This is a genomic window from Rhodococcus sp. 2H158, assembly GCF_053764755.1.
In genome coordinates this window covers 1-115,343 of sequence record NZ_JBSNCE010000003.1, presented here as the reverse complement: position 1 = coordinate 115,343, position 115,343 = coordinate 1, and the positions used below count along the sequence as shown (strand labels likewise).

Sequence of the window (115,343 nt, the reverse complement as noted above, 5' to 3'; positions counted from 1 at the left end):
GGACCGCCCCAACCTGCTCATCAAGATCCCCGCGACGGTGGCCGGCCTGCCCGCCATCGCCCGCGTGATCGGCGAGGGCATCAGCGTGAACGTGACGCTGATCTTCTCGGTCGAGCGCTACGAGCGGGTCATCGAGGCCTACCTCGACGGCCTGACCGCCGCCAAGTCGGCCGGCCACGACCTGTCGACGATCCACTCGGTGGCCTCGTTCTTCGTCTCCCGCGTCGACACCGAGATCGACGCGCGGCTCGAGGCCATCGGCACCCCCGAGGCCCTTGCGCTGCGCGGCAAGGCCGGCGTCGCCAACGCCCGCCTGGCGTACGCGGCGTACCGCCGGGCGTTCGAGTCGGGTGCCCGGTTCGAGCAGCTCGCCGCCGCCGGGGCGCAGTCGCAGCGCGCTCTGTGGGCGTCGACCGGGGTGAAGAACCCGGACTACTCGGACACCCTGTACGTCACCGAGCTGGTCGCCCCGCACACGGTCAACACCATGCCGGAGAAGACCCTCGCGGCCGTCGCCGACCACGGCGAGGTCACCGGCGACACGGTCACCGGCACCGAGAAGGCCGCCGAGAACGTGTTCTCCGCGCTGTCGACGATCGGGGTGAACCTGCCCGAGGTGTTCCGCAAGCTCGAGGACGAGGGCGTCGAGAAGTTCGAGGTGTCCTGGAACGAGCTGCTCGCCGCCACCTCCGAGCAGCTGATCGCGCACGGCGCGAAGAGCTGACGCGGTGCGCGAACCCGAGACGGCGGCGTGGGTCAACCCACTCCGGGACGAGCGAGATCGGCGGCTGCCCCGTATCGCCGGGCCGTGCGCCCTGGTGATCTTCGGGGTCACCGGCGACCTGGCCCGTCGCAAGCTGATGCCGGCGGTGTACGACCTGGCCAACCGCGGCCTGCTGCCGCCCGGGTTCGCGCTCGTCGGCTTCGCCCGGCGGGACTGGGTCGACGAGGACTTCGGCCGGGTCGTCCACGACGCGGTGAAGGCCAACTCGCGCACCAAGTTTCGCGAGGAGGTGTGGAACCGCCTGGCCGAGGGCATTCGCTTCGTGCAGGGCAGCTTCGACGACGACGCCGCGTTCGCCGAGCTCGCCTCGACGCTCGCCGAACTGGACAAGGCCCGCGGCACGGGCGGCAACCACGCCTTCTACCTGTCCATCCCGCCGAATGCGTTCCCGGTGGTGTCGGCGCAGCTGAAGCAGTCCGGGCTCGCGATCGCGCGGGAGGGCACGTGGAGCCGCGTGATCATCGAGAAGCCGTTCGGCCACGACCTGACGAGCGCCCGGGAGCTGAACCGGTTGGTCGCCGAGGTGTTCCCCGAGGAGGCGGTGTTCCGCATCGACCACTACCTCGGCAAGGAGACGGTGCAGAACATCCTGGCGTTGCGGTTCGCGAACCAGCTGTTCGACCCGCTGTGGAACGCGCACTACGTCGACCACGTCCAGATCACGATGGCCGAGGACATCGGCCTCGGCGGCCGCGCCGGCTACTACGACGGCATCGGCGCCGCCCGGGACGTGATCCAGAACCACCTGTTGCAGCTGCTCGCGTTCATCGCCATGGAGGAACCGATCAGCTTCGACCCGGCGGAGTTGCGGGCGGAGAAGATCAAGGTGCTCTCCGCGACCAGGCTCGCCGAGCCCCTCGACGAGACCACCGCCCGCGGCCAGTACATCGCGGGCTGGCAGAACGGCGGCCAGGCCGTCGGTCTGCACGAGGAGCAGGGCTTCGCGGCCGACTCGACCACCGAGACGTACGCGGCGATCACGTGCGAGATCGACACCCGCCGCTGGGCCGGAGTGCCGTTCTACCTGCGCACCGGCAAGCGCCTGGGCCGGCGCGTCACCGAGATCGCGATCGTGTTCAAGCGGGCCCCGCACCTACCGTTCGACCAGACGATGACCACCGAGCTCGGCCAGAACGCACTCGTGATCCGGGTGCAGCCGGACGAGGGTGTCACCCTCCGCTTCGGCTCCAAGGTGCCCGGGTCGAGCATGGAGGTCCGCGACGTCAACATGGACTTCAGCTACGGCCAGGCGTTCACCGAGTCCTCCCCCGAGGCGTACGAACGGCTCATCCTCGATGTGCTGCTCGGCGTGCCGTCCCTCTTCCCCGTCGACGACGAGGTCGAGCTGTCGTGGAAGATCCTCGACCCGGTGCTCGAGCACTGGGCGGCACACGGTAAGCCCGACCCGTACGAGGCCGGCACCTGGGGACCGTCGTCGGCCGACGAGATGCTCCGGCGCTCGGGCCGCGAATGGAGGCGCCCGTGAGAATGCAGTTGCGCAACGCGACCGCGATCGACATCAGCAAGCAGCTGGTCCAGCTGCGGCAGACCGGGGGCATCGTCACGCAGGGGCGCGTGCTCACGCTGGTGGTGTGCACCGACGGTCCGCGCGGCCTCGAGGCCGCGATCACCGCGGCCATCGGGGCGTCGCGGGAGCATCCGTGCCGCGTGATCGTCGTCGGCCGCGGCCGCGCGGGCGGCGAACCGCGCATGGATGCGGAGATCCGCATCGGCGGCGACGCCGGCGCCTCGGAGGTGCTGATCCTCGCGTTGCACGGCCCGCTCGCCGACCACCAGGAATCGGTGATCGTGCCGTTCCTGCTGCCGGACACCCCGGTGGTGGTGTGGTGGCCGAACACACCCCCGGAGGTGCCCGCGGCGGATCCGGTGGGCCGGCTCGCCGTGCGTCGCCTGACGGACGCGACGAACTCGTCGCGCCCCATGGCCGAGATCGTCTCCCGGCTGCCCGGCTACACCCCCGGCGACACCGACCTCGCGTGGGGCCGGATCACCTACTGGCGGGCGTTGCTCGTCTCCGCGCTCGACCAGCCGCCGTTCGAGCCGATCGAGTCGGCGCTGGTGTCGGGGCTCGGCAGCGAACCGGCGGTGGATCTGCTCGCGGGCTGGCTCGCGAGCCGGATCGACGGCCCGGTCCAGCGCGCGGTGGGCGATCTGCGGGTCGAATTGCGCACCCGCACCCAGACGATCTCGCTCGAGCGACCCCAGGACGGGCGTGTCGCGACGTTGCGGCGCACCGGTAAACCGGATTCGCTGATCACGCTCGCACGCCGCGACTCCTCGGAATGCCTCGCCGAGGAACTGCGGCGGCTCGACCCCGACGAGGTGTACCACTCGGCCCTGACCGCCCTGTCCAAGGTGGAGTATGTCTGACGTGCACGACACTTCCCAGAACGTCCGCGTGCGGCGCTGCGAGACGGGCGACGACGTCGCGCGAGCGGCCGCCGCAGCCTTCGTCGAGACCGTGGTCGCCGCGCAGCACGCCCGCGGCCGCGCCTCGGTGGTGCTCACCGGTGGCGGCACCGGCATCGCCGTGCTCGATGCGGTCCTGCGTGCCCCCGGTGGGATCGACTGGTCCGCGGTGGACGTGTATTTCGGCGACGAGCGATACCTGCCGCCGGGCGATCCGGAGCGCAACGAGGTCCAGGCCCGCGCGGCGCTGCTCGACCACGTGCCGCTCGATCCGGCGCGGGTGCACGCGATGCCCACCCTCGACGAGGCCGGGGCCGGTTCCCCCGACTCGGCGGCGCGCACGTACGAGGAGGTGCTCGCCGCGAACTCCCCCGACGGCACGACCCCCGAGTTCGACGTGCACCTGCTGGGCATGGGCGGCGAGGGCCACGTCAACTCCCTGTTCCCGCACACCGACGCGGTGCGCGAGCAGGACCGCTTCGTCGTCGGCGTCGAGGACTCCCCCAAGCCGCCCGCCGCGCGGGTCACGCTCACCCTCCCCGCGATCCGTCGCGCCCGGCAGGTGTGGCTGCTCGTCACCGGTGCGGCCAAGGCCGAGGCCGTCGCGGCCGCGGTGGGCGGCGCCGCCCCGGCGGACGTCCCGGCGGCCGGGGCGCGGGGCCGCGAGCAGACCGTGTGGTTCCTCGACGCGGAGGCCGCCGCGGCACTGCCCGCCGACTGACCGTCACCGCCGCGGTCCGTCACGGTCGGGCTCGCCCGCCCGTGGATCCGGGGGCCGGCAGCCGTCGGTCACGCCGCAGCGCAGGCGCGCTGCCCAGCTCGGGTTGCGGGTCGCGTGCAGCCCGGTGAGGCGGGCACGGCTGCATCGCACCGTCCTACGGTCCATTGTGGGGCTCCTCCCCTGTGGTGTTCCCTGCCTCGTTCGACGCCGCGGCCACCCCGGCGGTTCCCCGCCGAGTCGGTCCGACGCAAACCCGGCAGGGTGACACCCGGCGGATCACAATGGGGACAGCACTGTGTGGAAAGGAGCGTTCGATGAGCACCCCGACCACCGTCCTCGGCGAGATCCGTCCCGAGCACGGCTGTCCGGACGGGTCCTCGCTCGTGACCCTGCACTACGTGCGCAGTTTCGCGCTGCCGGTGGGCGAGGTGTGGGCGGCGCTGACCGAGTCGCACCGGCTCGAACTCTGGTACGGACGGTGGACGGGCGACCCCACCTCCGGACGGGTGCGGCTGACGATGACCGACGAGCACGACACGGCGACGACGGACGTGCGGATCCTGCGCTGCGACCCACCCCACGGCCTCGGCGTCGACCAGGACGGGTGGCATCTCGAGGTCACCTTGAAGCAGGTGGGTGTCGTCACCACGCTCGAGTTCTCCCACCGGCACGTACCGCGGTCGGAGACCTCGGAGGTCGGGCCCGGCTGGCAGTACTATCTCGACCGGCTCGACGCCGTGCTCGCCGGCCGCTCCCTGCCCCGCTGGGACGGCTACCTCGACCTCGCCGACGAGTACCGTTGAACACCGCACGGGTGCTGGGCCGGCTCGCCGACGACCTCGGCCACCGCGGAATCCGTCTGTGCCTGGCCCGCGACAGCGGGGTGGTCCGCGACCTGCTCGTCGCCGCCGGGGACGAGGCCTTGCTCGCTCACGCGCATCCGACCGTCGAGGCGGCGGTCACCGCTGCCCGCGTCGAACTGGACCAGGCCGACGGGCCGGGTCGGTGACTGCGCCCGCGCACCACCGGAGCCGAACGCTCCGTCGGCACGGGTTCGGCCGCCTCGCCGGCGGCGGGTAGCGCCGGCGACGGATTCCCCGATTCCGTGCACCCGCCGCGACGGGCCGACCGTACCCTCGACACAGTCGAGATTCCGAGGAGGGCGGCGTCATGACCGCAGGCGGTGCCAGCGAGACGACCCGGCGGAACCTGCAGGCCGCGGTGGCCGCACTGCCCGCGGACGACAGGCAGGACTCCGACGATGTGACGCGCGGGTTCGTCGGCCGCAGCGAGCAGCGGCGGATCACCGGCGCGGACGGGCAGGTGGTGTGGGACCTCGACGCCTACGCGTTCCTCGACGGGTCCGCGCCGGAGACGGCGCATCCGAGCCTGTGGCGGCAGGGACGGCTGCTCGCCGAGGACGGCCTGTTCGAGGTGGTGCCGGGGATCTACCAGTTGCGCGGATTCGACCTGTCGGTGATGACCGTCGTCGAGGGCGATGCCGGGGTGATCGTGATCGACCCCCTGATCAGCGCGGAGACCGCCGCGGCCGCCCTGGCCCTGTACCGCGGGTACCGCGGCGACCGACCCGTCTCCGGGATGATCTACACCCACTCCCACGTCGACCACTTCGGCGGTGTCAAGGGTGTGCTCGACCCGGATCTCGTCGAGGCCGGGACGGTCCCCGTCGTCGCCCCGGCCGGGTTCCTCGAACACGCGGTGGCGGAGAACCTCTTCGCCGGCACGGCGATGTCACGCCGCTCGGGTTACATGTACGGCGCGGCGCTCGAGAAGGGTCCGGCCGGTCAGATCGGGGCCGGGCTGGGCCAGACCACCTCGGCCGGCACCGTCACCCTCATCGCGCCGACCGTCGACATCACCGCGACCGGGCAGGAACTCACCGTCGACGGGGTGCGGATGGTCTTCCAGCTCACCCCCGGCACCGAGGCCCCGGCCGAGATGAACATCTGGTTCCCCGATCGGCGTGCGCTGTGCGCGGCGGAGAACGCCACCCACACCATGCACAACATCCTCACGCTGCGCGGCGCGGTGGTGCGCGACGCGCACGCCTGGGGCCACTACCTCAACGAGACGATCGGCCTGTGGGGCGACGCGCTCGACGTCGTGTTCGCCTCGCACCACTGGCCGACATGGGGCCGCGAGCGTGCGCTCGAATTCCTGTCCGTGCAGCGCGACATGTACCTGTACCTGCACGATCAGACGCTGCGGATGATGAACCAGGGGCTCGTGGGCGCGGAGATCGCCGAGCGGTTCGAGATGCCCCCGGCCCTGGCGGCCGCGTGGCACACCCACGGCTACTACGGCTCGGTGAGCCACAACGTCAAGGCGATCTACCAGCGGTACATGGGGTGGTACGACGGCAATCCCGCCAACCTGTGGGCGCATCCCCCGGTCGAGGCGGCCCGCCGGTACGTCGACGCCATGGGCGGCGCCGACGCCGCCCTCGCCGTCGCGCGGGGCGCCTTCGAGGAGGGCGACTACCGCTGGGTGCTCGAGGTCTGCAAGCATCTGCTGTTCACCGACGACACCGACCGGGCCGCCCGGGCCCTGCAGGCCGACGCGATGGAGCAACTCGCGTACGGCGCCGAGAACGGCACCTGGCGCTGCATCTACCTGGCCGGCGCGAAGGAACTCCGCGACGGGATCTTCGGCTCGCCCGTGCAGTCCTCGGGCGACTTCCTCGATGCGCTGACCGTCCCGCAGCTCTTCGACACCCTGGCCGTGCGGGTGGACGGGCCGCGCGCGTGGGACCTGCGGCTCGTGATCTCGTGGATCCTCACCGACCTCGGGATCACGTATCTCACGGAGCTGCGGCACGGCGTGCTCAACCACCGGACCGTCGACGCGCCGCTGCCGGGCAGCACGGTGTTCACCCTCACCCGCCGCACCCTGATCGGTGCCCTCACCGGGCAGCTGGATCCGGCGACGGCCCTCGCGGACGGGACGATCGCGGTGACGGGGGACCCGACGGTGGCGAGCCGGCTCTTCGAGGTGCTCGCACCGGTGGATCCGGACTTCGCGATCGTCACGCCCTGACTCCCGTCGCTGCCGGGACCACGGCGCGGTCCGGAGATCAGCCGGGCCGGAGCACGCCGATGTCGCCGAGGTCGTGGGACACGGTGAAGGTGCGTGAGGTCAGGCGCCAGCCGTCCCGGGTGCGGGTCCACCGATCGTCGTACTCGCCGAAACACTCGTAACTCGCTGCGGCGGCCGGACCTGCGCCCTGATGGTGGACGCGGGCATACGTCAGCGACCGGGCCCGGTCGCCGTCGACCTCGACACGGTGGTTTCCCAGCAGATGCTGCGACGGTCCGCAGCCGCCGAGGTGCGCGCGGACCACGGCGACGATGCCGTCGCGGCCCGAGGCACCGTAGCCGGTGGCAGAGTCGGTGAAGGCGGCACCGAGGGCATCCCAGTCCCGGCGGTCGAGGGCGGCGGCGAGCTCGGCGAGCCGTTCGATGATCTGTTCGCGGTCGTGTGTCACCTGTCCCGTTGTAGCGGGCTCACGGCCGTTCGGGGCGCCGTCTTCCCGCTGAGCGGGCACGGCCCCGGCGTTCCGCCGCTGTCGCCCGGCGCCAGCCGCTGTCGCCCCGCCGCTAGCCGCTGTTACGCAGCGCGGTCGCGAGCCCGTTCATCGTCAGCTGGATGCCGCGGCGGACCCGGTCGGTGTCCTCGCCCGCGCGGAACCGGCGCAGCAGCTCGACCTGCAGGTGGTTGAGCGGCTCGAGGTACGGGAAGCGGTTGTGCACTGATCGGGCCAGCGCCGGGTTGTCCGCGGTCAGATCGGGGTGCCCGGTGATCGCCAGGTAGGTGCGCACGGTGCGGTCGTGTTCGGCGGTGATCTTGTCGAACACCCGGTGCCGCAGATCGGGATCGGGCACCAGCTCGGCGTAGCGCGCCGCGAGACCGAGGTCGGACTTGGCCAGCACCATCGCCATGTTGGACAGCACGGTGCGGAAGAACGGCCAGCGGCGGTACAGGCCGGTGAGGGTGGCCAGTCGCTCGTCGTCGCCGCCGATCCAGGTCTCGACGGCGGTGCCGGTGCCGTACCAGCCGGGCAGCATGACCCGGGACTGGGTCCACGCCAGCACCCAGGGGATCGCCCGCAGGTCGGCGATCGACGACGTCGGCTTGCGGGAGGTGGGCCGGCTGCCGATGTTCAGGGCCCAGATCTCCGCGACCGGCGTGGCGGTCCGGAAGTACTCGACGAAGCCGGGGGTCTCGTGTACCAGGTCGCTGTAGGCGGTGCGGGCGAGTTCGGCGAGCTCGTCGAGCACCGCGTACGCCGGGGCGGCGTTGCTGCCGAGTCCCTCGACGTCGAGGAGGGTGGACTCGAGGGTCGCGGCGACGAGTGATTCGAGGTTGCGGCGCGCCAGCTTCGGCTCGGCGTACTTCGCCGCGATCACCTCGCCCTGCTCGGTCAGGCGCAGCGAGCCGGCGACGGCCCCGGGCGGCTGCGCGAGGATCGCGTCGTAGCTCGGGCCACCGCCGCGGCCGACGGTACCGCCGCGGCCGTGGAACAGCCGCAGCCGGATCCCGGCGGTGCGCGCGGCCTCCACCAGGTCGAGTTCGGCCCGGTACAGCGCCCAGTTCGCGGCGAGGTACCCGCCGTCCTTGTTCGAGTCCGAGTAGCCCAGCATGACCTCCTGGACGCCGCCGGCGGCGTCGACGAGGTTGCGGAACTCGGGGACGGCAAGGGCGGCGGTGAGGATCTCGGCGCCGTGCCTCAGGTCGTCGATGGTCTCGAACAGCGGGATCACCGCGACCGGGCAGCGCGGTCCCGCGACGTCGTGCTCGACGAGACCGACCTCGTCGAGCAGGATCACGGCCTCGAGCAGATCCGACACCGACCCGCACATGCTGACGATGTAGTGCGGCACCGCCTGGGGTCCGAGGCGCGCGGCGGCGTCGGCGGCGGCGCGCAGCACGCCGAGTTCGCGGGTAGTGTCCGCGCCGAGCCGCGCGCCGGGCGCGCTGAGGGGACGGCGGGTGCGCAACTCCGCGGCGAGCAGGGCGACCTTCTCGTCCTCGGACAGGGTCGGATAGTCGTCGGTGACGCCCGCCCAGGCGAGCAGTTCGGCGATCACCCGGCCGTGCACCTCGGAGTTCTGCCGCAGGTCGAGGGAGGCGAGGTGGAAGCCGAAGGCCTCGACGGCGCCGCGGACGTGCGCGAGCCGGTCGTCGGCGAGGGCGGCGCCGCCGCCGGCGCGCAGGGCGGCGTCGAGGATGTCGAGGTCGGCGAGCAGGTCGGCGGGGGTGTCGTAGCCGGCCAGTGGGCTCGGCAGCGCGTGCGGGGGCGGTTCGTCCAGCAGTCGCGCCGCGGTGGCGGTCAGGCGGCCGCGGATGCCGCGCAGCGCGCGGCGGTACGGTTCGTCGGCGCGCGACGGGGTGTCGTCACCGGAGGCGTCGGCGAGCCGGCCGAGGTCGTCGGTGATGCGGACCAGGCGCGCGGACATCGACAGTTCCCGTTCGAGCTGTTCGAGCTCGGCGAGGTGGTGGCCGAGGGCGGTCGCGGCGGCCCGGTCGGTGGCGCGGTGGACGACCTCGGCGGTGACGTTGGGGTTGCCGTCGCGGTCGCCGCCGATCCAGGTTCCGGTGCGCACCAACGGGTCCGGCAGCAGGGGGACGCCGGGCCAGCGTTCGCGCAGGGCGCGCCGGACCTCGGCGTTGAGGGCCGGGACGACGCGGAACAGGGAGGCGTCGTAGTACCGCAGGCCGACCTCGATCTCGTCCTGGATGCGGAGGCGGGCGAGCCGGATGAGGGCGGTCTGCCACAGGGTGAGGATCTGCCGCCACAGCTGCAGGTCGATGTCGGAATGCTCGTCGGGCTCGGCGCGTTCGCGGCGGCGCATGAGGTCGGTGATGCGGCTCTGCACGTCGAAGACGGTGCGGCGGCGGGTCTCGGTGGGGTGGGCGGTGATCACCGGGGAGACGAGGGCACCGTCGAGCGCGGCGGCGACCTCGGCGGGGTCGAGTTCGGCGGCGTCGAGTTTGCGGTAGGTGGCGGCCAGCGAGCTGTCCTGGGACGGTTCCCCGGCGCGCACGTGCACGGCGCGGCGGCGTTCGCGGTGCAGGTCCTCGGCGAGGTTCGCCAGCAGCGCGAAGTGGCTGAAGGCGCGGATGACGGGGAGGGTGTCGTCGGTGGGGACGTCGGCGAACATCGCCGCGACCTCGGCCCGGTCGATCTCGGAGCGGCGCACCCGGAAGCTCTCGACGCGGGCGCGTTCGACGAGGGCGAAGAGGTGCTCGCCGGCCTGTTCCCGGACGATGCGGCCCAGCATCCCGCCGAGCAGCCGGATGTCCTGGCGCAGGGGTTCGGTGGCGGAGCGGGACCCGGAGGGGTCGGCCGGGCGGGCGGTATCCGTCATCCGGTCAGTATCGCGGCCGACGCACGACGGCGCGACCCGGAATTCCGGGTCGCGCCGTCGTGCGGAGCGATCAGCTGAACTTGATCTGCAGGCCGATGCCGAGGATGGCGATCAGCCAGACGATGCCGGTGAAGACGGTCAGCCGGTCGAGGTTCTTCTCGGCGACACTGGAGCCGGACAGGCTGGACTGGACACCGCCACCGAACAGGGTGGACAGACCGCCGCCCTTACCGCGATGCAGCAGCACGAGCAGGATCAGCAGCAGGCTGGTGGTGATCAGCAGGATGTCGAGGAACAGTGCCATGGCGCCAGACTACAGGGCGCCGCCGCGGCGCCCTTCCGGGCCTCGGGGGGATCCGGAAGGGCGCCGCGGGTGGCTTACAGCGGCCCGCCCGCGGCGATCGCGGCGAGCTGTGCGAACTCGTCGGCCTTGAGCGAGGCGCCGCCGACGAGACCGCCGTCGATGTCGGGCTGGGCGACGAGCTCGCCGACGTTCTTGGCGTTGACCGAGCCGCCGTAGAGCACGCGGACGGCGGCGGCGACCTCCGGGGAGGCGAGCTCGGCGAGGGTGGCGCGCACCGCGGCGCACACCTCCTGGGCGTCGGCGGCCGAGGCCACCTTGCCGGTGCCGATGGCCCACACCGGCTCGTACGCGACGACGATCTTCGCGATCTCGTCGGACGAGAGCCCGGCGAGGGACCCGCGCAGCTGGGCGACGTTGTGGGACACGTGCTGGCCGGCCTCGCGGATGTCGAGGCCCTCGCCGATGCAGACGATCGGGGTCAGCCCGTGCCGCAGGGCCGCCTTGGTCTTGGCGAGCACGATCTCGTCGGTCTCGCCGTGCAGCGTGCGCCGCTCGGAGTGGCCGACGACGACGTAGGCGCAGCCCAGCTTGGCCAGCATCGCGCCGCTGATCTCGCCGGTGTAGGCGCCGGAGTCGTGGGCGGAGACGTCCTGGGCACCGTAGGTGAGCAGCAGCTTGTCGCCGTCGATCAGTGTCTGGACGCTGCGGATGTCCGTGAACGGCGGCAGCACCGTCACGTCCACCTTCTCGAGGTACTTCTCCGGCAGCGCGAAGGCGATCTTCTGCACCAGGGCGATGGCCTCGAGGTGGTTGAGGTTCATCTTCCAGTTGCCGGCGATGAGCGGCTTTCGGGTCATCTCAGGCCTCCAGTGCAGCGATGCCGGGCAGTTCCTTGCCCTCGAGGTACTCGAGGGAGGCGCCGCCGCCGGTGGAGATGTGCGAGAACCCGTCCTCGGGCAGGCCGAGCAGGCGCACCGCCGCGGCCGAGTCACCACCGCCGACGACGCTGAACGCGCCGGCGCGGGTGGCCTCGACGATCGCCTCGGCGACCCCCTTGGTGCCGGCCGCGAACTTCTCGAACTCGAACACGCCCATCGGGCCGTTCCAGAACACGGTCTTGGCGCCGGTGAGGTACTGGGCGAACCGGGCCACCGACTCGGGGCCGATGTCCAGGCCCATCCAGCCGTCCGGGATCTCGGTGACGGGCACCGTCTTGGCCTCGGCGTCGGCGGCGAACGCGTCGGCGACGACCACGTCCTGCGGGATGTGGATGACGTCGCCGAACCGCTCGAGCAGGCCCTTGCAGGTCTCGGTCATCGATTCCTCGAGCAGCGAGTTGCCTACCGAGATACCTTGCGCCGCAAGGAAGGTGAAGCACATGCCGCCGCCGATGACGAGGGTGTCGACCTTGGGGGCGAGGGCCTCGATCACGGCGAGCTTGTCGGAGACCTTCGAGCCGCCGAGCACCACCGCGTAGGGCCGCTGCGGATCGGCCGTGAGCTTGGCCAGCACCCCGACCTCGGCGGCGACGAGGTTGCCCGCGTAGTGCGGCAGCAGGTTCGCCACGTCGTACACCGACGCCTGCTTGCGGTGCACCACACCGAATCCGTCGGAGACGAACGCGCCGTCCTCGCCGACGAGCTCGACGAGCTCGCGCGCCAGTGCCTGCCGCTCCGTCTCGTCCTTGCTGGTCTCGCGCGGATCGAAACGGATGTTCTCGAGCAGGAGGATGTCGCCGTCGGTCAGGCCCTCCGAGCGGGCCAGCGCGTCCTGTCCGACGACGTCGCCGGCGAGCTGGACGTTGCGGCCGAGCACCTCACCGAGCTTCGCCGCGACCGGGGCGAGCGAGAACTTCGGATCGGGCTCGCCCTTGGGCCGGCCCAGGTGGGCGGTGACGACGACCTTCGCGCCCGCCTCGGCGAGCGCGGCGATCGTCGGGGCGGACGCGACGATGCGGCCGGGGTCGGTGATCGTCGCGCCGTCCAACGGGACGTTGAGGTCCGAGCGCACCAGCACGCCACGACCCTCGACGCCGGCGTCGAGCAGATCCTTCAGGGTCTGAACTGCCACTGTTCGACTGTCCTGTTCGGTCAGAGGGACTTCGAGACCAGGCCGATGAGGTCGACCAGGCGGTTGGAGTAGCCCCACTCGTTGTCGTACCAGGAGACGATCTTGACCTGGTCGTCGATGACCTTGGTCAGGCCGGCGTCGTAGATCGACGAGTGCGGGTCGGTGACGATGTCGGAGGAGACGATCTCGTCCTCGGTGTACTTGAGGATGCCCTTGAGCGGGCCCTCGGCGGCCGCCTTCATCGCCGCGTTGATCTCCTCGATGGAGGCCGGGGTGGCGAGGTTGGCGGTCAGGTCGGTGACCGAGCCGGTCGGGATCGGCACGCGCAGGGCGTAGCCGTCGAGCTTGCCGACCAGCTGCGGCAGGACGAGGCCGATGGCCTTGGCGGCGCCGGTGCCGGTGGGCACGACGTTCAGGGCGGCGGCGCGGGCTCGGCGCAGGTCCTTGTGCGGGCCGTCCTGCAGGTTCTGGTCCTGGGTGTACGCGTGGACCGTGGTCATCAGGCCCTTGACGATGCCGAAGCTGTCGTCGAGGACCTTGGCGATCGGGCCGAGGCAGTTGGTGGTGCACGAGGCGTTGGAGATGATGTTCTGGCTGCCGTCGTACTTGTCGTCGTTGACGCCCATCACCACGGTGAGGTCCTCGCCCTTGGCGGGCGCCGAGATGATCACCTTCTTGGCGCCGGCGTCGAGGTGGCCCTTGGCCTTCGACGCGTCGGTGAAGATGCCCGTCGACTCGACGACGACGTCCACGCCCAGGTCGCCCCACGGCAGCGCGGCCGGGCCTTCCTTGACCTCGAGCGCCTTGATGCGGTGGTCGCCGACGACGATGGTGTCCTCACCGTCGAGGCTGACGTCCTGCGGCAGGCGGCCGAGGATCGAGTCGTACTTGAGCAGGTGGGCCAGAGTCGCGTTGTCGGTGAGGTCGTTGACCGCGACGATCTCGATGTCGGTGGTGCCGAGCGCCCTCTGCGCCTCGACAGCCCGGAAGAAGTTACGTCCGATACGACCGAAGCCGTTCACGCCTACCCGGACAGTCACAATTACGCTCCTTTGCCCATTTCTGCTGGTTGTGCCAGTGGTGCCCACCGCGGTGCCGGAGACATCGGCGCCGCTCGGCAGGACTCATCGGTCGATGTGACCCCTACCCTATCTGCGGGGCCGGCGGGGCGCGGCAGGAGGCCCGGGGCGGCGCGGCCGCCGCCCGGGGCCGGCCGGCTAGGCCTCGTCGAGCAGCTCCGGGGTCACCGCGGATTCGGTGTCCGGGATGCCGAGATCCTTGGCCCGGCGGTCCGCCATGGACAGCAGCCGGCGGATGCGTCCGGCGACGGCGTCCTTCGTCATCGGCGGGTCGGCGAGCTGGCCCAACTCCTCGAGCGACGCCTGCCGGTGCTGCACGCGCAGGGCACCGGCCGCGGCGAGATGGTCGGGCACGTCGTCGCCGAGGATCGCCAGGGCCCGCTCGACGCGGGCGGCCGCGGCCACCGCGGCGCGCGCGGAGCGGCGCAGGTTGGCGTCGTCGAAGTTGGCGAGCCGGTTGGCGGTGGCGCGGACCTCCCGCCGCATCCGGCGCTCCTCCCAGGTCAGCCGGGTGTCCTGGGCACCCATGTGGGTGAGCAGCGCGCCGATGGCGTCGCCGTCGCGGACGACGACCCTGTCGGCGCCGCGCACCTCGCGGGCCTTGGCGGCGATGCCGAGGCGCCGGGCGGCGCCGACGAGCGCGAGCGCGGCCTCCGGGCCCGGGCAGCTGATCTCGAGGGCGGACGAGCGGCCCGGCTCGGTGAGCGAGCCGTGGGCGAGGAATGCGCCGCGCCACGCCGCCTCGGCGTCGGCGATGCTGCCGCCGACGACCTGCGCGGGCAGGCCCCGCACCGGGCGGCCGCGCACGTCGAGCAGACCGGTCTGGCGGGCCAGGGCCTCGCCCTCCTTGGCGACGCGCACCACGTAGCGCGAGCTCTTGCGCAACCCGCCGGCACCGAGGACGTGCACCTCCGCGGAGTAGCCGTAGAGCTCGAAGATCTCGCGGCGCAACCGGCGGGCGATCGACCCGAGGTCCACCTCGGCCTCCACGACGACACGGCCCCCGACGATGTGCAGCCCGCCGGCGAAGCGCAGGAGGGCGGACACCTCGGCCTTGCGGCTGCTGGTGCGGGTGACCGCCAGCCGGCTCAGCTCGTCCTTGACCTCCGCTGTCATTGCCACGTGGGGATCTCCCTTCCGTCCCGCTGCGCGAGGTCCCGGGGGCGGGCCGCGTCGGGCAGGTGTTGAGCCAGGACCGCCGCCAGCTTGGCGGGGTCGTGTCGGTGGGTGCCGGTCTCCGCCACGTCGGCGTAGACCACCTGGGCGCCGAATCCGGCGGCGGCCCGGCACAGGTGTTCGCGTTCTCGGCCCTCGGGCACCGATGCGGAGTCGACCACCACGTGGTCGACCCGGAACTCCGGGGCGTGCTGGGCCAGCACGTGCAGGTGCCGCTCGGAGGAGAACCCGGCGGTCTCCCCCGGTTCGGCGGCCAGATTGAGCACCAGCACCTTGCGGGCCGGCGCCGTCACCAGCGCCTCGAGCAGGTCGGGGACGAGCACGTGCGGGATGACGCTCGAAAACCACGAGCCGGGCCCGAGCACGACGAGGTCGGCAGCGCCCACCGCGTCGAGCGCGTCGGGACACGCCGGGGGGTCGGCCGGGATCAGCCGCACGCGCCGGACCTTGCCGGGGGTGGTGGCGACGGCGACCTGCCCGCGGATGATGCGGCTGGCCCGCGGATCCGATTCGAGGCCGGACACGTCCGCCTCGATGTCGAGGGCGATCGGCGACATCGGCAGCACCCGGCCGCGAACCTCGAGCAGTTCGGCGACGCGGTCGAGGGCGGCCACGGGATCGCCGAGGACCTCGGTCAGCCCGGCCAGGATGAGATTGCCCACCGAGTGGCCCGCGAGCGCGCCGGTGCCGCCGAACCGGTGCTGCACCGTCTCGGTCCAGGTGTGCACCCCGGGGGTGTCCGCGGCCAGCGCGGCCAGCGCCATGCGCAGGTCGCCGGGCGGGATGACGCCGAGTTCGGCGCGCAGCCGGCCGGAGGAACCGCCGTCGTCGGCGACGGTGACGACGGCGGTGACGCGGTCGCTGAGCCGGCGGACGGCGCTGAGCGTGGCGTACAGGCCGTGGCCGCCGCCCAGGGCCACGATCGACGGATTCGGCGCGGTGCCCTGCCCGCCGGCCGGGCCGCCGGTCCCGGACGCCGGGGCCGCGGAACCGGGCCCCGTCATTCGCGCCCCAGATCCCGGTGCGCGACGTGCACCGACAGCGTCGGGTCGGCGTCGAGCTGCGCGGCGAGCGCCTCGCTCATCGCCACGCTGCGGTGCTTGCCACCGGTACAGCCCACCGCGATCGTCATGTAACGCTTCCCCTCCCGGCGGTAACCGGCCGTGGTCAGTTCGAGCAGCCGATGATAGGTCTGCAGGTATTCCTGCGCCCCGTCCCGGCTCAGCACGTAGTCGCGGACGTCGACGTCCTGGCCGGTGTGCGGGCGCAGCTCGGGCACCCAGTGCGGGTTGGGCAGGAACCGCACGTCGCACACCACGTCGGCGTCCATCGGCAGACCGTACTTGAATCCGAACGATTCCACGGTGACCCGGATCGAGTCGGCGTCGCCGTCGCCGAACGCGGACTCGATCTTGCGGCGCAGTTCCGGACCGGACAGCGACGACGTGTCGACCACCAGATCGGCGGCGGCCTTGACCGCGGCGAGCTGGGCGCGTTCGGTGGCGATGCCGTCGGTGAGGGTGCGGTCGGCGGCGTCGGCCTGCAGCGGGTGGCTGCGGCGGACCTGCTCGAAACGACGCACGAGGACCTCGTCGGTGGCCTCGAGGAACAGCACGCGGGTGCGCACGGGCCGGGCGGCCAGTTCGGTGACGACCCAGCCGAGGTCGCCGGTGAACAGGCGGCTGCGTACGTCCATGACCACGGCGAGGCGCTGCAGCGGCGGGTCGGCCTGCACCGCGAGATCGACCATCGAGGTGACCAGCTGAGGGGGCAGGTTCTCGGCGACGAACCAGCCGAGATCCTCGAGGGCCGTCGCGGCGGTGCTCAGACCGGCCCCGGACAGGCCCGTGACCAGGGCGACCTCCGCCCGCGGGCGGTGGTCGTCCCGGGACCGGGGACGAGGCTGCGCCGTCTCCGCCTCGTGTGTCACAGTTCCGACTCCGTTCGTCCGCCCGACACGCCGACGGTGCCATCATCACCCACCGGCGTGTCCGGCGCAGCCTCACCCGCCGGGGCCGGCGCGGTGTCCGGGACGTCGCCGCGCAGGGCGTCGAGCACCGCGCGGGCGGTGGCGACGCCGATGCCGGGGACCGCGGTGATCTCCTCCACGGTCGCCTCCCGCAGCCGGGCCACCGACCCGAAGTGCGCGACGAGCGCGTTGCGGCGTGCCTGCCCGAGCCCGCGCACCCCGTCGAGTGCGGAAGCGGTCATGCGCCGGGACCGCTTGCTGCGGTGGTATGTGATGGCGAAGCGGTGCGCCTCGTCCCGGACCCGCTGCAGCAGGTACAGCGATTCGCTGGTGCGGGGCAGGATGACCGGGTCCTCCTCCCCCGGGATCCAGACCTCCTCGAGCCGCTTGGCCAGTCCGATCACCGCGACGTCGGTGATGCCGAGTTCGTCGAGCACCTCCGCCGCGGCGGCGACCTGCGGGGCACCGCCGTCGACGACGTACAGGTTCGGCGGGTACGCGAAGCGGCGCGGCCGCCCGGTGGCCGGATCGAGTGCGGCCTCCGGGGCGAGGTCGCCGCCGTCACCGCCGCGGGTCGCGGCCGGGTCACCGCCGCGGGTCGCGGCCGGGTCACCGCCGCGGGTCGCGGCCGGGTCACCGCCGCGGGTCGCGGCCGGGTCACCGCCGGCCGCGGCGAGGTCCCGGTTGTGCCGCAGGAACCGGCGCCGGGTCACCTCGGCGATGGAGGCGACGTCGTCGGAGCGGCCGTCGCCGGCGGCCTCGCGGATGGCGTAGTGCCGGTAGTCCGCCTTGCGGGGCAGGCCGTCCTCGAACACCACCAGCGACGCGACGACGTCGGTGCCCTGCACGTGGCTGATGTCGACACACTCGATGCGTAGCGGCGCCGAGTCCAGGTCGAGGGCCTCCTGGATGCCCTGCAGGGCGGCCGAGCGGGCGGTGAAGTCGCCGGCGCGGCGCAGCTTGTGCTGGGTCAGGGCCTCGTGCGCGTTGCGCTGCACGGTCTCGGCAAGGGCCTTCTTGTCGCCGCGCTGCGGCACCCGCAGCCGCACCGGGCCGCCGCGCAGGGTGCCGAGCCAGCGGCTCATCTCCTCCGGCTCGGGCGGCAGGGCGGGCACGAGCACCTCGCGGGGCACGGCACTGCCCGCCGGTTCGGCGCCGGCCGCCGACAGGGCGGCCTCCTCGCCGTAGAACTGGGTGAGGAACTGCTCGACCAGCAGCGACAGTTCCGTCTCGGCGGCGCCGGAGGCACCCGCCCCGGCCTCGGGCCGGTCCACCACGTCGCCGGACTTCTCCACCACCCAGCCCCGCTGGCCGCGCACGCGGCCGCCGCGCACGTGGAACACCTGCACGGCCACCTCGAGGTCGTCGCCGGCGAACGCGACGAGGTCGGCGTCGGTGCCGTCGCCGAGCACCACCGCCTGCTTCTCGAGGGCGCGGCGCAGCGCACCGAGGTCGTCGCGCAGCCGCGCGGCGGTCTCGAAGTCGAGGTCCTCGGCGGCGGCCTGCATTCGCTGTTCGAGGTCGCGGACCAGCTTGTCGGTGCGGCCGGCGAGGAAGTCGCAGAAGTCCTCGACGATGCGCCGGTGACCGGCCGCGTCGACCCGGCCCACGCACGGTGCCGAGCACTTGTCGATGTAGCCGAGCAGGCACGGGCGGCCGATCTGCGCGTGCCGCTTGAACACCCCGGCCGAGCAGGTGCGGGCCGGGAACACCCGCAGCAGCAGATCGAGGGTCTCGCGGATGGCCCAGGCGTGGGAGTAGGGACCGAAGTACCGCACGCCCTTGCGGCGCGGCCCGCGGTAGACGAACAGCCGTGGGTACTCCTCGTTCAACGTCACCGCGAGCATGGGGTAGGTCTTGTCGTCGCGGTAGCGGACGTTGAACCGGGGATCGAACTCCTTGATCCAGTTGTACTCGAGCTGCAGCGCCTCGACCTCGGTGCCCACGACCGTCCACTCGACGGACCCGGCGGTGGTCACCATCTGCCGGGTCCGCGGATGCAGCGACGCGACGTCGGCGAAGTACGAGTTCAGCCGCGACCGCAGGCTCTTGGCCTTGCCGACGTAGACGACGCGGCCGTGCGGATCGCGGAACTTGTACACCCCCGGCTCCACCGGGACGGTGCCGGGGGCAGGGCGGTAGGTCGAGGGGTCGGGCACGGGTCCAGGCTAGTCGGCCGAGCCGACACCCCCGCCGTACCGCTGTTCGAGCTCGCGGAACGCGGTCAGCGCCGAGACGGCGTGCTCCCCGTCGCGGGCCTGGACGGCGACGACGGGGACGTACTCGTCCTGCGGCAGCTCGAGCCGGGGCCACGGCTTGCCCTGGGGGAAGGTCATGCCCCGCACCTGGTCCCAGCCGAACGACTTCTCACCGAGGACGTTGCGCACCACCACGCCGGACGCCCCGGCACGCAACCGGGGCCGGGTCAGCAGCAGCACACTGCCGGAGACGACGACGCCGACACAGACGATGGCGATCTGGTCGGCGACGCGCAGGTTCACGCCGGTGTCGCCGCCGGCGCGCAGCACGAGCGCGGCCCCGATGTGCCCGAGCATGAGCACGATCGCCGCGACGATCGCCCACCGGGACATCTTGCGGCTGCGGACCTCGAGGTCCCAGTGGGTGCCGGCGGCCGAGGTCACCGCGCGGCCCCGCGCAGCCGCCGCAGGGTCACGGCGGTGTCGAGGGCGGCAGCGCACGCCTGCCCGCCCTTGTCCTCGACGGAGCCGGGCAGTCCGGCCCGGTCGATCGCCTGCTGCTCGTCGTTCGTGGTGAGGACCCCGTTGCCGACGGGGGTGCCCTCGTCCAGCGCGATGCGGGTCAGCCCGTAGGTGACCGCGTCGCACACGTACTCGAAATGGGGGGTGCCGCCGCGGATCACGACGCCGAGGGCGACGACCGCGTCGTGGGTGCGGGCCAGCTGCTGGGCGACGACCGGCAGCTCGATCGCGCCGGCGACGCGTTCGAGGGTGACGTCGGTGACGCCGGCCTGCTCGGCGACGCGCTGCGCCCCGGCGACGAGCGCCTCGGAGATCTCGGCGTGCCAGCTGCCGGCGACGATGGCCAACCGCAGCCCGGCCGCCTCGGACAGCTGCAGCTCGGGCAGTCCTTCGCCGCTCATCTACGCGTCCCCCGCCTCGTAGTCGTCCAGGCCGATCAGGTCGTGGCCCATGCGGTCCCGCTTGGTGCGCAGGTAGGTGATGTTCTCGGAGTTCGCGCGCAGCGGCATCGCCACCCGCTCGGTGATCTGCAGCCCGTAGCCGTCGAGGCCGACCCGCTTGGCGGGGTTGTTGGTCAGCAACCGCATCGACGAGATGCCCAGGTCCACGAGAATCTGCGCGCCGATGCCGTAGTCGCGGGCGTCGGCGGGCAGGCCGAGCTGCAGGTTCGCGTCCACGGTGTCCGAGCCGGAGTCCTGCAGCTGGTAGGCCTGCAGCTTGTGCATCAGGCCGATGCCGCGGCCCTCGTGCCCGCGCATGTACAGCACCACACCGCGGCCCTCCATGGCCACCATCTCGAGTGCGGCGTCGAGCTGCGGGCCGCAGTCGCACCGCAGCGAGCCGAACACGTCGCCGGTCAGGCACTCCGAGTGCACCCGCACGAGCACGTCGGCGCCCTCACCGTCCGGGCCGGGGATGTCGCCGAGCACCAGCGCGACGTGCTCGACCTCGTCGTAGACGCTCTGGTAGCCGACGGCGGTGAAGTCGCCGTGCCGGGTGGGGATACGGGCCTCGGCGATGCGCACGACGTGCTTTTCGTGCTTGCGGCGCCAGGCGATCAGGTCGGCGATGGAGATCAGGGCGAGCTTGTGCTCGTCGGCGAAGACCCGCAGTTCCTCGGTCTGAGCCATGTGGCCCTCGTCCTTCTGCGAGACGATCTCGCAGATCACGCCGGCCGGGCGCAGGTCGGCCATGCGGGCGAGGTCGACGGCGGCCTCGGTGTGGCCGGGCCGGCGCAGCACGCCGCCCTCCTTGGCGCGCAGCGGCACCACGTGCCCGGGGCGGGTGAAGTCCTGTGCGGTGCTGTTCGGATCGGCGAGCAGCCGCATCGTGGTGGCCCGGTCCGAGGCGGAGATGCCGGTGCCGATGCCTTCCCGCGCGTCGACGGTCACGGTGTAGGCGGTGCCGTGCTTGTCCTGGTTGGTCGAGTACATGGGGGGCAGGCCCAGCCGGTCGCAGTCCTCCCCGGCCAGCGGCACGCACAGGTACCCGGAGGTGTAGCGCACCATGAACGCCACCAGTTCGGGAGTGGCCTTCTCGGCTGCGAAGATGAGGTCGCCCTCGTTCTCGCGGTCCTCGTCGTCGACCACGACGACCGCCTTGCCGGCTGCGATATCGGCGATCGCGCGCTCGATGGTGTCGAACCTCGTCACTTGCGTGGGCTCCAAAATCTCGTGTACGGACAAACTGATTGCCGAGTTCAACAGTACGACTCAGCGGCCGGCGGCCTGCAGCCGCTCCACATACTTGGCGATGACGTCGACCTCGAGGTTGACGAGCGTGCCGGGGGCGGCGCTGCCCAGGGTGGTCAGCGACAGCGTGGTCGGGATCAGGGAGATCTCGAACCACTCGTCGCCGGGCTCACCGCCGAGCGCGGAGACGGTCAGCGAGACCCCGTCCACCGTGATCGAGCCCTTGTGCACCACGTACCGGGACACGTCGGCGGGCAACGAGATCCGCACCACGGTCCAGTTCTCCGACGGGGTGCGCGAGAGCACGGTGCCGGTGCCGTCGACGTGGCCCTGGACCAGGTGCCCGCCGAGGCGGCTGTTCAGCGCGGCGGCCCGTTCGAGGTTGACGCGGCTGCCGGGACCGAGCTGCGACAGGCTCGAACGGTCGAGGGTCTCCTTCATCACGTCGGCGGTGAAGGAGTCGCCGCCCGGGACGTCGACGACGGTCAGGCACACACCGTTGACGGCGATGGAGTCGCCGTGGCCGGCGTCGGAGGTCACGACGGGTCCGCGGACGGTGAACCGCGCCGCGTCGGCCAGGTCCTCCCGCGCGACGATCTCGCCCAGTTCCTCCACGATCCCGGTGAACACAGCCCGCTCCTTCACTCCCGGTCGGGGACCAGGGTCAGCAACACGTCGGCGCCGACGGTTTCGACGCGCTCCCGACGAAACCGTAGCGCCTCGGCGATCGTGCGCACGCCCGCGTCCCGCACTGCGGACGGTCCGGACCCGAGCAGCACCGGCGCGAGATAGGCCTGGATGCGGTCGACCCGGCCCGCGGCGAGGAACGCACCGGCCAGGCGCGGGCCGCCCTCGAGCAGCACGTCCACCCGGTCCGCGAGTGCGCCGAGCACCTCGTCGGGATCGTGGGTGCGCAGCACCAGGGTGGGCGCGGCATCGTCGAGAACTCTTGCGGTCTTCGGGATCTCGCTCCTGCCGACGACCACGCGCAGGGGCTGGTGCGGAGCCAGCGAGCCGTCCGGCAGCCGGGCGGTCAACCACGGGTCGTCGGCGAGGACGGTGCCGGTGCCGACGACGATCGCGTCGAGCCGCGAGCGCTCGGCGTGCACGCGGGCGCGTGACTGCGGGCCGGAGATCCAGCGGCTGGTGCCGTCGGCGGCGGCGCTGCGCCCGTCCAGGCTCGCGGCGTACTTCCACGTCACGTGGGGCCGTCCCGTGCGCTGCCGGTGCAGCCAGGCACGCAGCGCACCCGCCTCGGCGGGCTCGGCGCCGAACCCGCCGTGGACGCGCACGCCGCCGTCCCGCAGCGTCCGCGCACCCCCGGCCGCCGCCGGGTGGGGATCGGCCACCGCGTAGTAGACGGCGGCGACGCCGGCGCGGAGCAGGGCCTGCGCGCACGGGCCGGTACGGCCGGTGTGATTGCACGGCTCCAGGGTCACGACGGCGGTGCCGCCGCGGGCCCGCTCCCCGGCCGCCTCGAGTGCGACGACCTCGGCGTGCGGGCCGCCCGGCGGCCGGGTCGCCCCGACCCCGGCGACCTGCCCCGCGGCGTCGAGGATCACCGCGCCGACGGGCGGGTTGGGGCTGGTGGTGCCGCGCACCGACTCCCCGGCGTCGAGCGCGAGGCGCAGTGCCGCCTCGAGCGGTGCACCGCTCCCGGCCGCCTCGAGCGGTGCACCGGTCACGGGGCCAGGGTCAGGTGCGGGGAGGCTTGGGCGGCCCGCTCGCGCAGCTTGCGCACCGCCTCGCCCGGGTCGTCGGCCCCGTACACGGCCGACCCGGCGACGAAGCAGTCCACACCGGCCTCGGCGGCCGCCTCGATGGTGTCGGCGTTGATGCCGCCGTCGATCTCGACGAGCAGGGTCAGCTCCCCGGCGTCGACGAGACGGCGGATGGCGCGGGCCTTGTCGAGCACGTCGGGAATGAACGACTGGCCGCCGAAGCCGGGCTCGACGCTCATCACCAGCAGCGTGTCGAACTCCTTCAGGATCTCGAGGTAGGGCTCGATCGGGGTGCCGGGCTTGACGCTCAGGCCGGCCTTGGCGCCGGCGGCCCGGATGTCGCGGGCGACGGCGACGGGGTTCTCGGTGGCCTCGACGTGGAAGGTGACATTGTGCGCGCCGGCCTCGGCGTAGGACGGGGCCCAGCGGCCCGGGTCCTCGATCATCAGATGACAGTCGAGCGGGATGTCGGTTGCCTTCAGCAGCGACTGCACCACCGGCAGCCCGAGGGTCAGGTTCGGCACGAAGTGCGCGTCCATGACGTCGACGTGCAGCCAGTGCGCGTCGGCGACCGCGGCGGCCTCGTCGGCCAGCCGCGCGAAATCCGCGGAGAGGATGGAGGGGGCGATCATCGGGTGGGCCACGTCCACCGAGTTTAACGGTCCCGCCGGCGGGCCCCCGCCGCGCGTCGCGGTGCCCGCGCGCCCGGCGCGGGTTTTCATGACTTTCGACCCCTGGTTCACCCCTCTGGGCGATGCTTGAGTGGACGGTGGCGGGCCCGGATCCGCTGGGCCCGATGCGGCAGTGGGGAGCGACGATGGCCACGCACACGGTGTGGGTTCGACCGATCGGCGAGGTGGGCGCGAAGGATGCGCCGACCGTGGGCGGAAAGTCCGCCAACCTCGGGGAGATGACCCGGGCCGGGTTCCCCGTGCCGCCCGCCTTCGCGATAACCACCGCCGCCTATCTCGATTCGATGGCCGCCGCGGGGGTGCGCGAACAGCTGCGCGCCGAGGCCGTCCCGGCCTCCGACATCGACGACGCGACGCTGATCCGCACCTCCGCGGAACTGGCCGCGCTGGTGACCGGGGCTGCGGTGCCCGACGAGATCCGCGCCGACATCGTCGCCGCCTACGAGAAGCTGGGCGTGGACGTGCCGGTGGCGGTGCGGTCCTCCGCGCCCGCCGAGGACGCCGCGGACACCTCGTTCGCCGGGATCCACGAGTCGTACACCAACATCGCCGGCGCCGACGCGGTGGTGCGCGCGGTGCAGGCGTGCTGGGCGTCGTTGTGGTCGGAGCGGGCCCGGACCTACCGGGGCCTGCGCGGGGTGACCGACGAACCGTCCATCGCCGTCGTGGTGCAGGTGATGGTGCGCTCGGAAGCGTCGGGGGTGGCGTTCACGGCCGACCCCCGCACCGGCGAGCTCGACCGCATCGTCGTCGAGGCCGCCCTCGGCCTCGGCGAGGTCGTCGTCGGCGGCCAGGTCGAGCCCGACACCTACGTCGTCGCCAAGGACGGCTTCGCCGTGCTCGACGTGCATCTCGGGCATCAGGAGTTCCAGATCGCCTCCACCGACACCGGCGACAGCCGCGTCGCGGTCGATTCGTCGCGGCAGACGCGGGTGCTCGACGAGGAGCAGCTCGAGAAGGTCGCGCGGCTCGCCGCGGGCGTCGAGCAGCACTACGGGCAGCCGCAGGACCTCGAGTTCGCGTTCGCCGAGGGCGAGCTGTGGATCGTGCAGACCCGCCCGATCACCACCCTGGGCATGCCCGGGGCCGCCGCGACGTCCGGCGACGGGCAGGCGACGCCGCTGCTGACCGGGCTCGGCGCCGGCCCCGGCCGGGCGACCGGACGGGTCCGGGTGCTGCAGGAACTGGTCGACGGCAAGCGCCTGACCGACGGGGAGATCCTCGTGGCCCCGATGACGCGGCCCGACTGGCTGCCGATCCTGCGCCGCGCCGGCGGCATCGTCACCGACGGTGGCGGCATCACCTGTCACGCCGCGATCGTCGGCCGCGAACTCGGCAAGCCCGTCGTCGTCGGCGCCCGCACCGCGACGCAGGACCTGCGGGACGGCCAGTTGATCACCGTGGACGGCGATGCCGGGGTCGTGTTCGACGGGGAGGTCCGCGCCGACCGGCCGGCCGCGGCGCAGACCGCCGCCCCGGCGGCCGCGGCCCCCTCCCCGACCGTCACCGCGACGGCCGTGTACGTCAATCTCGCCACCCCCGACGCCGCGCCGGCCGTCGCCGCCACCGACGTCGACGGGGTGGGGCTGCTGCGGGCGGAGTTCATGATCACCGAGGCGCTCGCCGGGGAGCATCCCGCCTACATGATCGCGCAGGGCCGGCGCGAGGAGTACGTGTCGAAGATGGCCGAGGGCGTCACGCGGATCGCGGCGGCCTTCGCCCCGCGGCCGGTGGTGTACCGCGCAATCGACCTGCGCAGCAACGAGTTCGCGAACCTGAAGGGGGGTGAGGTGGAGCCGGACGAGGAGAACCCGATGATCGGGTACCGCGGCTGCTTCCGCTATGTGCGCGATCCCGAGCTGTTCTCGCTCGACCTCGACGTCCTGCACCGCGTGCGCGCGCAGCACCCCAACGTGCACCTGATGATCCCGTTCGTGCGCACCCGCTGGGAGCTGAAGGAGTGCCTGGCCCAGCTCGACGCGCATCCGCTCGGCGCGGATCGCCGGATGCTGCGCTGGATCATGGCCGAGGTGCCGTCGGTGGTGTACTGGCTGCCCGAGTACGCGAAGCTCGGCATCCACGGCGTGTCGATCGGCAGCAACGACCTGACCCAGCTCGTGCTCGGCGTCGACCGCGACTCCGAGGTGTGCAAGGACCTGTTCGACACGCTCGACCCGGCGGTGCTGGACGCGATCGACCACATCATCGAACGGGCGTCGGCGGCCGGCCTGACCACGTCGCTGTGCGGGCAGGCCGTCTCCACCAGCACGGAGCTGGCCGAGCATCTCGTGCGCCGGGGCATCACGTCGGTGTCGGTGACGCCGGACGCGGCGGCGCAGACCCGGCGCACGGTGGCGCAGGCCGAGCAACGGATCGTCCTGGACCGCGCACGGCACGAGCACTGAGCCCCCCCGAGCGAATGGACCATGCTGTCGGCCTGACGAGGTGAACGATCCGTTCGCTCGGGCGTCACCGCTGCGCGCCAGCCGCGGCGTCACCGCTGCCGGGCGAGGACGTCGAACCGTTCGACGTCGTCGCGGCGGCAGACCTGGCTGCCCGGGGTGAGCAGGGCCGCCGAGCCTGCCGCGATGCCGAGCGCCAGGGCGTCGCGCAGCGAGCGGCCCCACAGCAGGCCCACGACCAGCCCGGCGACCATGCTGTCGCCGGCGCCCACGGCGCTACGCACGGGCACGTCCAGGGCCTTCAGCCGGGCGGTGGTGTCGGCGGAGACGAGCAGCGCCCCCTCCGGCCCGAGGGACACCACCACGACCTCGGCGACGCCGGCGTCGACGAGTTCGTGGGCGGCCGCGGCCTGTTCGTGCGGGGTGCGAAGTTCCCGGCCCACCCATTCGCGCAGCTCCCGCAGGCTCGGCTTGACCAGGTGCACACCCGACTTGATGCGGCGCAGTGCGTCCCCCGACGAGTCGAGGACGAAGCGCGCACCGGCGTCGGTGGCGGCGTCGGCCACGCGCTGGACGAACTCGCCCGGCACGCCCGGCGGAAGGCTGCCGCTGGCGACGACGTACCGTGCGCCGGTGGCGGTCTCGACGAGCAGGTCCAGGCACCGTTCCTGGTCCTCCACGCTCAGTTCCGGGCCGGGCAGCACGAACCGGTACTCGTGGCCGGTGCTGCGCTCGATCGCCGTGAACGACTCGCGGGTCATGCCGTCGATGTCGATGCGCCGGCTGTCGACACCCGCGCCGGCCAGCAGCGCCGAGAGCGTATCCCCGGTCGGTCCGCCGGCCGGATACACCGCCCCGGCCGAGACGCCGAGCACCCCGGCGACCTTCGCGACGTTGATCCCGCCTCCCCCGGCCTCGAGCCGCGGCGCCTCGCAGCGCAGTTTGCTGGTGGGCCGCACCTCGGCGGTGTAGGTGGTCACGTCGAGCGCCGGGTTCATGGTCAGGGTGACAATGTCGGGCACGACGTGCCTCCTGCAGGGAGCGGTCGGGTTGCGTCCGACCGTATCCGAGCGCGGACCGATTCTTCCGGCGTTCGCGCCGCAGGATCGCGGATCAGCCCGCCGGTGTGCGCAGCGCGGCCATGAACATCGCGTCGGTGCCGTGCCGGTGCGGCCACAGTTGCACGGACGGGCCGTCGCCGAGACGCGGCACGCCGGGCACGAGCTCGCGCGTGTCGAGCTGCTCGACCTGGTGCCGCCGGACGGCGTCGGCGACGACGGCGAGGGTCTCGGAGGTGTGCGGGGAGCACGTCGCGTACAGCACCACGCCGCCGGGCCGCAGCAGGCCGATCGCCGAGGCGAGGAGCTGTTTCTGCAGCCGCACCAGCTCGGCGACGTCGCCGGGGTTGCGCCGCCACCGTGATTCGGGCCGGCGACGCAGGGCGCCCAGCCCGGTGCACGGCGCGTCGACCAGGATGCGGTCGTAGCCGGACCCGAGGCCGGGATCGCGACCGTCGGCGACGTGCACCGTGACCGGGAGGCCGCGGGTGGACTTGCGGATCAGCTCGGCGCGGTGCTCGACCGGCTCGACGGCGTCGACGGTGAAGCCGTCGATGTCCGCGAGGGCGCCGAGCAGGGCGGCCTTGCCGCCGGGACCGGCACACAGGTCCAGCCACCGGCCGTGGTCGGGTCCGTCGAGCGGGGCGAGCGTGAGCGCCCGCGCCACCAGCTGGCTGCCCTCGTCCTGCACGCCGGCCATGCCCTCGCGCACGGGGTCGAGCTTGCCGGGGTCGCCGCCGCCGTCGAGATGCACCGCGTAGGGCGACCAGGGGCCGATCTCCCCGCCGGTGGCCAGCGCGAGCTCCTCCGCGGTGATCACCCCCGGACGAGCCACCAGGTGCACCACCGGCCGGGCGTCGTCCGCCGCGAGCACCTCCTCGAGCTCCCCGGCGTCGGGGCCGAGCGCGACCGCGAAGGCCTTCGCGATCCACTCCGGATGCGCATACCGGAATGCCAGGTGTCCCACGGGGTCACGAGCCGGGTCGGGGGCGAGCTCGACGATCCACTGTTCCTCGGGCTTCTCCGCGACGCGCCGCAGCACCGCATTGACGAATCCGGACTTGCCGTGGCCGAATTCGCTGCGGACGATGTCGACGCTCGTCGCGACGGCCGCGTGCGGGGCGATGCGGGTGCGCAGCAGCTGGTACGTGCCCAGCCGCAGGGTGTCCAGCAGCGCCCCGTCGATCTCGGTGACGGGCCGGTTGGCGCACGCGGCGATCACGGCGTCGAGCAGCCCCTGGGCGCGGGCGGCGCCGTACGTCAGCTCGGTGGCCAGGGCGGCGTCGCGACCGTCGAGACGCCGCTCCCGCAGCAGCGCCGGCAGCACCAGGTTGGCGTAGGCGTCGCGCTCCCGGACCGCGCGCAGCACGTCGCGGGCGGCGAGACGGGCCTGGTCGAGGCCGGCCTCGGCGGGGGACGGCCGGCGGGCCTGCCGAGGCTTGTTGTTGCGGTCGCCGGGTCCGCGGCGCGAGCGGCGGGCGGGGCGTCGGGACTCGGTCACTGGGCGCGTACCTCCGGGTCGAGCCGGGCGCCGCGAACCCAGTCCGCGGCCGCCATCGTCTTCTTGCCGGGCGGCTGGACCTGTCCGAGCCGCACGGCGGTGCTGCCGGTGCCGACGAGGACACCGTCCTTGCGGGCCAGGAGCTGCCCGGGCGCGAGGGTCTCCTCGGTGCCGGTCACGGGCCCGAGCTTGACGCGCAGGTCGCCGATCATCGTCCAGGCACCGGGCGCCGGCGTGACCGAACGGATGTGGCGGTCCACGAGGTGTGCGGGCCGGTCCCAGCTCACGCGGGCCGACTCGACCGTGACCTTGGGGGCGTGCGAGACGCCGTCCGTGGGCTGGGGCACGGCCGTGAGCGCACCGTCCTCGAGACCGTCGAGAGTCGATTCGAGCAGCGCGGCACCGGAGTCGGCGAGCCGGGCGAGCAGATCCCCCGCGGTGTCGGCGGGCCGGATCGTCTCGGTGACCACCCCGTAGACCGGGCCGGTGTCCAGGCCCTCCTCGAGCCGGAACGTGCTCGCGCCGGTCACCTCGTCCCCCGCGGCGAGCGCGGCCTGCACGGGCGCGGCGCCGCGCCATGCGGGCAGCAGCGAGAAGTGCAGATTCACCCAGCCGAACTTCGGGATGTCCAGCACCGGCTGCGGGATGAGCGCGCCGTAGGCGACGACCGGGCAGCAGTCGGGGGCGAGTTCGGTCAGCCGGGCCACGAAGTCGGGGTCGCGGGGCCGCTCCGGCGTGAGGACCTCGATGCCGTGGTCGTCGGCGAGCCGCCCCACGGCCGAGCGGACGACGCGCCGCCCGCGGCCGGCGGTGGTGTCGGGCCGGGTCACCACCGCGACCACCTCGTGGCGCGGCGAGTCGAGCAGTCGGCGCAGCGACGGTACGGCCGGTTCGGGGGTCCCGGCGAACACCAGCCGCACGTCAGCGGCCCGTCCGCGCGTGGGGAGCGAGGCCCCGGCCCCGGGAGGCGGAGTGCGCTGGGCCGACCGAACTGTTCACGAATGCTGCTCCCGGATCTCGACGACGAATGGTGGTGCTCAGTCTAGGGACCGGTCCTACGCGCGGTGACGGCCGTCCGCGAACCCGAGGGATCGGGCCGGGCGCGACGAATCCCGGCAACCGCCACGCAGCGTCGATAGGCTGAGCCGATGGCAGTGACGCGAGAACGGATGGAACGGTCCCCCCGTGTGCGCTCGGCGGATCCCGCGGGCGTGCCCTGGCCGGCGGCGCAGGAGCAGGACGTGGTCCTGGTGGACACCACGTGGGGCGAGCTGCAGCCGCTGCAGTGCGCGCCCGGGGTGGTGACCGTCGGCGAGCTGGAACTGACGGAGCTGGTCGCGAAAGGAGCCGTGCTCGTCGACACCCGTGTCCCGGACTCGCGCAAGGGCAGGTCCATTCCGGGCGCGGTCAACCTGCCGCACGGCCGGATCACGGAGCTGCGGGACCGGCTCGATCCGTCCCGGGTGTCGATCCTGTTCTGCAACGGTCCGCAGTGTCCGCAGTCCCCGATGGCGATCCGGGAGCTGCTCGAGGCGGGATATCCGGCGTCCTCGCTGGCGTACTACCGCGGTGGCCTGCACGACTGGGTGACGTTGGCGATGCCGCTGGAGCAGGTGGACTGACCTGCGGGACGCGCCGCGCTCCGCGGCGCGCCTCCCAGGCCCGGGCGGCCAGGGCGGCGAACCCGACGTAACCCCAGCCGAGCAGCACGTCGACCACGTAGTGTTCGCCGCCGTAGACGAGCGTGAAGGCCATGGCGAGCGGGAACGCCACCAGCAGCGCCCGCATCCAGGCGCGCCGCGCGATCGGCCACAGGGCGACCGCCACGAGCAGCGCGAACGCCGAGTGCAGCGACGGCAGCGCGGCGACCGGGTTGCCCTGCGCCTCCAGCCATCGGGTGCCGACGTCGATCGGCACCACCCCGAAACCGAAGCCGGTGACCCGCCCGATGCCGTCCGGTAGGACGCCCGCCTGGGAGGCGTACCACGGTGGGGCCGCCGGCACGAGGATGTACGTGATCAGTCCGAAGTACGACAGGAGCAGCACCCGTCGCATGTAGCCGGCCCAGCGCGACCGCGAGTACAGGTACAGCAGGGCCGCGAGCAACCACGGCACGAGGAAATGGCTGGTGTAGACGACGGCGGTGATCATCGTCCAGCCGGGCCGCTCCCCGTCCGCGCCGAGCAGGCGTTCCTGCAGCCACACCGTCGGGACCGTGCCGCCGAACAGCCAGCTCTCCACGGCGACCGGTTCGTGTACCCGAACGGGCAGGCCGAGTTCGTCGGCGATGCCGCGGGTGTGGTCGTAGACCACGAGCGCCGCGACCAGGGGCAGCCAGTCGACGACGACGCGCACGTGCCCGCGCCACGGCCGGTCGATCGCGAAGGCGATCAGCCCGGCGACGATCCAGGCCGCCTGGTACACCCGGTCGGCGGGGATGCCCATCGTGACGACGGTGCCGACCAACGCAGCGAGGTACACGCACCGCGCGGCCACCCGGAGGTACTGGCGCGGCGACACCAGCTGCGGCGCCCGCATCACCGCGAGAGCGCGTCCCGGAAGCGAGGGGGCATTCACCGCTACCTCCCTTCGGCGCGCTGTCGCGGGTGCCGGTGACCGTCGTCCGCACGGGCGCGTGCCGCCCGCATACCCATGATCGGGGCACCGGGCACGCCCCGGGGGCGGATCGGGTCAGGAGTTGCTCTCGATGATCAGTTCGGGGATGCCCGTGCCGAGCGGCACCGGGACGCACTCGCCGAGGGCGTACCGCTCGGGGGCGAGGGCGTGCCGGATCACGGTGAGCGAGAACGGGTCGTACACCATGTTGAAGTGCCCGGTCTGATCCGGTGGGCACAGGTCCTGGATCATCAGGTTGACCGCCCCGGGTCCGCGCAGCGCCACGTTGGTGGACGGCTGGATGACCTCGTCGACGCGGGATCCGATGGTGGTGTAGCGGACGCCGGGAACGGTGTCGACCGGGGTGTTGAGTTCGGTGAGCAGTTCCGAACCCTGCAGTTGCTGCGCGAGGGCCACCGAGAAGAAGTCCTCGACCGCGTCGGTGGCGCCGGGAGCGGCCACGGCCGCGGTGCCGAGCCCGTAGAAGGTGCCGCCGTAGCTCGGCGAGGCCACGCCCACCCAGCGGTCCACGACGGTCGATCCGCCGAGGCGGTTGACGTAGTACCGCGCGACGGTGGCGCCCTGCGAGTAGCCGAGGAGATCGACCTTGTCGGCGCCTGTGTCGGCGCGCACACGCTCGACGAACCCGCCGAGCTGCGCGGCGCTGACCCGGATGTCCCCGGTGCCGTAGTCGTCGGCGCCGTCGGCCTTTCCGTAGTCGAGGGCGAAGACGCACCAGCCGGCGTCGGCGAGCATCGGGGCGACCGCAGCCCAGTCCGAGTAGGAGTTGGAGTCGGTGCCGTGGGCGAGGACCACCGGCCGCGGATGGTCCGGGGAGGGCACGCACCCGAAGTCGTTCGACCGCGCCGGCGCCGCCCCGGGGTGGTCTTCGGCGTAGCCGGCGGCCTGGGCATGCGTGGTGGCGACGGGGCCCGGGGTGACGGGCACGAACGCCGTCGACCCCGAGGGCGCGGCGCCCGCGCCGGTGACGGACACGGCAGCGGCGGCCGCCGCACCGGCCAGCGCCGCGACGATCCTGCGTGTGCCGTTCACGGCCCCTCCCTTCCGGTCGGCCCGTGCCGGTCCGCACCGCCGGCCACTGGTTCGGTTCACCGGGATCGACCCCTGCCCCTGTGACTTATCGTGACACAGTTGCCCTCTCGCGGCATGCCGTCTTTCTGCAGGTGGCGGGCGATTCTGCCGTCCTGTCGCACGGTGCGGACCTCGCCCCCTCGGGGCACGCGGACTCGGTGCGGGCCCGGTGGGACACAGCCGGCGCGCACCGTCCCGGCCGGGAGAGGCGACGGCTGTCACCCGATGCGCAGCGGATCGATCTGCACCCGCAGCGCGCCCTCACCGCGGCGGGCACTGCGGGCGGCCTGCGCCTCGCGCAACGCCCGGCCGAGGGCGAGGCCCCGACCGCGCGGCACCCGGATCACCATGCGCTGCACCTCGTCCGGCTCGGGATCGTCGGCCCCGAACGGTAACCGCTCCCCCGGCGGCAACGGCACCGGCCCGAGCACCTCCGCCTCCGGCGGCAGCGTCGCGGCGGCCAGCAGGTCGGCGACCGCGGCCGCGGTGCCGTCGACCGCGGCCATGTGCACCGCGGGCGGGAAACCGACCTCGGCGCGCTCGGCGAGCTGGGACTGCGCGTGCCCGATCGGGTCCCACCGCACCAGCGCCTGCACGGTGGGAATGCCGGAGTCGGCCACGACGACGACCTGGCCGCCGTCGGCGAAGGGCCGCACCAGCGACGCCGCGGTGAGCCAGCGGCGCATCGTCTCCTCGGCGGCCCGCAGGTCCGCGCGGCCGAGCAGCGCCCACCCGTCGAGCAGCAGCGCCGCGCCGTACCCGCCGGCGGTGACGGGCTCGGCCCCCACGGTGGCGACGACGAGCGCCGGCCCCTCCGGGGCGGTGGCCTTGACCTCCGCCCCGCCGGAGGTGACCACCGGGACGCCGGGAAAGGCCCGGCCGAGTTCCTCCGCGGTGCGCCCGGCGCCGACGACGACGGCGCGCAGCGCGCGGGCGCCGCACGCGTGGCAGCGATGGGTGGCGTCGGTGATACCGCACCACCGGCAGGCGGGCGTCGCGGCGCCGTCCGGGCCGGCCGCCTGCGGCAACGCGAGCGGGCCGTTGCAGTGTCGGCAGCGGGCCGGGGTCCGGCACTTGGCGCATGCCAGCGCGGGCACGTAGCCGCGGCGGGGCACCTGCACCAGCACCCCCCGGTCGGCCTTCAGGGCGGCGCGGGCGGCGGCGAACGCGATGGCCGGCAGGCGGGCGGCGCGGGCGGCGGGATCGCGCGCGAGCGCCTGGTCGCTGTCGGCGAGCGCGGTGATCTTGGGAGCGCAGGCCCGGACGACGTCGCGGGGCGCGGAGAGGTCGTGGGCCCACCCGGCGTCGACGAGGGCCTGGGTCTCGGCGGTGCGGGCGTGCCCGGCCAGGACGACGGCGGCGCCGGCGGCGTGGGCCCGCAGCAGCGCCACCTCCCGCGCGTGCGGGTACGGCGCGCGCGGCTCGGAGTGCAGGTCGTCGCCGTCGTCCCACACCACGATCAGCCCGACGGCCGGGGTGGGGGCGAACACCGCGGCCCGGGTCCCGACGACGATGCGGGCGGTGCCGCGCAACGCGGCGAGCCAGCGCCGGTAGCGCACGGCCGGACCGAGCCCTGCGGCGAGCCCGACGACGCAGCCGGCGCCGGCGAGGTCGGTGCAGGCCGCCACGACCCGGTCGAGGTCGCGCTGATCGGGTACCACGAGCACCGCGGCGTGCCCGGTGGCGGCGACCGACGCGGCGAGTTCGGCCAGGCGGCGGGGCCAGTCCTCCCCCGGCAGCGCCTGCCAGGCCGCGCGGGGGGTGCGGCCGGCGGCGAGGGCGTCGAGGAAGTTCTCGCCGTGCCGGTACCGGGCCCAGGCGGCCCGGTCGACCTCCGGCGCGGGGGGCGGCGCGGCGGGCGGCGGGTCCTCCGCCTCGACCCGCGCGTGCCGCGGCGGCACCGCCAGCCGCAGCACGTCGGCCCGGGTGCCGGCGTAGCGGGCGGCGACCGCGTCGGCGAGGGCGGCGATCTCCGGGGTCAGCACGACCTCCGGGGAGACGATCCGGTCGAGCCAGCCGAGCCGGCCGGTGTGCTCGCTGCTCGGGGCCCGGGCCAGCAGGAAGCCGTCGACGAGCCGGCCGGCGAACCGGACGCGCACCCGCACGCCCACCCGCGCCTCGGCGTCGAGCTCACGCGGGATCAGATAGTCGAACTCGCGGTCGAGATGCGGCAGCGGCAGCAGCGGCAGGATCCGCGCCACCGGATCCGTCTCGGCGGCGGTCCGGTCGGTGGCCACCCGGACCCCTGACGGGGCGGGTTACAGACCGGCGGCGGCGCGCAGCTTCTCGGCCCGGTCGGTGTTCTCCCACGGCAGGTCGATGTCGGTGCGGCCGAAGTGCCCGTACGCGGCGGTCTGCGCGTAGATCGGACGCAGCAGGTCCAGGTCCCGGATGATCGCGCCGGGCCGCAGGTCGAACACCTCGGTGATCGCCTGCTGGATCCGCGTCGGGTCGGTCTTCTCGGTGCCGAACGTCTCGACGAACAGCCCCACCGGGGCGGCCTTGCCGATCGCGTACGCCACCTGCACCTCGAGCCGGCCGGCCAGGCCCGCGGCCACGGCGGTCTTGGCCACCCAGCGCATCGCGTAGGCCGCCGAGCGGTCCACCTTCGACGGGTCCTTGCCCGAGAACGCGCCGCCGCCGTGACGGGCCATGCCGCCGTAGGTGTCGACGATGATCTTGCGGCCGGTCAGGCCCGCATCGCCCATCGGGCCGCCGAGCACGAACGACCCGGACGGGTTCACCAGCAGCCGCACCTCGGCGGTGTCGAGCCCGGCCAGGCTCGGATCCGCCAGCACCGCCTCGACGACGTGGGTGCGCAGATCCGGGGTGAGCAGGTTGTTCAGGTCGATGTCCGCCGCGTGCTGGGTGGAGATCACCACCGTGTCCAGCCGCACCGGCCGGTCCCCGTCGTACTCGATGGTGACCTGGGTCTTGCCGTCCGGCCGCAGGTACGGCAGCACCCCGGTCTTGCGGACCTCGGTGAGCCGGCGTGAGAGCCGGTGCGCCAGCGCGATCGGCAGCGGCATCAGTTCCGGGGTGTCCGAGCAGGCGTAGCCGAACATCAGGCCCTGGTCGCCGGCGCCCTGCAGCGCCACCTCGTCGTCGGTGAGCACCCCGGAACGGGCCTCGTGCGAGACGTCGACGCCGCCGGCGATCTCCGGGGACTGCGCGCCGATGGCGATGTTCACCCCGCAGGAGTTGCCGTCGAAACCCTTCGAGGACGAGTCGTAGCCGATCTCGAGGACCCGGTCGCGCACGATCTTCGGGATGTCCGCGTACGCCGAGGTGGTGACCTCGCCGACCACGTGCACCTGCCCCGTGGTCACGAGGGTCTCGACCGCGACACGGGCGCGAGGGTCTTCGGTGAGCAGCGCGTCGAGGACGGAGTCGCTGATCGCGTCACAGATCTTGTCCGGGTGCCCCTCCGTCACGGACTCACTGGTGAAAAGCCGACCGCCGGTCTTGCTCACGGAACTCCCTCTCGACTGGTTGTGTCTAGCTCGAACGAACGAACTGATGTCAACGATATGGGCGACGCTACTGTTCCGGTCGCGCCGGCGCGAGACTTTCGCTCACGGGCGCGCCGCCCCCGGGGTCACGGACGCGCCGCCCCCGGGGTCACCGGTCCGCCGCCCCCGGGGTCACGGGCGCGCCGCCCCCCGGGGTCACGGACGTTCCGGCGCCAGCAGCGGCCGCAGCGCGTCGAGGACACGGCTGGCCATCAGCGCCTTGGAGCCGTGCGCGAGGGCGGTCTCGGAACCGTCCGCGGCCAGCAACCAGCCGTCGTTGTGGTCGACCTCGAACGCCTTCCCGTCGCCGACGGCGTTGACGACCAGCAGGTCGCAGCCCTTGCGGGCCAGCTTGGCGCGGGCGTGGGTGAGGACGTCGCCCTCGGCGTCGCCCGTTTCGGCGGCGAAGCCGACGATGACGGTGCTCGCCGGCAGCGTGCCCTCGGTGCGGGCGGTCACCAGCCCGGCGAGGATGTCCTCGTTCTTGGTCAGCGCGATCGCGTCCGGCTCACCCCGGCCCTTCTTGATCTTGCTGGTGGCGAAGGTGGTGGGCCGGAAGTCGGCGACGGCCGCGGACATGACGACCGCATCGGCGCCGGCGGCGTGCTTGGTGACCGCGGCCTGCATCTGGGCGGCGGTCTGCACCCGCACCACGTCCACCGCGGCGGGGTCGGCCAGTCCGGCCACGGCCCCGGCGACGAGGGTGACGTCGGCGCCGCGCTGGGCGGCCAGCCGGGCAAGGGCGTAGCCCTGCTTGCCGGAGCTGCGGTTGCCGAGGAACCGGACCGGGTCCAGCGGTTCGCGGGTGCCGCCGGCGGAGACGACGATGCGCCGGCCGGTCAGGTCCCGCGGCAACGCGTCGGGCCGTTCGAGCAGCAGCGACGCCAGGCCGAAGATCTCGTCGGGCTCGGGCAGCCGGCCGGCGCCGGTGTCGTGCCCGGTGAGCCGGCCGGAGGCGGGCTCGACGACGACGACGCCGCGTCGGCGCAGGGTGGCGACGTTGTCCACCGTCGCGGGGTGTTCCCACATCTCGGTGTGCATCGCCGGCGCGAACACGACCGGGCACCGCGCGGTGAGCAGCGTGGCGGTGAGCAGGTCGTCGGCGCGGCCGTGGGCGGCGCGGGCCATCAGGTCGGCGGTGGCGGGGGCGACGACGACGAGGTCGGCCTCCTGTCCGAGCCGCACGTGCGGCACCTGCGGCACGTCGGCGAACACGCCGGTGTGCACGGGGTTGCCGGACAGGGCCTCGAAGGTGGCGCGGCCGACGAACTCGAGCGCCGAGTCCGTCGGGATGACCCGTACGTGGTGTCCGCTCTCGGTGAAGGCGCGGATCAGCGCACAGGCCTTGTACGCGGCGATGCCGCCGCCGACGCCGATGACGACGCGGCGGCGCTGCCCGAATTCCGAGTGGTCCGCGGTGCCCGCGGCGCGCTGGCTCACTCGCCTTCGGCGTGCTCGAGCAGGTCTGCGTGGATCTCCCGCAGCGCGATCGACAGCGGCTTCTCCTGCAGGCCCGGCTCGACGAGCGGGCCGACGTACTCGAGAATGCCGTCGCCGAGCTGGTTGTAGTAGTCGTTGATCTGCCGGGCGCGCTTGGCCGCGTAGATCACCAGCGCGTACTTCGAGGAGGTGCGCTCGAGCAGCTCGTCGATGGGCGGGTTGGTGATGCCCAGCGGGGTGTCGTAGGCCGGCAGGTCGTGCCCGGCGGTGTCGGACACGGCTGCTTGGGTGCTGCTCACTCGGTATTCTCCTGTGTCGTTCCGGAGCTCTGGTGGGGTCCGGGGTTCGGGGTCGAGGCCGGGGATGTGGTGATCGGCCGCGGACGGTCGGCGGGATCGTCGCGGGGACCGACCAACAAGGATACCAATTCGTCGCACGCGCGGTCGACGTCCTCGTTCACGATCACCGTGTCGAACTCGTCGCGCGCGTCGAGTTCGGTCCGGGCGGTCTCGAGCCGGCGGCGGACCACCTCGTCCGATTCGGTGCCGCGGCCGGTGAGGCGGGCGACCAGCACATCCCAGCTCGGCGGCGCCAGGAAGGCCAGCACGGCCTCCGGCATCGCGGCGCGCACGGACCGGGCCCCGGTCAGGTCCACCTCGACGAGCACGGGGCGTCCCGAGGCGAGCGCGTCCCGCACCGGCCCCGCGGGCGTGCCCGAGCGTTGCAGACCGCCGTGGATCTCGGCCCACTCGAGCAGGTCCCCGGACTCGATCATCCGATCGAAGTCGTCGCGGCTGACGAAGTGGTAGTCCACCCCGTTCACCTCGCCGGGCCGGGGATCGCGGGTGGTGGCCGACACGCTGAACAGCAGGTCGGGCACCCGGCTGCGGAGCCGGCGGACAACGGTCGACTTCCCGACGGCGGAGGGGCCGGCCAGCACCACCAGCCGGCCCCTCCGCATCGTGGAACCGCTGTCCGACACGGTGTGTGCGTCAGCTACCACCGGTCGCTCAGGCGTCGAAGTCGAACCTGGCGAGCAGCGCCTTGCGCTGACGGTCGCCCAGGCCGCGCAGGCGACGCGTCGGGGCGATCTCGAGCTCGGTCATGATCTCCTGCGCCTTGACCTTGCCGACCTTCGGCAGGGCCTCGAGCAGGGCGGACACCTTCATCTTGCCGAGGATCTCGTCGTTCTCGGCATCGGCCAGGACCTGCTTGAGGTCGGTGCCGCCGCGCTTCAGGCGGTCCTTGAGCTCAGCCCGGGCACGACGGGCAGCAGCCGCCTTCTCCAGAGCAGCGGCGCGCTGCTCGTCGGTCAGCTGGGGAAGGGCCACGGTTCCTCCGTCTCATCGTTGGCAAACAGTCTCATCCGCCGGTTAACCAGCGGCGATAGCGACCGTACTCACGCCGGACGACGATTGCGAACCCACCCCCCGCCGTTTCGGCTCGAAAACACGTGCGGTAGTGCGCCCTCACCACCGTCCCCGGCCCGGCCCGGCCGGGCGCCGCGGGCACCGTCCACCACCTCGGCGAACACGGCATCACCGCAGGTAGAGACGCTGCGCACGGCGTGGCGGGCCGGCGCGGGCGTCCGCCTGCGAGGCGGCGCCGACGCCGGCTCGTCCCGGTCGGAAACGGATCGGAAAAATTTCCGCGCGCGAGCGTGTCGGGGCGCTCCCACCTGCATCGGAACGGACATTCGGCCCGGATCCGGGAAACGGATCCGGGCCGAGCCGGAGGTGGCGGTGCGGGGCCGGTCAGGCCCGCAGGAAGGCGAACGAGTCCACGGTGCGCGCCACGGCGCCGCGCAGCCCCGCGACCGTCGGGCCCGCCCGCAGCACCTCGCGGGAGACGTTCGGCACGACGGCGTCGAGGTGCTCGCCCGCCAGACGGCGCACGTCGTCGGCGGTGCCGCCCTGGGCGCCCACGCCGGGCATCAGGATCGGCCCGTGCAGCGCGCTCAGGTCCGGCGCCCGGGTGAGGGTCGCTCCGACGACCACACCCACCGAGCCGAGGGTGTCGGCGCCGGCGTTGCGGGCCGCGGCCTCGTCGACCATCACCTGCGCGACGCTGCGCCCGTCGGCGACGCGTGCGTGCTGCACCTGCGCCCCCTCCGGGTTGGAGGTGGCCGCGAGGACGAAGACCCCGCGCCCGTCGGCGGTGCGGCGCAGCGCGGGCTCGAGCGACCCGAACCCCAGGTACGGCGAGACGGTGACCGCGTCGGAGCCGAGCGGGGACGCGTCGGTCAGCCACGTGCGGGCGTAGGCGTCCATCGTCGAGCCGATGTCGCCGCGCTTGGCGTCCGCGAGGACGAGGGTGCCGGTGCCCCGCAGCGCCGCGACGGTGCGTTCGAGCACCGCGATGCCCGCGGAACCGAACGCCTCGAAGAATGCCACCTGCGGCTTGACCACGGCCACCTGCCCGGCGAAGGCGTCGACGCACGCCTCCGCGAACCGCTCGAGACCCGCGACGTCGACCGTCAGCCCCCAGGCGGTGAGCAGTTCCGGGTGCGGGTCGATGCCGACGCACAGCGGCCCGCGCTCGGCGAGGGCCGCGTGCAGGCGCTGCCCGAACGTCGTCACGACGCCGGGCCCGCGGTGCCGTCGGGCAGGCCGCCGACGCCGGTGGACTCCGCCGCCGCGTCCTCGCGGAGCCCGGCGTGCATCTCCTGCAGCGAGCGGACCCCGATGTCGCCACGGATGGCGGCCTCGATGCCCTGGACGGCCGCGGAGGCCCCCTGCACCGTGGTGATGCACGGGATGTTCGCGGCGACGGCGGCGGTGCGGATCTCGTAGCCGTCGATGCGCGGCCCGGAATTGCCCCACGGGGTGTTGATCACCATGTCGACCTCGCCGGCGCGGATCTTCTCGACGATGGTGTGTGCCCCCTCGGGCCGCTCCTCCTCCGACACCTTGTACACGTGCTCGCACGGGATGCCGTTGCGGCGCAGCACCTCCGCGGTGCCGATGGTCGCGAGCACCCGGAAGCCGAGGTCGGCGAGCCGCTTGACCGGGAAGATCAGCGACCGCTTGTCCTTGTTGGCGACCGAGACGAACACCGAGCCGGAAGTGGGCAGCGACCCGTAGGCGGCGGTCTGACTCTTGGCGAACGCGGTGCCGAAGTCGTCGTCGATGCCCATGACCTCGCCGGTGGACTTCATCTCCGGGCCGAGCAGCGAGTCGATGCCGGTGCCGTCGGCGCGGCGGAACCGGTTGAACGGCAGCACCGCCTCCTTCACCGCGACGGGAGCGTCGGCCGGGGCGTGCCCGCCGTCGCCGTGGGCGGGCAGAATGCCCTCGGCGCGCAGGTCGGCGATGGTCTCGCCCATCATGACCCGGGCGCAGGCCTTGGCGAGCTGCACCGCGGTGGCCTTCGAGACGAACGGCACGGTGCGGGAGGCGCGCGGGTTGGCCTCGAGCACGTAGAGGATGTCGTCCTTGAGGGCGTACTGCACGTTGAGCAGGCCCTTGACGCCGATGCCGCGCGCGAGGGCCTCGGTGGAGCGGCGCACGTTCTCGAGGTCGGAGCGGCCGAGGGTGATCGGCGGCAGCGCACACGACGAGTCGCCGGAGTGGATGCCGGCCTCCTCGATGTGCTCCATGATGCCGCCGATGTAGACGTCGGTGCCGTCACACAGGGCGTCGACGTCGATCTCGACCGCGTCGTCGAGGAAGCGGTCGACCAGCACCGGGCGGTCCTCGGAGATCTCGGTGGCGCGGGAGATGTAGCCCTCGAGCGCCTCCTCGTCGTAGACGATCTCCATGCCGCGCCCGCCGAGCACGTAGGACGGGCGGACCAGCACCGGATAGCCGATGCCGGCGGCGATCTCGCGGGCGCCCTCGAAGGTGGTGGCGGTCCCGAACTTCGGGGCCGGCAGGCCCGCCTCGGTGAGCACCCGACCGAACTCGCCACGGTCCTCGGCCAGATCGATGGCCTCCGGGCTGGTGCCGACGATCGGCACCCCGGCAGCCTTCAACCGCCGCGCGAGCCCGAGCGGGGTCTGACCGCCGAGCTGGACGATGACGCCGGCGACGGTGCCGGACTGCGACTCGGCCCGGTACACCTCGAGGACGTCCTCGAAGGTGAGCGGCTCGAAGTAGAGGCGGTCGGCGGTGTCGTAGTCGGTCGAGACCGTCTCGGGGTTGCAGTTGACCATGACGGTCTCGTAGCCGGCCTGCGACAGGGTCAGGGCGGCGTGCACGCACGAGTAGTCGAACTCGATGCCCTGGCCGATGCGGTTGGGGCCCGAGCCGAGGATGAGCACCTTCGGCCGCTCGTGCTGCTCGGCGACCTCGGTCTCGGCGTCCGGGTCGAGCTCGTACGTCGAGTAGTGGTACGGGGTCCTGGCCTCGAACTCGGCGGCGCAGGTGTCGACGGTCTTGTACACCGGGTGCACGCCGAGCTCCTCGCGCAGGGCACGCACCGCGTCCTCGTCGCCGAGTTCGGGGCGCAGCGCCGCGAGCTGCCGGTCGGAGAAGCCGTGGTGCTTGGAAAAGCGCAGTTCCCGCTCACCGAACGTCCCGGCGGCGCGCACCTTCTCCCCCAGCTCGACGATCTGCTGGATCTGGTCGAGGAACCACGGGTCGATCTTGGTGGCGTCGAACAGCTGCTCGACGGTGGCGCCGAGCTCGAAGGCCTTGGCGATGCCGTAGAAGCGGCCGTCGTGCGGGACCTTCAGCTCCTCGAGCAGGCTGCCGAGATCTTCCGTCTCGACCTCGGGGCCGGTCCAGAACCCGGAACGCTTGGTCTCGAGCGACCGCAGGACCTTGCCGAACGCCTCGGTGAAGTTGCGGCCGATGGACATGGCCTCACCCACCGACTTCATGGTGGTGGTCAGGGTGCCGTCGGCGCCGGGGAACTTCTCGAACGCGAACCGCGGGGCCTTGACGACGACGTAGTCGAGCGTCGGCTCGAAGCAGGCCGGCGTCTCCCTGGTGATGTCGTTGACGATCTCGTCGAGGGTGTAGCCGATGGCGAGCTTGGCGGCCATCTTCGCGATCGGGTAGCCGGTGGCCTTCGACGCCAGCGCGGACGAGCGCGACACGCGCGGGTTCATCTCGATCACCACGAGGCGACCGTCGCGCGGATCCATCGCGAACTGGATGTTGCAGCCGCCGGTGTCGACGCCGACCTCGCGCAGGATCGCGATCGACAGGTCGCGCATCTCCTGGTACTCGCGGTCGGTCAGGGTCATCGCCGGGGCGACGGTGACCGAGTCGCCGGTGTGGACGCCGACCGGGTCGACGTTCTCGATCGAGCAGACGATCACGACGTTGTCGCGGCCGTCGCGCATGAGCTCGAGCTCGTACTCCTTCCAGCCGAGGATGGACTCCTCGATGAGCACGTTCGCGGTCGGCGAGGCGGCGAGGCCGCCGCCGGCGATGCGCTCGAGATCGGCCTCGTCGTAGGCCATGCCGGAGCCGAGGCCGCCCATGGTGAACGACGGGCGCACCACGACGGGGTAGCCGAGTTCGGCGACGGTGTCGCGCACCTCGTCCATCGTGTAGCAGACCCGCGAGCGCGCGGATTCGCCCCCGCACTTGGCGACGATGTCCTTGAATTTCTGCCGGTCCTCGCCGCGCTGGATGGCGTCGAAGTCGGCGCCGATGAGCTCGACGTCGTACTTGGCGAGGATGCCCTGCTCGTGCAGGGCGACTGCGGTGTTGAGCGCGGTCTGCCCGCCCAGGGTGGCCAGCACCGCGTCGATCGGGGTGCCCTTGGCCTGCTCGGCGGCGATGACCTTCTCGACGAACTCGGCGGTGATCGGCTCGACGTAGGTGGAGTCGGCGAACTCCGGGTCGGTCATGATCGTCGCCGGGTTGGAGTTGACGAGGGAGACCCGCAGGCCCTCCTCGCGCAGCACCCGGCACGCCTGCGTGCCGGAGTAGTCGAACTCGCAGGCCTGGCCGATGACGATCGGGCCGGAGCCGATGACGAGAATGTGGGAGAGATCGGTACGGCGTGGCATTTAGTTCTTCTCTCCCTCGAGCATGCTGGTGAACCGGTCGAACAGGTAGGAGGCGTCGTGCGGGCCGGCCGCCGCCTCGGGGTGGTACTGCACGGAGAAGGCGGACCCGTCGAGCAGGCGCACGCCCTCGACGGCGCCGTCGTTGGCGCAGGTGTGGCTGATCACGGCCCGGCCGTAGGGCGTGTCGAACTCCTGCCCGGCTTCGCCCTCGAGAGCGAAGCCGTGATTCTGGGCGGTGATGGCGATGCGGCCGGTCTCGTGCTCGATCACGGGGATGTTGATGCCGCGGTGGCCGAACTTCATCTTGTAGGTGCCCAGGCCGAGGGCGCGGCCGAGGATCTGGTTGCCGAAGCAGATGCCGAACAGCGGCAGTCCCTGCCCGAGCACCTCCTTGGTCAGGTGCACCGCGCCGTCCGCGGTGGCCGGGTCGCCGGGGCCGTTCGAGAGGAAGACCCCGTCGGCCTTCAGGTCCAGGATGTCGTGCAGCGTCGCGGTGGACGGCAGCACGTGCACGCGCATGCCGCGCTGGGCGAACATCCGCGGGGTGTTGGTCTTGATCCCGAGGTCGATCGCGGCGACGGTGAAGCGGGCCTCGCCGTCGGGCTCGACGACGTAGCCGCTCGTGGTGGTGACCTCGCCGGCCAGGTCGGCGCCGAGCATCGACGGCTGGCTCTGCACCCGATCCAGCAGGGTCTGCTCGTCGGCGAGGGCATCGCCGGAGAAGACGCCCGCCCGCATCGAGCCGCGGGTGCGCAGGTGCCGCACCAGGGCGCGGGTGTCGATCCCGGCGATGCCGACGATGTGCTGCCGTTCGAGCTCGTCCTGCAGGGAACCGGACGCGCGCCAGCTCGAGGTGCGGCGCGACGGGTCGCGCACGACGTAGCCGGCGACCCAGATCTTCGCGCCGGCGGGGTCACCGGTGGGCCCGACGGACTCGTTGTCCTCGGTGTTCCACCCGGTGTTGCCGATCTGCGGGGCCGTGGAGACCACGATCTGCCGGTGGTAGCTCGGGTCGGTGAGGGTCTCCTGGTAGCCGGTCATGCCGGTGCTGAACACGGCCTCGCCGAGGGTCTGCCCCACGGCACCGAAGACGGTGCCGCGGAACGTGCGCCCGTCCTCGAGCACCAGGATCGCGGTGTCCGTGTCGAAGTTGTTGCTGCTCATGCGTTCTCTCCGTTCTGCTCGACCTCACCGGAGCTCGCCGCATCAGCCGAAATCTCGCGTACCGTCGTCGCTGTACCAGCCGTCCAGGCTGTCGTCCTAGCTTTCACTGTCCCGGTAATTCTCGTTCGTCTCCTGCACCCACAGGGGGTAGATGGTCTTGTCGTCGCCGCGGAATCCCGTGTCGATCTCGGTGCCGGAGGGCAGCTGCCAGCGGATCACCAGCACACCGTCCTTGGTCATCACCTTCCCGGCGAGGCCACGTTCGGTGCGGATCGCCCGGATCGAGTCCTGCGGGATCCAGATCGGCGAGGCGCCGTCGCGTTCGAGCAGCACTCCGGTGCGGTAGCGGCTGAGCTCGCCGGCCGCGCGGTGGCCGAGGTCGCCGACGGCGATCCGGTCCTGCCAGCTCGGCGCGAGGGTGCTGCCCACGTACAGGCCTGTGCTCGGGGCCACCAGCTGCTCCCCCAGCTCGGCCGGCACCGGCGGGAGGGCACCGACGGCGTCGGCCTGGCGTCGGCCGCGGCCGCGCCAGCCCTTCCACATCAGCAGGGCCAGCACCACCCACAGGGCGACGAAGCCGAGCGTGAGCCACACGCGGTCCATCACCGCACCCCGCTTCCGGTGGCCGGCCGGACCGTGCCGTCGAGCGCGGTGATCCGGCCGCGCAGCACGGTCGCGACGACCTTGCCGGGCAAGGTCATCGCCTCGTACGGCGTGTTGTGCGCGACCGAGGCCAGCTCCGGTCCGCGCACGGTCCATTCGGCGTCGGGGTCGACGAGCACCACGTTGGCGGGCTCACCCACCTCGAGGGGCCGCCCCTGGTCGTCGAGGCCGACGATCGCGGCGGGCCGTTCGCTCATCACCTTCGCGACGCCGCGCCAGTCCAGCAGCCCGGGACGGACCATCGTCTCGACGACGATCGACAGGGCCGTCTCGAGGCCGAGCATGCCGGGACGGGCCTGGGAGAACTCGCAGCACTTGTCCTGCTCGGCGTGCGGGGCGTGGTCGGTGGCGACGCAGTCGAGCACGCCCTCGGCCAGGCCGCGGCGCAGCGCCTCGACGTCGGAGCGCTCACGCAGCGGCGGGTTGACACGGTTGACGCCGTCGTAGGTCTCGAGCCGCGAATCGTCCAGCAGGAGGTGGTGCGGGGTGACCTCGGCGGTGATCGGGATCCCTTGCGCCTTGGCCCATTTCACCAGCTCGACGGTGCCGGCGGTGGAGGCGTGGCAGATGTGCACGCGGGCTCCGGCGTCCCGGGCGAGCAGGGCGTCTCGCGCGACGATGGACTCCTCGGCCGCGCGCGGCCAGCCGGCCAGGCCGAGGCGCGCCGCGGTGGGGCCCTCGTGCGCGACGGCACCGGCGGTCAGCCGCGGTTCCTCGGCGTGCTGGGCGATGAGCACCCCGAGCGAACTCGAGTACTCGAGCGCCCGGCGCATGATGAGCGGGTCGTACACGCAGTGCCCGTCGTCGGAGAACATCCGGACGCGGCCGACGCCGGCGGCCATGGTGCCCATCTCCGCGAGTTGCTTGCCCGCGAGGCCGACGGTGACGGCGCCGACGGGGTGCACGTCGACGAGGCCGACCTCCTGCCCGCGCCGCCACACGTGGTCGGTGACGACGACGGAGTCCGCGACGGGGTCGGTGTTGGCCATCGCGAACACCGCGGTGTAGCCGCCGAGCGCCGCCGCGGCGGATCCGGTGTCGATGGTCTCGGTGTCCTCGCGGCCGGGCTCGCGCAGGTGCGTGTGCAGGTCGACGAAGCCGGGCAGCAGGACCCGTCCGGCGCCGTCGATCACCTCGGCGTCGGAGCCGGCATCGAGGTCGGTCCCGATCCCGAGGATCTGCTCGTCGCCGAGCAGCACGTCGGTCGGCGCGCCCTCCCCGTAGACGAGCACGTTGCGGATGAGCACCTGCGGCGACACCGAATCTTCTCCTGTCCCAGTGTTCTTCGTATCCTGAGCGGCTGCCCGGTCCGCGTGCGAGCCGGTCATGCGATCGCGCTCTCCGTGCCGACGAGCAGACGGAACAGCACGGCCATGCGCACGTGCACGCCGTTGCTCACCTGCTGCAGCACCGCGGTCTGCGGGGCGTCGGCGACCGCGGAGGCGATCTCCATGCCGCGCAGCATCGGGCCGGGGTGCAGCACCACGGCGTGCTCGCCGAGCATCGCCAGCCGCCTCTCCGACAACCCGTATCCGATCGAGTACTCGCGCGCCGACGGGAAGAACCCGCCGTTCATGCGTTCGGCCTGCACCCGCAGCATGAGCACGGCGTCGAGGCCGGGCAGTTCGGCGTCGAGCGAGTGCGACACGGTCACCGGCCAGGTCTCCACGCCCACCGGCAGCAGCGTGCGGGGCGCGACCAGCACCACCTCGGCGCCGAGCGTGGACAGCAGCAGCGCGTTGGAGCGGGCGACACGGCTGTGCAGGATGTCGCCGACGATCCCGATGCGCCGGCCGGCGATCGACCCGAGCCGCTGCCGGAGGGTCAACGCGTCGAGCAGGGCCTGCGTGGGGTGTTCGTGGGTGCCGTCGCCGGCGTTGATCACCGCCGGCCCGCCGCCGTTGCCGTCGCCGGTCCAGTCGGCGATGCGGTGCGCGGCGCCCGAGGCGGGGTGCCGCACGATCAACGCGTCCGCGCCGGCGGCGTGCAGGGTCAGCGCGGTGTCGCGCAGCGATTCGCCCTTGGCGACCGACGAGCTCGAGGCGCTGACGTTGATCACGTCCGCGCTCATCCACTTGCCGGCGACCTCGAACGAGACCCGGGTGCGGGTGGAGTTCTCGAAGAACACCGTCATCACGGTGCGGCCCCGCAGGGTCGGCAGCTTGCGCACCTCACGGCCGAGCAGCGCCTGCTCGAACCGTTCGGCCTCGTCGAGAAGCTCGGTCGCGGACTCCTCGGTCAGGTCCGCGATGGAGAGCAGGTGCTTCACGAAATCTTGCCTCCGGAGATCACCACGGCGTCGCGGTCGTCCTGCTCGGTGAGCAGGACCCGCACGTCCTCGGCGCGGGCGGTGGGGACATTCTTGCCGACGTAGTCGGCGCGCAGCGGCAGTTCGCGGTGGCCGCGGTCGACCAGGACGGCGAGCTGCACGGCGCGGGCCCGGCCGAGGTCGCGCAGGGCGTCGAGCGCGGCGCGCACCGAGCGGCCGGAGAACAGGACGTCGTCGACGAGGACGACGAGGGCGTCCTCGACGCCGCCTTCGGGCACCGACGTGCGCTCGAGCGGCCGGTGCGGCTTGGTGCGCAGGTCGTCGCGGTAGAGGGTGATGTCGAGGGAGCCGACCGGCACGGTCACACCGGAGAACTCGGCGATGCGTTCGGCGAGCCGGTGCGCGAGGGTGGTGCCGCGGGTGGGGATACCGACGAGGACGACGCGTGGGGCCTCGCCCTCGGGGGCGTCGAGCGCGGTCTTCTCGATGATCTGGTGCGCGATGCGGGCGACGGTGCGGCCGACGTCGGCTGCGGAGAGCAATTCGCGGGCCGGACCGGGCGTGGATACCGGTGACCCGTCTTCGGACATGGCCATACTGCGACCTCCTTCTCCGCCTCGCTGGACGGATCGTTAAAGGATGCCTGACGGTGCATCAGCCTATCAGCGGCCGGTGACCCCCAGACACGGGTGAGGGGTGAGGCGTGCCACAGGCCGCCGTCCCGGTAGCGACGAGCGGGCCCGGCCGGCGACATCCGTCCCGGCCGGGCCCGCTCACGCTGCGGTGTCAGGGCCGCTCGGACTCCCGCTGCTCGGCCGGCTCGGCGGCGCGCGACGAGGTGGCCGCCGCGGCGGCACGGACCTGGTCGGCGAGCGCCACGATCTGGCCGAGGATGCCGTTGACGAAGGCGGGCGAGTCGTCGGTGGACAGCTGCTTGGCCAGTTCGACGGCCTCGTCGACGGCCACCACCGGCGGCACGTCGGAGGCGTGGAACAGCTCCCACACCGAGATGCGCAGGATCGCCCGGTCCACGGCGGGCAGCCGCTCGAGCGTCCAGTCGTGCAGGTGCTCGGCGATCACCTGGTCGAGCTCGTCGAGATGCTCCGCCACGCCGCGCACGACGGTCTGCGTGTACGGCGGCACCTGGGCGACCTGGTCGTCGGTGACGGCGAGCGCGATCCGGTCGGCTGCGAGACCGACCGGGTCGATGTCGCGGGCTTCGGCCTCGAACAGCAGGTCGACGGCGCGCTTACGCGCCTTGTGCCGGGCTCCGAGTTTCTTCTGTGTACCGGACACTCAGGAATTCACTCGCCCGAGGTAGCTGCCGTCACGGGAATCGACCTTGAGCTTGTCGCCGGTATTGATGAACAGCGGGACCTGGATCTCGGCGCCGGTCTCGAGGGTCGCGGGCTTGGTGCCGCCGGTGGAGCGGTCGCCCTGCAGGCCGGGATCGGTGTGGGTGACCTCGAGTTCGACGGTGACCGGCAGTTCGACGAACAGCGGGGTGTCCTCGTGGGTGGCCACCTGCACCTGCATGTTCTCGAGCAGGAACTTCGCGCCGTCGCCCAGGGTCTCCTCGTTGATGGAGATCTGGTCGTAGGTCTCACCGTCCATGAAGACGTAGTCGGTGCCGTCGTGGTACAGGTACGTCATGTCGCGGCGGTCGACGGTGGCGGTCTCGACCTTCACACCGGCGTTCCAGGTCTTGTCGACGGTCTTGCCGGAGAGCACGTTCTTGATCTTCGTACGGACGAACGCCGGCCCCTTGCCGGGCTTGACGTGCTGGAATTCGATGATCTGCCACAGCTGACCATCGATCTTCAGCACGAGCCCGTTCTTGAAATCGCTGGTATCGGCCACTTGGTTTCGCGTCTCCTAGAGTCGAGGTACCGCCCTTATACGACGGTCAATGTCTTGTCGGTGAGTGTGAGCAGTTCCGGTCCCTGCTCACGCACCACGAGCGTGTCCTCGATCCGCACGCCTCCGCGCCCGGAGAAGTACACGCCCGGTTCGACGGTCACCGCCGCACCGCAGGCAAGTGTACCGGTCGCGGCCTGGCCGATTCCGGGTGCTTCGTGGATCTCCAGACCGACCCCGTGGCCGAGTCCGTGCAGGAACAGATCACCGTGCCCGGCGTCGGCGATGACGCCGCGGGCCGCGGCGTCCACGGCGGCCAGGTCGACGCCCGGCACGAGTGCCGCCCGCCCGGCCGCCTGGGCGCGCGCGACGAGGTCGTACACCTCCCGCTGCCAGTCGGCGGCCCGCGCGAGGACGTAGGTGCGGGTCATGTCGGAGTGGTATCCCCCGACCTGCGCGCCGAAGTCGAGCTTGACGAAATCCCCGGCGGCGAGCACCGCGTCGGTGGGCCGGTGGTGCGGCACAGCCGAGTTCGCCCCGGTCGCAACGATCGTCTCGAAGGAGATGCCGTCGGCGCCGTGGTCGAGCATGCGGGCCTCCAGATCGCGGCCGACCTGACGTTCGGTGCGGCCCGGGCGCAGCCCGCCGGCGGCGACGAGGTCGGCCAGCGCCCGGTCCGCGGCGGCGCACGCCGCCTTCAGCAACCCGACCTCGTGTTCGTCCTTGACCATGCGCAACTGCTCGACCAGCCGGGGCGCGGGCGTGAGGGTGAGCGGGCTGTCCAGCCCCGCCCAGCGCACGTGCTGATCGACGGTGACGATGTGGCTCTCGAAGCCCCACCGGGCCGGCGTCGCCGCGGAACCGACCAGGTGATCGGCGCTGGCGCGGGCGATCCGGGCCCGCAGGTCGGGCACCTGCGCGGCGATCTGGGTGAGGTAGCGGCCGTCGGTGCACACGACGGTGCGGGACTCGTCGGCGTCGTCGTCGGCGGTGACGAGCAGCGCGGCGTTCGAACCGGTGAATCCGGTGAGATACCGGATGTTGAGCAGGTCCGTCACCAGGAGCGCATCGAGGTCCCGGTCGGCGAGCAGCCGGCGCAGCGCGGCGCGGCGGGAGGCGTGATCGGCGGGCATGGGCTCAACGTACTCCCGCGGCGGCAGCCGGGACGGCCGTCGCCGGGGCGGGGACGATGTGGGGCGGGACACACTTCCGCCGATCCAGACGTTACCCTGAGGTACATGAAACCCTGGTTGCTTCGCGGGCTCGGCCTGACCCTCGTGCACGTGCTCGTGCGGGTCCTGCTGGGGGCCGCCCTGGTGCAATGGCCGCTGCAAGGCTCGGTGCTGCGGATGGTCGCGCTCGCCGTCGTCGTGCTCGCCGCGATCGTGTGGGCCGGGCTCGACGGGATCCGCGACCAGCGGGCGCACCCGCAGTCGGAGGACGGTGCGGATCTGACGATGCTGTGGCTGAAGGCGGCGGCGGTCACCGGCCTCGTCGCCGGCCTGCTCACCTGGCTGATCGACACGGTCGGCCCGATCCAGGTCGGGGTCAAGTCGCTGTTGTTCGAACTGACCTCGGGTGCGGCGTTCACCGTGCTGCTGGTGTTCGTCCCCGCGACGGCCGCGGTGATGCTCGGTCGGTTCCTGGTGCGTCGGGAGCAGCGCAAGTCCGCGCCGGCGGCGAAGCCCGAAGCCGGGCCGGCGCCGGTCGGGGCGGCCGCGGCGCCGGATCCGGGGTGGCGCGACGACGACGCCCCGACCGAGGTGTTCGAGCGGATCGATCCGGACCGCCGCCCCTAGCGCCTCCCGATCGGACCCGGCCGGTTGCGGAATCGGGTCCGTGGCCGGAGGCCGGCAGGTACCGTTCCGCCCATGGCCGGACGCGGGACGCGCGGTACCCACGGACGCCGGCGGACGGCGCTGGTCGTCGCGGGCGCGGGCGCGCGCGGCGCATATCAGGCCGGTGCGATCACGTCCCTGCTTCCCCGGATGACGCGGCACGGCGCAGCGCCCGCGATCCTCGTCGGGACCAGCGCGGGCGCGATCAACGTGCTCGGGCTCGCCGCATTCGCCGACGAGGGACTGCCCACGGCCGCGGAACGGGTCGTGGACCTGTGGACCGGGGTGGTCTCGTCCGACGTGTACTCGTCGGTGCACAGCGTTCTCGGCACCGGCGCGGCCTTCCTGGGCCAGGCGATCGGCTTTCCCCGCACGCGTCTCGTCAGCCTGCTCGATACGACCCCGATCCGGGGGACCCTGCAGCGCCTCGTCCCGTGGACCCGGCTGCACGAGAACATCCGGGCCGGGTTGGTGGACGCGGTCGCCGTCGCGGCGACGTCCGTGGCCACCGGCGGGACGGTGGTCTTCGTGGAGAAGAACGACTCGGTGCGCCTGCCCGAGTACGACATCCGCCGCAACATCAGCTACGTCGAGACGACGCTGACCGTCGACCACCTGCTGGCCTCCTCGGCGGTCCCGATCCTGTTCCGGCCCATCCACGTCACCGACCGATGCGCCCCGCAGCGCTCCGGCTGGTACATCGACGGCGGATTGCTGCTCAACACCCCGATCAAACCCGCGCTGCTGCTGGGCGCGAACGACGTCGGCGTCGTGGCGACGCAGCCGCGGGTGTGGCCCCCGCCGGTCTCCGCGCACGTCGGGAGGCACCGGCCGGCGCCTCCCGACGTGGCCGGCGTCGCGGCCCTGGCACTGCGCGCGATGCTCGGCTACCGAATGATCGAAGATCTGCACACGCTCGAATTCCGCAACGCACGGATCGCGCAGACCCGCGCGGTGTCCCCTACCGACCGTCCCATCGGGATCGACTTCGCCGGCCCACCGCCGGGCCAGGCCGGCCGGATCGCCGAGATCGCGGAGGACGTGGTTCGGCGCCGGCCCGCCGTGCGCCGGTTCCTGCGCAACCCCGCGCCGTCCGTCGTCGCGCGGCTGATCGGCGGCGATGACGAGGATCGCGGAGACCTGCTCAGCTTCCTGCTGTTCGACCCGGAGTTCACCTCCGCGATCGCCGACCTGGGCCGCGAACACGGCGCCGAACCGAGCTCCGCGCCGGCCGTGGAGGGCATCAGAGCGTGATCCACCCCCGGACGGAATCCCCGGAACGTCCCGTGGCGCATTCCGGATCGGCGCGCCGTTCCGGACACCGGAGCGTGCACCCGGCACGTTCGGAACCACCGAACGAGGAGGGGGTGCCGGGTCGACCGTCTGCGCACCCCGACTCGCGACGCCCCCGACCGGCGAAGAACCGGACGTGACGGGCGGAACGGACCGATTATGCGAGGAGTCGTGTCACACGACGTGCCGGTGGTGTAATTGTGAAACATCGGGATCGAGAATCGGGAGCAGGCGAGGGAAAGCCGCTCGCCCGATCGGACGCACCGAGGGGGATTGCGATGGCCGACTTCGATCGATGGCCGACCGACCTGCTCGCCGAGTTCGTGGCCGACCTCGAACTGGGCCGCACCCCTGCCCTCCCGGTCGGCGTCGAGACCGCCGCGCGCGAGGAACTGGCCCACCGGAGCCTCGACGGCGGATGAGACCGACCCTCGGCAGAGTCCCCACGCGCAGCGACCGCACAAGCACCGCCCCGTCCGTGCCCCGGGGTGCCGGGCAGGCGGAGCCGCCCGGTCGGATCCCCCTGCCGCGATGCGATCACCGAAAATCAATCTGACTGGCGCCCAATACATTTAGAGTAGGGAACCATGGGAGAGCGCGCTCCGGTATGCCCCGACGGGAAGACGACCCCGAACGGCTCGGACGAGGGTGGGCCTTGGCGCTCCCGGACCGGCGGTGAACCGCAGCTGGGGCGACTGCTCGGGGCGATCCTGCCGCTGACGCACCCCGCCGGCCTGTGGTCCACGGCGTGGGGCCTCGCGAAGGGCTCGTGCAGCGCCGCCGCCGCGGTGGTGAGCGGACGGGTGCTCGGTCGCCGCCACCCGGGCACCCCCGAGGCGGCCGATCCCGTCCTGCCCGCGAGCTGGTGGCCCGACGACCTCGACATCGAGGCGGCGGCCAGGAAGTGCCCGGGTGTGGATCTATACGCGGTGACCGTCGACTTCGTCGACCGCCACCACGGGTTCGCGCTGTCGATGCTGGGCGGCATCCCGTCCTGGACCGCCGCCTGGTATTCCCGCGTGGGCGTCGCCTACCTGCACGCCCACCGGATCTCCCATCCCGCCCGGGACGACCGGGGCCGCCGCGGAACGCGCGTGCCGGCGCGTGCCGGCCGTCCCGGCCTGCAGGTCGTGCACGGCGCCGAGTAGTCGCAGCGTTACATCGCCTGGAACCGCTATCATCGCCATATGACGATCAATCGCGACGGTGGCGTGGTCCGGACGTCGACCGGGGCGGTGTCGGACCTCGACGCCGCAGTGGCGTTGTTCCACAGCCTCTCGGACGGCACCCGATTGGCGATCGTGCGACGGCTCGCCGAGGGTGAGGCGCGGGTGGCGGACCTCGTCGGTGAGCTGCGGTTGGCGCAGTCGACGGTCTCTGCACACATGGCGTGCCTGCGGGACTGCAACCTCGTCGAGGGCCGCCCCCAGGGCCGGCAGGTGTTCTACTCGCTGGCCCGACCCGAGTTGATGGATCTGCTCGCCTCGGCCGAGACGTTGCTGGCTGCGACCGGGAACGCGGTCGCGTTGTGCCCGAACTACGGCACCGGCACCGGGAGCGCGTCGTGAGCGACGCCTGCGATTGCGGCCACGCCGAACCCCGCCTCCCCGGCGAGGACGGGCACGCGCCCGAGAAGTTGTGGCAGGTCACGGAGATCCGGGCGGCCGCCGCCGCGGGCGTCCTGCTGGTGGCGGCCCTGATCGTCCGTGTCGGCGGCGGACCCGACGCTCTCGGTGTGGGACTCGAGGCGGTGGCATTGATCGTCGCCGGCTACACCTTCGTCCCCTCCACGCTCGAACGCCTGGCCAAGGGCAGGATCGGCGTCGGGACCCTGATGACGATCGCGGCCGTCGGCGCGGTGCTGCTCGGTGAGGTCGGCGAGGCCGCGATGCTCGCGTTCCTGTTCGCGATCAGCGAGGGACTCGAGGAGTACGCCGTCACCCGCACCCGCCGCGGCCTGCGCGCACTGCTGTCCCTGGTACCGGACACCGCCACGGTGCTGCGCGACGGTCGCGAGCAGGCCGTTTCGCCTGCCGACCTCGCGCTCGGCGAGGTCATGATCGTCAAACCCGGGGAGCGGATCGCCACCGACGGCGTCGTCCGATCCGGGCGCACCGCCCTGGACACCTCCGCCGTCACCGGGGAATCGATGCCCGTCGAGGCCGGTCCGGGCGACGAGGTGTTCGCCGGGTCGATCAACGGCACCGGTGTCCTCGAGGTCGAGGTCACCGCCGGCGCGCAGGACAACTCACTGGCCAGGATCGTGCGGATCGTCGAGGCCGAGCAGTCCCGCAAAGGCGACGCGCAACGTCTGGCCGACAGAATCGCCACGCCACTCGTCCCGGCCGTGATGGTCGCGGCCGCGGCCATCGCCGTCGTCGGCAGCCTGGCCGGGGATCCGCGCGTGTGGATCGAACGCGCCCTGGTCGTGCTGGTCGCCGCGTCACCGTGCGCGCTGGCGATCGCGATCCCGGTTTCGGTCGTCGCCGCGATCGGCGCCGCATCCAAGTTCGGCGTCCTGGTCAAGGGCGGCGCCGCCCTCGAAGCCCTCGGCCGCATCCGCGGCATCGCGTTGGACAAGACCGGCACCCTCACCCGGAACCGGCCCGCCGTGCTCGACGTCGCCACCGCGATTGGAACGACCCCCCACGACGTTCTCGCCGTGGCCGCCGCTCTGGAGGCCCGCAGCGAACACCCCCTCGCCCGGGCGATTCTCGCCGCCGTCGACGACTACGTGCCGGCCGAAGATGTGGACGCGGTCCCCGGTGCCGGCCTGACCGGCCGCATCGCCGGCGCTCCTGTCCGGCTGGGCCGGCCCGGCTGGATCGACCCCGGTCCGCTCGCCGCGGCCATCGAGCGGATGCAGCACGCCGGGGCCACCGCGGTCCTCGTCGAACGCGAGGGCGCCGCGATCGGGGCGGTCGCCGTCCGCGACGAGCTCCGCCCGGAAGCGCGCGAGGTGGTCGCCGGGCTGCGCCGTGACGGCTACACCGTCGCGATGCTCACCGGCGACCACGACCGCACCGCCCGAGCCCTGGCCGCCGACGCCGGTATCGACGAGGTGCACGCCGACCTGCGCCCCGAGGACAAGGCCCGCCTCGTCGAGACCCTGCGCGCCACCCGGCCGACCGCGATGGTCGGCGACGGGGTCAACGACGCCCCTGCGCTCGCGGCCGCCGACCTCGGCATCGCGATGGGCGCGATGGGCACCGACGTCGCCATCGACACCGCCGACGTCGCCCTGATGGGCGAGGACTTACGGCACCTGCCCCGAGCGCTCCGCCACGCTCGACGGTCGCGGACGATCATGCTGCAGAACGTCGGGCTGTCCCTGGCGATCATCACCGTTCTGATGCCACTCGCCCTGTTCGGAGTCCTCGGCCTGGCCGCGGTCGTCCTCGTCCACGAGGTCGCCGAGATCGTCGTGATCGCCAACGGAGTCCGGGCCGGGCGCGCCCACAGCCCGACTGCGACGGCACGACCAGCGCCGACGGCGGCCGAGCCGATCGCCGGAACCCGGTCATGACTCGAGACTCCGGCTCCCCCCTCGGCCGGTGTCTACGAGGGAGCGTTCACGGCAGTGCGGACGGACGCAGGACCCGGCCCCGGACGTCGGCCCGCACCCGTTGCACGAACTGCTCGCGCCCGACGCACACCCGCTGCCCCGACTGCGGCACCAGTGCGCTGACGGTCTCCTCCGCGAGTTCCTCGTCGCCGACGATCGCGATGTACGGGTCGCGGTGCAGGCGCGCGGCCCGGATACGGCTGCCCAGCGATCCACCGGCGAGCACGTCGACGCGAATCCCCTCGTCCACCAACCTGTCCCGCAGCTTGCCGGCCCCGTCGCCGTGGACGTCACCGACGGGCAGGACCGCCACCTGGCGGGGCGACAGCCAGGGCGGCATGCGCCCTTCGAAGCGTTCGACGAGCATCGCGATCAGCCGCTCCATCGACCCGAGCACACCCCGGTGGATCATCGCGGGCCGGTGCCTGCGCCCGTCCTCGCCGGTGTATTCGAGGCCGAAACGCTCGGGCTGAGTGAAGTCGAGCTGGACGGTGGACACGGTCTCCTCGCGCCCGTGCGCACCGGCGACCTGGATGTCGATCTTCGGACCGTAGAACGCGGCCTCCCCTTCGGCTTCGAAGAAGTCCAGCCCGCGCCGCTCGAGCGCACCGCGCAGCTGATCCTGGGCGTGCGCCCACTGCTCGTCGGTGCCGAGATACCGCCCGCCGGCGCCACCCAGGGACAGGCGGTAACGCCGGTCGTCGAGCCCGAGGACCCCGTAGCAGCGCTCGATCGCGCTCAGCGCGAGTTCCACCTCCGCGCCGACCTGTTCGGGCGCGCAGAACACGTGCGCGTCGTCGAGACTGATCTGCCGAACCCGGCTCAGGCCGCCGAGCACGCCGGACAGTTCGCTGCGGAACATCGATCCCAGCTCCGACAGGCGGATCGGCAGGTCGCGGTAGCTGCGGCCCCGCGAGGCGAAGATCTGGGCGTGGTGGGGGCAATTGGCGGGCCGGAGAACGAAACTTTCGCCTCCGACCCGCATCTCGGGGAACATGTCGTCGGCGAATTTGGACCAGTGGCCGGACCGGACGAACAACTCCTTCTTGGCGAGCACCGGGGTGTAGACGCGGCGACAGCCGGTGTCGGCCGCCACCTCGGCGGCGAAGGCCTCGAGTTCGGCACGGATCACCGCACCGTCCGGCAGCCACAGCGGAAGGCCCGCACCCACTATCGGTGCGGTGGCGAACATTTCGAGTTCGCGACCGAGCACTCGGTGATCTGCACCGTTCATGATCCGTTCCTCGACTCTCGTGTCGGCGAGAGGAAGCGACGTGCCCGAACACGACGAAAGCCCCGGGACGTCGACTCCCGGGGCTCGCGTGGTGGGTCAGCAGTGAGCGACGCGGCGCCGGAAGGCATCCGGCGTCGTCGTGACCTGCTGAGCGTTCATCATGACGGGAATCGTACGGCCGGTTCCACCCGGAAATCAACGAAGAGTCGGAAACGAATCCGAACACGTTGCGGCGGAAAACCTTTCATGTTCGCTTCCGCGGACGGCCGGTCGGCCGAGGCCGCGATCCCCTGTTCGGAAAATTCTTTGATTCCGTCCAGTTCGAATTTCCTCGGGGCCGGGTGGGCCGAGGGGGTCCCGAAAAAAGGGAAACGGACCGGCGCACCCTTCGGTGCGCCGGCCCGTCGACGGGGCTCAGCGAATCACAGGAGCACGGTGCCCGGGTCGGCGGTCCCCTCCCGCGCGACGGCCGAGTACGCCGCCGCGAGCAGCGACGGATCCGGTCCTTCGAGCCTGCCGGGCTTGGCGAGGCCGTCGAGGACGACGAACCGGAGCATGCCCGCGCGGTTCTTCTTGTCGGACTGCATGCCCTCGAGCAACTGCGGGAAGGCGTCGGCGTCGTAGGTCGTGGGCAGCCCGACGAGCTCGAGGATGCTGCGGTGCCGGTCGGCGGTGGCGTCGTCCAGGCGCCCCGCGAGGCGGCCCAGCTCGGCGGCGAAGACCAGGCCGACGGCGACAGCGGCGCCGTGACGCCACCGATAGCGTTCGCGCCGTTCGATGGCGTGGCCGAGGGTGTGCCCGTAGTTGAGGATCTCGCGCAGGCTCGACTCCTTGAGGTCCGCGGCGACGACCTTCGCCTTGACCTCGATCGAGCGTCGGATCAGTTCGGGTAGCACCGTTCCCGCCGGGTCGAGCGCGGCCTCCGGGTCGGCCTCGATCAGCTCGAGGATCTTCGGGTCGGCGATGAAGCCGGTCTTGACGACCTCGGCGAGGCCGGCGACGATCTCGTTGCGCGGCACCGTCTCGAGTGTCGCGAGGTCGACGAGCACCGCGGACGGCTCGTGGAAGGCGCCGACGAGGTTCTTGCCGGCTTCGGTGTTGATGCCGGTCTTGCCGCCGACCGCGGCGTCGACCATCGCGAGCAGCGTGGTGGGCACGTGCACGATCCGCACCCCGCGCATCCACGTCGCGGCGACGAACCCGGCCAGGTCGGTGGCCGCTCCCCCGCCGAGGCTGACGATCGCGTCGCTGCGGGTGAGCCCGATGCGCCCGAGCACCTCCCAGCAGAATCCCGCGACGGCGAGGTCCTTGCCGTCCTCGGCGTCGGGGATCTCGACCCGGTGGGCGTCGATCCCCTTCTCCGCCAACGCGGTGCGCACCGCCTCGGCGGTCTCCGCGAGCGGCGGCTGGTGCAGGATCGCGACGGTGCGGGTGCCGGTGAGTTCGTCGACGAGCTCACCGAGCAGGCCTCGGCCGATGATCACCGGGTAGGGCTGGGCCGTCTGGACGTCGACGCGTACCGGTTCGGTCACGGTTGATTGCTCCGATTCTCTGTACTGGTCCCGCTGGCAGCGGACGGGTGGGCACCGGTGGCGGCCAGATCCGTCTGCGCCTCCAGTTTGGCAAGGACCTGCTGCACCACGCGGCCGGGGCTGCGCCCGTCGGTGCGCACCCGGATGGTGGCCGCCTGCCGGTACAGCGGGCGGCGCCGGCGCATCAGCTCCCGGTACTTCGCCGCGGGATCCGCCCCGGCGAGCAGCGGCCGCGTGGTGTTGGTCCCGGTGCGGCGCAGGCCCTCGGCGACGCTGATCTCGAGGTAGATCACCGTCCTCCCCTCGAGCAGGGCGCGGGTGCGCTCGGACAGGATCGCGCCGCCGCCGAGCGAGACGATCCCGTCGTGACGGGCGAGCGCGTCGGCCACCACCTCTTCCTCGATCCGCCGGAATGCCGGTTCGCCGTCGGTGCCGAAGATGTCCGGGATCGTGCGCCCGGTGGTGCGCTCGATCTCGGCGTCGGTGTCGAGCAACGGCAGGTCGAGGGCTTGGGCGAGCCGGCGGCCGATGGTCGACTTGCCGGCCCCGGGCGGCCCGATCAGAACTGCGCGTGGCGTCATGTCGTCACCGTGGCACCCGGGCCGCGACGGCCTCGAGGTAGTTGCGGACGTTGGTGCGGGTCTCGTCGATCGAGTCGCCCCCGAACTTCTCGAGCGCGGCCTGCGCCACGACGAGCGCCACCATCGCCTCGGCCACGACGCCGGCCGCGGGCACGGCGCACACGTCGGAGCGCTGGTGGATCGCGACGGCCTCCTCGCCGGAGGACATGTCGACGGTGGCGAGGGCGCGCGGCACCGTGGAGATGGGCTTCATCGCGGCCCGCACCCGCAGCGCCTCGCCGTTGGTCATGCCGCCCTCGAGGCCACCGGCCCGGTTGGTCGAGCGGAGCACGCCGTCGGGGCCGGGCCGCATCTCGTCGTGGGCGACGCTGCCGCGGCGGCGGGCGGTCTCGAAGCCGTCGCCGACCTCGACGCCCTTGATGGCCTGAATGCCCATGAGGGCCGCGGCGAGCCGGGCGTCGAGCCGGTCAGCGCCGCTGATGAACGAGCCGAGACCGACGGGCAAGCCGTGCACCACGACCTCGACGACACCGCCGAGGGTGTCCCCGTCACGCTTGGCGGCCTCGATCTCGGCGATCATCGACTCCTCGGCCGACTTGTCGAAGGCCCGCACCGGGCTGGCGTCGATGGCGGCGAGGTCGGCCCCGGTCGGCTCCACACCCACGTAGGGTTCGGACGCGCCGATGCAGATCACGTGCGAGACGACCTCGGCGCCGAACACCTGGCGCAGGAAGTTGCGGGCCACGGTGCCGGCGGCGACGCGGGCCGCAGTCTCCCGGGCGCTGGCGCGCTCGAGGACGGGCCGGGCGTCGTCGAAGCCGTACTTGAGCATGCCGGAGTAGTCGGCGTGGCCGGGCCGCGGACGGGTCAGCGGCGCGTTGCGGGCCTGCCCGGCGAGCAGTTCGGCGTCCACCGGGTCGGCGGACATGATGGTCTCCCACTTGGGCCACTCGGTGTTGCCGATCTCGATGGCCACCGGGCCACCGAGGGTGTGGCCGTGCCGGACGCCGCCGAGGATGGTGACCTTGTCGGCCTCGAACTTCATGCGCGCGCCGCGGCCGTAGCCGAGGCGGCGCCGCGCGAGCTGCTCCGAGATGTCGCTCGACGTCACCTCGACGCCGGCGACCATCCCCTCGAGCATCGCGACGAGGGCGGGACCATGGGACTCTCCAGCAGTTATCCAGCGCAGCACAATCCCATCCTTCCACGTGCACCGCCACCGGCAGGACGCCGCCCCGGTCAACCCGCCGCCAGGACCGCGGCGACGGCCGCCGCGCACATCGACGGCCCGTGCGGTAGCACCACACCGCGCGGGCGGCGATGTGCCCGTACCCAACCCGCGCCGACGACCACGGCGCCCGCCGCGGCGGTGAGCAGCGGTGGCAGCAGGGCTGCCGTCGTCCACGCCGCCGCGCCGTTCGCACCCGCGGCCGCCCCCAGCCCGGCGGCGAGCTTCACGTCGCCCGCGCCGAGACTCCGCGGGGCGGCCAGGTGGGCGAGCAGGTACGGCCCGGCCAGCAGGAACGCCCCGGCGAGCGCAGGGGCCGCGTGTCCCGCTCCTGCGGCGACCGCGAGGACGACGGCGGCGCCCGGCACCGTCAGGACGTTCGGCAGCCGCCGCGCCGACAGGTCGGCCGCGCTCAGGCACACGCACCACCAGATCAGCGCCGCGACGGCGGCCGCCCCCGGCGCCGTGGAGGTGGCGAGCACGGCCACGGCGCCGCCGGCCGCGGCGGCGGTCTCACACACCCCTCGCGGTGGGTGGTGCCCGTCGGGGCGGGCGACGAGCCGGCGCGCGCCGGCACCGGCCGCGGCGCCGAGCACGGCGAACAGCAATACGGTCATGGCGGCAGCGTGCCGCGCGCGCGGCGCCGGCACGGCGCTCTCGCCGCCCGCGGGCGAAATCTGTGGATGGACGGTCCGGGTGTGGACAACCGGTTGCCGGGACGGATCGAGCCGGACCTGCGAACATGACCGAATCGTCCCGTCCGCACCCCGGAGGTTCGCATGGAGCTGTCCCGCGTGCTCGAGACCGTCGGCGGCGCCGTCGACGTGGTCGGGGTGGCGGTGATCGTCGTCGGTGCGGCGGTGGCGAGCTGGGTCGCCGTGCGGTCCTGGCGCCGCTCCGCCGCCACGCCGATCTACGAACGCTACCGGCGCGATCTGGGGCGGTCGATCCTGCTCGGCCTCGAATTCCTGGTGGCCGCGGACATCATCAAGACGGTCGCCGTCACCCCCACCTTCACCTCGGTGGGGGTACTGGCGGTCATCGTCCTCATCCGGACCTTCCTGAGCTGGTCCCTGCAGCTCGAGATCTCCGGCCGGTGGCCGTGGCAGAACGGCAGGACCGGGCCGCCGGCGGAGGAGCCGTCGGTCAGCTGAGCTCGGCGCGCCGGCGCTGCAGGAAGCCGCGCTCGGCGGCGTTGGCGGTCCGCGCGAGCGCCGCGTCGTACGCCGCGGCGGCCTCCGGGATGCGGCCGAGCCGGCGGAGCAGGTCGGCGCGCACCGCGTGGAACAGGTGGTAGCGGTCCAGGTCGAGGGCGTCGACGAGGGCGAGACCCGCGGCGGGGCCGTCGACCTCGGCCACCGCGACTGCCCGGTGCAGGGCGGCGACCGGGGTGGGTGCGACGACGAGCAGCTGATCGTAGAGCGCGACGACCTGCCGCCATTCGGTCGTCTCGACCGTGGCGGCGTCGCTGTGGACGGCGGCTATCGCGGCCTGGATCTGGTACGGGCCGGGCCGCCCGAGCCGCAGGCAGCGCCGGACGAGGGCCTGTCCCTCGGCGATCCGGTCGCGGTCCCACAGCCTGCGGTCCTGCTCGGCGAGGGGCACCAGATCCCCGGCGGCGTTCGTGCGGGCCGGTCGTCGCGCGTCGGCGAGCAGCAGCAGCGCGAGCAGGCCCAGCACCTCGGGCTCGTCGGGCATGAGCTCGGCCAGCAGGCGGGCGAGCCGGATCGCCTCGGTGCACAGGTCGTCGCGGACCAGCCGGTCCCCACCGGCCGCGGTGTGCCCCTCGGTGAAGACGAGATACACGACGGCGAGCACGGAGCCGAGGCGGGCGGGTAGCTCACCGGGGTCCGGAACGCGGTACGGGATGCGGGCGTCGCGGATCTTGCCCTTGGCGCGCACCAGCCGCTGCGCCATGGTCGTCTCCGGGACGAGGAAGGCCCGGGCGATCTCGGCCGTGGTCAGGCCGCCGAGCAACCGCAGCGTGAGGGCGACGCGGGCGGCGGGCGCCAGCGCGGGATGGCAACACGTGAAGATCAGGCGCAGCCGGTCGTCGGGCACGTCGGTCTCCTCGCGGTCGACGGCGCCGGCGGTGTCCCCGGGCTCGTGCAGCCGGGCGGCCTCGGCGTGCTTGCCGGCGCGGGCCTTCTCCCGGCGGATCCGGTCGATCGCGCGGCGCCGGGCGGTGGTGACGATCCACCCGGCCGGGCTCGGCGGCAGCCCGTCGACCGGCCACCGGGCGACGGCGACGGCGAACGCGTCCTGCACGGATTCCTCGGCCAGGTCGATGTCCCCGAAGGCGCGGACGAGCGCGGCGACCGCACGGCCGTGTTCGGCGCGGAACACGCGCGCGATCTCCGCGTCCGTCACCTCGGGCACGGACGTGTCACCCGCAGTGCCCGCCCTGCAGCGGCCGCACCTCGATCGGCAGCGTGATCGCGCGGGCGAGCTTGCGGCCCCACTCGAGGGCGGCGTCGAGGTCGGGCGCCTCGATCACGGTGAACCCGCCGATGTGCTCCTTGCCCTCGAGATACGGGCCGTCGGTGGTGAGGATGCCGTCGCCCTCGAGCCGGAGCACGGTGGCGGTGCTCGGGGGGTGCAGTCCCCCGGCGAACACCCAGGCGCCGGCGGCACGCATCTCGGCATCGACGGCCTCGACGTCGCGCATGATCGGGTCGAGGAACTCCGGCGGCGGCGGGTCACCGTCGGGCTGGTAGATGCTGAGCAGGTACTGGGTCATGGCCGATCCTCCTCGCGGTGGCGGTCCCCGGCCCGGTGCCGGTGATCCAACCTGTACACGAACGGCCGGCGGGTGGATCGACATCCGGCGTGGAATTTTTTTCTTCCGGCCGGTCAGCGGGAGGGCCGGCCCTCTTCGGCGGCGCGCTTCACGGCCCCGAGACGGCGGTCCCAGGCGTCGGCCAGCTCGGCGAGCCACCGGGCCGAGCCGTCCAGGGTCTCGGGGCGCGGGGTGTAGAGCACCTCCCGGCCGGCGCGGGCGGCGTCGACCAGGCCCGCGGTCTCGAGGATCTGGAGTTGCTTGACCACGGCCTGGCGCGAGACCGGGACCCGCCGGGCGAGCGTGGTGGCGCTGGCCCTCCCCAGTTCGGCGAGCGTGCCGAGGATGCGCCGGCGGGTCGGGTCGGCCAGCGCCGCGAGCACCGCGCCGACGGCGGAATCGGCGGGGTCAGGCACTCTCGACGTCCCGTTTGGCGATGTCGAGCTGCTGCCGCCAGCCGTCGGTGTTGCCCTCGAACGCCTCGTGGCGCTGTTCGGGGGTCCCGTCCAGAGCGCTGAACCCGCTCTCGACGACGCGCAGGACGGTGCCGCCGCCGACCTCGGTGAGGAAGAACTCGACGAGGGTGGTGGCGCCGTCACGGGGCGGCTCGTCGATCACCGCCGAGCAGCGGTACGCGAGATACCGGGGCTCGTCGGATGCCACCCGGTACATCGGGAAGTTCCCGTACCGCGGGTCGTGGACGACGATCAGGTCGCCGTCGGTGGTGACGGTGTGCCCGGAACGGTCGCCGTCGCCGATCCACCAGCCGGGCCGGGCGACGAGCTGCCACACCCGAGCGGCGGGCGCCTCGATGCGGATCTCCCGTTCGATCCGGTCCTGCGTGTCCATGGGAACCTCCTCGTCCGATGACATGCAACTTCATGGTTGCACCCACCCGGACGATGTGCAACCGGACGGTAGCACGTACCGGTGGTTCAGCCGGTGACGGCCGCCGCCATCGCCTCCCGCGGGGCCGGTTGGCCGGTGAACTGCTCGACCTGGCCGAACGCCTGGTGCAGCAGCATCTGCAGGCCACCCACGACGACCGAGCCGTGCGCCGCGGCGGCCTCGGCGAGCGGCGTGGGCCACGGGTCGTAGATCGCGTCGAGGACGAACGGCGCGCGGCCGAGCTGCTGCGCGTAGGGTGCGGCCGCTGCCGCCGGCACGGTGCTCACCAGCGCGCCCGCGGACGCGCACACCTCCGCGAGTTCCGGGGCGTCGAACGGCAGCCAGCGCGGCTTCATGCCCACCGCCTCGGCACAGTCGAACGTCTCGGCGGCCCGGACCTCGCTGCGGGCGACGACGGTCACCGATGCGACCCCGAGCTCGGCGAGCCCCACGAGGGCCGGGCGCGCGGTCCCCCCGGCCCCGACCACCACCGCCGAGGCGCCGGTCAGATCCCCGACGCCGGCGCCGCGCAGCGCGCCGGTGACGCCGTCGACGTCGGTACAGTCGGCCCGCCAGCCGTCCGCGGTCCGCACCAGGGTGTTGGCCGAGCCGATCAGCACCGCCCGGTCGGTGCGCTCGGTGGCGAACTCGAGCGCCGCGAACTTGCCGGGCATCGTCACCGACACCCCGACCCACTCGGGGCCGAGCCCCGCCACCAGCGCCGGCAGCTGCTCGCCGGTGCATTCGATGCGCTCGTACGTCCAGTCCGTGAGCCCCAGCGCCCGGTAGGCCGCCAGGTGCAACAGCGGGGACTTCGAATGCGCGATGGGGCTGCCGAGGACCGCGGCCTTGCGGCCGCCGGTCACGATGTCATCTGCCACTGTCGAGGATTCCGCTTTCCAGAGCCTGCTGCGTATTCGTCAGGTGTTCGTCGTAGCTGTTGGTGAACAGGGTCGTGCCCTGGGCGTCGATGGTCACGAAGTACGTCCAGTCCCCCGCCTCCGGGTTCTCCACGGCCTGCAGCGCCTCGATGCTCGGCGACGAGATCGGCGTGGCGGGCAGTCCGGGGCTCGCATACGTGTTCCAGGGGGTGACCTGCGCCCGGTCGGCGTCGGTGGTCGCCAGCTCGGTTTCGTCGAGGGCATAGTTGACCGTCGAGTCGAACTGCAGCGGCTGCCCGATCTTCAGGCGGTTGAGGATCACCCGCGCGACCTTCGCGAAGTCGTCCGGCAGCGCCTCGCGTTCCACGAGGGACGCGGCGACGAGCATCTCGTACGGGGTCAGCCCGACCTTCGCCGCGGCCTGGGTGATGCTGGTCTCGTCGTAGCGCTGCGCGCTGGTGGAGACGAGGTACCGCAGGGTCTCGGCGGCCCCGGCACTGGGGTCGAAGTCCCAGCGGCCCGCCGCGATGAGCCCCTCGAGCTGACGGTTGCGGTCGGGCACGTTCGCGACCGCGCCCCGCGCCCATTCCGGCACGCCGAGCGCGGCGAGGTCGGTGCTCGCGCCGGCCGCGTCGAGCTCCTCGTACGTCAGGCAGGTGCGCTGCCCGTCGCGGTCGAGGCAGCTGGCCTCCGCGATGAGGGTGTAGATGCCCTTGCGCACCGCGCCGGTGTTGACATCGCGGATGTCGTGCAACTGCCGGCCCTCGGAGATCACCACCGCCCCCACCCGGTTCGCGGGGTCGACCAGGGCGGCGACGGCCTCGCGGGCGGGAAGCCGGCTGGCGATCGAGTAGAAGCCCGGCTGCAGCGAGTTCATGCCGGGGTCCTGGACGGCGGCGTTGTAGAAGGCATCGGAGCTGGCGACGATGTCCGCCTCCTTGAAGGCGGCGCCGATCTGCTCGGCGGTGTCGCCCGGGTGCACCTGCACCACGACCGCGGGACCGCCCGCACCGGTGTAGTCGGGCGGCAGGTCGGGGCCGGTGAATTTCTGGTAGGCGAAGAATCCGCCGCCGAGGAGCAGGACCAGCACGGCCGCGACGGCGAGGATCCCGACGATCCGGCCGCGGGTGCGGCGGGCCCGGGCCGAGCGGGCGTGGGCCCGGCGGGCCGGGGACACCCCGACGGGTTCGGGGGCAGCGCGGTCGGCGGAGTCGGTCCAGTCCTGCCCTGCGGCCGGCGTCTCGGCGTATCCGCGGGGGTCGTCGTCCACCGCGGCGTAGCCGAACTGGTCGTAGCCCGACTCGTCGTAGGTCGGCCCCTGCTCGTAGTCGTCGTGCCGGTAGGCCCCCGGCTCGGGGTCGTACCCGTCGTGGTCGCGGGGGTCGTAGTCCCGGGGCTCGTAGCCCTGCGTCTCGTAGGTCCGGGCCTCGAAGACCTGGGTTTCGTGGCCCGGCCCGCCGGAGGGATGCCGGCCGTGGGGATCGAGGTCCTGCCGGTCGTGGCGGGGGTCGGGCTGCGACGGGGGGCCGGGGGCGTAGTCGTCGAGCCGGTAGACGTGCTCGGTGGTCGGCGCGTCGTCGAAAGGATGTCCGGCCGCCGGATGCGGTGGGGGCTCGTATCGGTAACCGTCCCCGGCCGGGGCCGGCGGCTCCGGGAGGTCGGGCCCCGGAGACCCGTGCCGCGGCCGGTACCACTCGTCCTGCTGCGCGGGTCCGAAGCCGGAGCGCTCCCCGGGGAAGTCGTGGTCCGCCCCGGTGGACTCGTCGTCCGGCCGCCCGTGCCGGCTCACTGCCCGCTCCCCGGCTTGCCGTCCTCGGCCACGTTCACAACTGCACTCCGCTCGTCCAACCAACCCTGCAAGATGGCGACGGCGGCGGCCTGGTCGATCACCGGCCGCGCACCGCGCGCGCTGACTCCGCTCTCGCGGAGCGCCCGCGCCGCAGTGACCGTCGTGAATCGTTCGTCGGCCATCCGCACGGGGATCCCGGTCAGGCGCCGGCGCAGCCGTCCCGCGAAATCACGGGCCAGTTTCGCGGCCTTGCCGGGCTCCCCGCGCAGGGTCTGCGGCAGTCCGACGATAACCTCCACGGCCTCGTACTCCGTGACGATGTCCACAATGCGCCGGATATCCGGCGCGTCGGACCCGCGTTCCTTCGAGCGGGGCACGGTCTCGACCGGAGTGGCCAGGATGCCGTCGGGGTCGGACGAGGCGACCCCGATTCGGACACTTCCGACATCGATGCCGATGCGGCGGCCGCGGCCGGGGTCGTCGACGCCCGGACGGTCGGGACCGGCGAAGTCGGCCACCGTCAGCCGGCCAGCTCGCTCAGCCGGGCCCGGAACGCGGTCAACGCCGCGGGGATCCCGGCCGGATCGGAGCCGGATCCCTGCGCCATGTCGGGCTTGCCGCCGCCGCGGCCACCGATGGCGGGCCCGAAGCTCGACACCAGGTCGCCGGCCTTGATGCCCCTCGCCTGGGCCGCCTTGGTGGTGGCGACGACGAACGGCACCTTGCCGTCGGCGGAACCGAGCAGCAGCACCACGGCGGGCTCGCTGCCGAGCCGGCCGCGGACGTCGGAGGCGAGGCTGCGCAGGTCGTTCCCGGCCACGCCCTCGGGGGCGGTCTCGGCGACGACGAGCAGATCCCCGGTGCGCTGCGCCTTCTCGGCGAAGGTGCCGGCCGAGGCGAGCACCGCGGCGGCGCGGGTCCGTTCGAGCTCCTTCTCGGCCACCTTCAGCCGCTCGATCAGGGATTCGACCCGCGCGGGCACCTCCTCGGAGGGCACCTTCAGCGTCGAGGAGAGACCCGCGAGCAGCGCCCGCTCCTTGGCCAGGTGCCGGTACGAGTCCAGGCCGACGTATGCCTCGACGCGGCGCACGCCCGAACCGACGGACTGCTCGCCGAGCAGGGTGACGGTGCCGACGTGGGAGGAGTGCTCGACGTGAGTGCCGCCACACAGCTCCATCGAGAACGGGCCGCCGATCTCCACGACGCGGACCTCGTCGCCGTAGTTCTCGCCGAAGAGCGCCATCGCGCCCATCTTCTTGGCCTTGTCCAGGTCCGTGACGAAGGTGTTCACCGGGTAGTTCGCGGCGACGGCCTCGTTGGTGACGGCCTCGATGTCGGTCTTCTGCTGCTCGCTGAGCGCGCCGGGCCAGGAGAAGTCGAACCGCAGGTAGCCCGGCTTGTTCAGCGAGCCGGCCTGCACGGCGTTGGGGCCGAGGACCTCACGCAGCGCGGCGTGGACCAGGTGGGTACCCGAGTGGCCCTGGGTGGCGCCCTTGCGCCAGGACGGGTCGACCTGCACGAGCACGGCGTCGCCCTCGGTGACCTGTCCCTCGAGCACGGTCACCTTGTGCACCCACAGCTGCTTGGCGATCTTCTGGACGTCGTTGACCTTGATGCGCAGGCCGCCGGCGGTGATGGTGCCGACGTCGGCGATCTGGCCGCCGGACTCGGCGTAGAGGGGGCTGCGGTCGAGGATCAGCTCGACGTCCTGGCCGGCCTGCGCCGCGTGCAGCCGCTCGCCGCCGGTGATGACGGCCAGCACCGTCGCCTCGGTCACCAGCTCGGTGAAGCCGGTGAACTCGGTGGGGCCGCGGTCGAGCAGCTCCTTGTAGACGGTCAGGTCGGCGTGGGCGTGCTTGCGGGCGCGGGCGTCGTCCTTGGCGCGCTGGCGCTGCTCGGCCATGAGGGAACGGAACCCGTCCTCGTCGACGGTCAGGCCCGCCTCGGAGGCCATCTCCAGCGTCAGGTCGATGGGGAACCCGTAGGTGTCGTGCAAGGTGAAGGCCTCGGTGCCGCCGAGGACGGACCTGCCCTGCGCCTTCGCGGTCTCGACCGCGCCCTCGAACAGCTTGCTGCCGGTGCCCAGGGTCTTGAGGAACGCGGTCTCCTCGCCGACGGCGACGGTCTCGATGCGCGAGAAGTCCGTGGCCAGTTCCGGGTAGGACGGGCTCATGGTGTCGCGCACGACGGCCATGAACTCGGCCATCGTCGGCGTGTCGGCGCCGAGCAGCCGGGCCGAGCGCACGATCCGGCGCAGCAGGCGGCGCAGCACGTAGCCGCGACCGTCGTTGCCGGGGTTGACGCCGTCGACGATGAGCATCGCGGCGGTGCGGGCGTGGTCGGCGATGACGCGGAACCGCACGTCGGAGGCGTGGTCGGCGCCGTAGACGCTGCCGGTCAGCTCGGCGGCCTTGTCGATGACCGGGCGCAGCAGGTCGGTCTCGTAGACGTTCTCGACGCCCTGGAGCAGGAACGCGACGCGCTCGACGCCCATGCCGGTGTCGATGTTCTTCTTCGGCAGCGGCCCGAGGATCGGGTAGCCCTCCTTGGCGCCGCCCTCACCGCGCTCGTTCTGCATGAACACGAGATTCCAGATCTCGATGTAGCGGTCCTCGTCGGCCTCCGGGCCGCCCGGGGCGCCGTACTCGGGGCCGCGGTCGTAGAAGATCTCCGAGCAGGGGCCACACGGGCCGGGGATGCCCATGGACCAGTAGTTGTCCTTCATGCCGCGACGCTGGATGCGCTCGGCGGGGACGCCGATCTTGTCGTGCCAGATCGAGTACGCCTCGTCGTCGTCCAGATACACCGTCGCCCAGAGCTTCTCGGGATCGATGCCGTAGCCGCCGTCCTCGACGGGGCTGGTCAGCAGCGACCACGCATGGCCTATCGCCTCTTCCTTGAAGTAGTCGCCGAACGAGAAGTTGCCGGCCATCTGGAAGAACGTGTTGTGCCGGGTGGTGATGCCCACCTCCTCGATGTCGAGGGTGCGCACGCACTTCTGCACCGATGTCGCGGTGCTGAACGGCGGGGTCTGCTGGCCGAGGAAGTAGGGCACGAACGGGACCATGCCGGCGTTGACGAACAGCAGGTTCGGGTCGGCGAGGATCAGCGACGCGCTGGGCACCTCGGTGTGGCCGGCCTTCACGAAGTGGTCGAGAAAGCGCCTGCGGATCTCGTGGGTCTGCACGTCGATGGTCCTCTTTGTCTGACGGTGTGGGCTGCCGAACCCGCGCGGGCACGGCGAATCGGCCATCGTTCAGCTTATCGCGCGGGCGACGGTGGCCGTTCTCGCCACCCGCACGGCTCCGCCCCCCGCCGGTAGGCGAGCGAATGTATCGTTCACCTCCGTAGTCCGACGGCATGGCTCATTCGCTCGGCGCCTGCCGCGCGACCTGCGGCGCACGCGGTGCCCTACCGTTCGCCGCGCACGATCCGGCGCAGCTTGGGCACCCGCTGCGCCAGCTCGCGCTCGGCGCCGTGGCCGGTCGGGGTGTAGTAGTCGACGCCGACGAGTTCGTCCGGCGCGTACTGCTGCGCCAGGACGCCGTCGGGGTGGTCGTGCGGGTAGCGGTAGCCGACGGCGTTGCCGAGCTTCTGGGCGCCGGCGTAGTGGCCGTCGCGCAGATGCGCCGGCACCGACCCGGACCGGCCGGCCTTGACGTCGGCGATCGCGGCGCCGAGCGCGGCGGTCACCGCGCCCGACTTGGGCGCGGTCGCGATGTGGATGGTGGCCTGCGCCAGGGCGAGCTGCGCCTCGGGCATGCCGACGAGCTGCACGACCTGCGCGGCCGCCGTCGCGGTCTGCAGCGCGGTCGGATCGGCCATGCCGACCTCCTCGCTGGCCTGGATCATCAGCCGCCGCGCGATGAACCGCGGGTCCTCCCCCGCGACGATCATCCGCGCGAGATAGTGCAGCGCCGCGTCGACGTCGGAGCCGCGCAGCGACTTGATGAACGCGCTCGCGACGTCGTAGTGCTGGTCGCCGTCGCGGTCGTAGCGCACCGCGGCCTTGTCGATGCTCGACTCGACGGTCGGCAGGTCGATCGTCGCGCCCGTACCGCCGCGGTCGAGCGCGGTCTCGGCCGCCGCCTCGAGCGCGGTCAGCGCGCGACGTGCGTCTCCGCCCGCGAGGCGCACCAGGTGGTCGAGCGCGTCGTCGGTGATCTCCACACCGCCGCCGAGACCGCGTTCGTCGGTGCGGGCCCGCTCGAGCAGGGCCCGGATGTCGTCCGGGCCCAGCGGCTGCAGCTGCAGCACCAGCGAGCGGGACAGCAGCGGGGCGACGACGGAGAACGACGGATTCTCGGTGGTGGCCGCCACGAGCAGCACGATCCGGTTCTCCACCGCGGCGAGCAGTGCGTCCTGCTGGGTCTTGGAGAAGCGGTGCACCTCGTCGATGAAGAGCACGGTCTGCTCACCGGCGCTCAGGCGGCGACGGGCCAGGTCGATCACGGCCCGCACGTCCTTGACGCCGGCCGACAGCGCGGACAGCGCCTCGAAGCGGCGGCCGGTGGCACCGGAGATGAGAGAGGCCAGGGTGGTCTTGCCGGTCCCGGGCGGGCCGTAGAGCACGACGGACGCGGCGCCGGAGCCCTCGACGAGGCGGCGGAGCGGCGCACCGGGGGCGAGCAGGTGCTGCTGGCCGACGACTTCGCTCAGGTCGGCCGGGCGCATGCGTGCGGCGAGCGGCGCGTTCGGTCCGGCACCGCGGGACGGGCGCGACGCCGGTGGTTCGGGTGCGGGGTCGGGCTCGGTGGGGCGGGGGGTCTCGAACAGGGCGTCCGGTCCGGCTGGTTCCTCCGCTCCGAAGAAGGTGCTCACCCCACGACGCTACCGTCCCGGCCCGACGGCAGGTCGGGCCGACGGCGCGTGAACCGGCCGTGAACGTTCGGGACATTCCGTCGCGGTACTTGCTCATCGCGGGGCACGCTGGTCTGATCGTCCGGTGCCCCCCACCGAAACCCGTGTCGTGTCGCGACGGACCGCGCTGCGCGCGGGCGGCGTCGCCCTCGGCGCCGCGGCCCTGGCGGCCGTCTCCGTCTCCCCCGCCGCGGCGGGGAGCGCCGTGTTCGCGCACGGCGTGGCCTCCGGCGATCCGCTGCCCGACCGGGTGATCCTGTGGACCCGCGTCACGCCCGCCCCGGACGCCGTGCCCGGTTCCGGCCTCGGCGCCGCGACGACGGTCCGCTGGGAGATCGCCACCGACGGTGACCTCCGCGACGTGGTGACCTCGGGGTCCGTGACGACGTCCCCGGCGTCCGACCACACGGTCAAGGTCGATGCGACGGGCCTCGAGCCGGACACCGCCTACTTCTACCGCTTCACCGCCGGCGACGCGGCCTCCCCGGTCGGCCGCACCCGCACCGCGCCCGGGCCGGGGGCCGCGCTGGCCCGCCTACGGTTCGCGGTGGTGTCCTGCTCGAACTGGGAGGCCGGGTTCTTCGGCGTCTACCGGCACCTGGCGGCGCGCCCGGACCTCGACGCCGTCGTGCACCTCGGCGACTACCTGTACGAGTACGGCACGGGCGAATACGCCTCCGGCGGCAACCGGGTGGTGCGCCCGCACGACCCGCGGCACGAGATCGTCACCCTCGCCGACTACCGGATCCGGCACGGCCAGTACAAGAGCGATCCCGATCTGCAGCGGCTGCACGCGCTGCTGCCGTGGATCGTGGTGTGGGACGACCACGAGAGCGCCAACGACGCGTGGTCCGGCGGCGCCCAGAACCACGACCCCGCCATCGAGGGAGCCTGGGCGGAGCGACGGGCCGCGGCCCTGCAGGCCTACCTGGAGTGGCAGCCCCTCCGGCCGGGCGGCACCGCCGACGCACCCCGGCTGTACCGGCGGCTGCAGTTCGGGGACCTGGCCGAGCTGTCGATGCTGGATCTGCGCAGCTATCGCTCCGAGCAGGTGAACGGGCGCCGCATCGACGACCCGGCGCGCACCATCACCGGCGCGGAGCAGATGGCGTGGCTGACCGCGGGCGTGACGAGTTCGGGGACGCGATGGCAGCTCATCGGGAACCCGGTGATGATCGCCCCGGTACTCCTGCCGCCGCTGGACGAGCGGACCACGGCGGCGCTGACCGCCGTCGCGGGGCTCCCCGCGGCGGGGGCACCGTTCAACGTCGACCAGTGGGACGGCTATCCCGCCGACCGGCGACGGCTGCTCGACGCGATTCGTGCCTCCGGCCGCGACGTGGTGTTCCTCACCGGCGACATCCACTCGTCGTGGGCCGCCGACCTCCCCGTCGACGCCGCGAACTACCCCGGCGCGGGCACCGTGGCCACCGAACTGGTGGTGCCGTCGGTGACCTCGGCGAACATCGACGAGATGCTGGGCGTCGCGCCCCGCACCGTCACCCCGTCGATCGAGGCGGCGGTGCTGGCGACGAACCACCACATCCGGTACGTCGAACTGGACTCGCACGGTTTCGGTGTTCTCGACGTGACACCCGACGCGGTGCAGATGGACTGGCTGTACGTGCTCGATCCGACCGACCCGGGCACCGGCGTGCGGTACGGCACGAGCCGGCGGGTCGCCGCCGGCACGCCGCGGCTGGAGCCGGCGGCCGCTCTCGATCCGGGTGCGCACGGCCGGCAGGCCCGGCCGTGACGCGACCCGCCGGAGCGATCGACCGGCGCACGATGCTCGCCGGCACGGCCGTGCTGGCCGGCGCGGCCCTGATCGGCACGGCTCGGGCCCTGATCGGCACGGCTCCGGCCCGGGCGGCGACGCCGTCGGCGCTGCTGCCGGACGCGGACGTGCACGTCCTCGTCGTCGACGGGATGCGCCCGGACGAGCTCGCGCCGGGTCTCACGCCGCATCTCGTCGCGCTCGCCGACGCCGGCACCCGGTACACCGCGGCCCGGGCGATCTCGGTGGCCGAGACGCTGCCGAACCACGCGGCGATGATGACCGGTGTGCTGCCGCACCGCTCCGGGGTGCCCGCCAACTCGATCTTCGACCCGGTGCTCGGCCGCACCCGGGACCTCGACCGGCCGACCGACCTGCGCGCCGGGACGGTGCTCGACCGGCTGCCCCGCGAGCTGGGGCTGACGACCGCGAGCGTGCTGTCCAAGCGGTACCTGCACGGCCTGTTCGGCGGCCGCGCGTCGGTGACGTGGGATCCGGTGCCGCTGCTACCGGTCACCGAACACGCGCCGGACCGGTTCACAGTCGACGCGCTGATCTCCGTGGTGGACGAGCGGTCGCCGCGGTTCACGTTCACCAACCTCGGCGACGTGGACCGCGTCGGGCACCTGGACGTGCTCGGCGCGTCGCTGCGGCTCGCGCGTACCGCCGCGCTGCGCTCGGCGGACGAGCAGGTGGCCCGGTTCGTGGAGTTCCTGCGTGCGACGGGACGGTGGGAACGGTCGGTGCTGGTGGTGCTGGCCGACCACGGGATGGACTGGTCGGCGCCGGACCAGCTGATCGGCCTCGTCGACGTGCTCGGCGCCGGCCCGCTGCTCGCCGGATCGGTGCGCACCGCCCAGAACGGCGGTGCGAACCTGCTGTACTGGGTCGGCGATCCGGCGGCCCGGGTGGACGCGGTGGCGCGGATGCGGGAGGTGGCCGCCGCCGTCCCGGGCGTGGCCGCACTGTACGCGGGTGCGGATCTGGGTCTCGGCGCCGCCGCGGGTGATCTGGTGGCATTGTGCGACGCGGGGTGGCGGTTCTCCGATCCGAGCCCGTTGTCGAATCCGATTCCGGGCAATCACGGTCACGCCGCGACCGTCGAGATCCCGTTCTTCGTCGCCGGCGGGCACGCGAGTATCCGCCGCGGCCTCACGGTCGCCGACCCCGTGCGCACCCTCGACGTCGCCCCGACGGTCGCGGCGCTGTTCGGGTTGGCCGAGCCGGCGGGCGGCTGGGACGGCCGCGCGGCGACGCACGCCTTCGCCGGGTGAGGCCGATACCTCCGCAGCCCTTCCGCCGGTCGCCCTCGCGCGTGACAATGGAAGTGCAGTAACCGTTTTCAACGGAGGAGGCAGTGATGACCACTGCACGCGACATCATGCACCGCGACGCGGTCTGCATCGGCGAACACGACACCCTCGAGACCGCGGCCCGGCGGATGCGGGAACTGGACATCGGCGCGTTGCCGATCTGCGGCGACGACGACCGGCTCCACGGCATCATCACCGACCGCGACATCGTGCTCGAGTGCGTGGCCGCGGGCGGCGACCCGAGTTCCATGACGGCCGGTGAGCTCGCCCAGGGCAAGCCCTACGTGGTCGACGCGGACGCGGACGTCGACCGGGTCCTGACGGTGATGGAGGAACACCGCATCCGCAGGCTGCCGGTGGTCGAGGAACATCGGCTGATCGGCATGATCAGCGAGGCCGACCTGGCCACGCATCTGCCCGAGTCGGAGGTGGGCCGGTTCGTCGAGGCCATCTGCGCGCGTACCGCGCCGTAGGCGGGCCGGGCGTACCGCGCCGTAGGCGGGCCGGGCGCACCGCGGTCAGTCGCCGACGCGCTGCTCGAGACGTTCGAGGACGTCTCGAGCATGCCCGGCGACGTCGTCGTGTCCGGTGTCGGCGGCGAAGTCGGCGAGCAGCGACCAGCGGCTGCGCAGCGCGTCGGACCACGGCACGGAGAGGTGGTGGTCCCGCACCGCCGCGATGCGGGCATGGTCCTCGGGGACGAACAGGTAGGTGCTCAGCCACACCCACGCGAGCTGCGCGTCGAGCAGCCGCTCGGCGAGCACCTCGTCGAAGCCGAGCGAGGGCCACATGCCCACCACCTCGGCGCGCCACGCGTCGGCCATCGCGCGGGCCCGCTCGAGCGTGAGTGGCGCCTTGCACAGGCACGCCGGGAAGGAGGTCAGGGCGTAGGCGATGTCGAGAGTGGCGTCGCGGAAGCCGCCCCACTCGTAGTCGAGGAACTGCACGCCCTCGTCGCCGACGACGATGTTGTCCGGGCACAGGTCCGAGGGGCTGAAGGCCCGGAACCGGCCGGCGGTGAACAGCTTCGCGGCCCGCTCGGCGCGGTCGATCACGCTCTGCGGCACGTCGAGGCCGAACTCGGTCGCGAAGCGGTCGGGCACGACGCGCAGCGCACCGGTGGCCTGCTCGACGACGGCGTCGGCGAAGTGCGCCACTTCGGCACGGCGCAGCAGGGCGGCGAAGTCCTCCTCGCGCCCGACGGTCGCGGCGTGCATCCGGCCGAGCGCCTGGGCGAACGCCATGAGGGTGTTGGTGACGGTGTCGGTGTCGTCGCTGCGCAGCAGCGTGGCGATCGGGGTGGCGTCGCCGAGGTCGCTGAGCACCAGCAGCCGCGACTCGAAGTCGTAGGCCAGCAGTTCGGCGCCCGGCCGGTCGTCCTTGGCCAGGGCGGTGGCGAACTGGTAGGAGACCGCCTCGCGCAGGAACGCGACCTCGTCGTCGGTGGCGGCGCCCCGGAAGCCCACCCGCCGTTCGGCGTGCGGGGGCACCTGCTTGAGCACCAGGGTGCGCGGCAGGGAGAACGGGTTCGCCGCCACCCGGACGCGCAGGACCACCGAGCGGCCACTGCCGCCGAGATCCACCGGATCGGCCAAGGTCACGGGTGCGCCGGTGCGCCGGGTCAGCAGCTTTTCCGCCGCCTCCACCACTTCCGACATGGGCTCCGCCAATGTTGCAGTCATCGTCTGACAATCTACCCGGTTCGGGCGACGATCCGTTCGTGCACGAACCGCATCTTGACCAAAACGTGCGGGGGCAGCACGAACGGATACAGGTCGGCGTGACCCATGGACCGGTTGACCATGTTCAGCGACCAGGCCAGCGGCAACCAGCGCTCGAGCAGCTTGTCGAAGCCGGCCGGACCGGGCTGGGGCCGGTCCAGGGCGACGCCGGCGGGTGCGAACCCGAATCCGGCGGCGGTGTCCAGGGCGTCCCGCATGTGCAGATAGTGCGCGAACGTCTCGGCCCAGTCCTCGGCCGGATGCATCGTCGCGTACGAGGAGACGAACTCGTCCTCCCACCCGTCGGGCGCCCCCTCGGAGTAGTGCCGGTCCAGCGCCGCCTGGTAGTCGGCGTCGGGGTCGCCGAACAGCGCCTCGAACCGGGCCCGCACGGCGGGGGTGCCGATCAGGACCATCTGGTAGTAGTGCCCGATCTCGTGCCGGAAGTGGCCCAGCAGGGTGCGGTACGGCTCGCCCATCTCGATCCGCAGCTGCTCACGGTGCACGTCGTCGCCCTCGGCGAGATCGAGGGAGATCACTCCTGACGCGTGTCCGGTGAGGACCTGCTCGTCGCGGCTCGACAGCAGGTCGAACGCGAGGCCGGTGTCCGGGTCGGTGTCGCGGCCGGTGAGCGGCAGGCCGAGCTCGGTGAGTTCGACGATCAGCCGGCGCTTGGCGGCCTCCGCGTCGGCGAACGCCGCCAGCGCGTCGGTGTCGTCGTCGGCCGGGCGGGTGCGGGTGAGCCGGCACGACCGGCACAGCCCGGGCTCGTCGCGGCCGACGATCCAGTTGCAGCGGGCCAGGTGCAGGTTGTCGCACAGCCGGTAGCGGCGGGCGGGCACCGCACCGGAGGCCGGGCCGTCGGCGTCGTCCTCGGGCAGGATCGCGACCATCGAGACCGTGCCGAGGTCGAAGCCGATTGCGCTGCCGCAGCGCAGGCAGACCGAGTTCTCGAAGGCCAGTTGCTGCCCGCACATCGGGCACGAGAAGTCACGCATCGGCCGCTCCTGTCGGTTCGGGGTCGGTGCCGTCGCCGCCGGCGGGCGCGAGCGGCGCCACGTCGACGGACACGTCGATGGTGCTGTCCTTGGCTTCGGTGTAGATCACCCCGCGCAGCGGCGGCACGTCGGCGTAGTCGCGGCCCCACGCGACGGTGGTGTACCGCTCGTCCACGAGCTGGTCGTTGGTCGGGTCGAAGGCGAGCCACGTGTCGCCGGGCAGCCACACCGCCGCCCAGGCATGCGTCGCGTCGACGCCCACCATGCGTTCGCGTCCGGGCGGCGGATCGGTGGCGAGGTAGCCGGACATGTAGCGGGCGGCGAGGCCGTGCGCGCGCAGGCAGGCGAGGGCCAGGCGCGCGAAGTCCTGGCACACGCCGGAGCGCGCGATCAGGACCTCGGCGACGCGCGTGGACACCGACGTCGATCCGGAGTGATAGGCGAAGTCGGTGAAGATGCGGTGGGTGAGTTCGGCGATCGCCTCGACCAGCGGCCGGCCCGGAGGGAAGGTGGGCGCGGCGTAGGCGAGTACCTCGGCGTCGATCTCGGACGGGTCGAGGTCCAGGACGAAGTCGGTGGCCAGGGCGCCGGACGTGCCGACCGGCCGCGCCGACTCCCACGGCGCGACGGCGGGACCGGCGACCAGCCGCGCCGGATCCGGCGGGGTCACCGTCACCTCGGACTCCGCAGTGACGACGAGCGTGTCGTGTGGCTCGGCGACGTGGAAGTAGATGTCGCGGTTGCCCCACAGGTCCGCCCCGATCGACGTGTCGGCCGGGGCGGGGTCGACGGTGACGCTGCTCGAGACAACCCGCTGGTTGTCGGTGTCGCGGGGCAGCAGGTAGCCGCGGCCGTACGAGGAGGTCACCACACCGGAGTACCGGTAGGTGGTGCGATGCACGATGCGGTACCGGCGCAGGGCGGGGTCGAGCGGATCGGTCACGGCAGGGTCCTCCGCTGGGCGCCGCCCCACAGCGGCCGGGTGCCGCCGGGCAGCGACAGCGGCCCGCGCAGCAGCTGCTCGGCCAGTTGCTCGAGTCCGGTGTGGACGGCCGCGAGGAGATCGGCGAGCTCGCGGCGGACGCCGTCGGTGGCGGTCTCGAGATCGACCGGGTCCACCCGGCGCAGCCGGGTCAGCAGCTCGTCGGCGAGGCGTTCGGGCCGGGTCGAGCCGGAGGCGTCGGGCAGCGCCCGCAGGTTCTCGCGCAGCCGTTCGAGCACCCACGCCAGCGAGCGGGGGTTGGTGGTGTCGAGCAGCAGCAGCTGTGCGACGGCGGCCGGGCGCACCCGGTGGTTGCGGCGGCGGTAGGTCACCGAGCTCTCCGCGGCGCCGAGCACCGTCTCCATCAGCGCCCGGTCGGTGGCGGCGTCGCGGACGACGGTGAGGGTGGTCGCCAACAGGGTGGTCAGCGACAGCGCCCGCTCGATCCGCTTGCCGAGGTCCATCACGTGCCAGCCCAGGTCACGGACCATCGATTCGGCCCCGAGCCCGGACAGGGCGAGCATCCCGGCGAGAACGGCGGACTGGGTGGCGCCGAGCAGGGAGCCGTCGTCGTCGCGGTCCTCGGCGAGCGCGTCGAGGGCGCGCTGGACGTCGGCGAGCACGGCCCACGTGTCGTTGGAGAGCTGGTCGCGCACGGCCCGGGCCGCCTGGTCGAGTCCGGCGAACGACTGGGCGAGCGAGCCGAGCCGTTCCGGATCGACGGTCATGGAGCGGAATTCCGCTGTGGCGGAGTGGTAGTCGTCCATGACGTCGGCACCGGTGTGCTGCGCCGCGATCGCCGGTCCGGGAGCCGCGGCGGTGAGCGCCGACAGCAGCACGGGCAGGCACTCGCTGCCCGGCAGCCAGGGCCGGAAGCGGTAGTCCTGGTAGCGCTCGCGGACCGCGACGAGCAGGCGGGCGGTGTCCTCGGCCCGCTCGCCGTAGCGGCCCAGCCAGAACAGGTCGTTGAGCACCCGAGGCGAGGCGACGACGTCGACGGGGGGCACGGCGAAGGTGGACACCTCCTCCCCGGCCGGAACGCTCGTCGCGCCGGTGGTGGCCGTGGGCGCGGCGGTGCGCACCCACACGTCCTTGGCGACGACGCGCATCGGCGGCCGCGTGCGCGGCGTCGCGCCCGGGACGACGATCTCGCCGAGCCCACCGGGCATGGGGGTGAATCCGACCCGCTGGGCGACGGTGAACAGCCGGACGCCGACCGGCGCGGCACCGAGCCCGCCGGAGATTCCGGACAGCGACGGGACGTACGAGTGGTCGGGAATCTCCTGGCCGACCCACCGCCCCGGCTGCGCTCGCACCTGGGCGAGCAGGCCCTCGCGGTGCTGCGCGTCGAGGCTGCCGACCATCACCGACCGGGCGGTGACCGCCGACCGCAGCACCAGCCGCTCGAACCTCTCCGTCAGCGCCGCCACCCCGGCCGGGGTGCCGCCCCAGTATGCGGGGACCGGCTCGAGCAGCAGGTCCTCGTCGAGCAGCGCCCGGCACAGCGACGGCAGGAACTCCGCCAGGGCCGGATTCTCGAGCACCCCGCTGCCGAGGGTGTTGACGACGGTGACGGCGCCGCGCCGCACCACCTCCACGAGCCCGACCACGCCGAGCCGCGAGTCCGGCCGCAGGTCGAGCGGGTCCGCGTAGGCGGCGTCGACGCGGCGCAGCACGACGTCGACGCGGGTGAGCGAGCCGAGCGAGCGCATCCACAACCGGCCCTCGCGCACCACCAGGTCGGCGGCCTCGACCAGTGGGAACCCGAGGACGCCCGCGATGTGGGCCTGATCGAAGGCGGTCTCCGAGTGCGCGCCCGGGCCCAGGACGACCACCACCGGGTCCTCCGCGCCGGCGGGTGCGGCCTCGCGCAGCGCGAGCCGCATCGCCTCGACGAACGGCGACAGCGGCCGTGGGTTCGTCGCCTGGTACAGGTCGGGCATGGCGCGTGCCGTCACCCGCCGGTCGGCAAGGGCGTACCCGGCGCCGGACGGGGCCTGCGTGTGGTCCCGCACCACCCGGAACCGGCCGTCGCGGGCACGGGCGACGTCGATTGCGTGGAAGAACAGCTGATGCGGCCCGGGGAGCGAGAGCCCGTGCGCGGCCCGCACGTAGCCACGATGGCCGAACACCAGTTGCGGGGGCACCAGTCCCTCCCGGAGCGTGCGCATCGGCCCGTACAGGTCGGCGAGCAGCGTGTCGAGCAGCCGTGAGCGCTGCAGCAGACCCTGCTCGAGGGTGCCCCACTCGTCGGCGGAGAGGACGAACGGCACCCCGTCGAGCTCCCACCGGTGCGGCGCGGCCGGACCGGTCTCGTCGGTGCGGGCGTCGACGGGGTTGTAGGTGATGCCGTGGTTGTCGACGAGCCGGCGCACCCGCTGCCGGTAGCGGGCCAGCGCCTGGGGGCCACGTGCCTGCAGGCCCTCCGCCAGTTCGGCCCAGTGGTCGCGGACGTCGCCCGCGGGGTCGAAGAGTTCGTCGAATTCCGGTCCGCGGTGGGCGTACCGCGCCCGCAGCGACTGCGTGGCGACCACGTCGGTCATGCCGTTGCCGCCTCTCCGTCCGTCCCGGCGCCTGCTGTCACTGTGCCAGGCCGCGCCCCGCCGTGCGCGCCGCGCCGTGTCACCGCGGCGGAGCCGCCCTCTGTGACACCGCGGCGGCGCCGGCCCGTGGGCAGGCGCCGCCGATACGGTCCTGTCGGTGCCCTACTTCTCGGCCTTCTTCGGCTCCGGCTTGAAGTCGATGCCGGACTCCTTGCGCTGCTCGGGGGTGATCGGCGCCGGAGCGTCGGTCAGCGGGTCGACGCCGCCGCCGGACTTCGGGAACGCGATGACCTCGCGGATCGAGTCCGCACCGGCGAGCAGGGCGGTGATGCGGTCCCACCCGAAGGCGATGCCGCCGTGCGGCGGCGCGCCGTACTTGAAGGCCTCGAGCAGGAAGCCGAACTTCTCGTTCGCCTCCTCCTCGGAGATACCCATCACCTTGAACACGCGCTGCTGGAGGTCGGTGCGGTGGATTCGGATCGAGCCGCCGCCGATCTCGTGACCGTTGCACACGATGTCGTAGGCGTAGGCGAGGGCCGAGCCGGGATCGGTGTCGAACGTGTCGAGGTGCTCGGGCATCGGCGAGGTGAAGGCGTGGTGCACCGCCGTCCACGCGGAGCTGCCGAGAGCAACGTCGCCGGAGTCGGTGGCGTCGGCGGCCGGCTCGAACAGCGGGGCGTCGACGACCCACACGAACTTCCAGTCGTCGGGATCGATGAGATCGAGCTTGCGGGCGATCTCGCCGCGAGCGGCACCGAGCAGCGCGCGCATGGGCTTGGTGGCGCCGGCGGCGAAGAAGATGCAGTCCCCCGGCTGGGCGCCGACGTGCTTGGCCAGGCCCTCCCGCTCGGCGTCGGTCAGGTTCTTCGCGACCGGTCCGGACAGCTCCCCGTCCTCGCCGACCAGCACGTACGCCAAGCCCTTCGCCCCGCGCTGCTTGGCCCACTCCTGCCAGGCGTCGAGCTGGCGCCGCGGCTGGCTCGCGCCGCCGGGCATGACGACCGCGCCGACGTACTCGGCCTGGAACACCCGGAAGGTGGTGTCCTTGAAGAACTCCCTGCACTCGACGAGTTCGAGGCCGAAACGCAGGTCGGGCTTGTCGGAGCCGTAGCGGCGCATCGCGTCGGCGTAGGTCATGCGCGGGATCGGGGTGGTCAGCTCGTGCCCGACCAGGCGCCACAGCGCGTGCAGGATCTCCTCGGCGAGCAGGATCACGTCGTCCTGGCTCACGAACGCCATCTCGATGTCGAGCTGGGTGAACTCCGGCTGCCGGTCGGCGCGGAAGTCCTCGTCCCGGTAGCAGCGGGCGATCTGGTAGTACCGCTCGATGCCGCCGGCCATCAGCAACTGCTTGAACAGCTGCGGCGACTGCGGCAGTGCGTAGAAGCTGCCGGGCTGCAGCCGCGCCGGCACCACGAAGTCGCGTGCGCCCTCCGGGGTGGAGCGGGTCAGCGTCGGGGTCTCGACCTCCACGAAGCTGTGGTGGGCGAGCACGGCGCGGGCGGCGGCGTTGACCTTGCTGCGCAGCCGGATCGCCTTGCCCGGGCCCTCGCGCCGCAGGTCCAGGTAGCGGTACTTCAGGCGGGCTTCCTCGCCGACCTGGTCGTCGAGCTGGAACGGCAGCGGCGCAGCCTCGTTGAGAACCTCGAGCGTCGAGGCGTTGACCTCGACGGCACCGGTGGGGATGTCGAAGTTCTGGTTGCCCTCCGGCCGGACCTCGACCACTCCGACAACCTTGATGCAGTATTCGGCGCGCAGACGGTGCGCCTGCTCGAGGACGGCGCCCTCGCGGAAGACGACCTGCGACACACCCGACGCGTCGCGCAGGTCGATGAAGATCACCCCGCCGTGGTCGCGGCGCCGGGCCACCCAGCCGGTGAGGGTGACGGTCTGCTCGGCGTGCTCGGCTCGCAACGAGCCGGCGAGATGGGTGCGCAGCACGGAATTCCTTTCGAAACAACCTAACGAGGGACGTCGTCGTTGCAATCCTACGAAAGACACACATCCGCCGAGGACACCCGTACCCGATCGGCCGTGCCAAGCTGAACCGATCGGTCCCCCTGCGACGAGGAAGTGAAGGCGGCGATGACGTTCAACGAGGGCGCTCGGATGGAGGGCGGCCGCATCCAGCTCGGCGGCGGAGGCGGCCCGGGCGGGAAGATCGCGATCGGCGGTGGCGCCGGCGGCCTGCTGGTGCTGATCCTGGCACTGCTGCTCGGGGGTGATCCCGGCTCGCTCCTCGGCAGCGGCGCCGCGGAGCAGTCCGGGCAGTACGGCTCGGGCACCCTCGAGGGCTGTGAGACCGGGGCGGACGCCAACGCGAGCGTCGACTGCCGCGTCCAGTTCACCGTCGGCAGCCTCGACGCGGTGTGGGAACAGCAGCTCGAGCCGCAGACCGGCGTCGAGTACGTCCGGCCCGCGGTCGTGCTGTTCTCCGGCGCGGTCGCGACGGGCTGCGGCAACGCCACGAGCGACGTCGGACCGTTCTACTGCCCGGCCGACCGGACCGCGTACTTCGACACCAGCTTCTTCCAGGACCTGGTCACCCGATTCGGCGCCAACGCCGGTCCGCTCGCGCAGGAGTACGTCGTCGCGCACGAGGTGGGCCACCACCTGCAGAACCAGCTCGGGGACCTCGGCCGCGCGCAGACCGATCCGCGCGGCGCCGACTCCGGGGCCGTCCGCACCGAGCTGCAGGCCGACTGCTATGCCGGGGCGTGGGCGTACCACGCCGACAAGCAGCCGGATCCGAACACCGGGGAGCCGTTCCTGAAGCCCCTCACCCAGCAGGACATCCGCGACGCGCTGTCGGCGGCGTCCGCCGTCGGCGACGACCGGATCCAGGCTTCCGCCGGCGGGCGGGTGAACCCCGAGGGCTGGACGCACGGGTCGTCCGACCAGCGGCAGAAGTGGTTCCTCGCCGGGTACACCACCGGGCAGATCGCGGCGTGCGACACGTACACGGCGCGAGATCTGGACAACCCGCCGGCGCTGCGCTGACCCCGCCGCCCACCACGGGGAATCCACTCCCGAAACGCGGTGCGCGTGCCATGCTCGAGGGGTCCGCACCGGTACGAGGTGACCTGCCGTGGAATGGTACGACGCCGACGGGTATTCGCTGGGACGGCTGCTGTGCACGCGCGCGCTGGCCCTGGTGTACCTCGTCGCGTTCCTGGTGGCGCTCAACCAGTTCCGGGCGCTGCTCGGGAGCACCGGCCTGACGCCGATTCCCCGCTTCCTGAAGGCGACGTCGTTCGGCCGGGCCCCGAGCGTGTTCCACCTGCGCTACTCGGACCGTCTCTTCGCGGCGGTCGCCGGTCTCGGCGCGGTCCTCGCCGCCGCCACGGCACTCGGGGTGACGGACCGGCTGCCGCTGATCGCGTCGATGCTCGTCTGGTTTCTGCTGTGGCTGCTGTACCTGTCGATCGTCAACGTCGGACAGGTCTGGTACTCGTTCGGCTGGGAATCGTTGCTGCTCGAGACCGGCTTCCTGGCGATCTTCCTCGGCAACGCGGACACCGCCCCGCCACTGCTCGTCCTGATCCTGCTGCGCTGGCTGCTGTTCCGGCTCGAGTTCGGGGCGGGCCTGATCAAGATGCGCGGCGACCGGTGCTGGCGGGATCTGACGTGCCTGTACTACCACCACGAGACCCAGCCGATGCCGGGCCCGCTGAGCTGGTACTTCCACCACCTGCCCAGGCCCCTGCACCGGGTCGAGGTGGCCGGGAACCACGTCACCCAGCTCGTGGTGCCCTTCTTCCTGTTCGCGCCGCAACCGATCGCGGGGATCGCGGCGTCGATCATGATCGTCACCCAGTTGTGGCTGGTGGTCAGCGGCAACTTCTCCTGGCTGAACTGGCTGGCGATCGTGCTGGGCCTGTCGGTGATCCCGGACAGCTGGTGGGAGCGCCTGCTGCCGCTCGAACCCGGGCCGGGGTACGGGACGACGCCGACGGTGTTCGTGGCGGCGGTCGTGGCGCTGACCGGGACGGTCGCGGTGCTCAGCTACCTGCCGGTGCGGAACATGCTCTCCCACCGGCAGGCGATGAACGCCTCGTTCAACCGGTGGCACTTCGTCAACACCTACGGTGCGTTCGGCAGCATCACCCGGCACCGGCACGAGGTGATCGTCGAGGGCACCTCCGATCGGGAGGTGGGTCCCGGCACCGTGTGGCGCGAGTACGAGTTCAAGGGCAAGCCCGGCGACGTGCGCCGCCGGCCCCGCCAGTACGCGCCGTATCACCTGCGGCTGGACTGGCTGATGTGGTTCGCCGCGCTGTCCCCCGACTACGCGCGCTCCTGGTTCGGGCGACTGCTCGAAAAGCTGCTGACCAACGACGAGCACGTGACGGCACTGCTGCGCCGTAACCCGTTCCCCGACGCGCCGCCCCGCTGGGTGCGGGCGCGGTACTTCAGCTACCGGTACACCACGTGGCGCGAGCGCCGCGAGACCGGCGCGTGGTGGGTGCGCGAGTACATCACCGACTACATGCGGCCGGTGGCCCTGGCCGATCGCGACGTCGAATGAGGTTCACCGGAGACGGCGGCGCTTTCGAAAATTCAATCTCGCGTTATCTCACCTTTATCGAACATCAACGCCAGGTAAAGAAAGGGATCGACCGGGCGACCGGTATCCGGGGCCCGGATAGGAAAAGGGGGCCTGCGTCCTCAACCCGCAGGCCCCCTCTATTTCCCCGGGATCAGCTGAGGTTCATGTCCTCGGCGGAACCGGAGAAGAAGTCGAACGCGCCGAAGAGATCGGCGATTGCTCCGAAGAAGTCGGCCAACGTTCCAAAGTCCATGCTGGAGCTCCATTTCTGATCTTGTACATACCGTACCGGTGCCGTGCACCGAACCCAATTGTTACCAAACGCGCCGGGTCCCGCAATTCGAGCGCGGACCCGGCTGCCGCACGCTGTGGAGGGAAATCGAGTTCCGCGAAATTCTCAGGTATCCGCGAATGCAATTGCTGTCGCGCACGGTCGGCACGATCGCGCCTCTGGCGGGCCGCGTCAACGGTGCGGCGGGCCGCCGACCGCCGCGACGCCCAGTGCCGCGAGGCCGTCGACGATCCCGCCGGCGAACTCGTTGACGTCCGGGACGAGATCGGCATCGGCGACCACGTCGACGTTCAACCGGCCTGCGTAGGACAGCACGCCGACGGCGACACCGACGTTGCCCTGCACCACGCCCACCTGGAACAGCTCGCGCACGCGGGCACCCGCGAAGTACAGCGGCACGGGTGGGCCGACCAGATTGCTGACGAACAGATTGACCAGCCGTTGGCGCCGCATCACCCGCACCGTCCACCGCTGGAGCAGCCGTCCCCCGGGCTGCAGCGGCGGCTCCCGCTTGAGCCGCGCGGTCTCGCGGGAGACGGCCGCGACCCGGGCGGCCACCGACCCGGGCCCCACCGGCAGGGGCACGAGCAGGATCCCGACCCGGTTCCCCGGGCTCCGGTCGTCGGCGGTGCGCAGCGACGCCGCCACCGACGCCTTCAGGATCAGGTCCGGATCGAGTTCGCCGCGCGCCGCGAGGAGCCGCCGTGCGCCGGCGGCCACGGCGGCGAGCACGACGTCGTTGACCGTCGCACCGTGCGTGTGGGCGACGCGCCTGACCTCGGCGAGGTCGCAGCGCACCAGGCTCAGCCGGCGGTGCGGCCCGACGGGACCGTCGAACGACACCCGCGGGGCCCGGCCCTGCCGGGCGAGCGAGCGCAGCTGCCGCACCCGCAGGGCGGCACGTCGCGCCGCCACCGTCGGCCGCACTGCCCGGATCCACCGCCACGCGGCCCCGGTCCGGCCGTGCAGGTTGTCGCGGACGAGCGCACGCACGGAGGGCGGAGGTGCGGGGGTGGGCACGGGACCGGGTTCCTCGTCGGGCGCGGCCGCGGCAGTATCGAGCAGGGCGCCGAACAGTTCGAGTGCGGCGATGCCGTCGGCGACCACGTGGTGGAGCCGCAGCAGCAGCGCGATCGTCCCGTCGTCCCGGTCCGTGAGCAGCCACATCTCCCACAGCGGCCGGGACCGGTCGAGGCGTGGTTCGTCGAGTTCCGAGCAGGTGCGCAACAGGGTGGCCTCGTCGCCGGGAGCGGGCAGGGCGCGAGTCCGCACGTGGCACGAGATGTCGAAGCGCGGGTCGTCGACCCACACGGGCGGTCCGGCACCCGGCGGCGGGCGGTGCAGCCGCTGCCGCAGCCGGGGCGCGCGGCGGGTGCGCCGCTCGACGTGCTCGCGGATCGCCGCCAGCCGGAGACGTCCGGCCGCATCGCGCAGCGGTGCCCCGTCCAGGACGGCGAGCGCGGCCACGTGCATGGGCACCCCGCGGTCCTCGACGCGCAGGTTCCCTACGTCGAGCGGGCTCAGCCGCTCGAATCGGGGCCGGTCGTCCGCCATGGTGCCCGTCCTGCCTTCACCCAACGCCCGGACGGCGCGGCTACGGAACGTTCAGCGCCCGCCGGGGCGTCTCGGCGGCACCTTCGTCGCCAGTACCGCGGCCTGGGTGCGGCGTTCGACCCCGAGCTTGGCCAGCAGCCGCGACACGTAATTCTTCACCGTTTTCTCGGCCAGGAACATCCGTTCGGCGATCTGCCGGTTGGTCAGCCCCTCGCCGAGCAGCGCGAGCAGGGTCCGTTCCTGATCGGTCAGGTTCGCATACGGTCCGCCGTCGTTGCTGGTGTCGGCGCGCAGTTTCGCCATCAGCGTGGTCGCGGCGCGGCTGTCGAGCAGGGACTTGCCTGCTCCGACGTCCCGCACGGCCTGGATCAGCTCGGTGCCGCGGATGTCCTTGAGCGCGTAGCCGCTCGCGCCGGCGAGTATCGCATCGAGCATCGCCTGCTCGTCGGTGAACGAGGTCAGCATCAGGCAGCGCAGTCGCGGCATCTGCGAGAGCAGTTCCCGGCACAGCTCGATGCCGTTGCCGTCGGGGAGCCGGACGTCGAGCACGGCGACGTCGGGTTCCGCGGCAGGAACCCGCACGAGAGCCTCGCCGAACGACGACGCCTCCCCCGCGATCGTCAGTTCGGGATCCGTGGTGAGCAGGTCCGCGATGCCACGGCGGACGACCTCGTGGTCATCGACGAGAAAGACCTTGACCATGCGGCAGCCTCCAATCCCCGGTCAGCACGGTACCGCACGGTGTGCCGGCTCACGGTCGGCTCGGGGACAGGACTGTCAACTGCGCTCGCCGGGCCACCACGGCAGCGTGGCACGTCGCCCACTGATGTGCTCGACGTCGATGACGAGGAGGGGATCCTCCGTGCCGATGCCCCACGGCACGCCGCCGGTGCCGTCGAATCCGCGGAGACCGTCCGTGCCGCGCGCGAGCCGGGCGCGGCCGATCGCGACCACACTCCACCCCGACCGGGTCGGCGGCTCGAGTTGTTCGGCATGGAAGGCGAGCAGCCTGCCGTCGAAACGCTCGAACCACCCGTCGTCGCCGGTGGGAACGACGATCTCGCCGTTCGGCGCCGCGAAGGTCACCGGGTGCACCGCGGGCAACGCCCCGTCGGTGTAGACCAGACGGCCGGTCGACACCGACCGCAGCAACGCCATGCACCGACCCGGCGCGAGCGGAGCTTCCGGACCCGTCGTCATCCTGGGCTCCCCTCCTGCAAAGACATCTCCGCACTCCACCCTCGCCCGTCGAGGCGGCACGCGGCAGGGTCAAAAGTCGTCACCACCGGGGCGCAAGTCACCGCGCCGGGGGTCACCCGCGGATTACCCTCGGCACAATGGGAAAAACCGGGCCTTTCGAAGCGGCCCGGGCACGCGGCGCAGGGGCCGTGATCCACCGAAGGGGTGAGCGATGGCCGCCGACGAGGAAACGTTGCTCGCGGGGACCCTCTCGCAGCTGCGACTGAGGGAGCTGCTCGCGGAGGTCCAGGACCGCATCGACCAGGTGATCGTCGCGCGCGATCAGATCGACGGTCTGCTCGAGGCCGTGCTCACGGTGGCGTCCGGGCTCGAGCTCGAGGCGACGCTCGAGCGCATCGTGCACGCCGCGATCGAGCTTGTGGACTGCCGCTACGGCGCCTTGGGCGTCCTCAACCGCCGCGGCGACGGATTGCAGAACTTCGTGTACGAGGGCATAGAGGAAGACACCCGCGCGCTGATCGGCGACCTCCCCACCGGCCACGGACTGCTCGGCCTGCTGATCGAACAGCCGAAACCGATTCGCCTCGACAGCCTGGCCCAGCACGTGGCCTCGTCCGGCTTCCCGGCCCACCACCCGCCCATGCGGACCTTCCTGGGTGTGCCGGTCCGGGTGCACGGCGAGGCGTTCGGCAACCTCTACCTCACCGAGAAGGCGAACGGTCAGTCGTTCACCGAGGACGACGAGGTGATCGTGCAGGCCCTCGCGGCCGCCGCCGGCATCGCGGTGGACAACGCGCGCCTGTTCGAGGAGGCCCGGCTGCGGCAGCGCTGGCAGGAGGCCACGAGCGAGATCCGCGCCGAGTTGCTCGCCGACACCGAACCGGAGGAGGTGCTCGACCTCATCGCCCGGCGCGCCCTGGCCCTGTCGGAGGCGGACCACGTGCAGATCGCCCAACCCGAGGATCCCGACGTGCCGCCGGAGGAGGTGGCCGCCCTGATCGTCACCGCGTACGCCGGTTCGGACCCGGCCGGGTTCGGCGGCAAGCGGATCCGGGTCGAAGGAACCGCGACCGGAACCGTGTACCGGCACGGTGAGCCGCTGCAGGTCACGGAGTTCGACGGTGACGGCGACCGGCACGGGCCGGCGCTGCTGCTGCCGCTGCGTGCGGCGACCGACACCGTGTCGGGGGTGCTGTCGGTCATTCGCGATCCGGGGCGGGAGCCGTTCGACGACCGTCAACTCTTCCTCGCCACCTCCTTCACCGATCAGGCGGCGCTCGCGCTGAAGCTGGCCGACGACCAACGACGGCTCAACTCTCTGACCGTGCTCGCCGACCGGGACCGCATCGCGCGGGACCTGCACGATCACGTCATCCAGCGGCTGTTCGCCCACGGCCTGAACCTGCAGAGCACCCACGCCCGCACCCGGGCGCCGGAGATCCGCGGGCGCCTGGCGGACATGATCGACGACGTGCAGAACATCATCACCGACGTGCGCACCGCGATCTTCGACCTGCACGGCGGGATGGAGGGCACCCGGCAACTGCGGCAGGCCCTGCACGACATCGTCGCCGAACACACCGCCGACGTCGGCCTGCGCACCGTCGTGCGCATGTCCGGGCCGCTCAACGTGGTCACCGGGACCCTCGCCGATCACGCCGAGGCGGTGCTGCGGGAGGCGATGAGCAACGTGGTGCACCACTCCGGCGCGGACAACGTCACCGTCACCGTGTCGGTCGACGACTACCTCACCATCGACGTCACCGACAACGGCGTCGGCATTCCGGCCACCGTCGCGCGCAGCGGACTGCACAACCTCGCCTCCCGCGCCGAGGAGGTCGCGGGCACCTTCACCGCTACCGCGGTCGACACCGGCGGCACCCGCCTGCTCTGGTCGGCGCCGCTGCCCGAGGACTGAGCTCGAACCGCCGGCGGCGGGCGGTTCCCGGCCCCGGTATCTCGCCGCGGGCGCGGCAGCGGGTCTCACCGAGGCGGTGACCGGCTCGGTGTGGGACGCGGCAACAATTGCTATTGCTGCGGCGTTCCTCGTCGCCGTTTCCCTTCGCCGCCGTGCCGATCCGAGTTCCGCATCGCCGTTTTTGTCCTTTCTCGGCCGGAAGTCGAGATTCTCCGGTATGCGCCGGATCGCCCGGCGCGGGGGCTATCATCGAATCCGGCAGAGGGAACCCGATGAACACGAACACGAGCGCACTGAGCGACCAGATTCGGGCCGTACACCAATTGGTGCGGACGCAACTGCAGATACTCGAAATTCGCCACGAGCGCAGCTCGCATCCGATGGCGAAGCAGCAAATTGCGGCGGACATCCGCTATATGTCGGAACGGTGCGACGCCCTCGAACGAATTCTGCATTCGCACACGACATCCGCGAACGCGTCGTCGTCTCGGGCGGCGCGGCTGAGCGACTGCATCGCCACCATCGCCGGCTCGGCGGACAGGCGCAGCGTCGCCGCCCTCGAACACGTCCTCGCGGACCAGCTGGCCGACCGCATCCGCACCCTCGAATCCCTCGCGATCGCACTCGGAGACCGGCGGCTGCAGCAGTGGGCACGCGGGATCCACGCGGTCGGCGCCGCCTGATTTCCCTCCCGTTCCCTTCCCACCTGCCCGGGACGCGTGCCAGGCTGGAGCCACGGTCCTGCCGAGCTGTTTCGGCCGTTCCGGTTGGAGGAGACGATGACGTCCACGCTGCCGCGCCGTGCCGGATCCGACCGTGGCGATGTCCCGGACCGGCTGCTGACCATGGGCGTCGAGGAGGAGTTGCTGCTCGTCGACGCCGACTCCGGCCGGCCCCGGCTGAGCAACGCCGCCGTCGTGGCCGATGCCCGTGAGGCCGGGCTCGACCTCCAGCTCGAGCTGTCGCGCTGCCAGGTCGAGACCGCCACACCGGTCTGCACCCGGATCGACGACCTGCGACAGGAACTGCGCGTCTCGCGCGCGATGGCTGCGGCGGCCGCCGCACGCGCCGGGTCCCGCCTGCTCGCGGCGGCAGTGCCCCCGTTCGACACCACCCCGCCCGGGGCGCTCACGGACGCCGCCCGGTACCGGCGGATGGCCGAGCACTTCGGGGCGGTGACCGACCAGGTGATCTGCGGCTGCCACGTCCACGTCGGGGTGCGCGATCGCGACGTCGCGGTGCAGGTCTGCAATCACCTGCGGCCCTGGCTGCCCGCCCTGCTCGCGCTCACGGCGAACTCGTCCGTCACCGCCGGCGCCGACACCGGCTACGCCAGCTGGCGTCACATCCAGTGGGGGCGCTGGGCCAGCGGCGGGCCGCCGCCCTTCTTCCGGTCCGCCCGGCACTACGACGACGTCGTCGCCATGATGCTCGACGCCGGCACCGTCCTCGACCCCGCGATGGTCTACTGGGACATCCGGCTCTCGCCGCACCTGCCCACCCTCGAGATCCGGGTCTGCGACGTGCCCGCCACGATCGAGGAGACCGTCACCGCCGCCACCCTCGTCCGCGGACTCGTGTCCACCGCGCTCACCGCCGTCCACCGCGGTGACCCGGCGCCCCGGCTCGAGGCCGACCGGCTGAAGGCCGCGTGCTGGCGCGCCGCGCGCGAGGGCATCGACGGCTACGGGATGGATCCGCTGACACAACGGCCCGTCCCCGCCGCCCAGCTGCTGGGCTCGCTGCTCGAGCACGTGCGGCCCGGCCTCGAGGAGGCCGGCGACTTCTCGTCCGCGCGCGCGTCGGTGCGGCGGATCCTGCGCCGGGGCAACGGCGCGCGCCGTCAGCGGCGAGCGCTCGCGGCGTCCCGGAGCACGGCGGACTTCGTCGCGGAACTGGCCCGCATCACCGTCGAGGGGTGCGAGCCGGCCGCTCCCCCACCGACGGCCCGGTGATCGCTCCTACTCGGTGATCGCTCCTACTCGGTGATCGCTCCTACTCGGTGATCGCTCCTACTCGGTGATCGCTCCTACTCGGGGGGTGTGACGCCGATGTCCTCGTGCCACAGGTCCGGGTGCTCGGCGACGAACGTCGCCATCATGTCGATGCACCGTCGATCGTTCAGCACCGTCACCTCGACCCCGTGCTCGGCGAGCCAGCCGTGGCCGCCGGTGAACGTGACGCTCTCCCCGATCACCACGGCGCCGATGCCGAACTGCCGGATCAGGCCGCTGCAGTACCAGCACGGCGACAACGTCGTCACCATGATCGTCGAGCGGTAGTCGCGCCGGCGGCCCGCGGCCCGGAAGGCGGCGGTCTCGGCGTGCAGCGACGGGTCGCCCTCCTGCACCCGCCGGTTGTGGCCGCGGCCGAGCAGCCTCCCGTCGGCGGTGAACAGGGCCGCGCCGATCGGGATGCCGCCCTCGGCGAGCCCGAGCCGGGCCTCCTCGAGCGCGACCTCGAGCATGGCATCGGTGGTGGGGATGCCGAGCGGCCTGCGCGGGTCCGTCATGGCGTCACCTCGAATCCCGCTCAGGCGAACGACTTGTGGATCTGCGCACCGTAGCGGCGGATGATCTTCTGCTTGGCGGCGGTGTAGGCGTGGACGTCGTCCTGCAAGCCCTTGTTCTCGAGCGATCGGCGCGCCAACTCGCCGGCGATCACGTCGAGGAACAACTCGGCCAGCAGCAGTCGTGCCACATCCCGGAACCGGCCCCGGCCGTCGAGATACAGCTGCACGGTGGGATCGCCGGTGTTGATGAGGATCGTTCGCTGCTCGGGGTCGTACACGGCACGTCCACCCTCGTCCCCGAGATAGCGCAGGTCGTAGCCGACGAACATGTCCTCGCCGTGGTCGCGTGGCGGCCGTCGGTGTTCCTCCGGATGGGGCGGTGTGTGCGGGCGCGGCACATGGTGCGGCGACGGCGCGTTCTCGGCGATGACGATCTCGCACCACGCCCAGAACGCCCCGGATCGCACCATGATCTCGCCGCGCTCCCGGGCCGCCTCGCCGACGACCGTCCATTCCAGCCGCTGCACACCGGTCTTCTGCTCCACGGCAATCTCGGTGGGCCGCGGGTCGATCCGCATCGAGTCGGGCAGCGTGTACGTGATCGTCAGCCTGTCGTCGCCGGGCAGGCGCTCGGTGTCGACTTCCAGAGTGATGTGGAATTGATGGCCGGGCCTGCGGTAGTAGAAGGGCGTCGTGAATTGAAGGACAACCGACTTCTCCGTGGCGGTCGCGGTCGTCAGCGGTGTCGATGCCGGCGCCGGCCCGATCCCGAGATCCCGGATCGCCGACTCGCTCATCCGGTGCAGCAGCCGGTCGATCATGTGCGCGGTGTGCTCGGAGGTTATCGCGTGCTCGAGGTGTCTGAGCTGATCGCGTTCGGCCAGAACATATTCGGCGAGCCGGACACTGACCGCCTGCGCGAACGCGGCGACGAACGGGTCCTTGTGGTTCAGACCCTCACGCTCGTCGCTGATGATCGGCTCACCCTGCCCGAGCCGCTCGATCAGGGCCGCGCAGTGCACGGTGCCGAACAGGTACTCGGCGCCCACCTGGTTCTCGTACTCGAACATCTGACAGTCGAGCACGGCGAGGCCCGAGACGACGACGAGACCGTTCGTGCGCTCGTCCCCCGACATGGTCAGCTCGGCGCCTTCGGCCCGCTTCAGAGTGAGGGTGAAGGTGTACTCGTCGCCGTCGAAGACGAAGCTGCCGGGCGCGTCCGGACCGATCAGCACGAGCGCCGGGGGTTCGTCGAAGAGCACCCGGCCGCTGCGGTGGATCTCGTGCCGACCGGCGACGTGCACCACCTCCACGCTCCGCCGCGACAGCACCTCACGCAGGTAGACGTTGTCGGACAGCGCCTGCACCACGGTCTGGTACCGGGAGATGACCACGTGCGGGTTCTCCACGACCAACGTCACCCGGGTACCGTTCCCGGGGATGCCGAGGCGTTCGCGGTCGTCGTCCGAGACCGGCCGGTCGCCGCCGTGGTCGTCGTAGAGGTATCCGCCGTTCTCGCCGCGGAAGAGGTCGATGCGGGTGAGCCGGCCGTCCTTGACGGTCTCGACCGTTCCGGCGCCGACACCGAACACGGCCTGCTTGAGGCCGCGCCCGAAGTAGCCCCGCCCATGGCCCTCGCCCCGCGACAGCGGGCTGTGGGCTGCCCCGTACGCCAGGATGCGGGCGGCCTGGTCGAACGGCATCCCTTCGGCATGGTCGGTGACCTGCAGGACCGCGCCCGACTGGTGGCGCTCGTAGGTGATGTCGATGCGGCCGTTCGCCTGCGCGCGGCCGTTGTCCAGCCGGGAGTAGCTGTCGTCACTGTTGGTGATCAGTTCGACGAGCGCCTTCTCGATCGAGGCGAAGCGCCGCGAATCGATCCCGATCACACGCTGGTCCACCGGAATGGGGGCGACTGCCATCGTTTCTGCCTTGTCTGTTCCGTCGGGCAGTCCTGAGGGTGGCTTCCCGAACTTGCCGCGATCGTACCGACGTTCGCGTCGATGCCGCGGCAATCGAAGTGCCCGGCGATGTCACCGCATTTCGTCGCATCCCGTCAACTCCAGGTACTCGTCCGGCAGTCGCCCGTCGGTGACGACCCCGCCGTCGGACCACGTGAACGTCAGCTCCGCGAAACCGGTAGCGGCCGCGTTCGGCTCGCCCTCGCGCGGGTAGTTGTATTCGACGTCGAGGGAGTCGAAGGCCGTTGCGACCACCGCCGGGTTCAGCGCGCACGGCGTGGCGGTGCCGACATATTCGCCGCGGTGGAACATCAGCAGGTGCGTCGGCGACGACCCCGTCGCCCCCACGATGCCGACCTGCGCGTAGCTGAGGTCGCTGCAGCGGTTGTAGTTGCCGTTGTACGCCTGCAGCCACGTGGCATCGGGGATCTGTTGCGGCGGGGGTAGCTGCTCGATCACCGCGAACACCTCGGGTGCGTCGAGGTCGACGTCCGGGTCGCACGGCTGTTCGTCCATCGCCGTGGACACGGCGGCCCCACCGGTGGGTGCCTGACGGGAGGACGTCTCGGTGGTCGGTTCGGCCACCGGCTGCCCGTCCTGCGCCTGCGCGCACCCGGCCAGGATCGCAATCGCGGCGATCGACACAAGGGTGACACCGGCTGCGCGACTCGGCATGGGGCTCCTCGGACTCTCGGGTGCGACGGCGGTCGCCGCGACGGGTACGAATCGTGTCAGGTCGGATCATCCCAGTCGAGACCCGTGGCAAGGTCGCGGAATGGGTGTACCGAACCTCGACGCGACGCCCGCGGTCTCGAAGACCGGGGACGAACCGCTGCACGAGTCCGGCCGGGGGCGGACCTACCCTCCAACCTCATCAGGGTGGGGGCGGGAGCCGGGCCCTGAAGGAGTCCAGTGGCCACCCTGGGTGCTCGGGTCGCAGGGGTGGAGTGGTGGCGCGGCTACCGTGGGCGCACGGCGTAGGTCAGGTGCGTCACCCTCGGGGAGGGCTCCGCTCGGACCGGCTCCAGGGCCACGCGGCCCGCGTCCACGCCCTCGAACAGGCGGATCCCGGAGCCGAACAGCACGGGTGCGAGCGCGATCGAGAACTCGTCGATCAGGCCGGCGTTCACGTACTCGAGGATCGTCGCGCCGCCGCCCGCGATGCGGACGTCCCGGTCGCCGGCGGCCTCGCGGGCCTGGTCGAGCGCGGCCTCGATGCCGTCGTTGACGAAGGTGAAGGTCGTGCCGCCGGGCCGTTCCCACGGGTCACGCTTCTCGTGCGTCACGACGAACACCGGCGTGTGGAACGGCGCCTCCTCCGGCCACGCCTGCTCGCCGGCGTCGAACATGCGCTTGCCCATCACGCTCGCGCCGGTGATCTCGAACGTCTCCCGCGCGATGTCGTTGTCGCGCCCTTCCTCGCCGCCCTCGCCGAGCTTCAGGTTCTCCCGGAAGAACCGCTGCGGGAAGATCCACTGCTGCAGTTCCATCCACTGCGCCATCCAGCGCTGCACGTCCGGGTCGTCCTGCTTCTCGGGCGCGAAGAGGTCCTCGACGGGCACGGACTCGGGCGCGATGTAGCCGTCCAGCGACATCGACACGCTGAAGAACACCTTCCCGGCCATCAGCCCTGCGCCCCCTTCCGAACGATCTCGGTGACGTAGGCAGCCAGGTTGCTCAGGGTCTGCCGGCCGCCCTCGATCGCGTGGTACTTCTCGACCGCCTCGTCGCGCAGCTCCTTGGTGGGGAACACCGTGCGCATCTCGATCCGGGTCGCCACACCGTCGGGCTCGAACGTCAGGACCGACACGAAGGCGTTCGGGTCGCCGCGGAACTCACCGTGGAGCAGCGCGATCCGCTCCGGCGGGGCGATCTCGGTCCAGGAGATCCACTCCTGGTAGTCCGTCCTGTCCGGTCCGTGCATCACGAAGTCCCACGCCCCGCCGACGCGGAACTCGAAGGACCGCGTGGTGGTGGTGAACCCCTCCGGCCCCCACCACCGCGACAGGTGCCGCACCTCGGTAAACGCCTCGAACACCAGCTCCCGTGGGGCGTCGATGACCCGGGAGATGACGATCTCGCGGTCGGCCGTCGCGGACTGCGCCGGCCCTCCTCGTCCCGTCGCGCTCATCAGCTACTCCTCCTGCCTTGCCTGCTCGAGGTCCTGCACGTACGCGTCCAGCCGGTCGAAGCTTTCGTTCCAGAACCGCTCGAACCCACCGGTCCACTCGTGGAGCGGTCGCAGCCCGCGGGCGTCAAGGCCGTACAGGCGCTGCTTGCCTGCCTTGCGGTCCCGCACCAACCCGACCTCCCGGAGCACCCGCAGGTGTTTGGACGCGCGCGGCTGGGTCATCCCCAACTCCCGGGCCAACTCGGTCACCGGCCGCTCACCCGCCCGCAGCAGCACCAGGATCTCCCGGCGCTGCGGCTCGGCGATCGCATTGAAGACGTCCGACGTCGTCGCTGCGCGTGCCATGGCAGCCATCATATTCCCATATCGGCATGCGTCAAGCCGAGAGGAATCAAGCGGGTCGCCGCCATGGAGTCCTTCTTCAGCCTGCTGCAGAAGAACGTGCTCGACACCCGACGCTGGCGAGCGCCCGCAAGCTCGACGAGACGGTCGGCGAGCAGAAGCGGATATCACTCGCGGCGCCGTTGCAGCGGGTGCACCCGGTCCGAGCGGGGTTCGGTGACCTGCGAGCGACGGTCGAGGCGGTCTCGGCCGGACCGTGAGATGCGCCGGGGCAGGACCCGGAGTGGGGTATGGAGGCAGAGGACGGTAACGGAGCGTCGGCTGGGACACGCTGCGTCCGGAACTGCTCGATGCGATGCTCGGACCATCCCGGCGTCGGCGCCGCGCATCAGTCGTCAGAACCCGTCCAACCGAGATCGCAACGCTCGTGCAGAGTGTCCGGCTCGTGGTCGAGCCGAGCGAACTCCGGCCACATCGTCAGCAGCCGGTAGAACTCCGCATCGTGTCCGTGTGCCGGCAAGAGGACCAACATCACTGTTCGCGACTGTGACCCAGCGTAGAAGGGTTCGGTGCGGATGGCTGTAAGAGTTCGGCTCGGGTGCTGGGCATGCCGCTGTGACCCCGTTCGGTGCATTTGACCGCCAGAACCTGATTGATCCCGAGCCGGTTCGCCGCAAATGCCAACGCCGAGCCGGCCATGTACAGCCGCCATACTCGTGCCCGCCCGGCGCTGCTGTGGGCCACCGCCTCGTCCCAGTTCGACTCCAGGTTCGCCACCCAGGCCCGCAGGGTCGTCGCGTAGTGCTCGCGCAGCGACTCGACGTCGCGCACCTCGAAACCGGCCCCTTCGAGCGCCTCGATCATGGTCGCGAGCGGCAAGATCTCGCCATCGGGGAACACATAGCGATCGATGAACGACGTTTTCGAGAACTCGGCGACGGATTTGCCCGGTCGCCGCGAGATCGCGTGGTTGAGCAATCGCCCTTGCGGGCGTAGCAGCGCGAACAGGTCCGCGGCATAGGTCGCCAGCATCGCAGCGCCGACGTGCTCGGCCATGCCGATGCTCGAGATCGCGTCGTAGGGGCCGTCGGTGACGTCGCGGTAGTCCTGGACCCGGATCTGCACCAACTCGCCCACGCCCGCGTCGACCATCCGTTTGCTGGCGTAGTCCGCCTGTTCGTGGGACAAGGTGACACCGACGACGTGCGCGCCGTAGTGACGTGCCGCGTGCAGCGCGAAGGTCCCCCACCCGCAGCCGACGTCGAGCACCCGCATCCCCGCGGTCAGACCGAGTTTGCGGGCCACCAGATCACATTTGGCGTACTGGGCCGCGTCCAAATTCTCGCTCTGCGCCGCCCAGTACGCGCACGAGTAGGTCATCGACTCTCCGAGCACGAGTCGATAGAAGTCGTTGCCGACGTCGTAGTGGTGGCTGATCGCGGCGGCGTCACGCCCCTTGTCGTGCCGGCGCCCGCGCACCGGTTTCATCTCCTCCGCCGGCGGCCTCGGGGGCGGGCCGAGGATCCCCAGGCGCAGCGCCGCTTTCACCAGCGCCTTCTTCGTGTGCCCGTCGACCCGGACACCCGGGCCCCGGCTCGGGTCCGACACCTGCTCCAACACGTCCAGGCCGGCGAGCAGGTCTCCCTCGATGTCGATGTCGCCGGAGACGTAGGCCCGAGCGAAACCGAGGTCGTTGGGCGCCCACAGCAACCGCCGGAGACCACGCCGATTGACGAGGCGCACCTGCCAGGGCGCGTCCGCAGGCCCACTCCGGCTGCCGTCCCAACACCTGATCCCGACCGGAGCCTCCTCGCCCACCACCGCACGAACCAGCGGCGCCACGGTGTCAGCGACCGTCATACGCACCTCCGTCACAGTTCGGACCCGACCACCGCAGCGACTGCGCGGTTCCCGCTGCTCGCCGTGACGCACAGGCCTGTCAACCCGCACCCACGTCCCGCAACGCCACCTCGTCGACGATATCGATGGAACCCCCGTCGCCGCACACCATCACACCAATCTCCTTGTGTCACCAACCCGGCTTCGCAAAACTCGCACACCTCGTCGACCACGACCACCGGTCCAGCGCCACAGGCCTCGCCAGGGCAGCCCTCGACCCGAACCGGCTGTGTCCCATTGCGCTTCGGCATGCCCGGCACGTCACCGGACAGGACACAACCGACGATGATCGACACGCCTCGCTCGGAGGCGAATATCGAGCCGGGGGATCAACGATCCCGGTGGGCGTGCCGCAGGAACCGTTCGAGGTAACGGGGAGCCGCGGACCATGCTGCGAGCTCATCTTCCGGTGCTTGCGCACGTCGACTCCGTGCTCGGATGCGCTCTCGAGCACGGTGTCGTCGCGACCGACCAGCGGTAGGTGCCGATCGGTCGACCTGGTGGCCGGACTCAGAATCAGGTGCGGATCCTCCGCGACGTCTCCGACCAGGTCGACGCCTCTGTCGTCGGGCCGGTAGACCCGAGAGCCCGCCAGCGCGCCCCGGCCGGCGGTGGCCGAACCTATTCGTGCGCAACCCGTTCAAGCCGGGTCGCATGAAGTTACCCCGCGCCGAGTAAGGGCGTGGAAGGATGACCTCACGCACAACCGCGCTCCGTGTGCATAGCCAGCCCCATGGAACCTGACGGTCGAGTCGTCTGCCCAGCAGAAGACGTAATCGAAGGAAGACCCATGACCGCACCCGGCGGTATCACGATCGATCCGGCACTCGTCGATCTGTACAAGGACCTGCACCGGCATCCCGAGCTCGGATTCCGAGAACACCGCACCGCCGCGATCGTGGCCGACCGGCTGAGAGAATCGGGATTCGAGGTCACCACCGGCGTAGGGAAGACCGGCGTGGTCGGCGTCCTGAAGAACGGGCCGGGGCCGACCGCGCTGCTGCGGGCGGACATGGACGCCCTTCCCGTCCGGGAGGACACCGGGCTCGACTACGCCAGCACCGCCACGGCCACCGACGAGCACGGCGGCACAGTGCCGGTCGCGCATGCGTGCGGCCACGACCTGCACACCACCTGCCTGCTGGGCGCGGCCCAAATTCTCGCTGCCGACCGGACCGGCTGGACCGGCACCCTACTGCTGGTGTTCCAGCCCGCCGAGGAGCTGGGCGCGGGTGCGCAGGCCGTGGTGGACGACGGCGTGTTCGACAGATTCCCGAAGCCGGACGTCGTGCTCGGTCAGCACGTGGCGCCCCTGCCGGCCGGCAAGATCGCCGGACATCCCGGCCCGTCGTACGCGGGCTCGGATTCTCTGCGGGTGCGGCTCGTCGGAAGGGGCGCGCACGGATCGATGCCGGAGGCGTCGGTCGATCCCATCGTGTTGGCCGCCGCCACGGTCTTGCGTCTGCAGACCGTCGTCTCCCGGGAGATTCCGAGTACCGCGACCGCGGTGCTCACCGTCGGGTCGATCCATGCCGGTGACGCCGCGAACGTGATTCCCGGGCACGCCGAGATCCAGTTGAACATCCGCAGTTACGACACCGCCGTGCGCCGCCGCATCCTCGACAGTGTCGAACGCATCGTGCGCGGCGAAGCTGCCACGGCCGACGCGCCGGAGGACCCGACCATCACCGAGATCGAACGATTTCCGGTCGTCACCAACGACGCGGACGCGTTGCGCACGAGCCTCGATGCCTTCGCGACGTGGCTGGGGCAGGACAACATTCTCGATCCGGGAGCCGGCGCCGGAAGCGAGGACGTCGGCATTCTCGCCACCAGCGCCGGGGCACCGCTGTCCTACTGGCTTCTCGGCGGCGCCGATCCGTCGCTCTTCACCACCGGTGATATGGCCGATCCCGCGCTGCTCACCGTGCCGTCCAACCATTCACCCCACTACGCCCCTGTCATCGAACCGACGCTGCCGATCGGGGTCGCCGCGTTGGTGACCGCCGCCCGGACGTGGCTGCCGTCGACTCACTGACCGTCCGCAGCACCGCTCTCGGCGCGCCCGCAATCACCCACTACCGGCGGCACCGCATCGACCCGTACCGAGTTACTGGACGATAAGCGGCCTTACGTCAGCTGGACGAAGCATGGAGTGCCAGTCTGCGGAGCGGGCGCGCCGCTTTCGTCGAGTAGTTCGTGTCACTCGCGAAGGAGGCAGGGAACGAACCGGCCTCGGCCGCGCACGCGGTGAGCGATCCCGCAACGGCAGTGGCCGTGAGGGCACCGAGACCGAGTTTGAGAGCGCTGCGGCGTGAGGTCAGGAACGTCATGTGGTCTCCGGAGGCGTAGGGAATCATGGGCCGGCGAGTACGGTCCGGCGGCTGATGCGGCAGAGGAGAAGGTGTTACCCGTGCGTGACGCGGCTGCCTGCACGGTCGGTCGTGACAGCGCGGCACTGGTCGCGTCGTTCGGTTTCGGTCTGCCCTGCCCATATGCCGTGCACATCGCCGAGACCGCGGACATTCTCACGGCAGCCGACGAGAACGCGGCAGGTGCTGCAGATTTGTTTGGCGGCCTGTTCACGGTGGATCCTTGTTCCTCGGTTTTCGCCGGTGGGAGCGAAGAACAGGTAGTCCCCGAGTGAGCGGCACGCCGCCTGTTGGCGCCATTGCGGATCCGGCGCAGACCCGGTGTGCCGAGGTGGTCAGGGGGAGGGTCGATGCATTGCTGTCTTGATCGGTCAGGGCACCGGGAACTGCACCGATGACTTGGCGGCGACGAAAGTCGCGAACTCGGTGTTGACGCGTTGGTGCTGTGGATCGGTCATGTAGTCGGTGAGTGCCTGTTGGTCACGGAAGACGGCGGCGACGGCGTAGTCCGCGGTTCCCGGCCGCAGGCGCAGGTCGGCACCGTGGTGGTAGGACTCGATACCCGTGCAGGAGTGGGAGACGGTCTCGAGCGCGTGGGAGAGCGCGTCGATGGTCTCTGATGCGGTGTTCGGGGTGAAGGTGAAGGTCACCACGTGAGCGATAGGCATGGCCGGTGGTTCTTTCCGGGAGTGGGTGGGTTCGGCAGTGCGGTCCGGGCGCGACAGTGTCCTCAGGCGGGTTGAGCTTCGAGTTGGTGCAGCGGTGCGCCGGTGGCTCCGCGCACTTGATCCTCGGTGACACCGGGTGCGCACTCGCGCAGGACCAGGCCGTCGTCGGTCACGTCGATCACGGCGAGGTTGGTGATGATCCGCTGCACCACGCCCTCTCCCGTGAGCGGCAGCGAGCACTCCGAGACGATCTTGGGGTTGCCCTGCTTGTCGGTGTGTTCCATGAGCACGATGACCGTGCGGGCACCGTGGACGAGGTCCATCGCCCCGCCCATGCCCTTGACCATCTTGCCCGGCACCATCCAGTTCGCCAGATCGCCCGTAGCGGAGACCTCCATGCCACCGAGCACCGCGGTGTCGATGTGCCCGCCGCGGATCATGCCGAAGCTCAGCGCCGAGTCGAAGAACGCCGCGCCCGGGTTGACGGTGACCGTTTCCTTACCGGCGTTGATCAAGTCCGGATCGACCGCGTCCTCGGTCGGGTACGGTCCCGTTCCCAGGATCCCGTTCTCACTGTGCAGGGTGACCTTCACGCCCTCGCGCAGGTAGTTGGGGATCAGCGTCGGCAGGCCGATTCCGAGGTTGACGTACTCCCCCGGCGACAGCTCCTGAGCGGCCCGGGCCGCCATCTGTGTGCGCGACCAGCCGACGGTCTGTGTGTCCACACTCACGGTCATCTCAGGCACCTTTTCCGGCCGACACGGTCCGCTTCTCGATCTGCTTGTCCTGCACCCCGGTGTGCACGATCCGGTTGACGAAGATCCCCGGCAGGTGCACTTCGCCCGGATCGATCTCGCCCGGCTCCACCAGCTCCTCCACCTGCGCGATACAGATCCGGCCGGCCATCGCGGCGAGCGGGTTGAAGTTCATCGCGGCCTTGTTGAACACCAGGTTGCCCTCGGTGTCACCCTTGAGCGCGTGCACCAGCGAGAAGTCCGCCGTGATCGATTCCTCGAGCACGTACCGCTTGCCGCGGAACTCGCGGATCTCCTTCGGCGGGGATGCCACCGCGACCGATCCGTCGGCGTTGTAGCGCCACGGCAGACCGCCCTGCGAGATCGGTGTTCCCACCCCGGCAGGGGTGAAGAAGGCGGGAATGCCCGCGCCTCCGGCCCGCAGCTTCTCCGCGAGGGTTCCCTGGGGCGTCAGCTCCACCTCGAGTTCACCCGACAGGTACTGCCGCGCGAACTCCTTGTTCTCCCCCACATAGGACGAGATCATCCGCCGGATCTTGCCTGCGGTGAGCAACAGGTCCAGTCCGTGGCCTGCGCTGCCGCAGTTGTTGGAGAAGATCTCGAATCCGCTGACGTCGCGGCCGGCGAGTGCGGCGATCATAACGTCGGGCACGCCGACGACTCCGAAACCTCCCACGGCCAGGGCCGCTCCGGACGGGATGTCTGCGACCGCCTCGGTGGCGGAGGCGATGGTCTTACCGGCGCGCAGCGCGGTGAGATGGTCGGTCACGCGGGTCAGCCCTTGCTCGAGTGCGCGCCGGTCATCAGAGCGGCGAGGTCTTCGGGTTCGAGGAACGACGGCGGCAGGGGCGGTCCCCACGAGTACAGGCCGGCCAGCCCGTGGAGCACCTCCGGGGTCCACACCTCGTCTTCGGGGATGCAGTCCATGTCGGAGTAATACTCGGAGTAGTTGCCGGCGGGATCGCGCAGGTACCAGAAGAAGTTCGAGCCGGCGTAATGCCGTCCCAGGCCCCAGGCGTGCCGTTCCGGATGTCCTTCGAGCATTCCGTATCCGCCGCGTCCGACTTCGTCGATGTCGTCGACCTGCCAGCTGGTGTGGTGCAGGAAGTTCACCGGCGAGGCCTGGACGAGCACGTTGTGGTGATCGGTGGAGCAGCGCATGAAGGCGGCCGTGTCCCCGACGTAGTCGCTGACCTTGAACCCGAGGCCTTCGGTGAAGAACCTCCGCGTCGTCTCGTAGTCGACACTGCCGAGCACGGCGTGGCCGAGCTTGCGGGGACGGACCGGCTCGGTGCGCGAGGAGAAGGGCGCGCGGCCGGTGCGGTCGATCCGTCCGGGCCCGTTGTACGGGGTGGCCGGTACCGGGGGCACGACGATGCGCGAGCGTACCGCGACACGCACTCGGGTGCCGGTGGCCGGTTCCACGGCCACCAGACTCGACTCTTCGTGCACCACCGGTACGCCGAGCTGGGCCAGTCGCCGGGCGATGGACGCGATGTCGTCGGGGTCGTCCGCAGCGACCTCGAGTTCGACCAGCCGACGGATCGGTGCATGGACGATCTCGAGTTGCTCGCCACCGTTCTGGGTGGCGAAGATGCCGCCACCGCGGTGGTCGAGCCCGAATTCGGTGTAGTAGGAGATGTTTTCGTCCACATTGGGCACACCGATGGTGACTTTGCCCAGTCCGTGCAATGCCATGACAGTTCTCCTGTTACTTCGCGGCGGGAGCGGCGACGAACCGCTGATGCAGTTCGCCGATGCCTTCGATCCAGCTGTCGAGGGTTTCGCCGGGCTGCAGGAACCGCTTCGGGGTGCGGCCACCGCCGACGCCGGCAGGGGTACCGGTGAAGATGACGTCGCCCGGGTACAAGGTGACAGTTTGTGAGAGGGCGGCGATCAGTTTGCCGACCGGAAAGATCAGCTCGCGGGTGCGGCCTTTCTGCATCTCCTCGCCGTCGATGCTGCAGCCGAGCTCCAGATCGCTCGGATCGGCGAACTCGTCCGGGGTGACCAGCCACGGACCCTGCGGGGAGAATCCGGGGAACGACTTTCCGAGTCCGAATTGCGGTGCGGGTCCGCGCAACTGGGTGACTCGTTCGGAGATGTCCTGCCCGACGGTCAATCCGGCTACGTGGTCCCAGGCATCCTGCTCGGCGATCTGGAAGCCTTCGCGGCCGATGATCGCCACGAGTTCGATTTCCCAGTCGACGTTGCCGCCGGCGGGAATGGTGACCTCGGTGTCCGGACCGGAGAAGCTCGAGACGTACTTGGTGAAGACCGGCGGGAGCTGGCTCGGCGCCTCGAAGCCGGATTCGGCGGCGTGATCGGAGTAGTTCAGGCCGACCGCGAAAACCTGGCGCGGGGCCGGCGACGGCGCCTCGAGCGCTGCCCGCTGCACCGGGGTGGTCTGCTCCGTCGAATCCACATCCGAAGCCCAGGAGCGGAACTCGTCCCAGGTGTTGTAGATCGACGGCAGGTCCGGACCGAACCGACCATTGCTCGCAGCGGCGATATCGACGGCGTGCTCGGCACCGCGCTCTCCGACGATCAGAGCGGCGCGACCGGCAATGTTGGCAATACGCATGAGAGGTATCTCCTGTAACTGTGTAGGGAACTCGGGGCGGTGAGGTGTCAGGCTGTCGGAACAGGGGTGGCGACAGAAATCGGAGCGAGGACAGCGTGGTACTCGTGGACAAGGTCGGTGAGCCGCTCCGGGGTGGCAGCGGTGCCGAAGACGTAGTGGTCAGGCCGGAGCAGTACGCCGGCGATCTGCTGGTCGGCGAACCAGCGCGACCATGCGTGAGTGGAATCGTCGAGATCGCAGTCTTCCGAGCCGATCGAGAACACTCGCACGTTCGCCGCATCGAGTAGGGACCGATGCGTTTCGCCGATCCGGGCAGCAGCCGCGGCGTCGGACGTCAGCAGAACCGCGCCGTAGCCGACGACGTCGTCGAGCAGTGTGGGGTGCCCGCCGGCAGTTTCCACCGGGAACTGCGGAGCATGGGTTCCCGCGAGTCCGGCGAGGCCCTCGGCCGTGGCCACGATCCCCGACCCCAGGACCGGCTGCTCGGTGATGGGCAGAACCTTGGCCGGATCTGCTCCCCCGGCGAGCATGCGGGCATCACGTTCGACAGCCAGCTCCGGGTCCAGGACGCAGATGACGTTGCCGAGGGCCACCGACATCGCGATTGCGTACTGCAGGTGTCGCGTCCGTTCGGAGGTGTAGCTGTCGAGCAGTGCCGGGCCGGACCGGCCGCTCAGGACACGGTCGAGCTTCCAGGACAGGTTCGCCGCGTCGCGCATGCCGGAACACATGCCCTGGCCTGCGAACGGAGGCATCTGGTGGGCGGCATCGCCGGCCAGAAGCAGTCGGCCCTTGTTCCACGCGTCGGCCCACCGGGCACCGAAGGTGTAGACCGCGTGCCGCTCGAGATCGGTGTTTTCCGGGGTTCGCCCCCAGGCTGCGAGCAACTCCCACGCCTTGGCGGGGTCGTTGAGGGAGTCGCGTGTTTCCCCCGGCAGTCGCATGAACTCCCAGCGTCGCCGTCCCGGTCCGCCGGACACCACGGTGGTGGGTCGCGCCGGATCGCACATCTGCCAGTTCTGCGGCACCGGGTCGACGTCGTCCCAGCCCGGCGGTGCCCAGTCGGCGTCGTCGTGGGGCTTCGTGTCCACGACCAGCCAGTCGAAGAAAAATCCCCGGTCGACCATGGAGACACCCATGCGCTGGCGGACGAAGCTGTTCGCGCCGTCGCATCCGACCACGTATCGGGCTCGGATCTGGCGTTGCTTGGTCACCGCGCTGGTGTAGGTGACCAGCACGTCGTCGTCGGTTTCGTGGATCTGCACCACCTCGGCGCCGCGCCGCAGCCGCACGTTGGGCATGGCGGTCACCGCGTCGGCGAGCACCTGCTCGAGCTCGGGCTGGGAGAAGAAGGACGTGCCCCAGCCGCACGGGCGGTCGAGCTCCCACGGGATCTTCACCAGTGTCCGGCCTTGGGCGTTGCGCCACTCGTACGAGTCGTGCACCGGCTCGGAGATGGCCTTGACCTCGTCGCTCAGGCCCATGGACTGGAAGGCGCGTCCGATCTCGTCATCGAAGACCACGGCCCGGGGCAATCCGTAGGGCTCGGGCCAGCGCTCGAGGATCACCACGTCGTGACCTTGCAGGCCCAGCAGCCGTCCGACGGCCAAGCCCACCGGGCCGGCTCCGACCACGACCACATCGTGCAATTCAGGTTGCATTGCCGAGGTCCTCTCGTCTGGAAGGGGAATGGTACGGATCACCCACGCACCAATTGAGCATGTTGAATATGCTTAATACTGTGACGTGATCTGGGTCTCATGTCAAGGGGTCTGAGAGAATCAGGCATGATGAATTGCGATCGAGTACGAAAGAGCAGGTAGAGGGCATGACCACCCCAGAGCCGGACCTGCAGGTACGGGGCTCACTGACCCGGCCGGAGCAGGCCGCCCTCGCGATCGGCCGTCTCGCCGAGAGCGCCGAGCCCGGCGCGCGCCTCGGCACCAAGCAGGAACTACAAGAGCGCTGCGGGGTCTCGAAGGGAACCTTCAACGAGGCCCTGCGTTTGCTGCAGGCGCGGGGCCTGATCACCGTCCGATCAGGTCCGGGCGGAGGCCTGTTTGCCGCAGAGCCCACACCTGCCGTACGGATCGGCAACGCGATCTTGGCCCTCGATCGAACGGAAACCTCCGTCGACGACGCGGTACGGATCCGCAGCGCACTGGATCCACTGTTGATCGACGACGCCATCCAGTTCGCCGGCCGCGCCGACATCGCCCGAATGCGGCAAGCACTCGACGAAATGAGCCGATCGGTCGAGACCGAAGACGTGCTGACCTTCCTGCGCGCGAATTGGGATCTGCACGCGGCCATCGCACGCACCAGCCCCAGCCGGGTACTTCGATCGGTCTATCTCAGCCTGCTCGACGTGCTTGCCTCGCATACTGTTTCAGCGGAACCTGTCGAAGGTCGGACCCTGGCGGAGGTGCTCGCCGAACGTTTGGTGCTGCATTCCGATCTCGTCGAAGCGCTCGCAGGCAAAGACCTTTCGCGCGCCCAGGAACTTATCGCTGTCCACAATCAGCGCTGACTCCATCCAGCCCTCCAGAAGGAGCCATTACGTGCAGGCAGCAGTTGTCCATCAGTGGGGCGGTCCCGAGCAACTCGTCCTCGAAACCGTGGCCGATCCCACCCCCAGCCCGGACCATGCCGTCGTCGAGCTCAAAGCCAGTGCCGTCAATTGGCACGACATCCTCGTCCGTCGCTCCGGCCGCGGATTCCCGCTTCCTCGCATCCTCGGCATCGACGGTGCCGGCATCCGGCGCGACACCGGCGAAGAAGTTCTCATCTATCCCGGCTTGAACTGGGGCACCAACCCTGCTGCCCCGTCGGCACAGTTCTCGATCCTCGGAGACGAAACCGACGGCACCTACGCCGAACTCGTCTGCGTACCCACCGCCAACCTCTTCCCCAAACCTCGCCACCTCGGCTGGGAGGAAGCCGCGGCGCTGCCGGTCGGTGCGCTGACCGCCTATCGCGCGATCGTTACCCGGGCCGGCCTGCGCCCCGGTGAAACCGTTCTCGTCCTCGGCGCCGGCAGCGGCGTGTCCACCTTCTCGATCATGATCGCCGCCACCCTCGGCGGCACCGTGCTGGTCACCTCCTCGAGTACGGACAAGATCGAGCGGGTTCGCGGCCTCGGCGCCACCGACGGAGTGCTCTACACCGACCCGCACTGGCCCCAGCAGATCCTCGACACGACAGGCGGTGGCGTCGACGTCGTCGTCGACGGCGTCGGCGCCAACCTCGACCAGTCCCTTTCCTGCCTCAAGCCCGGCGGCCGCGTCGTCGTCTTCGGAGCCACCGCAGGCACAGTCGGGAACATCGACATCCCCTCCCTCTACTTCGGGCAGCACACCATCCTCGGATCGACCCTCGGCACCCGAGACGAGTTCGGCCGGATGCTCTCGCTGTTCGAGACCCATCGTCTCCACCCGGTGATCGACTCCGTACGTCCTCTGACCGACGTCCGGGCCGCCCACGAACGCATCGAAAGCCGTGCCCACTTCGGCAAGCTGGTCCTGTCCATCGACTGAGGACGGAGTTCGTCGATCTCGGCCGGGACAGGGAGCGTTCCGTCAGATCAGCGGGGTGACCTGCTCATCGACGTGGAGCAGCGCTCGTCCGTATGCCTCCGCACTGATAGACGGGTTGACCACGGCGTGACGCGATCCGGTCTCGAGATCTCGCCACTTCAGCTGCAGCGGGCTGCCTTCGGCGAAACTGCCGGCGCCCTGCACACTGAGCAGCAAATCCATCGCCTCGCGTGCACGTGTCGCCACGACGCCGACGTCCATCCGCACCCGGGCTCGGATCAGGACATCGGGATACTCGGCACTGCGAGCTGCAGCATCGATATCGGCGGCGGCACGGAAGCAGTGCAGTTCGGCGGTGTCCACGAGCGATGCCGCCTGTGCCATGTTGAGCTGCGTCGAGCCCGAATCGGTGGCCTTGTCGTAGAAGGTGTAGGAGATTCCCCGCCCCTTGGCTAGCGAAGCTTTGACGAAGTCGAGTGCCCCCTGCACCAGTCCCAACTGGGGGCCGGCCAGTACCAAGGCCAGTACCGGTACGAACGCGGACCGGTACAGCGCCTCGTGCTTGTGCTCGGTGGCGTACTTACCCTCGATCGCTCGGGTCACCGAGAGGATCCGGTGGGCCGGGACGAACACCTCGTCGGCAATCAACGTATTGCTGCCGGTCCCGCGCATGCCGGCCACGTACCAGGTGTCCTCGAGCGACAGCTCGCTCATCGGGATCAGAGCAATTCCCTGGTCGATCTGCACACCGTGCTCGTCCACGATGGGAACCCCGAGAATCGCCCATTGCGCGTGCAGGCTGCCGGAAGCAAATCCCCATTTTCCGCTGATCACCAGCCCTCCGTCGACGGCCCTACTGGTCGCGTTGGGGGCGATGACACCACACACCCGAGCCTCGGGGTCGGCTTCGAAAACCTCGCGCTGGGCCTGATCGGGATACAGCCCGACCAGCCACCCACCGACGTTGATCAACGTGGCCACCCATGCGGTCGAGCCACACGACCGAGCCAGAGTGGACGTCACCTTCAAGAAAGTGGCGAAGTCCACCTCGTGACCACCGAGGCGTCGGGGTACCGCCAGCTTGAACAGACCGGCGGCGGCAAGCGCGTCGATGTTCTCTTGCGGAATACGACGGTCGGCATCGGCGCGGGCAGCATTGGAAGAAAGAAGCTCCGCCAGATCGGCGGCCCGCCGGGGCAGCTCGGCGGAAACATCAACCACGCCGGAGGAGATGGGACGGGGCGATACAACAGTCATGGTCGGTCCTTGTCGAAGTTCGGTTGCGAGATGTGCATCACATACTCCGAAGTCGGGCCAACAAGCGCTCGGGCTCTGCCACCAAAGATTCTCGGATCGGCAAAGCGCTCCGCACGGTCCGACTCGCGATCGGGCGATCCGCACAAGGCTCCGAAGAATCTTGTGCGTCGAGAACAAGCCGAACCCGTATGTGGCGCGCTTCACTGTCGACAACCCGCACGTCGCTACCGCAGGAGCATTCATGACCACCGCAGTCCGCAGGGGCGCCTCCGCATCCCGCACCTCCGTCTCGAACATCGACGCGTCCGCGCTCAGGCGCACCCTGGGACATGTCCCGACCTCTGTCGCCGTCGTCACTGCGATGCAGGAGGACGGACCTGTGGGCATGTCTGTCGGATCGATGACCTCCGTGTCACTCGACCCGCCGTTGGTGGTGTTCTTCGGCATCACCTCCTCCTACACGTTCTCGCAGCTACAGCGCACGCAGCGGTTCTGCATCAATGTCCTGGCCGAAGACCAACACGACATCTGTTACGCATTTGCCTCCCGCACCGGCGCCCGCTTCGAGGTAGGCCACTGGGAAAATGAAGACGAATCCGAAGCCCCACGACTGCTCGGGGCAACCGCATGGATCGACTGCACCACCGAATCGGTCTTCGAGGCCGGCGATCACCTCGGCATGATGGGACGTATCCACTCCGCCACCCACACCGACAACCGACCGCTGCTCTTCCACCGCGGCAGACTGACGCGGCTACATCAGACGGCCGGTCGCACCACCAGCACCACTCGCCTGGACTGGTGGACAGCCTGAACGCCGAAACCGATCGGCCGCAGTCACCCAGCCATCCCCCACCCGGACCACAACACCCCTCATCGACGCCCAGGACCGGAACAGCGAACGACTGCTATCGAAAGTCAGGTTCTACATCGTGACCACGCATCGCGACGACGAAGACAATGCGTCCGGCGCCATTCCGTTCGCCCCCACCGCTCGACAGTGGGTGCACCGCCTGCGGCCCGCCGACTCCGCCCCGCCGCCCGCCACCACAGTTGCCACCGTCGCCGATGCCGTCGACCGCCTCGGCGCACTTCCCGTGGAGTGGGCCTATGAGGTCGGATACACGATGGCCGCGCGGGTCGTCGAGGAAATCCCCGAACTCGGAGGCGGCAGCGAACCGTTCGACACGGTCCGGATGGGAACCGAATCCTCCGTCATCCGCGCGATGCTGTGGCTCTCAGGACTTGCTGCCGGCGCACCGGCGATCACCGAAGAGGCCTTGGCTGGCGTTCCTGACTTCGTACATCGCGGGATCACTCTCGACCGACTCCTACGCGGAATCCGGCTCGGGCACGCCGAAATGTCCAAAGCGTTCATGACAGCCTGTAGCCAACTCGTGCCCGCCGAGCAACGTCCCGAACAGATGCAACGAATCTCCGACGTGCTCTTCGACTACATCGACGAGTTCTCCGGACCGATGGTCACCCACTACATCAACGAACGTGATCGTTGGATGGCCAGCGCAGCCGCAGCCAGAGACGAAGCTGTCCGCCGCGTCTTGGCCGGAGAACTTACCGACCCGACGCACGCCCAGCACTCCCTCGGATACGACCTGTCCCGCCAACACGTGGCTGCCACACTCTGGTTCGAACCTGCCCGCAGTCGCGCGAAAAACGCAGACCTGCAGACCGTCGCGCACGACACGCTCACCCGCCTGGGAGCCACGAAACTCCTGATCATGCCGATCGGCGCCGGACGACTGTGGGCGTGGGGCAGTCGAGGAACATTCACCCCGTTCCCATCCGTCGACGATCTTCCGCCGACACACCCCGATGTCCGCATCGCGCTGGGAACACCGGCTCCTGGGCTCGAAGGGTTTCGCAGGTCTCACGAGGAAGCCTCCACCGCCGAACGCGCAGCGCGCGTGTCGTCCGCGCCGGGACGGTGGGCGACCTTCTACGCGGATGTGGCTATTCCGGCCCTGTTGACGACCGATATGTCGGCCGCCCGTCACCTCGTGCAGCGCGAGCTCGGACCTTTGGCCGCGAACACCGCCCACGCCAGCGACCTGCGCAGCACTCTCCTGATCTATTTCGAAGAAGAGAGCAGCCCGTTCGCCGCCGCCCGCCGCCTGCACGTTTCTCGAAACACCGTTGCCTACCGAGTCAAGCGAGCCAGTGAGCTACTGGGATACGACATCGCAACCAGACGATACGAGCTGCACACAGCATTGCGACTGATAGCGAGGTTCGGCCCCCAGCACCTGCTCACCCGCACGGACCAACCCCCCGGCGACCGATAACGGTGGCACTCCGATCACCGCACCGACCAACCGGGCCGCCGTAATTCTGATCGGGCGACGGATCTGACACCGCCCCGGCATCATCGTCCTGTCGGGCGCCACGTGACCGACGTGAGAACCGGCCCCTGACATCTCCGTGCACTTCTCACATCTCCACAGAAATTGCCGAGACGTCGCGAAGATTGACAGGCTACTTCGGTCGAAATCAGAGAAGCCGACCTGAAAATTCCGCGCGTAATCGCAGGTAGAAACGTTTCTCGCGGCCGGAACCGTTAGCAACCAATGCGGTTGATTCCGTCAATCTTCGTGCATCTCGGCAAACCTGCTGTAGGTTCCCGCCGAGCTTGTCAGTTGTACGACGCGCTGATCTGCGTTTTTCAGAATCTTGTCAGCAGACGTTTCTCACGATCGTGTCGGAATCCTCGGGCATTCGAGGCAAGGACGTCCGCACTCGGCAGGCGCCGGTCGGGAAAGGTTGCGTCCAGGAAATGGCTACTCGTCCCACCACACGCCCTACCCCTGGCGACCGTCACGGCTCCCGTAGGACATCGGAAGCGACTTCGTCGGGCACCATGATGCGCAGTTCGACGGGAACACCGACTTCCTGGATCCACGGCCCTTCCGGTGGCGGGATGGTGGGGCTACTCCAGCCGCGGGGATCTTCGGGGATCGGTGTCTCGGGCACCATCCCGGTCGCGAATCCTCGCTGTCCCTCCCGGACGGGACCGAAGGTGTGGATTCCGTCCCCGCTGTAGTGGCCGTTCGCATCCGGCCAGCTCGTATGGCTGACCAGCTGACGACGAGTCACCGTGCCGCGCACGCCTGCCTGTCCCGGTACCAGGGCAGGGCCGGGAAGTCGGCCGACAACGAGCCGGTCAGCTGCACGGTGCCGTGATGGAGCATGGTGGAGTACGGGGATGCACCCCATCCCCGGCCGTGCTGGAGCAGCGAATAGGTCCCCGGATGCGTCTGCCCGGTGGGATCGACCCATTCCTGGGACAGTCGTCCGTCGTTGAGCACCTCGACTCGGGCGGTGATGTCGTTACGCATCTCGGGAAGGCTCCCCGGCTGCAGTTCGACGAAGGTCAGAGAATACTCCACGTGGTCACCGAACTGCGGGAACGCCACCATTCCGTCGAGAATCAGGTCTGCGGGGACGAGGAGATATTGTCAAGACCTGTGGATGGGCGAGTTTCAGGCGACCTCCAGGGTGGTTGGCGGATCGATCGGTCGTTCTGTGAGTTTCCCGGGTAGCAGTTCGTCGAACTGCTGGTGGATGTCGAACAGGCCGCCGTGCAGCAGCAGCAACTGCGTGCCGCTCGAGTCGTGTATCTCGTAGTGCATCCGCAGCTCGCCTGGCTGTGTATGTCCGATCAGTCGTGTTTCGCCTCGTAGCGCAGGAGGACCGTGCCACCCGGGAAGGTGCGGTTCTCCAACAGTCGCAGCGAGATCCATGACGGCAGTGGCGGGAAGAACGGGGTGCCGCCGCCCACGGCGGTGGGCGCGACCACGATCCGGTATTCGTCCACCAGTCCGGCCTGCACGATCGGTGCGGCCAGCGTCGCGCCGGCCACCTCCAGCCTGCCGTCGGTTTCGGCTTTCAGCTTCGTCACCACCTCGACCGGGTCGCCGCGTTCCAGGCGGGAGTTCCAGTCGACGGACTCCAGGGTGTGCGAGAACACGACCTTGGGCATGTCGCGCCAGATGCGGGCGAAGTCGACGATCAGCGGGGTGGCGTCCGGGGCCTTGTCGGCAGTCGGCCAGTACGCGGACATCAGTTCGTAGAGCCGCCGCCCGTAGAACGACAGGGCGGTCTCCCGCTCGAAGTCGTTCCAGTACTGGTGCAGTTCTTCGCTCGGCTCGGTCCAGTCGATGTTGCCTTGTGCATCGGCGATGTACCCGTCCACCGACACGTTGAAGCCATAGATGAGTTTGCCCATGCAGATCAGACTGCACCGGAGGGCAAAACTCATCGCGACGCCACACGAGTTATTGTCAAATCGTTGTGGATGGGCGAGCGTCAGGCGACCTCCTTCGTAGTTGACGAATCGACCGGTCGTTCTATGAGTTTTTCCCTTCTCGAACACGGCTCCGGCCCGAACGAGGGCGACCAGGTGCGGCGCGTTCACGGCGCGCCGGCGTGCCTCAGCCTGGATCCACCGCGGGTGTGACGGTGTGAGCGTGTCGTAGAACGCGAGAGCCCCTGTAGGGCAGGAGAATCTGAGTTACCACACAAAGATTCCGGCACCAGAACAGAGGCATCTCGCAGGTGAAAGCATCTCACACCGTCACGCCCGTTTTCGATGACCCGAACCTCGTGGTGCGACACCAGTCGCTCACTTTGAGCGAGCTATGTGGATTGGAGGACTGGTGATGCAGGTGACATAGCTCCGGGCAAGTGCTCGAACGCCCGTCTCCCGCCC

Annotated in this window: 105 protein-coding genes and 1 pseudogene (1 of these 106 running past the window's edge); 29 read left to right on the top strand and 77 right to left on the bottom strand. The window is 71.4% G+C overall.

Features of this window, described 5'->3' with window-relative positions; translation table 11 throughout:
* From tal to ACWPOB_RS03935, 7 genes are all read left to right on the top strand, one after another.
* Positions 1-724, top strand: the 3' portion of a protein-coding gene (gene tal / locus ACWPOB_RS03965; RefSeq protein WP_455399964.1) for a transaldolase. The gene continues 413 nt to the left of window position 1, outside the view; 724 of the gene's 1,137 nt are visible here — the last part of the coding sequence; its start codon lies beyond the left edge, outside the window; the stop codon is at positions 722-724.
* Positions 725-728: 4 nt separating this feature from the next.
* Complete coding sequence (gene zwf / locus ACWPOB_RS03960) at positions 729-2,270, top strand: glucose-6-phosphate dehydrogenase (protein ID WP_100057360.1); 1,542 nt, start codon at positions 729-731, stop codon at positions 2,268-2,270.
* A complete protein-coding gene (opcA, locus tag ACWPOB_RS03955; RefSeq protein ID WP_373566476.1) occupies positions 2,267-3,175 on the top strand; it encodes a glucose-6-phosphate dehydrogenase assembly protein OpcA in 909 nt (302 codons plus the stop codon). Before zwf ends, opcA begins: the two co-directional genes overlap by 4 nt.
* Positions 3,168-3,935, top strand: a complete 768-nt coding sequence (gene pgl, locus ACWPOB_RS03950) for a 6-phosphogluconolactonase (protein ID WP_455399963.1) — start codon at positions 3,168-3,170, stop codon at positions 3,933-3,935. The genes opcA and pgl overlap by 8 nt, the downstream gene beginning before the upstream one ends.
* Before the next feature lie 314 nt (positions 3,936-4,249).
* The gene (locus ACWPOB_RS03945; RefSeq protein ID WP_100058294.1) at positions 4,250-4,738 is read left to right on the top strand and encodes an SRPBCC domain-containing protein; all 489 of its coding nucleotides are present in this window, start codon (positions 4,250-4,252) and stop codon (positions 4,736-4,738) included.
* Complete coding sequence (locus ACWPOB_RS03940; RefSeq protein WP_100058293.1) at positions 4,735-4,944, top strand: hypothetical protein; 210 nt, start codon at positions 4,735-4,737, stop codon at positions 4,942-4,944. The genes ACWPOB_RS03945 and ACWPOB_RS03940 overlap by 4 nt, the downstream gene beginning before the upstream one ends.
* A gap of 161 nt (positions 4,945-5,105) precedes the next feature.
* Positions 5,106-6,992, top strand: coding sequence for an alkyl/aryl-sulfatase (locus ACWPOB_RS03935; protein ID WP_455399962.1), 1,887 nt, complete (start codon positions 5,106-5,108; stop codon positions 6,990-6,992).
* A gap of 37 nt (positions 6,993-7,029) precedes the next feature.
* Here the strand turns inward: ACWPOB_RS03935 and ACWPOB_RS03930 are convergent, their stop codons facing one another.
* The 16 genes from ACWPOB_RS03930 to rpe all read right to left on the bottom strand — a co-directional run bounded on the left by ACWPOB_RS03930 (position 7,030) and on the right by rpe (position 23,698).
* Entirely contained in the window at positions 7,030-7,440 is a 411-nt protein-coding gene (locus ACWPOB_RS03930) for a nuclear transport factor 2 family protein (RefSeq protein WP_100058292.1), read from the bottom strand.
* A 112-nt stretch (positions 7,441-7,552) separates the two neighbouring features.
* Positions 7,553-10,324 carry a phosphoenolpyruvate carboxylase gene (gene ppc, locus ACWPOB_RS03925; protein WP_455399961.1) on the bottom strand — a complete coding sequence of 924 codons (2,772 nt, stop codon included), beginning with the start codon at positions 10,322-10,324 and terminating at the stop codon, positions 7,553-7,555.
* Between the two features lie 70 nt (positions 10,325-10,394).
* Positions 10,395-10,628 (bottom strand): preprotein translocase subunit SecG, encoded by a 234-nt coding sequence (secG, locus tag ACWPOB_RS03920; RefSeq protein WP_003939471.1) that lies wholly within the window; start codon positions 10,626-10,628, stop codon positions 10,395-10,397.
* Between the two features lie 74 nt (positions 10,629-10,702).
* Positions 10,703-11,485: a triose-phosphate isomerase gene (tpiA, locus tag ACWPOB_RS03915; RefSeq protein WP_455399960.1), complete on the bottom strand. Its 783-nt coding sequence runs from the start codon at positions 11,483-11,485 to the stop codon at positions 10,703-10,705.
* A gap of 1 nt (position 11,486) precedes the next feature.
* Positions 11,487-12,698 carry a phosphoglycerate kinase gene (locus ACWPOB_RS03910; RefSeq protein ID WP_455399959.1) on the bottom strand — a complete coding sequence of 404 codons (1,212 nt, stop codon included), beginning with the start codon at positions 12,696-12,698 and terminating at the stop codon, positions 11,487-11,489.
* A gap of 20 nt (positions 12,699-12,718) precedes the next feature.
* Positions 12,719-13,738: a type I glyceraldehyde-3-phosphate dehydrogenase gene (gap, locus tag ACWPOB_RS03905; RefSeq protein WP_006937692.1), complete on the bottom strand. Its 1,020-nt coding sequence runs from the start codon at positions 13,736-13,738 to the stop codon at positions 12,719-12,721.
* Positions 13,739-13,915: 177 nt separating this feature from the next.
* Positions 13,916-14,893, bottom strand: a complete 978-nt coding sequence (gene whiA, locus ACWPOB_RS03900) for a DNA-binding protein WhiA (protein WP_170914087.1) — start codon at positions 14,891-14,893, stop codon at positions 13,916-13,918.
* On the bottom strand, positions 14,890-15,957 hold the full coding sequence (locus ACWPOB_RS03895) for a gluconeogenesis factor YvcK family protein (RefSeq protein ID WP_455399958.1): 1,068 nt from the start codon (positions 15,955-15,957) through the stop codon (positions 14,890-14,892). Before ACWPOB_RS03895 ends, whiA begins: the two co-directional genes overlap by 4 nt.
* Complete coding sequence (rapZ, locus tag ACWPOB_RS03890; RefSeq protein WP_455400059.1) at positions 15,954-16,808, bottom strand: RNase adapter RapZ; 855 nt, start codon at positions 16,806-16,808, stop codon at positions 15,954-15,956. The genes ACWPOB_RS03895 and rapZ overlap by 4 nt, the downstream gene beginning before the upstream one ends.
* Positions 16,809-16,879: 71 nt before the next feature.
* Entirely contained in the window at positions 16,880-19,081 is a 2,202-nt protein-coding gene (gene uvrC, locus ACWPOB_RS03885; RefSeq protein WP_455399957.1) for an excinuclease ABC subunit UvrC, read from the bottom strand.
* Positions 19,082-19,090: 9 nt separating this feature from the next.
* The gene (locus tag ACWPOB_RS03880) at positions 19,091-19,564 is read right to left on the bottom strand and encodes a PH domain-containing protein (protein ID WP_455399956.1); all 474 of its coding nucleotides are present in this window, start codon (positions 19,562-19,564) and stop codon (positions 19,091-19,093) included.
* Positions 19,561-20,043, bottom strand: coding sequence for a 6,7-dimethyl-8-ribityllumazine synthase (ribH, locus tag ACWPOB_RS03875; protein WP_455399955.1), 483 nt, complete (start codon positions 20,041-20,043; stop codon positions 19,561-19,563). Before ribH ends, ACWPOB_RS03880 begins: the two co-directional genes overlap by 4 nt.
* Positions 20,044-21,294, bottom strand: a complete 1,251-nt coding sequence (locus tag ACWPOB_RS03870) for a bifunctional 3,4-dihydroxy-2-butanone-4-phosphate synthase/GTP cyclohydrolase II (RefSeq protein ID WP_006937680.1) — start codon at positions 21,292-21,294, stop codon at positions 20,044-20,046.
* A 60-nt stretch (positions 21,295-21,354) separates the two neighbouring features.
* A complete protein-coding gene (locus ACWPOB_RS03865) occupies positions 21,355-21,963 on the bottom strand; it encodes a riboflavin synthase (RefSeq protein ID WP_006937678.1) in 609 nt (202 codons plus the stop codon).
* Positions 21,964-21,974: 11 nt separating this feature from the next.
* Positions 21,975-23,018 (bottom strand): bifunctional diaminohydroxyphosphoribosylaminopyrimidine deaminase/5-amino-6-(5-phosphoribosylamino)uracil reductase RibD, encoded by a 1,044-nt coding sequence (ribD, locus tag ACWPOB_RS03860; RefSeq protein ID WP_455399954.1) that lies wholly within the window; start codon positions 23,016-23,018, stop codon positions 21,975-21,977.
* Positions 23,015-23,698: a ribulose-phosphate 3-epimerase gene (gene rpe, locus ACWPOB_RS03855; protein WP_455399953.1), complete on the bottom strand. Its 684-nt coding sequence runs from the start codon at positions 23,696-23,698 to the stop codon at positions 23,015-23,017. The genes ribD and rpe overlap by 4 nt, the downstream gene beginning before the upstream one ends.
* Positions 23,699-23,871: 173 nt before the next feature.
* Between rpe and ppsA the strand changes: the two genes are divergently transcribed.
* Positions 23,872-26,151 carry a phosphoenolpyruvate synthase gene (ppsA, locus tag ACWPOB_RS03850; protein WP_455399952.1) on the top strand — a complete coding sequence of 760 codons (2,280 nt, stop codon included), beginning with the start codon at positions 23,872-23,874 and terminating at the stop codon, positions 26,149-26,151.
* A gap of 89 nt (positions 26,152-26,240) precedes the next feature.
* On the opposite strand, the gene ACWPOB_RS03845 is transcribed toward ppsA, so the two are convergent.
* The 3 genes from ACWPOB_RS03845 to fmt all read right to left on the bottom strand — a co-directional run bounded on the left by ACWPOB_RS03845 (position 26,241) and on the right by fmt (position 29,627).
* Complete coding sequence (locus tag ACWPOB_RS03845) at positions 26,241-27,170, bottom strand: 1-phosphofructokinase family hexose kinase (RefSeq protein ID WP_100058670.1); 930 nt, start codon at positions 27,168-27,170, stop codon at positions 26,241-26,243.
* 91 nt (positions 27,171-27,261) lie between these two features.
* Complete coding sequence (locus ACWPOB_RS03840; RefSeq protein ID WP_455399951.1) at positions 27,262-28,707, bottom strand: RsmB/NOP family class I SAM-dependent RNA methyltransferase; 1,446 nt, start codon at positions 28,705-28,707, stop codon at positions 27,262-27,264.
* Positions 28,704-29,627: a methionyl-tRNA formyltransferase gene (gene fmt / locus ACWPOB_RS03835; protein ID WP_455399950.1), complete on the bottom strand. Its 924-nt coding sequence runs from the start codon at positions 29,625-29,627 to the stop codon at positions 28,704-28,706. The genes ACWPOB_RS03840 and fmt overlap by 4 nt, the downstream gene beginning before the upstream one ends.
* A gap of 228 nt (positions 29,628-29,855) precedes the next feature.
* Here fmt and ACWPOB_RS03830 point away from each other — a divergent pair.
* Positions 29,856-30,236: pseudogene (locus ACWPOB_RS03830) on the top strand (rhodanese-like domain-containing protein); the annotation flags it as partial.
* Here the strand turns inward: ACWPOB_RS03830 and ACWPOB_RS03825 are convergent.
* The 18 genes from ACWPOB_RS03825 to ACWPOB_RS03740 form a co-directional block, all read right to left on the bottom strand.
* On the bottom strand, positions 30,136-31,284 hold the full coding sequence (locus ACWPOB_RS03825) for a phosphatase PAP2 family protein (protein ID WP_100058813.1): 1,149 nt from the start codon (positions 31,282-31,284) through the stop codon (positions 30,136-30,138). The pseudogene ACWPOB_RS03830 and the gene ACWPOB_RS03825 sit on opposite strands and share 101 nt — an antisense overlap.
* 114 nt (positions 31,285-31,398) lie before the next feature.
* Positions 31,399-32,376, bottom strand: coding sequence for an esterase/lipase family protein (locus tag ACWPOB_RS03820; RefSeq protein ID WP_455399949.1), 978 nt, complete (start codon positions 32,374-32,376; stop codon positions 31,399-31,401).
* Positions 32,377-32,633: 257 nt separating this feature from the next.
* Positions 32,634-34,652, bottom strand: a complete 2,019-nt coding sequence (locus ACWPOB_RS03815; RefSeq protein ID WP_455399948.1) for a primosomal protein N' — start codon at positions 34,650-34,652, stop codon at positions 32,634-32,636.
* A 21-nt stretch (positions 34,653-34,673) separates the two neighbouring features.
* Positions 34,674-35,888 (bottom strand): methionine adenosyltransferase, encoded by a 1,215-nt coding sequence (metK, locus tag ACWPOB_RS03810; RefSeq protein WP_455399947.1) that lies wholly within the window; start codon positions 35,886-35,888, stop codon positions 34,674-34,676.
* A gap of 195 nt (positions 35,889-36,083) precedes the next feature.
* On the bottom strand, positions 36,084-37,367 hold the full coding sequence (coaBC, locus tag ACWPOB_RS03805) for a bifunctional phosphopantothenoylcysteine decarboxylase/phosphopantothenate--cysteine ligase CoaBC (protein ID WP_006937650.1): 1,284 nt from the start codon (positions 37,365-37,367) through the stop codon (positions 36,084-36,086).
* Positions 37,364-37,666, bottom strand: coding sequence for a DNA-directed RNA polymerase subunit omega (gene rpoZ, locus ACWPOB_RS03800; protein ID WP_003935406.1), 303 nt, complete (start codon positions 37,664-37,666; stop codon positions 37,364-37,366). Before rpoZ ends, coaBC begins: the two co-directional genes overlap by 4 nt.
* The gene (gene gmk, locus ACWPOB_RS03795) at positions 37,663-38,310 is read right to left on the bottom strand and encodes a guanylate kinase (RefSeq protein ID WP_050035209.1); all 648 of its coding nucleotides are present in this window, start codon (positions 38,308-38,310) and stop codon (positions 37,663-37,665) included. Before gmk ends, rpoZ begins: the two co-directional genes overlap by 4 nt.
* 67 nt (positions 38,311-38,377) lie before the next feature.
* Positions 38,378-38,698 (bottom strand): integration host factor, actinobacterial type, encoded by a 321-nt coding sequence (gene mihF, locus ACWPOB_RS03790; RefSeq protein ID WP_003935409.1) that lies wholly within the window; start codon positions 38,696-38,698, stop codon positions 38,378-38,380.
* 423 nt (positions 38,699-39,121) lie between these two features.
* Positions 39,122-39,946, bottom strand: coding sequence for an orotidine-5'-phosphate decarboxylase (pyrF, locus tag ACWPOB_RS03785; protein ID WP_455399946.1), 825 nt, complete (start codon positions 39,944-39,946; stop codon positions 39,122-39,124).
* Positions 39,943-43,332, bottom strand: a complete 3,390-nt coding sequence (gene carB / locus ACWPOB_RS03780) for a carbamoyl-phosphate synthase large subunit (protein WP_455399945.1) — start codon at positions 43,330-43,332, stop codon at positions 39,943-39,945. The genes pyrF and carB overlap by 4 nt, the downstream gene beginning before the upstream one ends.
* The gene (gene carA / locus ACWPOB_RS03775; protein ID WP_455399944.1) at positions 43,333-44,496 is read right to left on the bottom strand and encodes a glutamine-hydrolyzing carbamoyl-phosphate synthase small subunit; all 1,164 of its coding nucleotides are present in this window, start codon (positions 44,494-44,496) and stop codon (positions 43,333-43,335) included. It lies immediately after the preceding gene.
* A gap of 96 nt (positions 44,497-44,592) precedes the next feature.
* Positions 44,593-45,099: a PH-like domain-containing protein gene (locus ACWPOB_RS03770; protein ID WP_100057488.1), complete on the bottom strand. Its 507-nt coding sequence runs from the start codon at positions 45,097-45,099 to the stop codon at positions 44,593-44,595.
* A complete protein-coding gene (locus ACWPOB_RS03765) occupies positions 45,099-46,418 on the bottom strand; it encodes a dihydroorotase (RefSeq protein ID WP_100057489.1) in 1,320 nt (439 codons plus the stop codon). The genes ACWPOB_RS03770 and ACWPOB_RS03765 overlap by 1 nt, the downstream gene beginning before the upstream one ends.
* A 65-nt stretch (positions 46,419-46,483) precedes the next feature.
* Positions 46,484-47,428, bottom strand: a complete 945-nt coding sequence (locus tag ACWPOB_RS03760; protein WP_100057490.1) for an aspartate carbamoyltransferase catalytic subunit — start codon at positions 47,426-47,428, stop codon at positions 46,484-46,486.
* Positions 47,425-48,024 carry a bifunctional pyr operon transcriptional regulator/uracil phosphoribosyltransferase PyrR gene (pyrR, locus tag ACWPOB_RS03755; protein ID WP_455399943.1) on the bottom strand — a complete coding sequence of 200 codons (600 nt, stop codon included), beginning with the start codon at positions 48,022-48,024 and terminating at the stop codon, positions 47,425-47,427. Before pyrR ends, ACWPOB_RS03760 begins: the two co-directional genes overlap by 4 nt.
* Positions 48,025-48,214: 190 nt before the next feature.
* Positions 48,215-48,724, bottom strand: coding sequence for a transcription antitermination factor NusB (gene nusB / locus ACWPOB_RS03750; RefSeq protein WP_006937621.1), 510 nt, complete (start codon positions 48,722-48,724; stop codon positions 48,215-48,217).
* Positions 48,725-49,288, bottom strand: a complete 564-nt coding sequence (gene efp, locus ACWPOB_RS03745; RefSeq protein WP_165035508.1) for an elongation factor P — start codon at positions 49,286-49,288, stop codon at positions 48,725-48,727.
* A gap of 35 nt (positions 49,289-49,323) precedes the next feature.
* A complete protein-coding gene (locus ACWPOB_RS03740) occupies positions 49,324-50,418 on the bottom strand; it encodes an aminopeptidase P family protein (protein ID WP_100058652.1) in 1,095 nt (364 codons plus the stop codon).
* 105 nt (positions 50,419-50,523) lie between these two features.
* Between ACWPOB_RS03740 and ACWPOB_RS03735 the strand changes: the two genes are divergently transcribed.
* From ACWPOB_RS03735 to ACWPOB_RS03710, 6 genes are all read left to right on the top strand, one after another.
* Positions 50,524-51,084, top strand: a complete 561-nt coding sequence (locus ACWPOB_RS03735; protein ID WP_455399942.1) for a B-4DMT family transporter — start codon at positions 50,524-50,526, stop codon at positions 51,082-51,084.
* A 72-nt stretch (positions 51,085-51,156) separates the two neighbouring features.
* The gene (locus tag ACWPOB_RS03730) at positions 51,157-52,377 is read left to right on the top strand and encodes a patatin-like phospholipase family protein (RefSeq protein ID WP_455399941.1); all 1,221 of its coding nucleotides are present in this window, start codon (positions 51,157-51,159) and stop codon (positions 52,375-52,377) included.
* A gap of 317 nt (positions 52,378-52,694) precedes the next feature.
* Complete coding sequence (locus ACWPOB_RS03725) at positions 52,695-52,838, top strand: hypothetical protein (protein WP_006937614.1); 144 nt, start codon at positions 52,695-52,697, stop codon at positions 52,836-52,838.
* Positions 52,839-53,003: 165 nt separating this feature from the next.
* Positions 53,004-53,564, top strand: coding sequence for a hypothetical protein (locus ACWPOB_RS03720; protein WP_455399940.1), 561 nt, complete (start codon positions 53,004-53,006; stop codon positions 53,562-53,564).
* Positions 53,565-53,603: 39 nt separating this feature from the next.
* Positions 53,604-53,984: an ArsR/SmtB family transcription factor gene (locus ACWPOB_RS03715; RefSeq protein WP_100058461.1), complete on the top strand. Its 381-nt coding sequence runs from the start codon at positions 53,604-53,606 to the stop codon at positions 53,982-53,984.
* Positions 53,981-55,942 (top strand): heavy metal translocating P-type ATPase, encoded by a 1,962-nt coding sequence (locus ACWPOB_RS03710; protein WP_455399939.1) that lies wholly within the window; start codon positions 53,981-53,983, stop codon positions 55,940-55,942. The genes ACWPOB_RS03715 and ACWPOB_RS03710 overlap by 4 nt, the downstream gene beginning before the upstream one ends.
* Positions 55,943-55,988: 46 nt before the next feature.
* On the opposite strand, the gene thrS is transcribed toward ACWPOB_RS03710, so the two are convergent.
* The 5 genes from thrS to ACWPOB_RS03685 form a co-directional block, all read right to left on the bottom strand.
* Complete coding sequence (gene thrS, locus ACWPOB_RS03705) at positions 55,989-57,218, bottom strand: threonine--tRNA ligase (protein ID WP_455400058.1); 1,230 nt, start codon at positions 57,216-57,218, stop codon at positions 55,989-55,991.
* A 419-nt stretch (positions 57,219-57,637) separates the two neighbouring features.
* Positions 57,638-58,747, bottom strand: coding sequence for a 3-dehydroquinate synthase (aroB, locus tag ACWPOB_RS03700; protein ID WP_100058221.1), 1,110 nt, complete (start codon positions 58,745-58,747; stop codon positions 57,638-57,640).
* A complete protein-coding gene (locus ACWPOB_RS03695) occupies positions 58,744-59,328 on the bottom strand; it encodes a shikimate kinase (RefSeq protein WP_006947003.1) in 585 nt (194 codons plus the stop codon). Before ACWPOB_RS03695 ends, aroB begins: the two co-directional genes overlap by 4 nt.
* A gap of 4 nt (positions 59,329-59,332) precedes the next feature.
* Positions 59,333-60,520, bottom strand: a complete 1,188-nt coding sequence (gene aroC, locus ACWPOB_RS03690) for a chorismate synthase (RefSeq protein ID WP_455399938.1) — start codon at positions 60,518-60,520, stop codon at positions 59,333-59,335.
* Positions 60,521-60,567: 47 nt separating this feature from the next.
* Positions 60,568-61,173 carry a prepilin peptidase gene (locus ACWPOB_RS03685; protein WP_455399937.1) on the bottom strand — a complete coding sequence of 202 codons (606 nt, stop codon included), beginning with the start codon at positions 61,171-61,173 and terminating at the stop codon, positions 60,568-60,570.
* Positions 61,174-61,335: 162 nt separating this feature from the next.
* On the opposite strand from ACWPOB_RS03685, the gene ACWPOB_RS03680 reads away from it, so the two are divergent.
* Positions 61,336-61,710: a DUF1622 domain-containing protein gene (locus ACWPOB_RS03680; protein WP_100059318.1), complete on the top strand. Its 375-nt coding sequence runs from the start codon at positions 61,336-61,338 to the stop codon at positions 61,708-61,710.
* Here ACWPOB_RS03680 and ACWPOB_RS03675 read toward each other — a convergent pair.
* The 9 genes from ACWPOB_RS03675 to ACWPOB_RS03635 all read right to left on the bottom strand — a co-directional run bounded on the left by ACWPOB_RS03675 (position 61,703) and on the right by ACWPOB_RS03635 (position 71,714).
* Positions 61,703-62,935, bottom strand: a complete 1,233-nt coding sequence (locus ACWPOB_RS03675) for an RNA polymerase sigma factor (RefSeq protein WP_455399936.1) — start codon at positions 62,933-62,935, stop codon at positions 61,703-61,705. The genes ACWPOB_RS03680 and ACWPOB_RS03675 overlap by 8 nt on opposite strands.
* 7 nt (positions 62,936-62,942) lie before the next feature.
* Positions 62,943-63,296 (bottom strand): YciI family protein, encoded by a 354-nt coding sequence (locus ACWPOB_RS03670; RefSeq protein ID WP_100059293.1) that lies wholly within the window; start codon positions 63,294-63,296, stop codon positions 62,943-62,945.
* 113 nt (positions 63,297-63,409) lie between these two features.
* A complete protein-coding gene (locus ACWPOB_RS03665; protein ID WP_455399935.1) occupies positions 63,410-63,751 on the bottom strand; it encodes an ArsR/SmtB family transcription factor in 342 nt (113 codons plus the stop codon).
* Positions 63,744-64,184, bottom strand: a complete 441-nt coding sequence (locus tag ACWPOB_RS03660) for an SRPBCC domain-containing protein (RefSeq protein ID WP_100059220.1) — start codon at positions 64,182-64,184, stop codon at positions 63,744-63,746. The genes ACWPOB_RS03665 and ACWPOB_RS03660 overlap by 8 nt, the downstream gene beginning before the upstream one ends.
* A gap of 86 nt (positions 64,185-64,270) precedes the next feature.
* Positions 64,271-65,104 (bottom strand): shikimate dehydrogenase, encoded by an 834-nt coding sequence (locus ACWPOB_RS03655; protein WP_455399934.1) that lies wholly within the window; start codon positions 65,102-65,104, stop codon positions 64,271-64,273.
* Positions 65,094-66,893 carry an endolytic transglycosylase MltG gene (mltG, locus tag ACWPOB_RS03650; RefSeq protein ID WP_455399933.1) on the bottom strand — a complete coding sequence of 600 codons (1,800 nt, stop codon included), beginning with the start codon at positions 66,891-66,893 and terminating at the stop codon, positions 65,094-65,096. The genes ACWPOB_RS03655 and mltG overlap by 11 nt, the downstream gene beginning before the upstream one ends.
* Entirely contained in the window at positions 66,890-67,411 is a 522-nt protein-coding gene (gene ruvX / locus ACWPOB_RS03645; protein WP_006947015.1) for a Holliday junction resolvase RuvX, read from the bottom strand. The genes mltG and ruvX overlap by 4 nt, the downstream gene beginning before the upstream one ends.
* 2 nt (positions 67,412-67,413) lie before the next feature.
* Positions 67,414-70,080 (bottom strand): alanine--tRNA ligase, encoded by a 2,667-nt coding sequence (gene alaS / locus ACWPOB_RS03640; RefSeq protein ID WP_455399932.1) that lies wholly within the window; start codon positions 70,078-70,080, stop codon positions 67,414-67,416.
* Positions 70,081-70,304: 224 nt separating this feature from the next.
* Positions 70,305-71,714 (bottom strand): replication-associated recombination protein A, encoded by a 1,410-nt coding sequence (locus ACWPOB_RS03635; RefSeq protein WP_455399931.1) that lies wholly within the window; start codon positions 71,712-71,714, stop codon positions 70,305-70,307.
* A gap of 148 nt (positions 71,715-71,862) precedes the next feature.
* Between ACWPOB_RS03635 and ACWPOB_RS03630 the strand changes: the two genes are divergently transcribed.
* From ACWPOB_RS03630 to ACWPOB_RS03620, 3 genes are all read left to right on the top strand, one after another.
* A complete protein-coding gene (locus ACWPOB_RS03630; protein ID WP_455400057.1) occupies positions 71,863-73,509 on the top strand; it encodes an alkaline phosphatase D family protein in 1,647 nt (548 codons plus the stop codon).
* A complete protein-coding gene (locus tag ACWPOB_RS03625; RefSeq protein ID WP_455399930.1) occupies positions 73,506-74,804 on the top strand; it encodes an alkaline phosphatase family protein in 1,299 nt (432 codons plus the stop codon). The genes ACWPOB_RS03630 and ACWPOB_RS03625 overlap by 4 nt, the downstream gene beginning before the upstream one ends.
* Positions 74,805-74,890: 86 nt before the next feature.
* Complete coding sequence (locus ACWPOB_RS03620) at positions 74,891-75,316, top strand: CBS domain-containing protein (protein WP_100056749.1); 426 nt, start codon at positions 74,891-74,893, stop codon at positions 75,314-75,316.
* A gap of 45 nt (positions 75,317-75,361) precedes the next feature.
* Here the strand turns inward: ACWPOB_RS03620 and ACWPOB_RS03615 are convergent, their stop codons facing one another.
* The 5 genes from ACWPOB_RS03615 to aspS all read right to left on the bottom strand — a co-directional run bounded on the left by ACWPOB_RS03615 (position 75,362) and on the right by aspS (position 83,028).
* Entirely contained in the window at positions 75,362-76,501 is a 1,140-nt protein-coding gene (locus ACWPOB_RS03615) for a kinase (RefSeq protein WP_455400056.1), read from the bottom strand.
* 35 nt (positions 76,502-76,536) lie between these two features.
* Entirely contained in the window at positions 76,537-77,562 is a 1,026-nt protein-coding gene (locus ACWPOB_RS03610; protein WP_455399929.1) for a zinc-binding metallopeptidase family protein, read from the bottom strand.
* Positions 77,555-78,505, bottom strand: coding sequence for a transglutaminase family protein (locus tag ACWPOB_RS03605; protein ID WP_455399928.1), 951 nt, complete (start codon positions 78,503-78,505; stop codon positions 77,555-77,557). The genes ACWPOB_RS03610 and ACWPOB_RS03605 overlap by 8 nt, the downstream gene beginning before the upstream one ends.
* Entirely contained in the window at positions 78,502-81,087 is a 2,586-nt protein-coding gene (locus ACWPOB_RS03600; RefSeq protein ID WP_455399927.1) for a circularly permuted type 2 ATP-grasp protein, read from the bottom strand. Before ACWPOB_RS03600 ends, ACWPOB_RS03605 begins: the two co-directional genes overlap by 4 nt.
* 162 nt (positions 81,088-81,249) lie before the next feature.
* On the bottom strand, positions 81,250-83,028 hold the full coding sequence (aspS, locus tag ACWPOB_RS03595) for an aspartate--tRNA ligase (protein WP_455399926.1): 1,779 nt from the start codon (positions 83,026-83,028) through the stop codon (positions 81,250-81,252).
* Between the two features lie 144 nt (positions 83,029-83,172).
* Here aspS and ypfJ point away from each other — a divergent pair, with 144 nt between their 5' ends.
* On the top strand, positions 83,173-84,087 hold the full coding sequence (ypfJ, locus tag ACWPOB_RS03590; protein WP_100056754.1) for a KPN_02809 family neutral zinc metallopeptidase: 915 nt from the start codon (positions 83,173-83,175) through the stop codon (positions 84,085-84,087).
* An 88-nt stretch (positions 84,088-84,175) separates the two neighbouring features.
* Positions 84,176-85,615, top strand: coding sequence for a lipase maturation factor family protein (locus ACWPOB_RS03585; protein ID WP_100056752.1), 1,440 nt, complete (start codon positions 84,176-84,178; stop codon positions 85,613-85,615).
* A gap of 484 nt (positions 85,616-86,099) precedes the next feature.
* Here ACWPOB_RS03585 and ACWPOB_RS03580 read toward each other — a convergent pair whose 3' ends face one another.
* From ACWPOB_RS03580 to ACWPOB_RS03570, 3 genes are all read right to left on the bottom strand, one after another.
* Positions 86,100-87,482, bottom strand: a complete 1,383-nt coding sequence (locus tag ACWPOB_RS03580) for a wax ester/triacylglycerol synthase family O-acyltransferase (protein ID WP_455399925.1) — start codon at positions 87,480-87,482, stop codon at positions 86,100-86,102.
* A gap of 51 nt (positions 87,483-87,533) precedes the next feature.
* The gene (locus ACWPOB_RS03575; protein ID WP_100055725.1) at positions 87,534-88,184 is read right to left on the bottom strand and encodes a response regulator; all 651 of its coding nucleotides are present in this window, start codon (positions 88,182-88,184) and stop codon (positions 87,534-87,536) included.
* A 75-nt stretch (positions 88,185-88,259) separates the two neighbouring features.
* Positions 88,260-88,682: a pyridoxamine 5'-phosphate oxidase family protein gene (locus ACWPOB_RS03570; protein WP_100055726.1), complete on the bottom strand. Its 423-nt coding sequence runs from the start codon at positions 88,680-88,682 to the stop codon at positions 88,260-88,262.
* A gap of 211 nt (positions 88,683-88,893) precedes the next feature.
* Here ACWPOB_RS03570 and ACWPOB_RS03565 point away from each other — a divergent pair, with 211 nt between their 5' ends.
* The 3 genes from ACWPOB_RS03565 (at position 88,894) to ACWPOB_RS03555 (ending at position 92,555) form a co-directional block, all read left to right on the top strand.
* The gene (locus tag ACWPOB_RS03565; protein WP_455399924.1) at positions 88,894-90,600 is read left to right on the top strand and encodes a GAF domain-containing protein; all 1,707 of its coding nucleotides are present in this window, start codon (positions 88,894-88,896) and stop codon (positions 90,598-90,600) included.
* A gap of 113 nt (positions 90,601-90,713) precedes the next feature.
* Entirely contained in the window at positions 90,714-91,283 is a 570-nt protein-coding gene (locus tag ACWPOB_RS03560) for a hypothetical protein (protein WP_455399923.1), read from the top strand.
* Positions 91,284-91,379: 96 nt separating this feature from the next.
* The gene (locus ACWPOB_RS03555; RefSeq protein ID WP_455399922.1) at positions 91,380-92,555 is read left to right on the top strand and encodes a carboxylate-amine ligase; all 1,176 of its coding nucleotides are present in this window, start codon (positions 91,380-91,382) and stop codon (positions 92,553-92,555) included.
* Positions 92,556-92,629: 74 nt separating this feature from the next.
* Here ACWPOB_RS03555 and ACWPOB_RS03550 read toward each other — a convergent pair whose 3' ends face one another.
* From ACWPOB_RS03550 to ACWPOB_RS03520, 7 genes are all read right to left on the bottom strand, one after another.
* The gene (locus ACWPOB_RS03550; protein ID WP_455400055.1) at positions 92,630-93,067 is read right to left on the bottom strand and encodes a nucleoside deaminase; all 438 of its coding nucleotides are present in this window, start codon (positions 93,065-93,067) and stop codon (positions 92,630-92,632) included.
* Positions 93,068-93,132: 65 nt separating this feature from the next.
* The gene (locus ACWPOB_RS03545) at positions 93,133-95,034 is read right to left on the bottom strand and encodes an ATP-binding protein (RefSeq protein ID WP_455399921.1); all 1,902 of its coding nucleotides are present in this window, start codon (positions 95,032-95,034) and stop codon (positions 93,133-93,135) included.
* A 111-nt stretch (positions 95,035-95,145) separates the two neighbouring features.
* The gene (locus ACWPOB_RS03540) at positions 95,146-95,748 is read right to left on the bottom strand and encodes an LppP/LprE family lipoprotein (RefSeq protein WP_455399920.1); all 603 of its coding nucleotides are present in this window, start codon (positions 95,746-95,748) and stop codon (positions 95,146-95,148) included.
* A 284-nt stretch (positions 95,749-96,032) separates the two neighbouring features.
* Positions 96,033-96,698 (bottom strand): dihydrofolate reductase family protein, encoded by a 666-nt coding sequence (locus ACWPOB_RS03535; RefSeq protein ID WP_455399919.1) that lies wholly within the window; start codon positions 96,696-96,698, stop codon positions 96,033-96,035.
* Entirely contained in the window at positions 96,698-97,204 is a 507-nt protein-coding gene (locus ACWPOB_RS03530; RefSeq protein ID WP_100055732.1) for an SRPBCC family protein, read from the bottom strand. The genes ACWPOB_RS03535 and ACWPOB_RS03530 overlap by 1 nt, the downstream gene beginning before the upstream one ends.
* 3 nt (positions 97,205-97,207) lie before the next feature.
* The gene (locus ACWPOB_RS03525) at positions 97,208-97,549 is read right to left on the bottom strand and encodes an ArsR/SmtB family transcription factor (protein ID WP_455399918.1); all 342 of its coding nucleotides are present in this window, start codon (positions 97,547-97,549) and stop codon (positions 97,208-97,210) included.
* Between the two features lie 528 nt (positions 97,550-98,077).
* Positions 98,078-99,406, bottom strand: coding sequence for a class I SAM-dependent methyltransferase (locus ACWPOB_RS03520; RefSeq protein ID WP_455399917.1), 1,329 nt, complete (start codon positions 99,404-99,406; stop codon positions 98,078-98,080).
* 829 nt (positions 99,407-100,235) lie between these two features.
* Here ACWPOB_RS03520 and ACWPOB_RS03515 point away from each other — a divergent pair.
* On the top strand, positions 100,236-101,483 hold the full coding sequence (locus ACWPOB_RS03515) for an amidohydrolase (RefSeq protein WP_100055736.1): 1,248 nt from the start codon (positions 100,236-100,238) through the stop codon (positions 101,481-101,483).
* Positions 101,484-101,852: 369 nt separating this feature from the next.
* Here the strand turns inward: ACWPOB_RS03515 and ACWPOB_RS03510 are convergent, their stop codons facing one another.
* From ACWPOB_RS03510 to mhpA, 7 genes are all read right to left on the bottom strand, one after another.
* On the bottom strand, positions 101,853-102,077 hold the full coding sequence (locus ACWPOB_RS03510) for a WhiB family transcriptional regulator (protein WP_100055737.1): 225 nt from the start codon (positions 102,075-102,077) through the stop codon (positions 101,853-101,855).
* Between the two features lie 111 nt (positions 102,078-102,188).
* On the bottom strand, positions 102,189-102,485 hold the full coding sequence (locus tag ACWPOB_RS03505) for a Dabb family protein (RefSeq protein ID WP_455399916.1): 297 nt from the start codon (positions 102,483-102,485) through the stop codon (positions 102,189-102,191).
* 62 nt (positions 102,486-102,547) lie between these two features.
* Positions 102,548-103,222 (bottom strand): CoA transferase subunit B, encoded by a 675-nt coding sequence (locus ACWPOB_RS03500; RefSeq protein WP_100055738.1) that lies wholly within the window; start codon positions 103,220-103,222, stop codon positions 102,548-102,550.
* A 1-nt stretch (position 103,223) separates the two neighbouring features.
* Entirely contained in the window at positions 103,224-104,009 is a 786-nt protein-coding gene (locus ACWPOB_RS03495; RefSeq protein WP_100055739.1) for a CoA transferase subunit A, read from the bottom strand.
* A 5-nt stretch (positions 104,010-104,014) separates the two neighbouring features.
* Positions 104,015-104,938 carry a VOC family protein gene (locus ACWPOB_RS03490; RefSeq protein WP_455399915.1) on the bottom strand — a complete coding sequence of 308 codons (924 nt, stop codon included), beginning with the start codon at positions 104,936-104,938 and terminating at the stop codon, positions 104,015-104,017.
* 13 nt (positions 104,939-104,951) lie between these two features.
* Complete coding sequence (locus ACWPOB_RS03485; RefSeq protein ID WP_100055741.1) at positions 104,952-105,824, bottom strand: fumarylacetoacetate hydrolase family protein; 873 nt, start codon at positions 105,822-105,824, stop codon at positions 104,952-104,954.
* Positions 105,825-105,871: 47 nt separating this feature from the next.
* A complete protein-coding gene (gene mhpA, locus ACWPOB_RS03480) occupies positions 105,872-107,485 on the bottom strand; it encodes a bifunctional 3-(3-hydroxy-phenyl)propionate/3-hydroxycinnamic acid hydroxylase MhpA (RefSeq protein WP_455399914.1) in 1,614 nt (537 codons plus the stop codon).
* Positions 107,486-107,652: 167 nt separating this feature from the next.
* Between mhpA and ACWPOB_RS03475 the strand changes: the two genes are divergently transcribed.
* Together ACWPOB_RS03475 and ACWPOB_RS03470 are read left to right on the top strand one after the other, a co-directional pair.
* On the top strand, positions 107,653-108,354 hold the full coding sequence (locus ACWPOB_RS03475; protein ID WP_100055743.1) for a FadR/GntR family transcriptional regulator: 702 nt from the start codon (positions 107,653-107,655) through the stop codon (positions 108,352-108,354).
* Between the two features lie 31 nt (positions 108,355-108,385).
* A complete protein-coding gene (locus ACWPOB_RS03470) occupies positions 108,386-109,360 on the top strand; it encodes a zinc-binding dehydrogenase (protein WP_455399913.1) in 975 nt (324 codons plus the stop codon).
* Positions 109,361-109,402: 42 nt separating this feature from the next.
* Here the strand turns inward: ACWPOB_RS03470 and ACWPOB_RS03465 are convergent, their stop codons facing one another.
* Positions 109,403-110,617, bottom strand: coding sequence for an acyl-CoA dehydrogenase family protein (locus tag ACWPOB_RS03465; protein ID WP_455399912.1), 1,215 nt, complete (start codon positions 110,615-110,617; stop codon positions 109,403-109,405).
* 241 nt (positions 110,618-110,858) lie between these two features.
* On the opposite strand from ACWPOB_RS03465, the gene ACWPOB_RS03460 reads away from it, so the two are divergent.
* Complete coding sequence (locus tag ACWPOB_RS03460) at positions 110,859-111,431, top strand: flavin reductase family protein (RefSeq protein ID WP_455399911.1); 573 nt, start codon at positions 110,859-110,861, stop codon at positions 111,429-111,431.
* Between the two features lie 118 nt (positions 111,432-111,549).
* Positions 111,550-112,920 (top strand): PucR family transcriptional regulator, encoded by a 1,371-nt coding sequence (locus tag ACWPOB_RS03455; protein WP_455399910.1) that lies wholly within the window; start codon positions 111,550-111,552, stop codon positions 112,918-112,920.
* Positions 112,921-113,724: 804 nt separating this feature from the next.
* Here the strand turns inward: ACWPOB_RS03455 and ACWPOB_RS03450 are convergent.
* The 3 genes from ACWPOB_RS03450 to ACWPOB_RS03440 form a co-directional block, all read right to left on the bottom strand.
* Complete coding sequence (locus tag ACWPOB_RS03450; RefSeq protein ID WP_455399909.1) at positions 113,725-114,051, bottom strand: hypothetical protein; 327 nt, start codon at positions 114,049-114,051, stop codon at positions 113,725-113,727.
* A gap of 63 nt (positions 114,052-114,114) precedes the next feature.
* Positions 114,115-114,264: a hypothetical protein gene (locus tag ACWPOB_RS03445; RefSeq protein ID WP_455399908.1), complete on the bottom strand. Its 150-nt coding sequence runs from the start codon at positions 114,262-114,264 to the stop codon at positions 114,115-114,117.
* Positions 114,265-114,293: 29 nt separating this feature from the next.
* Complete coding sequence (locus ACWPOB_RS03440; protein ID WP_100055747.1) at positions 114,294-114,860, bottom strand: dihydrofolate reductase family protein; 567 nt, start codon at positions 114,858-114,860, stop codon at positions 114,294-114,296.
* Between the last annotated feature and the right edge of the window lie 483 nt (positions 114,861-115,343).

What these genes read in the sequence shown, in the direction of transcription:
- ACWPOB_RS03550 (WP_455400055.1), bottom strand. Translation starts at nt 93,067, where the DNA reads ATGCTCGAGGTCGCGCTCGAGGAGGCCCGGCTCGGGCTCGCCGAGGGC.
- ACWPOB_RS03720 (WP_455399940.1), top strand. Translation starts at nt 53,004, where the DNA reads ATGGGAGAGCGCGCTCCGGTATGCCCCGACGGGAAGACGACCCCGAAC.
- ACWPOB_RS03515 (WP_100055736.1), top strand. Translation starts at nt 100,236, where the DNA reads ATGACCGCACCCGGCGGTATCACGATCGATCCGGCACTCGTCGATCTG.
- ACWPOB_RS03730 (WP_455399941.1), top strand. Translation starts at nt 51,157, where the DNA reads ATGGCCGGACGCGGGACGCGCGGTACCCACGGACGCCGGCGGACGGCG.
- ACWPOB_RS03500 (WP_100055738.1), bottom strand. Translation starts at nt 103,222, where the DNA reads ATGACCGTGAGTGTGGACACACAGACCGTCGGCTGGTCGCGCACACAG.
- ACWPOB_RS03440 (WP_100055747.1), bottom strand. Translation starts at nt 114,860, where the DNA reads ATGGGCAAACTCATCTATGGCTTCAACGTGTCGGTGGACGGGTACATC.
- carA (WP_455399944.1), bottom strand. Translation starts at nt 44,496, where the DNA reads ATGAGCAGCAACAACTTCGACACGGACACCGCGATCCTGGTGCTCGAG.
- ACWPOB_RS03740 (WP_100058652.1), bottom strand. Translation starts at nt 50,418, where the DNA reads ATGCCCGCCGATCACGCCTCCCGCCGCGCCGCGCTGCGCCGGCTGCTC.
- ACWPOB_RS03610 (WP_455399929.1), bottom strand. Translation starts at nt 77,562, where the DNA reads ATGCGTGACTTCTCGTGCCCGATGTGCGGGCAGCAACTGGCCTTCGAG.
- ACWPOB_RS03615 (WP_455400056.1), bottom strand. Translation starts at nt 76,501, where the DNA reads ATGTCGGAAGTGGTGGAGGCGGCGGAAAAGCTGCTGACCCGGCGCACC.
- ACWPOB_RS03465 (WP_455399912.1), bottom strand. Translation starts at nt 110,617, where the DNA reads ATGACTGTTGTATCGCCCCGTCCCATCTCCTCCGGCGTGGTTGATGTT.
- ppc (WP_455399961.1), bottom strand. Translation starts at nt 10,324, where the DNA reads ATGACGGATACCGCCCGCCCGGCCGACCCCTCCGGGTCCCGCTCCGCC.
- ACWPOB_RS03535 (WP_455399919.1), bottom strand. Translation starts at nt 96,698, where the DNA reads ATGGCCGGGAAGGTGTTCTTCAGCGTGTCGATGTCGCTGGACGGCTAC.
- mhpA (WP_455399914.1), bottom strand. Translation starts at nt 107,485, where the DNA reads ATGCAACCTGAATTGCACGATGTGGTCGTGGTCGGAGCCGGCCCGGTG.
- ACWPOB_RS03580 (WP_455399925.1), bottom strand. Translation starts at nt 87,482, where the DNA reads ATGGCGGACGACCGGCCCCGATTCGAGCGGCTGAGCCCGCTCGACGTA.
- ypfJ (WP_100056754.1), top strand. Translation starts at nt 83,173, where the DNA reads ATGACGTTCAACGAGGGCGCTCGGATGGAGGGCGGCCGCATCCAGCTC.
- ACWPOB_RS03660 (WP_100059220.1), bottom strand. Translation starts at nt 64,184, where the DNA reads ATGGACACGCAGGACCGGATCGAACGGGAGATCCGCATCGAGGCGCCC.
- ACWPOB_RS03545 (WP_455399921.1), bottom strand. Translation starts at nt 95,034, where the DNA reads ATGGCAGTCGCCCCCATTCCGGTGGACCAGCGTGTGATCGGGATCGAT.
- ACWPOB_RS03945 (WP_100058294.1), top strand. Translation starts at nt 4,250, where the DNA reads ATGAGCACCCCGACCACCGTCCTCGGCGAGATCCGTCCCGAGCACGGC.
- ACWPOB_RS03505 (WP_455399916.1), bottom strand. Translation starts at nt 102,485, where the DNA reads ATGCCTATCGCTCACGTGGTGACCTTCACCTTCACCCCGAACACCGCA.
- ppsA (WP_455399952.1), top strand. Translation starts at nt 23,872, where the DNA reads ATGGCCACGCACACGGTGTGGGTTCGACCGATCGGCGAGGTGGGCGCG.
- ACWPOB_RS03475 (WP_100055743.1), top strand. Translation starts at nt 107,653, where the DNA reads ATGACCACCCCAGAGCCGGACCTGCAGGTACGGGGCTCACTGACCCGG.
- tpiA (WP_455399960.1), bottom strand. Translation starts at nt 11,485, where the DNA reads ATGACCCGAAAGCCGCTCATCGCCGGCAACTGGAAGATGAACCTCAAC.
- ACWPOB_RS03620 (WP_100056749.1), top strand. Translation starts at nt 74,891, where the DNA reads ATGACCACTGCACGCGACATCATGCACCGCGACGCGGTCTGCATCGGC.
- pyrR (WP_455399943.1), bottom strand. Translation starts at nt 48,024, where the DNA reads ATGGCCATGTCCGAAGACGGGTCACCGGTATCCACGCCCGGTCCGGCC.
- ACWPOB_RS03680 (WP_100059318.1), top strand. Translation starts at nt 61,336, where the DNA reads ATGGAGCTGTCCCGCGTGCTCGAGACCGTCGGCGGCGCCGTCGACGTG.
- ACWPOB_RS03670 (WP_100059293.1), bottom strand. Translation starts at nt 63,296, where the DNA reads ATGACCCAGTACCTGCTCAGCATCTACCAGCCCGACGGTGACCCGCCG.
- ACWPOB_RS03770 (WP_100057488.1), bottom strand. Translation starts at nt 45,099, where the DNA reads ATGGACCGCGTGTGGCTCACGCTCGGCTTCGTCGCCCTGTGGGTGGTG.
- whiA (WP_170914087.1), bottom strand. Translation starts at nt 14,893, where the DNA reads ATGACAGCGGAGGTCAAGGACGAGCTGAGCCGGCTGGCGGTCACCCGC.
- ACWPOB_RS03600 (WP_455399927.1), bottom strand. Translation starts at nt 81,087, where the DNA reads ATGACCGACGTGGTCGCCACGCAGTCGCTGCGGGCGCGGTACGCCCAC.
- ACWPOB_RS03485 (WP_100055741.1), bottom strand. Translation starts at nt 105,824, where the DNA reads ATGCGTATTGCCAACATTGCCGGTCGCGCCGCTCTGATCGTCGGAGAG.
- ACWPOB_RS03520 (WP_455399917.1), bottom strand. Translation starts at nt 99,406, where the DNA reads ATGACGGTCGCTGACACCGTGGCGCCGCTGGTTCGTGCGGTGGTGGGC.
- secG (WP_003939471.1), bottom strand. Translation starts at nt 10,628, where the DNA reads ATGGCACTGTTCCTCGACATCCTGCTGATCACCACCAGCCTGCTGCTG.
- ACWPOB_RS03450 (WP_455399909.1), bottom strand. Translation starts at nt 114,051, where the DNA reads ATGGTGGCGTTCCCGCAGTTCGGTGACCACGTGGAGTATTCTCTGACC.
- ACWPOB_RS03530 (WP_100055732.1), bottom strand. Translation starts at nt 97,204, where the DNA reads ATGAGCGCGACGGGACGAGGAGGGCCGGCGCAGTCCGCGACGGCCGAC.
- ACWPOB_RS03460 (WP_455399911.1), top strand. Translation starts at nt 110,859, where the DNA reads ATGACCACCGCAGTCCGCAGGGGCGCCTCCGCATCCCGCACCTCCGTC.
- ACWPOB_RS03525 (WP_455399918.1), bottom strand. Translation starts at nt 97,549, where the DNA reads ATGGCACGCGCAGCGACGACGTCGGACGTCTTCAATGCGATCGCCGAG.
- carB (WP_455399945.1), bottom strand. Translation starts at nt 43,332, where the DNA reads ATGCCACGCCGTACCGATCTCTCCCACATTCTCGTCATCGGCTCCGGC.
- ACWPOB_RS03695 (WP_006947003.1), bottom strand. Translation starts at nt 59,328, where the DNA reads ATGACGCCACGCGCAGTTCTGATCGGGCCGCCCGGGGCCGGCAAGTCG.
- ACWPOB_RS03445 (WP_455399908.1), bottom strand. Translation starts at nt 114,264, where the DNA reads ATGCACTACGAGATACACGACTCGAGCGGCACGCAGTTGCTGCTGCTG.
- ribH (WP_455399955.1), bottom strand. Translation starts at nt 20,043, where the DNA reads ATGAGCGGCGAAGGACTGCCCGAGCTGCAGCTGTCCGAGGCGGCCGGG.
- ACWPOB_RS03685 (WP_455399937.1), bottom strand. Translation starts at nt 61,173, where the DNA reads ATGACCGTATTGCTGTTCGCCGTGCTCGGCGCCGCGGCCGGTGCCGGC.
- ACWPOB_RS03935 (WP_455399962.1), top strand. Translation starts at nt 5,106, where the DNA reads ATGACCGCAGGCGGTGCCAGCGAGACGACCCGGCGGAACCTGCAGGCC.
- ACWPOB_RS03555 (WP_455399922.1), top strand. Translation starts at nt 91,380, where the DNA reads ATGACGTCCACGCTGCCGCGCCGTGCCGGATCCGACCGTGGCGATGTC.
- ACWPOB_RS03895 (WP_455399958.1), bottom strand. Translation starts at nt 15,957, where the DNA reads ATGACGGGGCCCGGTTCCGCGGCCCCGGCGTCCGGGACCGGCGGCCCG.
- ACWPOB_RS03725 (WP_006937614.1), top strand. Translation starts at nt 52,695, where the DNA reads ATGGCCGACTTCGATCGATGGCCGACCGACCTGCTCGCCGAGTTCGTG.
- ACWPOB_RS03540 (WP_455399920.1), bottom strand. Translation starts at nt 95,748, where the DNA reads ATGCCGAGTCGCGCAGCCGGTGTCACCCTTGTGTCGATCGCCGCGATT.
- ACWPOB_RS03570 (WP_100055726.1), bottom strand. Translation starts at nt 88,682, where the DNA reads ATGACGACGGGTCCGGAAGCTCCGCTCGCGCCGGGTCGGTGCATGGCG.
- pgl (WP_455399963.1), top strand. Translation starts at nt 3,168, where the DNA reads ATGTCTGACGTGCACGACACTTCCCAGAACGTCCGCGTGCGGCGCTGC.
- ACWPOB_RS03715 (WP_100058461.1), top strand. Translation starts at nt 53,604, where the DNA reads ATGACGATCAATCGCGACGGTGGCGTGGTCCGGACGTCGACCGGGGCG.
- ACWPOB_RS03490 (WP_455399915.1), bottom strand. Translation starts at nt 104,938, where the DNA reads ATGGCATTGCACGGACTGGGCAAAGTCACCATCGGTGTGCCCAATGTG.
- ACWPOB_RS03735 (WP_455399942.1), top strand. Translation starts at nt 50,524, where the DNA reads ATGAAACCCTGGTTGCTTCGCGGGCTCGGCCTGACCCTCGTGCACGTG.
- ACWPOB_RS03565 (WP_455399924.1), top strand. Translation starts at nt 88,894, where the DNA reads ATGGCCGCCGACGAGGAAACGTTGCTCGCGGGGACCCTCTCGCAGCTG.
- ACWPOB_RS03575 (WP_100055725.1), bottom strand. Translation starts at nt 88,184, where the DNA reads ATGGTCAAGGTCTTTCTCGTCGATGACCACGAGGTCGTCCGCCGTGGC.